Source organism: Psychrobacter pacificensis (assembly GCF_900101915.1).
GTDB lineage: Bacteria > Pseudomonadota > Gammaproteobacteria > Pseudomonadales > Moraxellaceae > Psychrobacter > Psychrobacter pacificensis.
This window is the reverse complement of the sequence record NZ_FNAL01000005.1, coordinates 57,672-173,014: the sequence shown is the minus strand read 5'-3', so window position 1 is coordinate 173,014 and position 115,343 is coordinate 57,672. Positions and strand designations below refer to the sequence as shown.

Here is a 115,343-nt window from a genome sequence, read left to right as displayed (position 1 = left end):
ATTTCCATCGATACCAGCATGATGGGCGAGCCTGACAGACAGCGATAATTGAGATTGTCCTCTAGGGTCATTGACTCGGTTTTGTCATCGAATACCGCTCGAGACAGCACAGGGCAGGACTCTGACATCCCAAACCCTGACATAAACTCAATACCGCACTCGATAGCGGCTTTAGCTAAGCCCTCATTGAGCTTTGAGCCCCCTAGCAGTAGTTTGAGATTCTCAAACTTACGACCGCGCGCGGCCATTTCTTTGAGGAGCATCTGCAATATGGCGGGGACGCCATGCGATAGCGTGACTTTATGCTGCTCAATCAAATCGACAAGCTTTGGAGCTAGATAGCGCCCCGGATATACTTGGTTTAGCCCTATCATTGTTGCGCCATATGGCCAGCACCACGCATGAACATGGAATAAAGGCGTCATTGGCATATAGACATCGTCGTAGCGCGCGCCTTGACCTTCGGCATTGAGCGCTGATGCCAAAGTGCTTGCCATCGTCTGTAGTACGATCTGGCGATGGGTAAAGAAAACTCCTTTTGGATCGCCTGTCGTCCCACTGGTATAAAAGGTGGTCGCGATGGTGTTTTCATCAAAATCTGGGAAGTCAAACTCGTCACTAGCAGCTGCTAATAGCGCCTCATATTCACCGTCAACATAGTCAGGCAGCTCAGCTTTCTCACTACTTGCATTGTCATCCTCTGCATCGTCTGCCCAGATGACATGCTCAATAGACGGTGCATCGTCACGATAATCTTTGATCATCGGCGCAAATTCAGCATTTAACAGCAGTGCTTTGGGTGCAGCATGGTTGACGGTGTACAGCACTTTATCTTCAGATAAGCGCACATTGACCGTTTGTAAAATCATGCCCGACATCGGCACGGCAAAGTATGCCTCAAGGTAACGATGACTGTCCCAATCCATGACCGCGACCACATCACCTGCCTGCAAACCCATGTTTTTTAAGACATTGGCCAAGCGATTGATACGCTTAAAAAACTCAGCATAAGTATAAGTCACTTTGTCCGCATAGCTAATGGTTTGGTTGGTGGAAGCGATTTTGGCACGGTTGAGTAGCTGCTTAATAATTAACGGAAACCCATACGCTTCTTCGGCCTGATGGTAGTTGTCGTGTTCGTTGAGTATGGTGGTCATAGTGTCATCCTTGATAATAAACTGTTCTTGATAATCAGTAATGTGGCGCGTGCTTTTAATATCAGACGCGCTCTATCACCATGGCAAGCCCTTGCCCGATGCCAATGCATAGGCTAACCACTGCATATTTACCGCCCGTACGCTGTAATTCTCGAGCGGTACTCAAAGCGATTCGTGCACCAGATGCGCCCAGTGGATGCCCGACCGCGATGGCGCCGCCATTAGGATTGACGCGCTTATCATCAAAATCAATATCCAACCCTTTTAGACAACCCAGTACCTGTGAGGCAAAGGCTTCATTGATCTCAATGACAGACATGTCATCAAGGGTTAAATTTGCACGCTTTAATGCCAGCTTAATCGCTTCAACAGGACCCACGCCCATGATGTTAGGCTCAACCCCCATCGCACCTGATGATAAGATTTTGGCAATGGGCTTAAAGCCTAGCTTCTCTTCTGCTTGTTTTGAGCCGATGATAAGCGCAGCTGCGCCGTCATTGATACCGGAGGCATTACCTGCCGTAACTATGCCATTTTCATTTAAGGGTTTAAGCTTTTGTAGCGCTGCAATATCGGAGCTGGCACGAGGATGCTCATCATCGGTAACGACTTTTTCGGGCAACTTTTTACCTTGTGGGACGGTGATAGGCGTTATCTCATCGTCAAAGAATCCTGCTTGTTTGGCAGCTTGGTATTTGGCTTGTGATGCGGCGGCAAACTTATCGGCTTCCTCGCGCGTAATGCCATATTTATGAGCAACATTGTCACCCGTCTGCGGCATGGTATCGTTACCGAACTGCTCAATAATCTTTGGGTTAGGAAAACGGCTACCGATGGTCGTATCAAATACTTTAAAGTCACGGCTAAACGGCTTTTCTGTCTTGGCAAAGACAAAAGGCGCACGCGTCATCGACTCGACCCCACCCGCCAAAATAATATCCCCTTCATGACACGTAATACTGCGAGCAGCATCGACCACAGTAGACAGACCTGACGCACATAGACGATTGACGGTCTGACCTGGCGTGGTGACATCCAGCCCTGCCAATAAAGCGGCGTTACGAGCGATGTTACGAGAGTCCTCGCCCGCTTGGTTAGCACTGCCTAGCAGCACTTCATCAAACACATCGCTCGACAATTGATGTTTTTCGACCAGCGCTTTTATCACGGTGGCGACCAGATCATCAGGACGCACCGTTGCCAATGCACCGACATAGCGGCCAAAAGGGCTTCTTAATCCATCATAAATATAGGCATCTAACATAACGCTTCCTTGTTGTATTTTTTCACTTTAAATAAATGGTTTTATAAGGATATTTTGTTGTTTGTACTAATAAATGGCCTGCTGAGTGAACAATGACACATCCAGCTTGGCGCGGCGCTGTAACCAAGAGCTTGGGCGATAGCGTGGATCGCCTGTGAGCGCGTAGATACGCTCTAAAATGAGCAGGACACGCGAGGCACCAAGATGATCGCCCCAAGAGATCGGACCATACGGATACCCCAGCCCAAGCTTGACGGCATTATCGATATCCTCTGGCGTGGCAATCTTTTGCATGGCGATGTCACAGCCAAGATTGATCACCATCGCGACCACACGCTGTGCCACAAAACCTGTACTTTCGGCAATCAGCGTGGCACTGCTCGCCTCCTGCGCATCTGCTTCACGACTATCTGAGCCTTTATTACCTGTGCTACTGCCAAATAACGCATAAGCTTGCGCCACGAATCGTTCTTGCGTGACGATGCTTGGCATCAACGTACGATGCTTTGTAAGTTCGGTGAGCATATCAATCGCAACCGCTTGCTTGGGATCAACCTGATAACGAATCGCAGCATTGGTCGTATCTTCGCCATAGATGGCGAGTAGCACCAAACTATCAGGGTGTGGTGTGTCGTTGTCATCGATAGTGACGTCATGAGCATTTAAGTAATCAATCAGCTGCGTTTTATCTTCTGCCAAATCAGCGCCAATCCAAACTGAGCTAATAGTGGCATCAGCTATAAGCGCCGCCGCCTTAGACGATTGATTCTGAGCGCTATCTACAGAAATCTTTTGACCTTTTTCGTATTGATAAAAACCGCCGCCAACTTTACGGCCGAGCTTTTTGCCTACCAGCATTTGACGAGTTAATGGATGCGGGCGATAGCGCGCTTCATGATAAAACTGGTCGTAAATTGACTCCATCACGGGGTGTGACACATCAATGCCCGTCAGATCTAACAGCTCAAACGGCCCCATGCGAAAGCCGGCGCCCTCTCGTAAAATGCGGTCTATTTGCTCAAAACTTGCGACGCCTTCACCCAGTATTTTTAACGCTTCGGTGCCATAGGCTCTGCCACCATGGTTGACGATGAAACCCGGTGTGTCTTTTGCGACCACGCCCAGATGTCCCATCCGCTTGGCCAAATCAGTGAGCGCGTCAATAACTGATTGCTGAGTAGAAAGGCCCGGAATAATTTCTACAATTTTCATCAGTGCTACGGGGTTAAAGAAATGAAACCCTGCCACGCGCTCTGGATATTCACAGTCAGCAGCAATTGCCGTGACTGATAATGAGGAGGTGTTGGTCGCCAAAATAGTATCGGCGGTAACCACACTTTCTAACTGGGCAAAAAGCTGTTTTTTGATGTCTAGATTTTCGATAATGGCTTCAACCACTATCTCAGCGGTCGCGATTTGGCTTAACTCTTGAACGATGGTTAAACGGCTTAACATAGCCTGTAGCTCGTCATCGCTGAATTTGCCTTTAGCGGTGAGCTTTTCGAGCATGGCTTGCAAGGAGTGTCGTCCTTGCTCAGCTGCGCCTGCTTTGGCGTCATATAAAAGGACTTGGATACCAGCTTGGGCAGCAATTTGGGCAATACCCATACCCATAATACCAGTGCCAACAATGGCAAGTGTATTCACGGTCATAATGTTTCTCTACATAGTTTGCGATAAGAGTTGGTCGGCGTGGACAAAAGAGATAAGCGGCATCTGCCCCTTAATAGCCTTGATAGTCGGCTGAGCGCTTTTCCAAAAAAGCTTTGGCGCCTTCTTTTTGGTCATGCGTATCAAACAGAATTTGAAAGGCTTTACGCTCCAGTGCTAACGCGCCTTCTAAAGGCATATCAGCACCCAGCGTTGCCACCTCCTTGATTTGCGCTAAGGCAATAGGAGAGTACTTTGATAGCTGCTCGGCAATCTCGATGGCACGCATAATGGCAGCCTCATCGTCGACGACTTCAGAGACCAGCCCCATTGTGTCCGCCTCATCAGCACTGATCATATCGCCCGTCAGTACCATCTTCATGGCTTTGTGTTTGCCAATGGCACGAAACAAACGCTGCGTGCCTCCTGCTCCTGGCATGAGTCCTATTTTGATCTCGGGCTGCCCAAATTTGGCAGATTTGCCAGCGATGATGATGTCAGCATGCATGGCCAGCTCACAGCCACCGCCAAGTGCGTAACCATTGACAGCCGCGATGATGGGCTTGCGGCAATGAGTGATGGCATCCCAATAGCGCTCGCTACGACGCAAATACATATCTGCTGTGCCAGTCGTCAAAAAATCATTGATGTCGGCACCAGCGGCAAACACCTTATCACCACCCGTCAGCACGATCGCCTTGGTGTGTGGATCATCATTTAACTGAATGAACAAATCTGCCATTTGTTGGCGTAGCTCACTGTTTAGTGCATTGCGCACTTTGGGTCGATTGAGCGTGATGACACTCACGCCCTCTTTTGGTTTTTCACAAATAATGAGTTGCTCTTCCATGATCCACTCCTTAAACCTCATTCCGATATAAAGTACAAATACATAATAAAGTACAAAAACATATTAAAACGATTATTTTGAAATAAAAATATCGCTATGCGGTATTTAATATCAATATATACTGTTTATTTTGGTTTGTGAAGGGCAAAAATTGGTTAAATGAGAAAAATTATAGAGAATAATTATCATATTTATAATAAAAATACCGCAATGCGGTTTTTTAAACCAAAACTATTGTAATTTACTTATTCATCGATTATGCTAATCATCCAAGGACGTCACATGACTAACATCGTCAAAAAGCCGTTATGACTATCAGGTTAAAAACCATTATGACTATCAGTCATCAATCAAACAGGCATTTATCCAACAAGGAAGACTCATATGATTAGAGATAAAGAAACCCTCGACCATATCACTCATACCATCCGCAACTTCGTTAATGACCAACTCGTTCCTCTGGAGCACTGGGTGGCAGAAAACGATCGCCTACCAGAAGAGATCATCGAGCAGATGCGCGAGCTTGGGCTATTTGGGCTGACCATTCCTGAAGAGTACGGTGGTCTTGGTGTCACGATGGAAGAAGAAGTGACCTTGGCATTTGAGCTGGGACGTACCTCCCCCGCGTTTCGCTCACTGATTGGCACCAATAACGGTATTGGCTCCTCTGGTCTTGTGATTGATGGGACAGAAGCGCAAAAGCAGAAGTATCTGCCTCGCCTCGCCAGTGGGGAGATCATTGGTTCATTTTGCTTGACCGAGCCTGACTCAGGCTCAGATGCGGCCTCACTAAAGACAACCGCTGTTAGAGATGGTGATACTTATATCATCAACGGTACCAAGCGCTATATCACCAACGCCCCGCAAGCGGGTATATTCACTGTCATGGCACGTACTGACCCACAAAACAAACGCGCTGGCGGCATTTCGGCATTTATTGTGGAGAGTGACACACCGGGTATTACTTTGGGCAAAATTGACAAAAAAATGGGCCAAAAAGGCGCGCATACCTGCGATGTCATCTTTGACAACTGTGTCGTACCAGCCGATGCGCTCATTGGCGGTGTCGAGGGTGTTGGGTTCAAAACGGCGATGAAAGTTCTTGATAAAGGGCGCTTGCACATTGCAGCCGCCAGTACTGGCGCCGCCACTCGCATGCTAAATGATGCATTACATTATGCCGTCGAGCGTAAGCAATTTGGGCAGCCTATTGCCAGTTTTCAGCTCATTCAAGGCATGCTCGCTGACTCAAAAGCAGAGATTTATGCCGCCAAATCCATGGTACTAGATGCGGCGCGTCTACGTGATGAAGGCAAAGATGTCGTGACCGAATCCTCATGCGCCAAAATGTTTGCCACCGAGATGTGTGGCCGCGTGGCGGATAGAGCCGTACAGATCCATGGCGGCGCAGGCTATATCGCAGATTATGGTATTGAGCGTTTTTATCGTGATGTGCGTCTCTATCGTCTGTATGAAGGTACGACCCAAATTCAGCAAGTTATCATTGCCCGCAACATGATCAAAGAAGCCAGCGAGTAATATATCTCGCAGGCGTACTCACCAAAACACAAGGCGGTATTTGCTAGGATGCTGATGCCGTTCCCTTCTTTTTATAACTCAGACTTTGATTCTCACAACGATAAGGATATACATTGTGAAAAGTGTCGCTATAACGTCAGACCCAAGCGCAAGCGCGGTCCAAAAACAGCCTTGGAAGCTGGCCTTTGTTTTTTGTTTTTTGGTATTGCTATGTGATGGCGCTGACATCGGTATTCTTGCTTTTACCCTCTCTAGTCTCAAGCAAGAATTTGGATTGACCAATGTACAAGCTGGCGCGCTGGGCAGCTGGTCATTGTTTGGCATGGCTATTGGCGGGGTTTTTGGTGGCTGGGCCTGTGACCGCTTCGGACGGGTACGCGTGATCGTTCTGGCGACTGGGATGTTTTCTATCCTGTCTGGTTTTAGTGGGCTTGTGCAGAGCTATGAGCAGTTTGTGGCACTAAGATTTATTGCTTGCTTAGGGCTTGGCAGCTTATATATCGCCACCAACACGTTGATGTCTGAGATGGTGCCGACGAAGCATCGAACCACGGTACTTGCCGCGCTCATGACAGGGTTTACGCTCGGATCTTTGGTGATTACCAGCGTTTCAGCATGGATCATCCCTAGCTATGGCTGGCGCACTTTATATCTATTGACGTTTTTGCCACTGCTGCTAGCCATTTCCATGTACTTCTTAGTACCTGAGCCACAATCCTGGAAAGAGGCGCGTGCGCGCAAATTAAGCGGCGAAAAGGACACAACCAAAAAAGCGGAAAACCCATACAAAGCTATCTTTGAAAATCCCAAGCATCGCATCATGTTTATATTGTGGTCGATGAGCTCAGGGTTGTTACTGTTCGGGTATTTTGGGGTAAGCAACTGGTTGCCGTCTTATTTAGAGACCGAGCTTGGAATTAAGTTTAAAGAGATGGCGCTATATATGGCGGGCACTTACTTGACCATGATGTTTGCCAAAGTAGTGGCAGGATTTATGGCAGATAAAATCGGCCGCAAGATCGTCTTTGCCTTTGGTACCATGGGTACTGCACTGTTTATCCCTATTTTGGTATACACGCACACCCCAGAGAACATTGGCTGGTTAATGATTACCTTTGGTTTTTTATATGGGATTCCTTATGCTATCAATGCTACCTATCTGACCGAGAGCTTCCCAACAGCTATTCGAGGGACAGCCATTGGCGGTGCCTTTAATATCGGACGACTTGGTTCTGTGATTGCCCCTGTTGCTATTGGCTATATGGCCATGCATAACTCCATCGGTGCAGGTCTGCTGCTGATGGCAGGTGCTTACTTCTTATGTGGTCTGATCCCAACTTTGTTTATCAAAGAAAAGCAGTATGATCCACAAGAGGCCTCATAAAATCTTTTATAATGCCGTTGACTCCCTATATTACGACCGTTCATACCGCATAGCGAAACAATCTCCCATATCATGCTATGCTGAGAATATAAATGTACGGTAATATAGTATAATGAACAAGATAAACTGCCTTTGGTATGTGACTGTGAGTCAGTGATAAAGCCTATAATGAGTATTTGCTAAACACTTGTTCTATAGAGCAATACTGGCTCACGGTGACGCTAGGTAGTGATAATTTTACTATGCTTGTATGGACTGAATTGGGATAATAGACCGCCTATGACGAACGACACCTTTGCCAATGACGACCCTAATAATGAGATGCATATGGAGTTGTTAGAACCCATTGCAGAGATGCAGGGCAAAAACGACAGACAATTTGTCACCGCGTTGGCTCGTGGTCTTGAGCTACTGCGCTGTTTTACCCCGAAGCGACCTTATCTGGGCAATCAAGAGCTGAGTCAACTGACAGGGATTCCTAAGGGTACCATCACTCGCCTCACCTATACCCTGGTCAAATTAGGCTATCTCAAACAGTCTACTACGAGCAGTAAGTATCAGCTCTCAACCGGCGTACTTGGGTTTGGCTATACCATGATGACCAACATCTCCATCAATAACCTCGCGACCCCTTATATGGAAGAGCTGGCAGATTATGCCAATAGTGCGGTGGCCATGGCGACTCGCGATCGGTTGATGATGGTCTATCTCAATGTGGTACAGGGCGCTGGTAGCACGACCATGCAGCGCAATATCGGCTCATATCTCCCCATTCATTTAAGCTCAATGGGACGCGCTTGCCTCGCCAGCATGCCGCCTGCTGAGCAAGAATTTATCCTAAATGCGATTCGCAATAAGTACAAGGATGATTGGCTAAAGATCAGACGAGGGCTGGACAAAGCCTTTCAAGATTATGAAGATTACGGCTATTGTTTTTCTATCAGTGAATGGCAAAAGGATGTCAATGCGGTTGCCATTGCGCTGATGCACCCGACGGAAGGTTTGCTCACGTTTAACTGCGGCGCGCCAAGTTTTATCCTGAGTCGCACCAAATTAGAAGAAGACATCGCCCCTCGCCTGCTGCATATGAAAAACATGATTGAGAGTAATCTATATATCAGCTAGCCTCACTTAAATGTACCCTATAAAAAAAACCATTCATCCCCATCATGTATTCAAGCGCTAATTATATAAACCATTTATATCGATTTTTCCTGTTATTTTCCATGCCTTTAAGCAAAGCGCGTTTTTTTAAGGATTTATTATGAGCCAGCTTTTTTCGCCTTTACAACTTGGGCAACTTACATTAGATAACCGTATTATCATCGCTCCTATGTGCCAGTACTCTGCCAATGACGGCGCGGCAAGCGATTGGCATACGATTCATATCGGTCAGATGAGTTTGAGCGGTGCAGGGCTACTTATTTTAGAAGCGACGGCGGTCAACCCGCAAGGACGCATCAGCTATGCTGATTTGGGATTATGGGATGACAGGACGCAAGCGGCACTGGATAAAACGCTCACTGCTGTCAGACAGTACAGCCCAATGCCGATAGGCATCCAGTTGGCCCATGCTGGGCGTAAAGCGTCAACCAAAAAACCATGGGACGGCGACGGCTCGATTGCCCCTGATGAGGTAAATGGCTGGCAAACGGTGGCACCATCAGCGCTTGCGTATGACGAAAACTCTACTGTACCCACAGCAATGGATCAAAATGACATTGATACATTCATCAGTGATTTTGTGAATGCAGCAAAACGCGCAGATACGCTGGGGCTTGACTTAATTGAGCTGCATGGTGCGCACGGCTATCTATTGCATCAGTTTTTATCGCCGCTTTCTAACAAGCGTGATGATCAATACGGCGGCAGTCTTGAAAACAGAATGCGCTTGTTACTTGACGTGTTTACAGCGGTTCGGGCTGAGTTTTCAAGTGACAAGCCAGTGGGCGTGCGGGTTTCTGCAACCGATTGGGTCGAAGGCGGCTGGGACCTTACCCAAACGATTGAGCTGGCTAAAGCCTTAGAAGCATTAGGCTGTGATTATATCCATGTGAGCACCGCAGGACTGAGCCCAGAGCAGCAAATCCCTGTAAAGGCGAGCTATCAAGTACCTTTTGCCGCAGCCGTAAAAGAAGCGGTCAATATACCCGTCATTGCCGTGGGCCTAATCACCGAGGCCGAGCAGGCAGAAAGCATCATCACCGAGCAGCAAGCGGACGCGGTTGCCTTGGCACGCGGTATCCTCTATGACCCGCACTGGCCGTGGCACGCGGCGGCCGAGCTTGGCGCAACCGTCAAAGCGCCCAAACAGTACCTACGCTCAAGCCCGCACGGTAAGCCGTCTCCTATAGAATAAGTGTAATCGAACTACGAACATAGACTGAAGACAACATTACTTGCTTCAGTCTATGCATTCACTCACTTTAATTCAAACTAAAGTAATTATGGCTTACAAGTTAGATAGTCATCAGTGTATTCAACTTGGCAAGTGGTAGTGATATCAACGCTGCCATAATTTACCGGCTGAAGTGTAGCGCAGGGAGGTCAACTTACGGTCTTGTTAGGCCTGCTAAATGTTCCATAAGCGGAATTACCTCATTGTAAATACCCCATTCTTAACACAACATCATCGTAGAATAATTAAGCCACCTGCCTGTACTCAGCAGGTGTCATTGTAGTGGCATAATGAAATAGGACAGTAGATAAGAGGTTATACTATCACCAAAACTGGAGAGAAGATATGACCACCAAACGCGGACGCTACAGCCAAGAATTTAAGCTAGAAGCCATTAAACTGGTTGAAGATCAAGGCAGGAAGATACCAGAAGTAGCCAACTCATTAGGTATCGGCAAAACCACCTTAGAGAATTGGGTATATAAATACCGTAAAGAACAGCAAGGTGTCATGCCATCAGAAGGCAAAGCCCTAACGCCTGAATTACGGCGTATACAAGAGCTTGAAAAACATGTGAGGTTCTTTAGAAGCTTTAAGACAGAGTGGATGCCAAAAAACGGCTATGACAATATTGATGAGGCTTGGCAGGCAGTAAATGATTATATTTGGGGCTATTATCAAAGTGTAAGACCACACAGCTTTAATGAGTATTTAACACCGAGCAAGAAAGAGAGACTTTATTTCAACAAAAACCTCTTAAGTACTGTCTAAAAATATTTGACCACTACAAGTATACAATGTGTATTCTCCTACGTTCTTTCAAATCTATACTTTACCTACCACTCACCACTCATGTGATCATATAAATAACTTCAAATACTAGATATTAACAAGGAAAAATCACCACCTCATCGCCTTCTTGCCATGGTTCAAACTTAGTCATAACTTGCAAAAATAACGGATGCGCAAGCCAATCTTGTAACCACTGCTGCAATTTAGGGTATGGCAAACCATAAAACACCTCACGATCAACATGCGCAAATTGACGAACAAACGGCATGATACCAATATCCGCTGTGGTCACACTGTCTCCTAATAGATAGACATTTTTTGTCAATAGCGTCTCCAATACCTGCAAAAACACCTCGCCGCGCTGTCGATACTCGCTCTGCGTCATCTCAGGATACCGATCTGCATATTTGTATCGATCTAGCCAATATTTAAACTCATTGTCATTTTGTGCAATCAATTCATTTGCTTGCGGTAATGTATTTTTATCCAGTAATCCGTGTGGGTCATTCTGCGCAAGTGCCCACATCATAATCTCGTCACTTTCTTCAATGACGGTCCCATCCGCCAACTGTAAAACGGGTACTGTCCCTTTTGGGCTAATCGCTAGCATTTGCTCTGGTTTATTCTTCAGCGTAACCTCCCGCAGCGCTACAGACTGCTCGGCAAATAAAAGACCGAGACGGGCACGCATGGCATAGGGACAGCGGCGAAAAGAATACAAGCGGTGAAGCAGTAAAGTCATAGTTGTCTTCCACAATTGAATAAAAACTAAATAGCATATCAATAAGAACCAGTAGGCTCAAACACACTGATATGGTTTTTATTAGGGAGTAGGTAAATATTATTAGGCGCGATGAGATTCACACCGATTTCACTCTCGATGTTGACGGCGTTTGCAGCACCTAAATTCTTGTTTGACTGATAAATAAACACCAAAAAACTCAAAATATAATCACAGTCAAAGTTATTATAATGGCAACTTATTGTTGGCTAAAAACCATTGACACCTATTGTAAATATCATTTTTTTGAATTTATACTGGACTATTTTCTATAGTATAAGGACTGATACATGCAGTTTTTGAGGATGATAAGTCAGCAGTTGAGTCGGTTTACGGCTTTAGGACTAATCATGTCCGTGATTACTGCACATGAATGGAGGTTAAATACTGGGCTAAATACTCGTTTCTAACTATATCGACTGCTAACTAACTATATCGCCTGTTAAAGACGATACTATCTTAAGGTTCAGTTAAGGTTGCTCCTTTATGATGCTTTCATGATGTTAATCGTGCTAAAAGCTTTTAACCATTTGGAGACAGCTGATGTCATTATCTATTGATAGCACTCATACCTTACAGAATGTTCTAAATACGACCTTTTATATTGAAGCGGTTAAGCCAATGTCAATATTGGAAGTGCAAGGCATACCCTCCTCCCTCTATATTCGTGCCAGTACACAAATGCCAATAGCGACATCGCCTGCTTCCTATGCCCAAAACCAAGATGCCCAGGCATTTATCAAACGCATATATGCGTATATCCATCACGCCCGATTAAGCTACTTTATGCCCATTTTGTTTTCAGGTTTTGCCGATATGTCATCCTATGGCGATTGGTTATCCACTGATGATAATGCGTTACCTACATTTAAAGGGACGAGCGTTGCTATCGGTCTAAAGCCTATCTGTGAAGATAAGATATTTTTAGAGCAGTATCTGAACACGCCGATACAACATGAGATCAGCAGAGTGGCAGGCGAGCCAGTCAGTCGCCAGCGCATTTTTGAGATTGGCAATTTGGCATCAGGTTGTGCGGGTAGCGCGCGGCTTATGATAGCATTTTTGGTGTTTTATTTATCCACCCCCACCCTGAATTCTACGACTCATGAACACCAAACCAAAGCAGACTGGGTCGTGTGTACTGGCACCGATGCGGTACGGCATATATTGGCACATATGGGCATTCGCAGTCATGTCATTGCCAAGGCCACGGCAGAAGCGCTAGAAGACCCTGAGCAAGTATCCTCATGGGGCCATTACTATCAGCATAATCCCTTGGTCGTCGCTATCAATGTGGCCGATGCTAAGCGGGTATGCGCCCCACATTATCGCTATACCGAAACGTTAGAGATGAATGCTACCACGCGTTTGACGCTAAATAAGATAGCCGTTTAATACGCATGCATTAGCCAACCAATAACACTGCACCACCACAAGACAGTGAGAATAACATGACCCCCATTTATACCGCGATATGTCAGCATGCCCGCCAAACTCCCAAGCAGGTGGCGATACAAACGATAGCTGACCATAACACGACCAGCCTAACTTATGATCAGCTACAACGCACGCTATCCGCGCTTCATCAAACATTAGAAACATGGCAAGGCAAGCGTGTCGCCTTATATGCGCATAACGATATAGATTGGATCATACTCGATTTGGCATTGAGTACCGTCGGCGCGGTTGTTGTGCCCATCCCCTTATTTTTTAGTGCCGCGCAAATTGCGCACTTACTACAAGATGCGCAGATAGAGATGGTATACGTTGCCGCTGGTTTACAACTGCCAACCATAGACAATACGGATAATTGGATAATTGCTGATACACCAGAGACAAAAGCCATCAAGTCTGAGCAGGCGACTCATATCACAGGCCGTTTTTATCAACTTGCTGGCACCATCACTGACCATACCTTCACCGCTCAAAACTCCTCTACTGCCAGCGATTTTTGCAAAGTGACTTACACCTCAGGCAGTACGGGCATGCCAAAAGGCGTGTGTTTGGGTCAAGAGACATTGATGCGTATTGTCGAGTCGTTATCGGGTGCGCTCGCTGATACCTTGACAGATGATGCTAACGCGCCAAAAGTGAGCAATGCCACAAGCAATTTTAGTCATTTAAGCGTCTTGCCTTTTGCCACTTTATTAGAAAACGTGGCAGGTATTTACGTGAGTCTATATATGGGGCGCACCTTAGTGACGGGGCGTATTGATCAATTTGGTTTGTTATCCAATCAAGCATTTGATGCCAAGCGCTTGATGACAACGGTACAAACATACGATATCGCCAGCGTTATTTTATTACCGCAAATGCTAAAAGCCATTTGTGAGCACATGGCAGACAAGGGAGCAACCAAATCCAGCGCCAATGCTGCTGTGCCATCATTAAAGTTTATGGCAGTCGGCGGCGGCAAAGTCTCCCCTCAATTACTACAAGACGCCAGTGCCTTAAGCTTGCCTGTTTATGAAGGCTATGGTTTGTCTGAATGCGGCTCGGTAGTCAGTCTCAATACGCCAAAAGCAAAGCGCGAAGGCAGTGTGGGCAAACCTATGCCTCACGCCTCGGTCAGCATCGCAGATAGTGGCGAAGTAATGGTAAAGGGCAATGCGATGCAAGGCTACTTAAACCATGACAATAGTAAGGATGACAATGGCATCATTGCCACAGGGGATATCGGTCATTTAGATGACGACGGCTATTTATACATCACGGGTCGACGCAAAAACGTGCTCATCAGTAGTTTTGGCCGTAATATCTCGCCTGAATGGGTAGAAGCGCAGCTCTCAACGCAGCCCATTATTTATCAGGTCGCGGTACTCGGAGATAATGAGCCGCATTTGTCTGCGGTGATAGTCGCCAACCCCAACATGGTCGCAACGAGCAATGATCCACAATCTGCGATTGCGCAAGCGATAGATGTCGTTAACCAAACCTTGCCTGACTATGCGCGTATCCAACAGTGGCATCTCGCCGAGCACCCTTTTAGTACGGACAATGAATTATTGACTGATAACGGCAAACTGCGACGCGCGCACATTTTTACCGCTTATCAATCGGCACTCGGCTTATAACAGACGCTTTTACCAGCAGTGCAACAATAGGACCATATTATGCAAACCACTCTTATGCCAAATGATTTGATAGAAAACGACCTGATACAAAGCAACTTGATAAAAAGCGACGTTATCGAACTTGACACTTTTAAGGCACCAACCTCCCACGCGTCTGCTAGCGTATCCCTGCCTAAAACCGCTGATATTTTAATGCAGTTGCAAACCCATGGTTGGACGTTACTTCGAGGCTATCACTACGATGTAGAGACGTTTAGCCAGTTGATGAGTCAACTTTGTCAAACCTTGACCTACGATCCCGCCCGCCAAAACATCACTTCTGAAGCGCAAAAAGTGGATGCAGGCACGCATGCTATTGGACTACATATCGAAAATGGCAATACGCCGATGCCGCCTGACGTCATTGCTTTTTTTAGTGAATTGAGCGCCAAAAAAGGCTCACAAACAACGATATGTGATGGGCATGCAGTGTATCAAGCGCTATCACCTGAGCTAAAAGCCACCTTTAGTCAGCCGATGCGTATCAGTCGCTATTTGCCTCAGGCTATTTGGCAAAATTATGTGGCGACTGCGACCGGCAGAGCAGACGCCGATCAAATAAGCTTGGATGATTTAGAGACATTTATCACGGCGACGACGAGCAAGACGTTAACGCATCACGTAGAACCTCAGACAGACGGCGGCGTTCGGTACGTATTACAGATACCTGCAATTCGAGAAGACAACGTAAGCGGTCAACTGGCCTTTGCAAATACCTTACTTGGGCCCTCATTTAACTATGAAAAACCTGAGTTCACCCTAGCAAACGGTCAACACGTTGATGATGCGCTCCTAGATGAGCTGACTCAGCTTTGTGAAAAATACACTCAAGACATTGCGTGGCAAAATGGCGATGTGGTGATACTCGACAACAAACGCATCATGCATGGTCGTCGACAAATTGATGTGCCTTTAACAGAGCGTAAGCTGTATATTGCGATGGGGCTTGGCATTAGGCATGGCATGAATCACTCAAACGATTAGCAACAGCACATCTCACCACAATCCGCGCTTCAATAGTCCGTGCTCTAACAATCAATGTTCAACAAGGATGCGATATCATGACACCAGCTAATGGCCAATCAGACCTAGTACAAGCTACGCTCAATTACACCATGCTAATCGGTGCCACGGGTGGTATCGGGCAGGAGATCGCACGGCAATTATGTGCCAATAATCAGCCTGTCATTTTGGTCGGGCGTAACAACCAAACCTTGACTCATTTGGTAGATGAGTTGACCAAAGACTATCCTGATATCCCACTTGTGTCTCATACGTGTGATTTAAGCTCGCAGACATCGCAATCGCTACTGGTAGAGGGACTGGGTGAAATGACACAAGGCCATAGAAACGTCATTGATACAGTCATACTCAACGCAGGTATCAATGATTTTGCTTTGCTCACGGATCAAAATGATGACACGATTGAACAGATGATGCTCGTCAATGTGGCGTATCCACTACAGCTTATAAAAAGACTGCTACCTATCTTGATAGCGCAGCCTAGCCCGAGCCAAATTATCAGCGTTGGCTCAACCTTTGGCAGTATTGGCTATCCAGGTTTTAGTGCTTATAGCGCAAGCAAGTTTGCCTTACGCGGTGCAAGTGAAGCGTTAGGCCGCGAGTATGCCGACACCTCAGTGACGTTTCGCTATTTTGCGCCCAGAGCCACCAAGACCACCATGAATAACGATGCCGTCGTCGCTATGAACGAGGCATTGAAAGTAAAAATGGACTCGCCTGAGACCGTCGCAAAGGCACTGATTCACTTTATATCAACCAAACAAGCGCATCAGCATTTGGGGTTTCCCGAACGTTTTTTTGCATGGCTCAATCGATTGTTTCCCAACATCGTTGGCAACGCCATTGTCAAAGACCTGCCCACCATCAAACAGTATGCTAGAAAATCATGATAATCAGTTAGGCAATCGTGGAGTGAGTGAGTTTGCCTTTAAATTGCCACACCAAATAAGCGACCAATTAACGAGGTTGCCACCATGGCAAGCACGCCCCAAACCACGATTCTGGTAGTCGCAGGGATCACAGGTGCACCGCCTAGACGAGCAGAGATGATCCCAAGTAGCATCAAACCCAATATTGTCAAAGATGACAATGACCAAACCAGTGTTTCCGCTGGTAACAGTAATATCCCAATAATGGGTAGTATCGCCCCCGCTATAAATGATAGTCCTGAAGCCACTGAGGCATGAATGGGCTTTGCTTCGCTAATATCCGTCAGGCCAATCTCATCACGGGCATGGGCTTCTAACGCATTGTGCTCAGTCAAGCTCACGGCCACTTGATGCGCCAAATCATGCTCAAGTCCACGCGCCTCATAAATTTTGGTGAGCTCAAGCAGCTCACGCTCAGCATTGTGCCTCAGCTCATGTCGCTCTTTATCGAGATCCGCCTTTTCGGTATCCGCCTGTGATGAGACCGAGATATACTCGCCAGCCGCCATTGATAATGCACCTGCGGTCAGCGCCGCCATACCTGTCAGCAGCAATGTCTGACTGCTTGTACTGGCAGCAGCCACCCCAACCAATAGACTGGCGGTCGAAATCAACCCATCGTTCGCCCCCAGCACTGCTGCCCTCAACCAATGATTGCGATTGCTCAAATGTGCTTCGTCATGAATAGAATGATGCATAAAATCCTCAAAAGGTAGAAACGCGAATGGGTATGCCCTAGTGTAACTGATACAGACTAATACAGTATGCTTTATGTCTTATAACGGTTTTGAGAGTGCGTTCTTACTGCTGACCGTTACGATAAAGCCTGTTTCTGGTTGAGGGCGGTTGGCAAATGCTAAGGTAAGATTGTGCAGATCGGCAATTCGATTGGCAATTGATAGCCCCAGCCCACTACCTATTTGGGTTTGACCGGCTGGACGATAGAAGCGCTCGCTTAGCCGCGCTAGCTGCTCTGGGTCGACGCCCAAGCCATTATCCACCACTTTGATACTATCAGTATCCAACTGCAGTTCAATCTGGCAGCCCTCTGGGCAATAACGAATGGCATTGTCTAATAGGTTACGGATTAATAGTTTAAACAACACTGGATTAATAAGAATGGGTAAAATATCGGCAGAATTGTCACAGTGTACGGTACGTTTTAATTGGATGTGTTTTTCACGCGCTAAGCGGTTGACGTCGCTCAGCACAGTATCGGTGAGCATCAGCCAGTCTGGACGTTCTAATTGCTCAAAAGGCAACTGCTGTTGCGGCTCTATTTTGGCTAACACCAATAACTGATCGACCAAATGGGTGGCGCGCTCAATACCATCGCTGATTTTTTGCGTGTGATAAAACAGTTGACTGTCGTTTTCTATACCAGACAGCTGTAATAGCTGCTGCTGCAAAAGATCGGCTTGTAGTTTGAGCGCAGCCAGTGGGCTACGCAGCTCATGAGAGGCATCAGCGGTAAAGCGCTGCTCCCGTGCTAGAGTGTCTGCCACTTTCACAAACAACACGTTTAACGCGGTCACTAAAGGCTGAATCTCTTGTGGGACGTCCGCTGTAATCGGACGATCGTCTTGCGGCTTGCGCTGTTCTACCTCAGAACTAATCTGACTTAATGGCATCAGTCCGTGTCGTATCAATCCGATAGTCAAGATCATTAAGGAAAGCAGCCCAATTAACATCGGCAGTACTTGCACAGACATCGCTTCAACAATCATTTCTCTACGAGAGGCAAGGCTTTGACCAATGGCAATCACACGCTCCTCACCCATATCATCGCTACGATAGTCATCATGCGCATAAAACAACCGCCAGCGTTTACTAAAAGGGTTTAGACGCTGATAAATAGCGTTGTCCTCTTCTACAAAACCGCGCTGATTGGGCAAAAAAGAAAACGACTGTCCGTTCTCGTCAGCCGCTAAGAGATTCCCCTCTTTATCCCAAATAGCAAAACCCATGTAATCGTCTTCTGCATCACCCAGATCACCTGACAGCGCCTTACTTTTTAAATTATATATTTTGGCGACGGGTTTTCCATTGTGCTCTGTCTCGTTATTATTGTCGCGGTCACTTTGCTCATCGTCATTGGCGGATATGCCCATCAAGTAACGAACCACTTGGGTGATTTGTGTGTCATTCATCTCATTGATTTCGTGCCACAACCGCCAAGCAATAAAGCTCGATGTGATAAGCCACAGCAAAGGCAGACCAATGAGTAAGGAGATGAACAGTCGCTGCTGGATACTTTTCATAAGCTCATAGGTTGCTCATATATGGTTTGTATATTGAAAGCCAAATTGAATATAAACATATTAATGATTATGGGCTGGATTGAGATAGTAGCCGATGCCACGTTTGGTTAAAATAAAGTCATTGCCCAGCTTTTTGCGTAAATGATGGATATGTACTTCAATGGCATTGCTCTCAATATCCTGTTGCCAGCCGTAGAGCTTGTCCTCTAAGCTTGCGCGGCTGTGAATCTGTTTGGGATGGGTCAGCATTTGCTCGAGTATCGCCACTTCTTTGATGGTGAGCTCAACGACTTGGCCTTGATAAGAGACTCGGTGATTGTGCGGCCAATAAGCGACGTCACCATAACGAATCTCAGGCTGGCTACGTCCTTGACTGCGCCGTATCAAGGCTTGCAGGCGGGCAACCACTTCGTCTAGTGCAAATGGCTTGACCAGATAATCATCGGCGCCCGCATTGAGTCCAGCCACGCGGTTGGCAATCGCGTCACGAGCCGTAATGATCAATACCGGCGTATCTAGCTGTTTGTAGCGCCAATTTTGTAGCACCGTCATGCCATCCCCTCTTGGCAAAGTCAAATCAAGTAGCACCGCGTCAAACATACCCTCTTGCAGTGCCATCTCACCTTGCTTGGCATCACTAAACCAATCGACCATCATACCATGGCTTTTGAGCCCAACGACCAAACCTTCAGCGATATTGCTATCGTCTTCTATTAATAGTATGCGTGCCATGACTGTCCTATTACGTTATGTACTCTATTGTCTTTTTTTATTGTGGGCGACGCGGCGTCACCGTTTTATTACCCGTTATCATCGACTTGATCAGGTTTTGCCGCTCCCAATAGCTCATGGCAATCGCAGAGATAATATGCAGCGGCACCAGTAAGTATAAACTATTGGCCAGTATCTCATGAACTTCTTCAAGGACATCTTTACTGGCAAAAATATTGGCTTCCATCAGATAGCCACTAATACCCAAGCCAATAATCACCGCCCATAACGCAAACATCATGATGGCAGCCAATGGATTATGACCCAAATGCTGCTCGTCTGTGTGGCGAATACTCAAATCAGATAAATGGCGTTTGATACGAGATGGCGTGGGGAAAAAGTCACTGAAACGTGCATAACGTGTCCCCACAAATCCCCAAAGTAGACGGACAACCACTAGCCCCACCCCGATATAACCGACATATTGATGCAGCTCACTACCTTCTTCGGTAAACAGCAAATTGGCAGTGATACCAGCCGCGACGGCCCAGTGAGTCACTCTGACCAACATATCCCAAACTCGTACTTGTCGAGTTTTAGGAGTATTTGATAAAGACATATCAGGCTCGTGCGCCGGATTGCTTGTGCTATGTTGGGTCATGACCGTCACTCCTTTAATGGTTCGTTTGTTTTTGACGACGTGATTGCTAAACATCGAATCTAGGCGAGATACCGCTAGTAGACTCGCCATCACATCGTCTGCTCTACCGCTATTACAACAAACAAACCTTAAGAGGAGCTTAGGAAACTAAGAATTCGAACTTTAAAGTAGTGAATAATCTACCTGACATTTATAGATAATTAAAAGTAGGGCGTGTTGAACATTCGCAAATAGGCACTGCTGATCGCTAAAATTGTTCCAGACAAGGCACAAAGCGACGATAATGCAGATGCCTTACATTTCAAAATAAGGAATTGAGCAGGCAAGACCACTATTGGCAATATAAATAATACATTTAGAATTTTAACCTGAAAATATATTTAGCATTAGTTCCGCAATAATATTGATAATGAAAATTATTATCAATATAATAACGATTTAAATTACATGCTGGAAATATTCATGCAACTGTCTCGCTTATCTGCTGCGTTATTTAATCTTTCGAATGTATCTGGTTCTTCTCTACGATTAGTATCTATACCTTCGAGGTTGGTATCGACGAAATCCCTATCTTTAAAGACACTATGCTCAACCTGTCTATCTACTTCTGTCATCGTATTAACAACGAGTCAATCGGCATGGGCACAGGCAGATGATGTAGATGCTCAAACCACTCCTAATGTGGTACTTGATACTATCGTCGTCACTAGTAGCGCTGATGCTTCAGCGGATGGATTGCCAGATGCTTATGAAGGTGGCCAAGTTGCGACCGGTAGCCGCGTCGGAATCTTGGGTAACCAAGACATCATGGATACGCCGTTCTCTACCACCTCATACACCAATGAATATATCACCAATCAGCAAGCCCAAAGTGTAGGCGATCTACTCAAAAAGGATCCTACTGTTCGCGTGGCAAGGGGTTTTGGTAACTTTCAAGAAGCCTACTTTATGCGCGGTTTTATCACCACATCAGATGATACGATGTTTAATGGCTTATACGGTATTTTGCCCCGACAGTATATCGCCACCGAATTATTTGAGCGTGTTGAAGTCCAACGCGGCGCTTCTGCCATGCTAAATGGTGCCGCACCTAGTGGCGGTAACGCAGGTGGTACGATTAACCTATTACCAAAACGTGCTGGCAATGACCCGCTACGTGAAGTGACGCTTGGTTATGGTCAAGGTGACCAAGGTAAGGTCGCGGTAGATGTCAGTGATCGCTTTGGTAGCGATGATGCTATTGGTGTTCGTTTTAATGCTGCTTATCAAGATGGTGACAGTGCTATCGATGATGAGTCGTCGACCTTGGGTCTGGCTGCACTTGGTTTGGACTATAGAGGGGATCAGTATCGCCTATCAGCAGATTTAGGCTGGCAAGACAATAAGCTGTCAGAGACTCGTCCTAGTGTCAATCTTGGTGGGGTGTCTAGTGTACCAAATGCGCCAGATGGCTCAAAAAATTGGGCGCAGCCTTGGACGTACTCAGATGAAAAAGATGTCTTTGGTACGATTCGAGGAGAATATGACTTTAATGACAATATCACCGCTTATGGTGCTTACGGTGTGCGAAGTGGCGAGGAAGAAAACTCACTAGCCACGTTAACTGTCAACAACGTTGATGGTGCGGGTACAGTTTATCGCTTTGACAATACTCGAGAAGATAAAGTACAAAGCGCCGAGCTTGGTCTACGTGGTAAATTACAAACCGGTGAAGTGGCTCATAGCTTAGTGTTGGCCGCAAACCTCTATGATCAAGAAGAAAAAGGCGCTTATGCTTTTGATTTTGGTAACCAACTCGCAACCAATTTTTATCGCCCTACCGACTACACGGAAGTCCCTTTTACAAGTACAACTACGTTTGGCGGCAACTTAGACGATCCAAAATTAACCAATGAAAAGCAGTTCCAAAGCTTTGCGCTAGCAGACACCATATCACTGTTCGACGATAAGCTAAAAACTACTTTAGGCGTGCGTCATCAGAACTTAAAAACCACCAGCTATGATGCCAACACGCAGGCAGAAACGGCTCATTACGATAAGAGTGAGTGGACCCCAAGTATCGGTATTGTCTATCAACCGAATATGGACTGGTCGATTTACGGTAACTATATTGAAAGTCTAGCACCAGGTAAAAGAGCGCCTCTAACTAACGATAATGACGCTGTCACTAATGGTGGTCAAAATCTAGATCCGTACGTGAGTGAGCAAACTGAACTGGGTGTGAAATACGACAATGGCATGATTGGCAGTAGTCTCGCTGTCTTCCGAACTGATGAACCACGTGCTTATATCAACAACTCAAATACGTTTACTGCGGCTGGAGAAAACCGCCATCAAGGTGTGGAGTTGACTGTCTTTGGTAGCCCAAGTGAAAACATGCGCCTCAATGCGGGCGTCAGTTATTTAAGTGCCAAACAAAAAGACACCGGTGATAGTGCATTAGATGGCAATCGAGTGATTGGTGTGCCTACCTTGCAGAGCAATGTTAACATAGAATATGATTTAGCCGCAGTTGAAGGACTGACATTAACGGGCGATATTATCCACACAGGCTCTCGTTATTCGGATAATGCCAATACCTTAAAGGTTGATGGTTATACGACCTTAGACCTTGGTGCACGCTATCGCACTATGCTAGCAGGACAAGACGTTACTCTAAAAGGTGTGGTAACCAATGTCACGGGTGAAGATTATTGGCAGTCAGTAGGCGGTTATGCAGATTCAGGCTATCTAAATGCAGGTGAGCCAACGGCCTTAAAAGTGTCAGCCACATTCAATTTTTAACATATATCAGCTATAGTTGATTCAATTTAAAAGTAGTACAAGGCAGCCCAGTGCAGATGTATATGTAATACTTGAAGCGAGGTTAACGCTGTAATTCTTTTATAGAGAATTGACTATAAAACGTACTTATCTAACGAACTTCAGTAAAAGGGATTAGGTGTGACCTATTCCCTTTTATGCCATCAAACATCCATACTATTACTGAGTCACTATGTCCTCTCGTGCCAGCGTTTCTCTACATCATATGATTTGGGCACAGTATCGTCTGCCCTTTCTAAAAGTCATTTTACTCAACTTAATCAATGCTGCCGTCAGTGTGGGTATCATTGCTTATATCAACCAAACCTTTATCAGTCAGCCTGTGTTCAATACCTTATCGTGGTCGAGCTTAGGGCAGTTTGCTCTGCTCGTACTGCTGTTGCTGGTGACTACCTTTGTATCGCAATATGCACTCACCCGTTTGGGGCACAAGTTTGTCTATGAGCTCAGAACCAAGCTGGTCAAACAAATCATCGATACCACCGTTCCTCAGATAGATCATTTGGGTAGTGCGCGGTTACTTGCCAGTCTATCCTCAGATATTCAGTCTATTACCGTCGCCTTTGTTCGGATGCCGGAGTTGGTGCAAGGCGTTATCCTCTCTGTTGGTGTGGGGTTATATCTGGGCTGGCTGTCGCTACCATTACTGCTGATTGTCATGTTTTGGATTGCGATGACGATTTGGATAAGCACCCTATTGGTCAAGCATGTCTATACACATTTGACAAAGTTGAGAGAGATTAATGACGCCTTATATCAGGATTATCAATCGATTATAGAAGGTCGTAAAGAGCTGGCACTTAACCAACACCGAGCACAAAAACTGTATACAGATGATTTTTTGGCCCATGCTAAATCCTATGAAAAGACTGTCACCAAGTCTGATACTTTTCATTTATCAGCGGTGAACTGGTCAAATATTATGATGTTTGCATCGATTGGGGTGATATTTGCCATATCAAATTATCTCGGCATCTCGATGGGCATCGCCACCACTTTTTCTTTAACGATTCTATTTATGCAGTCGCCGCTGCTTCACGCCGTCGGTGCATATCCAACACTACAGACGGCTCAAGTTGCCCTAGACAAAATACAATCGCTAGAACTGGCTGAGTACCAACCTTTATTTAGAACGGACAACACCAGCCAACACTGGCAAACCATCTCGCTAACTGATGTTAACTATCGCTACAATGTTTCCAATAACAGTGTTTCGAATGCCAGTGATAATGCCAGTGATAATGCCAGTGATAATGCCAGTAATAGCAGTGTCAGTAATAGCAATGATACTGGTGCTCAGGCATTAATAGCTAAAGACAGCGATCACTCTGGTAATATTTTAAAAGACGTCAATCTAACGCTACGACGAGGCGATGTGGTGTTTCTGATCGGGGCGAATGGTAGCGGCAAATCGACACTTGCCAAGATTATTACAGGCATTTTCACCCCTACCACAGGTGCGGTAACCATCGACAAACAGCCCGTTAATTCACAGAATAATGCCGATTATAGACAGCTGTATTCTGCCATTTTTAGCGATCAGCATATTTTTAAGCAATTGATTGGCAGACAAGGACGGCAGCCAGACAAAGCACTGGTCAATGCGTGGCTGCATAAATTGGACTTGCAAGATAAAATAAGTGTGGCTGACAACCAGCTGTCTACCGATAAGCTCTCGCAGGGACAACGCAAACGCTTGGCCATGCTTATTGCTGTCGCTGAACAAAAAGACATCTTGCTACTTGATGAATGGGCCGCTGACCAAGACCCTGCGTTTCGCCGCGTGTTCTATCAAACCCTAATCCCTGAGTTAAAAGCACTCGGTAAAACGCTGTTTATTATCAGTCACGATGATGGTTACTTTGAGCATGCAGATCGACTGTTACTCATGAAAGAAGGCCGCCTCATTGAGTTAAATGCTGAAGAGCGACAGCGGGCGAGTAAAGATGCCATTGCCATGTTGGCGTAAGAACGAATTTCACATCATTTGAGAGAAGATTTATTTTCAAACATTAATGATAATTATTATCATTAATGTTATTATTTATTTTCTTTTGTTTTCGACATCTAATCACAACTCACAAGGAAATATAATGCGCTTTGTCTCAACGTCCAAATCCATTCGTCAAAAACGTTTAACTTTAGCCGTCCAACTGGGCTTGGCAATGAGTCTAAGTCATTCAGTCTATGCTGAGAACAGCCCAACTAGTATCGGAAACAATACGGTCGACAATATTGAAAATAACGTGATTGAGACAAGCGTAGAAAATTCTCTTAATACTAATAAAGTGGGTAATGATACGACGGCAGCACCATCAGCTACCTTGGATACAATTACCGTTTATTCAGATGGTTACCGCAGCACCGGTACCAAGACCGCCTTAGACCCTGAAGATGCGCCCATGAGCTATACCCGCATCGATCAGGAGCTGTTACAAAAGCGCCAAGCAGATAGTGTCAACGCTGCTTTGCGTTATGAGCCAGGCATAAGCTCTGAGAGCCGCGGTACAGTCTCTATCTTTGATGAGTACAACATTCGTGGATTTAAAACCTACTCAAACTTTTATGATGGACTCAGACTGCCCTACGATGGCGCTTGGAACCTCATGCCACAAGTCGATGTCTATGCGACTGAAGCGGTCGAAGTGGTGAAAGGGCCAGCGTCCTCGCTATACGGCTATGCTTCACCGGGCGGCATGGTTAACCAGATCGCCAAAACCCCAAAGGGCACGCAAGAAACCGAAGTACAACTGCGACTTGGCAATCAAAACTTAAAAGAGGTAGCGGTCGATACGACAGGACCAGTCAGCGATACGCTTAACTATCGCTTGGTGGCATTAAAACGGCAAAAAGACGGTCAAATGCAAACCACCGAAGAAGAGCGATTGTTGATTAACCCGTCGCTTGAGTGGCAGGCGACTGACGATGTCTCTATGCTTGCCAATCTGTTTTATCAAGATGATCCAGAGATGGTGCCATCCACCCCACTACCCGCTGTCGGTACGGTCTACAACGCCAGCTATGGCAAATTGGGTAGCGATGCTTATGCAGGAGATCGATGGAATCATTTTAGTAAAGAAGTACTGATGCCAAGCGTCACCGTAAACTGGGATATCAATGACAATCTCACCTTTAAGCACATCTTACGCTACACCGATGCCGAAGCTGAGCAGCGCAATATGTATAATAGTGGCGGGTTTGTCGATGGTAGTGACACGATTCTCAATCGCGTGGCGTATACCACTGATGAGCGCATGAAAAACTGGACCACAGACAACCAGCTGGCTTATACATTCGATACTGAAAATACCTCACATAATCTATTGTTTGGTGCTGAGTATCAAGAAACCGACAGTAGCGCGACTTACTATGATGCGGGCGCAGCGGGTACGCCAAACCTTGACCTATCTAATCCAGACTTCTCACAAATAAATAAGGCTACGCTGCCACTAGATACCTATCGTCAAGACGAAGACATCGAGCAAAGCCAGCTTGGGCTCTATGTACAAGATGAGATGCAGTGGCAAGATTTGACCGTGGTCGCAGGCTTGCGTCACGATAAGTTTGAGAGTATCACTGAGCAGACCAAAGCCGCACAAGGCGCGGTGTACGATGCACAAATGATCGATAATGATGCCTCAAAAACCAGTGGTCGTCTGGCGGCCATTTATGATTTGGATAATGGTTTATCGCCTTATGCCAGCTATTCGCAGTCGTTTCAGCCTGTCGTTGGTAGCAACTTTATTACCAATGAAGCGTTTAAACCCACCACCGCCGACCAGCTAGAAGCGGGTATCAAATATCTGTCCTCAGATCGCGCGACCAAAGGCACGCTCGCTGTCTTTGATATCAAGCAAAAAAACGTCGTGGTCGCAGACGAAATCAACTATAGAAGCCAAACTCAGACCGGTGAGATTGAGTCAAAAGGTTTTGAGATATCAGGCAGTCATATGCTCAATGACTGGGTGGATGTTGCGGCAAGCTATAGCTATACCGACGCTGAGATTACAAAAGATGAGTTCAACCCTGACGTGGTTGGCAACACCCCTGCCCAAACGGCTAAGCACAAAGCCACGCTATGGGCCGACTACTATGCGACAGACAAACTCACTCTCAATGCTGGTGTTCGCTATGAAGGTGGGATGCAGTTAGACAAACAAAATTCAGATGAGCTACCAAGTGTGACGTTAGTCGATGTCGGCGGTAGTTATCAGATCAATCCGATGCTCACGTTAGGCGCAAGTGTGAACAACCTTTTTGACAAAACCTACGTCGGTGCTTGTTATGATATTAACAATTGCTGGATGGGGCCTGAGCGTGAAATGTCGGTCAGCCTAAAAGCCAGTTTTTAAACCTGATTTTTTGAACTTAGCAACACGCCCTAATAAAATCATCCACTTTCTACAATCATTTTTACCCATACATTTTTAAGACAGTCGATCATCAAAGTAATATGCTAGCCTTACAAGCTATCAGATGATAACAAACCATGCTTTGCGCACTATCGTTACATGCTAAAAAAGAAGGACATAGCAAATGGCAAAACCTACCCCTAGATTACTCGATGTGATCGGTAGCAAATACCTCACCCCAAATATGTGCCGCATTACTCTTGGCGGTGCAGGTTTAATAGACTTCCCGACAGATCAAGAAAGCGCTTATATCAAACTGATATTTCCTCAAGGCGACGACATCAAGCCATTGATGCGTACCTATACCATCATCGCTCAGCGTGATGATGAGATAGACGTTGATTTTGCATTACATGAGGCTGAAGGCCCTGCGTCGATATGGGCACGCAACACTAAAGCTGGCGATCAAATATTGGTGGGCGGCCCTGGCCCAAAAAAACTCATCAACAATGACGCCGATTGGTTTTTATTGGTCGGTGATATGACAGCATTGCCAGCGATCACGGTCAATTTGGCACAATTGCCTGCCGATTCTCGCGGCTATGCCGTGCTTGAAGTGACGACTACAGCAGACCAGCAAACACTCAAAAAACCAGATAACGTCGAGATTCAATGGGTGGTCAACCCTCATCCAAATGCAGACAGCAGTCCATTACTTGACTGCGTCAAATCACTGACTTGGCTTGAGGGACAGCCCGCGGTTTGGGCGGCTTGCGAGTTTCATAGTATGCGAGTATTGCGCCAATACTTCAAAGTTGAGCGCGACGTACCAAAGACGCATCTATATGTGTCTAGTTATTGGAAAGTCGATAGCACAGAGGATCAGCATAAAGTGGTGAAAAATCAGGATGCCCTAACAGCAGATCTATAAAAGCTTATTTAATGAATATTTAAATGCAAAAGACGCAGCTTATATAAGCCGCGTCTTTTTATAAATCATCACCTATTATGCTTCGACGACTTTTGCTTCTTTATCCACTCGGCTAATCGTCAGCCCCGTAAAGCCAAACACCAATGTTAATAGCAATGACAAATAACAGAAGAACGCATAGGGCAAGTAATCCAGTACTGGCACCCCTAACGCCTGACTGATAAACACCCCGCACACACTCCATGGCACTAATGGATTAATCACCGTCCCTGCATCCTCAATCGTCCGAGACAAATTCTTCGGATGCAGGTGCAAACGCTCAAACGTTGACCGAAATGCCGTACCGGATAATAAAATACTCAAATACTGCTCCCCGATCAGCACATTAATGCTCAGTGCCGACATGGCCGCCGCAAAGATCGCCCGTCCTGATGTCGTCAGTGTATCTTTAATACCAGACAGTAGTGCAGGTAGAATCCCTAGTGCTGTTAACAACCCGCCCAAACTCAATGCCAGTATCACAATCGCTTGGGTAAAGAACATACTCTGTACACCGCCGCGCGACAGCATACCACCCACCTCACCCAGCTCTAATGACTCAGCAGGGACATAGCCGGCAAACAGATAACCACCTAATTGACCAAAGCTGGGTGAGCTGTGCATATAAGTAATGATCAGCGCCGCGGCAATCGTACAGATAATCGTATAAATCGCATTGACCCGAAACAATGCCAATCCAACCAATATCACAAAGGGCTGTACCGAATACCCATGCACCAAGCCACTGTCAATCAGCTGTCCTTGTAGTATGGTCACTTGACTCAGATCAGCACTGACGGTCTGACCTGAGAATATCCAGAACAAAATTACTGTCAGTATCCACGCAGGTACTGTCGTATACATCATATTGCGAATGTGCTCAAACAGATCAATACCGACCACAGAGGACGCAATGGTACAGGTATCCGACAAGGGCGACATCTTATCACCAAAGAACGCACCTGATACCACCGCCCCAGCCGCTATCGCCACATTGGCATCAAAGGCATTACTCATGCCGATAAAGGCTACACCCAAGGTAGCTGCAGTGGTCAAGCTACTGCCCAGGGCGATACCGATAATAGAGGTGAGGATAAAGGCGGAGATATAGTAATACTCAGGAGAGATGAGCTGAAAACCAAAGTACATCAAGGTGGGTATGGCCCCTGACATCATGAGGGCGGCGACCATGAGGCCAATAAAGAAGAATAGATAGATGGCGCCGATACCGCGCATGACGCCTGAGGCCATTTGTGCTTGCATGTCGTTAAAGCTCAGACCTTTGGTCATACCGATAGCCAGCAATACACAAATGGCAAGGATAAGAGACAGGTGCGGCACCCAACCAAAGCCAATCATGGTAATACCCATGATGGCGATGACGATGGCTGAGATAATAAAGGCAAGCTTGGCGCTGATCTGGGTGAGCGGTTTTGGTGGCATGACACATCCTTAAAATGCCAGCTCAAGCTGGCATTAGATTGGGTTTGAGTTTGGAAGAGTTAGAGAACTGGTTTGCTAGTGAATAACCGAATGACTGATGCGTTACTTATCAAGTAACGCATCGGTTTTAGCCGCCATGACGAAGTCATTACGATGCAACCCTTTGATACTATGTGACCACCATGTGACGGTCGCTTTGCCCCACTCTACCAATATGCCGGGATGATGCCCTTCTGCTTCAGCAATGTCTGCCAATTGATTGGCAAAATCCATCGCTGCGACGAAGTTTTTAAATTTGTACTGACGCTGCAACTGCTGAATACCCTCCACCTCAATCAATGACCAATCAGGAATTTGTGTCAATAGCTCGCGTGCCTCGGCCTCGTCGACTTTTGGTGCGCCAATACGGCAAGCTTCGCAACTGCTTTGTGATAATACTGTCATGATAATGTCCTTTTATCGAGTTTATTGTTTTGTGATGCTGATTTGTGATACTGAGGTTTGTTGACGCCACTCCACTGCTATGTCCTTATGTAGTAGAGCGGATGTTTATAAAATTTTAATGGGATTTTTCTGGATAGGTCGGCTCAAATAACCCAAGTGACATCGCCTGCTTGACCGTCCCCATGATGTCGCTATCAACGATATCAAATAGCGTATCTAATTCGTCAATCACATAGTAAATCGGCTGTATTTGATCGATACGATAAGGCGTACGCAACACATCAAGCAAATCAAATGCGCGGTGTTCAGGCTGCTGTGTAGGCTTGGGTTGTATTTGGGTTTCTGGCTGGGCATACGATGTCTGATCAAGAGCATAGATGGTTTCAGAAGGCGAGCTTAATATACCGCCGCCGTAGATTCTACGGTCTTTAGGCTGACTACCGACCAAGCCAAACTCAATGGTAAACCAATAGAGCCGTGCCAAAAACCATCTTTCCTCTTTCGTTGCACTCAGACCCAGCTTGCCATACGTCTCATTAAATGCGGCAAAGGCTGGATGAGTCAATAGCGGGCAGTGTCCAACGATTTCGTGAAAAATATCAGGCTCTTCGATATAGTCCATATCCTCAAATCGGCGAATAAACGTTGCCACAGGAAAGGATTTATTGGCCAGTAGTTTGAAGAATTTGCCAAAGCTGATTAATGCAGGCACCGCTGCGGTTTGCCAACCGGTGGTCGCTTGCAATACCTCGTCAATATCATGCAACTGCGGGATATGCGTCGTTGGCAAGTTTAGCTTCGTCAAACCTTCTAGATAGGCAGGACAAGCGCGGTTAGGGATTTGCTCAGCTTGACGCGTAAGCAACGCCTGCCACATTGCATTTTCATCATCACTATAATGAATATGACCATGGCTATCTGACTGATGTGAGATATAGGGCTGCTTTTTATCGGTCGCATTATGATGAGCAGATGCATCACCGCCTTGCTGCTTGGCTACAGAACTATTGGCACCGATGGCTGTATTAGGAGAATCTATCTGTGAGAGGCGTTCCATGCCTGTGTTCCTTTTATCGCAGTGAATATTTGCACTCATACTGATTAGTCAGTGGCTAATATCAGTCACTCATGCAGGACAAGCCAAAATCCTTTTGCCTTGTCCGTTTGTTTTTTAAATTTTTTTTAAATGTAGTGTGATCTACGGCGTTTCTGTTTCTGATTGATTGGTCTCTTGCTGACCGACCGTGCCACGACGCACTTGGTCGCGCTCTATGGATTCAAACAAGGCTTTAAAGTTACCTTCACCAAAACCGTCTGCATAATCCCCTTTACGCTGGATAAATTCAAAAAACACTGGGCTACCCAAGATGGTTTCAGAGAAAATCTGTAGTAGCAGACGCGGTGCGCCGCCCTCTGTCGTACCATCTAACAAGATACCGCGCGTTTGCAAGTCAGCAACGTTTTCACCATGGTTTGGTAAGCGCTCGCTCAGCATCTCGTAGTAGGCTGCATTTGGTGCAGTCATAAGCGGAATACCGGCGGCTTTTAGCATATCGATACTGGCAAACAGATCATCACTGGCGAGCGCAATGTGCTGAATCCCCTCGCCATTGAAGTGCATTAAGTACTCTTCGATCTGACCACCGCCCTGCTTGGCTTCTTCGTTGAGCGGAATACGGATTTTGCCATCAGGGGCAGTCATGGCCTTACTGGTCAGCCCCGTGTACTCGCCTTTGATATCAAAATAGCGAATCTCGCGGAAATTAAAGATACGCTCATAGAATTTTGCCCAGTACGCCATGCGGCCGCGATAAACGTTGTGCGTGAGGTGATCGATGACTTTGAAACCATATCCGACAGGGTTTCTATCGATATCTGCAAAAAACTCAAAGTCAACATCATAGATAGATTCGCCGTCTTTATAACGGTCAATCAAATAGATCAGTGAGCCGCCGATACCTTTAATCGCTGGCAGTCTCAGCTCCATCACGCCTGTTGGCACCTCTACTGGCTGCGCACCCATCTCCACCGCACGCTCGTAGGCTTTTTTGGCATCTTTTACCCGAAAACCCATGCTGCACGCACCAGCGCCATGCTCTTCGACGAAGTAACTGGCTGGGCTTCTTGGCTCACGGTTTAAGATTAGGTTGATGTCACCTTGGCGATATAGCGCCACATCTTTTGATCTGTGATTGGCCACATGGGCAAATCCAAGCTGTTTAAACAATGCATCGACCGCATCAGGCTGCGGAGAAGCAAACTCGACGAAGTCAAACCCGTTTAGTCCCATTGGGTTGTCAAATAAATCTGCCATTGCAATCATCCTTAATGTCAATTGGTGGTAAAAAGTCGATTAGTAATAAAATGCGATAAAACGATTGATAATCAATCTTTATTGTTGACGTTGTATTTATATTAGATTAGCTTTATTTATAAGACTAATTGTTTTTTATGATTTATTTATCAGGTTTACTTATGAATATCAGCATTCGTCAACTGACCGCTTTTATCAAAGTCGCTGACAACGGCAGCTTCACTCGTGCCAGCGAACAGATGTATCTCACCCAATCTGCTGTTAGCGGACTGATCAAAGAGCTGGAGACTGGCCTTGGCATCGTGTTATTTGACCGTACTACCCGCCAGTTGTCGCTATCCGCTGTCGGACGCCATCTGCTGCCACAAGCGCGGCGTATCTTGAATGAGATGCAGCTGTTCGAAAACGAAGCAAGTAGCTTGACCAGCTTGGCGCAAGGTCAGGTGCGCTTAGCGGTGTCGCAGTTTGCGGCATCCTCCCTGCCCGCCGTCATCGCGCAATTTGCTAAGGAATATCCAAATATCGGGGTGTCGCTATTGGATTGCTCAGCAGAAAATTTGCTCAAGCATGTTCAAGACATCGAGGTCGATTTGGGGGTTGGTACTGAACTTGGTTTTATAGAAACTGAAGATGATATCGGTGCTGATCTGTTATACAAGCTGCCGTTTTGCGTGGTTATGCCAGACGATCATGCACTGGCGCAAAAAGACGAAATCACTTGGCAGGAGTTGCTTGATATTCCACTTATCACTCTACAAGGCCCGTTTCTTGAGCAGGTGACAGTCGAGCTGGATGACGCTATCGCCGCTCAGATTCAGCAAGCGCGCTACAAAGTCAACTTTATGTCCACCGCGCTTGAGATGACCCGCCAAGGGTTCGGCATTACCTTATGCCTCCCATATATGCCTGAGGTCATCGATTGGGTCAGCGCCAACGGCTTGCAAATGCGCCCATTGACGCAGCCTATAAAAATGCGCCAGTTCTTTATCTATCAGCGTGCCTCACGGGCGCTGTCTCCTGCAACCATCGCCTTTAAGCAGTTTTTGCAGACCTACTTTGCCACCCACTACAACGACTTGCATCAGCCTGAAACGCTGTCGATGAAGTGATGCATCACACCACAAGCTCATCTGCTAGACAAAGAGATAAGCTATTTGGTGATTTATTTTATTAATTGCGCAAGATAACGCACTCGCGTGTTGAGTTCATCAGCAATTTGCTCTATGATTTTCGGCTGCTTGGTTTATATTCTTATAAGGAAATGGCATGTTTGAACGTATCGATTATTACGCTGGCGATCCAATCTTAGGGCTGATGGAAAAATACTCAGCGGACAATAATCCCAATAAAGTTAATTTAGGCATTGGTATTTATTACGATGAAAGTGGCGTACTGCCTGTACTCGACTGTGTCAAAACTGCCGAAGCGCGTATTGCTGATCCTATTGCCCCGCGCCCCTATCTACCAATGGCAGGCTTGCCTGGACACCGCAAAGGCTGTCAGGAGTTATTGTTTGGCAAAGGCGCACAAATCTTAAAAGACGGTTTGGTTGCGACCACCGCCACTATCGGCGGTTCTGGCGCCCTGAAAGTCGGTGCTGAATTTATTCACCAATGGTTCCCACAGTCCAAGTGCTATGTGAGCGATCCAACATGGGGCAATCATATCGCTATCTTTGAAGGCTCTGACGTTGAAGTGGGTAAATACCCGTACTACGACAAAGCCAATAGCAGCATCAAATTTGATGAGATGATTGCGTTTTTTGAAACATTGAACAAACACGATGTCATCTTGCTACATCCTTGTTGCCACAATCCAACAGGTATGGATTTGACCCAAGCACAATGGGATACCGTGCTCAACGTCATCAAAGCGCATGAATTGATTCCATTCATGGATATCGCTTATCAAGGATTTGGCGAGGACATGGACAGCGATGCTTACGCCATTCGTAAAGCCGTTGAGATGGGCTTGCCTTTATTTGTCAGCAACTCATTCTCTAAAAATTTATCGCTATATGGCGAGCGCGTTGGCGGTCTGTCGGTCGTATGCCCTACCGCAGACGAAGCTGAGCGCGTCTTCGGTCAGCTAAATGCGATGGTACGCCGTATCTATTCAAGCCCGCCATCACATGGTGGTCATGTGGTTGATATCGTCATGAACGATGACGCCCTACATGAGCAGTGGGTTGGCGAGGTTTATGCGATGCGTGATCGTATCAAAGCCATGCGCCTAAAGCTAAAATCGGTACTAGAAGCCAAAATTCCCAACCGTAACTTTGACTACATCACGCGTCAAAACGGTATGTTTAGCTTTACTGGATTGACGCCTGAGCAGGTCGAGCGCCTACAAAGTGAGTTTGGTATTTACATGGTATCCAACTCTCGTATGTGTGTCGCAGGTCTAAATACCAGCAACATCGACTATGTCGCCAATGCGATGGCAGACGTTTTAAAAGACTAAATTAATCAGACATATAGACTAAAAAATAAAAAAGGCTGAGCGATTGCTTGGCCTTTTTTTGTGCTTAGGATTTGTCTTATCAATCAGTAAGCAAAAGACATGGCACAAAAAAACTTGCAATCAACATATCAATAAATTACATTATAAGTAAATAATTAACTATAACGTAATTAAATAATACTTTTAGCAAGGAGCAAATCATGTCAACGATTGACAGTACTCTCACCTCTTTTATCGACATCAAAGCGGACTCTGACTTCTCCATCCACAATCTGCCGTATGGTATTTTTAGCGACACTAAAGATAGTGCGCGCCGTGCAGGCGTTGCCATTGGCGATCAGGTACTAGACTTGTCTGTGCTAGAGTCAGAAGGATTACTGAGCCTAAATGGCGGGCCTTATTTTGATCAGTCGACGCTAAACGCTTTTATTGATTCTGGTCGAGACAACTGGACGCAGGCGCGCACGACCATTCAGTCGCTACTGTCTAGTGACAACAGCGACTTACGTGACAATGCCGATCTGCAAAAAAAGGCGCTGTTCAAGCAAGCAGACGTTACCATGCATCTACCTGTTCAAGTACCGGGCTTTACCGATTTTTATTCTTCTAAAGAGCATGCGACCAATGTCGGTACGATGTTCCGCGATCCAAACAATGCCCTGCTACCCAACTGGACGGAAATGCCTGTCGGTTATAACGGACGCGCCAGCACCGTCATCGCTAGTGGAACTGATATCGTACGTCCCTCAGGACAGCTAAAGCCTAACCCTGATGAGCGTCCTGTTTTCTCCGCCTGTCAGCGCCTAGATTTTGAGCTCGAAACGGCGTTTGTCGTTGGTAAAGGCAACCATATCGGTCAACCAATCGCCGTAGACGATGCCGCTGATCATATCTTTGGTATGGTACTGCTCAACGACTGGTCGGCTCGAGATATCCAAAAGTGGGAATATGTCCCTTTAGGCCCATTTAATGCCAAGACGTTCGCCTCGCAAGTTTCTCCGTGGATAGTCACGATGGATGCATTGGCACCATTTAGCACCGCTTGCCCAATTCAAGAGCCTGAACCACTGGCTTATCTCAATGAAAAAGACAAAGAGAGCAGCTTTGATATCAATCTGTCGGTCGAGCTACTGCCTGAAAATGCAAAAACGGCTACGGTTATTTGCGAGACCAATTTTAAATACATGTATTGGTCAATGGCGCAGCAATTGACGCATCACACCATCACTGGCTGCAAAGTTGAAGTCGGTGACATGATGGGCTCGGGCACAATCTCAGGGCCAACGCCTGATTCTTATGGCTCGATGCTAGAGATCGCTTGGAATGCCACCAAACCCGTAGCACTTGAGGGCGGTGAGTCGCGCACCTTCATCGAAGATGGCGATACCGTCATTATGAAAGGCTATAGCGAAAAAGATGGCGTGCGTGTTGGGTTCGGTGAAGTACAAGGCAAAGTACTGCCCGCGCTTAGCTTCGATTTTAACGAATAATAGTTGCATAGACAAAAGGCGTAGTGACAGTAGATTTGAGCCGTTAGAACCATCATGACATTTGGTCTATTAGTACGGGCATCGTTCCTCTTACATTCACACTAGGCCTTATCAAAAGGAGTTGAATATGAGCTTTCAAATTGAAAAAATCCATCATGTGGCTTATCGCTGCAAGGATGCCAAAGAAACGGTCGAATGGTATAAAAAAAACCTCAATATGGATTTTATCTTGGCATTTGCAGAAGACCATGTACCCTCAACCAAAGCCTTTGACCCCTATATGCACGTCTTTTTGGACGCTGGTAATGGTAATGTATTGGCGTTTTTTGAAGTGCCCAACCAGCCTGAAATGGGCTTTGACCCCAATACTCCAAACTGGGTGCAGCACTTGGCGCTCAAAGTCAAAGATCGTGATGAGCTGATGGCAGCTAAAGAACAACTAGAACGTTCAGGCATTGATGTCATTGGCGTGACCAATCACGGTATCTTTCACTCGATATATTTCTTTGATCCTAATGGGCATCGTCTCGAGTTGACCTATGACGATCCCACCTCAGAGGACAAAGTCTCGATGATTACAGACGCCATCAAGCACGACATGCTAGATGAATGGTCTCGTACCAAACGCGCCCCAGCCCACACACAGTTTTTACACAGTGATGAGTTCGCTGAAGCCCGTGACATTGCGCCTGTCGGAGAGTAACTGCGTCGTCTTTCTACTTGCTACCTTTTTTACATTATCTGTCAATCATTACTTTGAAATTAGATAAGTAGTGATCAGTTCAAAATAATGAAGAGATGGCATAGCTTGCGAACCATATCTCACCATCATGAAAGGACTCAATGAGGAAAGTAACATTCCCTTTAGGCATACTCTTCGCGGCCTCAGTTGCGATGACTAGCTGCTCTAACAATGAGCAAAATGAGCAAGCCAAAAGCGCGGATACCAATACAGACGATGTGACGACACTGAGATTTTCACACTTTATGACCGCCAATGACAATATCAATACCGAAGCATTGAAGCCATGGTCCAAAAAATCGAAGAAGACTCAAAGGGCCGTTTAAAGATTGAAATTTATCCGTCTGCCACTCTCAGTAAGCCGGGTGCCACCTATGATGCATATGCTGTATTAATTTTATTAAGGTTCTACTATAGCCTATCAGCTTGTAGTTAACATTTTGGCTATGCTATTTGGTAGCGCTGTGCGATTGCTAGTATTTGCTCAACCACGTTCTGTTGCTCACTCATTGGTAGCTGCTCTGTGGTGCCAATGATAGTAATGGCATATTCTAGCGGCAGAGCCTTGCTAGCGGTTTTGTCACTACTCGTGGATAGATTAGCAGCACTATTGGCAAAATGCGGCAATATCACAGGTATCGTAATGGCATTAATACCCATGAGCATATCGCCTGTCACTGTCGCATAACCTTGCGTACGTATCTTGGCTTGCAGCTGAGCAAAATTCTGCCACTTCTCTGTCATATCTGCTGCGGCATTACTCGACTGCCATTCAGCGGTGACCAATGGCTGAATGACCGCGTCAGATTGATAGCTGGCAAACAATTGTCCTGTGGCTGATGTCGTCAAAGGCATGCGTGAGCCGATGCGAGTGATGATGCTAATCGGACTGTCTGGTTCAACGGACTGAATAATAATTGGGCCTTCGCTAAACCACTTAGCAATTTGCACACCGCACTTTAGGGTATCTTTAATCTCATTGGCTACCTGCGTGAGACGCGCCAAGAGATTGTTTTGACTGAGCTCAGTATGTCCTAATGCTGCCAATGCATTTACTCTATCGCCAAGCCCATAGCGCCCATCATCAAGCTTGCGAGCGTAATTTTTGCGAATGAGGCTGACCAAGTAACGATGAGATTTTGCGGGATGCATCTGCATGGTTTCAGCGATATCCTTTAGCATCATAGGCTCATGGCGATCGATAAGCACATCTAGTATCGACAATCCAATCTCAAGTGACTGGATGCCACTCTGGTTTTTACTCGTGACGGATTTATCTAAAAAATTTTTATCTGCTGGCATGATGGCTCGTCTCTAGTGTACTTAATTATGTTTTCTTGATACTGAGTTGCTCAATGAGAATTGCTCAATGAACTGGCGTTGACATACAGGCCAAATTAATAGTGACACGACTCAATAATACTAACTTTATCTCACATAAGCTTGATACAAATAACCTATCACAATAAGGGCATAAATAATGATGACACTTTACGGCTATTTTCGCAGTGGTACTTCTCACCGTACCCGTATTGCCTTGAATTTAAAAGGCTTAGATTATGATGATATCGCGATCAATCTGGCACAAGATGAGCAGTTAGAGGACGCATTTAAAGCGATTAATCCGCAAGGACTGGTGCCAGTCTTAAAAGCGGACGATTTATTATTATACCAAAGTCCCGCTATCTTGGAGTGGTTAGAAGAAGACTACCCTGAGCACGCTTTATTGCCCCAAGATGCCGCTGGTCGCATGCACGTGCGTGCGCTAAGTGCGATGATTGGCTGCGATATCCATCCGATTAATAACCGCCGTATTTTACAGTACTTACGTAATGAGTTGTCAGTAGATAAAGAGGCAGTCATTGCATGGTGCAATCGTTGGATTACTGAAGGGTTTGCAGCGTTAGAGACACGGTTGGCAGCAGATAAAAACCGTGGACAGTTCTGCTATGGTGACAGGCCCACTTTTGCAGATTGTTATCTGATCCCGCAGGTTTCTTCTGCGCGGCGCTTCGAAGTGGACCTGACTCCTTATCCCAATATCGTCGCTATTGATACGCATTGCCGCACACTAAAGGCTTTTGCAGATGCCGATCCTATGGTGCAGCCTGATGCGCCAAAACATGCATAAATATCAATATATTAAAACAAGACTTAATAAGGGTATTATTATGTTAACTGTTGATTGTAAATGATATCGACTCTTAACCGCCCTATCACTCAAAGTTTCTTTACAAGGATTCGTATGAAGCATACTACAAAAGTATTAATAGCAGCCATGGCATTTTTCGCTTGCTGAAGCACCGATGCCAAAGGCAGAAGACGCAACACCAGATGACGATGACTGCACGCCAATTGCGGTAGATAATGCGCCTTCAGACAGCGTTTTTGCCCCAATAGCGATGGAGGCGGAGGCGGCGGCGCGTGATTCGGTATTAATCTTATAGCGAGGTGTTCTGATCACTTTGACCGCTACCAATGGCAATGTCTTGCCCGCCAGTAGCACTAGCATTACTGCCCATCGCCATAGCATTGGGTCCGGTTGCGCCATCGTTATTCTAATAATTTTTTTTGATGTTTCTTTTAATATCACTGTCTTAATGTTTATATAGTAGAACCTCAATAAAATTGATACAGCATAGGAAACGCGCTCGATTAAACGCTACTTTTCTTGCTTGCTGTGACTGCGTCTCCAGAGGCTGCGAAAAATAGCGTTTAATCTTGCTATACCATTTTTATAATGGTTTCACTATAGAACATAGAACATCAATCCATGAAAAGCATCTACTGATACGTTGAGCTTTTTCCTCATGATAAATTTTACTATTTAATCGGTAATACTATCTGCACCACCAATCCTAGTACACCATCTCGTCGATTATGGGCGTTGATATATCCCTTATGCGCCATCACGACAGCATGAACAATAGCCAGCCCCAACCCGTAACCACCCGTATCACGATGACGAGCCGTGTCGAGACGGACAAATGGTTGAAAAATACGTTCTAGATCCTCATTCGCGACACCGCCGCCCTCGTCCGTGATACTGATTTGAATCGCAGGCATCTTATTATCTATCTGCACCGCTTTCATCTCAGCGATGACTGTTGAGCCCGCTGCCGTATGCATAAAAGCGTTGCGAACGACATTTTCAAGTGCACTATGCAGCTGCTCTTGATTGCCTTGTACTGTCCAAGCGCTTTTTAAGTCATTGCCAAATGAATATTCAGGTGGTTGCCATTGCCATCTCACCTCTTTATGCTGAAACTCAAAACACACATCCTGCCCGATGTCACTGATAATCTCGGACAAATCGACTGCTTCGCTCTCCAAATTATCAATCGTGTATTGCTGCATTTGTAGGGATTGAATATGGATAATTTGCTCAATTAACTCATTCATCCGCGCAGACTCTTTGTCAATACGGTCTAAATAACGATGGGCGTTGGGTGCAAAATCACGAGTCAGCTCAGTTGCAACATCGAGACGCGCGAGCGGTGAGCGCAGCTCATGCGAGATATCACTGAGCATCTGCTTACGCGCCAGCTCACTATCAGCCAGTCTCGTTGACAAATGAGCCACGTCTTTGGCCAGTAATCCCAGCTCATCATTACCCATTTTTGATAGCGCTGGATTGGCTTGATAGTCGCCATCAATCATACGGTGCACGGTACTCTGTACACGTCCAATACGCTGAGTCAACGTACGGCTAAGCCAGACACAAACCAACACACTAAAGGCAATAATCAATAGTAAACGTAGGGGAAAATTGCCATGCTGTAGCTCCACCACGTCTGCAAAACGTAGATGCGGGCGCAACTGTATGATGACTGATTGTCCATCAGGCAGTTCAACCGAGATATCTGCCAGCTCAGGACGCGCATCAGTATCCGCTATCGCAGCACTGCTCGGCATTATTGGTTTTAGGATCTCGTGCAAAACAGAAGGCTGTCTTGCGGGTATCTCATCATTAAGATTGCTTGGTTTATTATCGTAAGTTCTAGGCGGTGGCGGCAGTGGTCGCTGCATGGCACGTTCCATCGACTGCTGGCCGCTCTGCCCACGTCCTTGCGTGCGCTCGTCTCTATCTCGATAACGCGGAAAGATAATAGCGCCTTGCTCATCGTAGACTCTGATTTGACTCATGAGGCGTCGATCTTGACGATACATCTGCCTGACAGCTATCAAATCACCCACTCGCAGCGCATCGACCATCTGTTGACGCTGAATTAATAGACTCTCAATTTGTACGTCCATACGAGCCGTTAGCTCTTTTTCAGCCAGCCAGCGCTCCACCATAATGGATAATAGTGAGGTAATTAGTATCGTCAGTAATAGACTCAGGAATAAACGCCAAAACAGCGTGATTCGCACTTTGAATTTCGGTGATTTGACGGACTTACTGGAAGTTTTTATCATTAGAGCACCAGTTGATAGCCTTTACCGCGCACCGCTTTTATTGGTTCGTCATGAAAAGGCTGAAGTTTTTTGCGCAGGCGAGACACATGCACATCAAGGCTACGATCAAAAGGCTGCAACTCACGCTGCAAGACATTCTCTGACAGCCATGCTTTGCTAACCACATCTCCTTTTTGCTTGAGCAGCGCCACGAGTAAGTCAAACTCTGTTCCCGTCACTTGTAGCGCCACACCATCTATTTCACAAACACGCTGGTTTTGATCAAGATGCAAGCGACTCTCTGGTAGCGGCGTATGCTCAGACGTGGTCGTGTTGGTACGCTTAATCACAGCATTGATACGTGCCAGTAGCTCGCGGGGGTTACAGGGCTTGGTGATATAATCGTCAGCGCCCAGCTCCAAACCAATAATACGATCAATCTCCTCGCCCTTTGCCGTCAGCATAATCACAGGGATATCACTGATATTTGGCAGTTGCCGCAGCACACTTAGCCCATCTATTTTTGGCATCATGATATCAAGGACGAGCAAATCATAAGCGGAATCATCATGCGCCACCGCTTTTAATCGCTGTATAACTGCCGCCCCATCATGGACACAGTCGCAATGAATACCATGGTTGTGCAAATACTCTTGTAGTAACTGAGTCAATTCTTCATCATCATCGCCTATCAATATATTTGGCACACTTACCTCCTTTCCATGATTTTAATTGGCTTTTATTCGTTTACTTGCCCATATTATCAGGCAAGCGCATGTCAATTCGCTATAAACGTTACCTTTCTTAATACTTCATAAATGTTCGTAACCTTTAACTGCCGTAAGATAGCTTCTATCAACCGCAAGACCTGCACTTTTAAGACGACCAATCACAACGATTAATAGCGCTTAGAATACGATGCTTGCAAGATAAGACTTTAGTATTTACTTAACCAAACTCACTGTAATTAAAGGATGTCATCATGAAAAAATTATTATTGGGCTCAGTATTAGCAGCTTCTAGCGTATTTACTGTGACAGCATGTTCTAGTGTCAATGCAGCCTCTGACACCGCGCCAATGAATCAAATGCAAAAGAACCATAAAGACGGCGCCATGAGAGGCCCAATGTCAAAACTGAATCTGACAGCGACGCAGCAAGCGCAAATCAAAGCCATCATGCAAGAAAAACATGGCGACCGCGTAGCTGACCGTGAAAAACATCAGGCAGAACGCGCACAAATGGAACAACAAATACAAGCACTGACCAATGCAAGTACGTTGAACAACGCGGCGGTAAACCGTTTGGCCGATCAGCAAGCGGCAAAAGCAAAACAGCGCTTTATTGAACGCGTCCAAACGCAGCATGCCATCTCTCAGGTGTTGACCGCTGAGCAGCGTGCAAAAATGGAACAGCTCAAATCAGAAAGGCAAGAAAAAGATCGTAAGCACTCAAAAGATCGTAAAGGTCATGACAAGCCACATCATCAAGGCATGTAAAAAATCTGTCACAACATAAGTGATGGCCATATTAAAAAAAGCGCACCGTTTATACGATGCGCTTTTTTACGACAGTATCCTACTTAACACTCAATGATGCTATCTTCCAGTTAGTCTGTCGCCCCAAAACGTTCTTTCGCCATTGGCATCATGTTAAATATCATTTTACCCACTGCTGTGCCATTACCGTCACGATAATATTCCAGCAACTCTGACGCATAGTCTCGCAGATCAATACTGTTGCTCGCATTTGGTGTCTGAACCTCACGTGGTAGATTTGGGAATGCCTTGTCTTTGCTATTAATAACAGAATACTGCTGCAAGACATCTATTGTCATACTTTTATCTGGCGCAGTTTTGCCAGTGTTATCTAATTGGCGGTGCAGATGCTGCCATTTGAGCTGACCACGTTTGTCAAATCCATATAGCTCTTCTACTGTGGCGTTTGCAGCGACTTTAGATTCCGTCTTATCTTCATCATTTATTTGAGCATTTATCATAGCCAGTATTGTTTGCACCATCGCTTTACTAGTGAGTTCCTTTGAGCTTTGAATCGTCTCAAAGGCTGTCATAGGCTCGGCTTCTTTTACCAGCTCCGGATATTTTTGGCTAATGCGCTTGTAGAAGATTTGCAGATAATTTTGATAGTCCTCTTGATAACTCTCAAAGCTTTGTACTCGGCGAATGATTTGGGCACTTGAGAGCATTGCTGATAGCTGATGCGCCGGCAACTTGGACGAGAGCGCGGCAAGCGTATTGGGCGCGACATAATCGAACTGGCTAACAGGCGCCGCCTCATAAGTCAGATCCGATGCAGCAAAGTGGCTTTTTATCACCTCTCTACCGAATCCTTTTGGCAATGTTCCATCATCAATGGCTATTTTTAACCATTTGTTTCGCCATTTGGCGCCAAGCTTATCGTCTAACAGCTCAGAGTTTATCATCGCAAAGTTATCTGCCCATAGGTAGATATCACCGTTTTTCATGTCGATGTAGATGGGCTGATTGATACTGCTATGATGATTGCGTGCTAGATATTGGGCGCTGGCGAGCATCGTCGCCCTGCCTGCCATGGGCTGATAGATGCCTTGAGCATTGATAGATAACGGTTTTAGTAGATACTCATCTAGCAGTTGCGCTTTTTTTATATCTAGCGGCTTTGGTTTGTCTTCATAATTGTCAAATAGTGCTTGATAACCTGCTGGCACTGTCACATCGCTATCGTACTGGTGCTCCTCCCACGCATAATAAGCATCGACGCACTCAAAATAAGACTGTTTAAGAGCATCGCGCTTGTCATCATAATCGGTGGCTAAAATATCTTTGTTTTGTTTTTCTGCCTGCATGATCAATGCCGCATAGGCTTGGTCATGTGTCTCTTCGCAATGTGCATCCACATAATCTGATGCCACTATTTGTGTGCCAGATGTCGCCGTACGCTGCTGATGGTTACTGATCTCAATATTACTATGGTAGCTGAACGATTGGCGGCGCTGTTTTTGTAATGCGCTGGCCAATGTTTTTTTGGCGGTGCTGGGTGACGGGTTTGTCGCCAGCGTATTTGAAGGGTTCACATTGGTCGTTTGGCAACCAGTTAGCAAAAGCGCCCCTGATAGAAAAACACTGGTCAATAATAAGTGATTTTTTATCATAGATGACAGACGTAGTGTAAGCGTTTGATGTGCTGTTTTCATTTTTTATCCTTAATAGACATATGCGTAAATGCGATAAGATAATGCGACGTCGTCTCTATTTTTCATTATCATCTTTAGCATCGCCAATACGGCTCTCATCAATTGATTCTGCATCATAACGATTGTCATATTCGTCACTACTATAATCAGTCTCTAAGCTGCCATCCTCATAATCGTAACGCGCATAGCGTGCCGTTTGTAGTCTGTCTTTTTTCTGGCGCTGTGCTGCTATCCATGCATTGCCATCGATAGGCGCTGCGGCATTTGAGCCAAATGACTCTGCCAATAGTGGCGTTAGGGCATGGTGGTCAAAGCTGGCTTTATCATAGCGGACTTGATTGAGCATGGTCGTCGTAGAGCCAAGTAAATCACCACCGATATTGACGCGCTGCTGCTTGGCAAGCAGGCGATCTGAGTTATCTAAATAATAGTAATTAATCTGATTAAAAGAGATAGGGCCAATGGCTTCGATCAGCTGTAGTAGCGAACCCACATCCGCACTTTGGTAGCCTTTGTTGTATAGCTGTGCTTTGGCAAGCGCCGCCTTTAGTATAGCGCCATCAGGATATTTTTCTGGATGGGCATCCACATACTCTTGCAGCGATTTTGTCACATATTTCAGAGTCTTACCAATCATTTCACCACTTTGCTGACTGCCAAAATAAACTTTTACTGCTCGAGTCGCGCCAACTTCTTTGGCAAACGCATCACCACTGATGTCTACGGCGCTAAAATGCTCAGGTGCCAATTCTGCCATGCTGCTCTGTATGGCATTTAGCACCGCATCATAAAGCACTGCTGGTGGCAACTGCTCTGTGATACTGTCAGGCAAACCAAAGCTCACTGTATGTGAAGCCATCTGCGACGGCAGCGGGGTGTTCTCAGGATTGACGAGCGCAACGATTGGCATGATTGCCGATGGATCAAGCGTGACACTGCTGTTGTTAAAATCAAATGCCACTGGTATCTGTATAGATGAGCTGATGGTTGGCGTGGCATAGTCGTAGCTATAGACGCTTTGTAATTGCCGCTGTTTTGGGTTGTACTGACTGACGCTATTGAACGTCAAATGCTGATATTGATAGGCGTTGGTAGCAGCGATTTGTTCAGGAGTACGATGGAACATTGTCAATATACTACCGATCACGCCAGTAGAGGATGTTATCTCATCGCGACTGGTCGGCTCTGTCTTAGCACGCTGCTTATCCATTTGCATGGCTTCATATTTTGCAGCCATTGTTTTCGGGTTTAACCCTGACATGCCGGAGAGAATGCCTTCACCACCGTTACTGTATTCATCATAATTATTATAGTCGTCACTACTGTAATCATCTGCTGCATCGTAGGCATACTCGTTATCGCTGCTAGCATCACTGCTCGTCGGCTCATTCTCCCCTGCTTCAGACAATATAGCAGCAATGGCCTTTCTTTCTGCTTCAGCTTCTGCTCTAGACTTATAATAGTCACTAGGATAGTCGGACTCTATCGAATCTTTCGCATCATCATAATCGTAGTTAATACCCTCTACCACACAGACTTCATAAGCGTCATCATCTTCGTTTTCATTGCATTTATTCGACTCTACACCTACCGCTGCTAATTCTGCTCTAGCCTCAGCTTGCGCTTCATCATCGCTACTATCGTACATTCCCTTAGGCTGATAGGCATAGGTCTCTATAATCGTTCTGAGTAAGCTGCTTGAGCCTGCATCAATACTATCGGCATCGATAAATGGTACTGCTTGGTAATTGGCTTGCGCGACGGCCACATGCTCTGTTGCCAAATGCTGGCGAATCGCTGCCAATAAATGCGCCTTGGCTTGGTGCTCAGTGTTGGGATATTTTTCTTGATTAAACAGTTGCGCGTAACGCTCAGCTTGGGCCTCTTGACTAGCCGTAAAAGCGTGACCTTGACGTTGGCTCTGAGCAGGATTTGCAGTGCTAAAATCCATAAGGGTACTGGAGGCTGCCACATCCGTTGAGGCAGTCGGATTTGATTGACAACCTGTAAGCACAAGCGACGCACTACCAACTAGCAAAGCGATAGAGGTTAATTTGCTTGTTTGAGATACATGACCATTATTATTTTTATTGTTGATGATAGGCAAATAATTACTCGCCATCTCAGAGTGGCACTGTCGATTACGGTTATTAACATGGTTTGATGACATAAAAATCTCTTTATAGCCAGTCGTTAACGGATGTACATTAGTACTGTACTTTATATCACAAGACGTTACAATTCAGTAATATTAAGACTTATTTTTAAAGAAAATCTTCACTGGCTAGTGAGCTTCTCTGCACAATTTACATGACACTAATTATGTATATATCGATAGAAGACCACTCATACTGCACATCATATAAAAACTCAAATGACAAAATATGATAAACAACTTTCTACTATTTGCTATTTTCGTTACTATTTAAGTGTATTTATTTGATACCCTATTTTTTCTACTTGCCCAAAAAGGACTTTGCGATGTCACAGCCACTCTCTTATGATAAGCAAAAAAAACCCAAGACTCATAACCAATTAAAATCTAGCGCAGCCCTTATTACGAGTGCGCTACTACTGTCTGTCTCTGCTCATGCACTAGAGCCAACCGTTTCAGCCAACAGCCCCACGGTCAATAACACCTCGATTGATACCAATGCCATCAATCTAGCCATTATGAGGGACAACCCAACCGTCGTATCTGAAACCAAACGCATCACACGGGCAAAAACCACTACTCTCACAACCACCTCAAACAATGCCAATAGCGATCAGGCTATCTACTCTGAAGATGCCATTCATCATCCAGTATGGGCAAAAAATGGCATGGTCGCCACCCAAGAAGCGCTGGCCTCTGACATCGGTTTACAGATTTTGAAAGACGGTGGTAATGCGGTAGATGCTGGGGTTGCGGTTGGCTTTGCCCTTGCTGTGACCTTGCCACGTGCTGGTAATATCGGTGGTGGCGGTTTTATGATGATTTATGATGCCAAGCAAGACAAAACGGTTGCGCTTGATTACCGTGAAAAAGCACCAAGTAGCGCCTCTCGTGATATGTATCTCGACGATGAGGGCAACGCAGTCAGTGACTTATCTCGTTATCATGGCTTAGCCGTTGGGGTGCCGGGGACAGTCGCAGGGCTACTAAAAGCATTAGAAGAGCATGGCACCATGAGCCGCGAGCAAGTCATGGCACCAGCGATCGCATTGGCAGAAGACGGTATAGAGGTTACCGCAGGCTTATCCGAATCGCTTACTGCTTTGAGTGATCGCTTGCAAAAATGGCCGAGCACCAAAAAGGTATTTTTCAAGCCTGATGGCAGCGCTTATCAACCGGGTGAGCGATTAAAGCAGCCTGAGCTTGCCCGCTCGCTAAAGCGAATCGCGGTACAAGGCGCAGACGGATTTTATAAAGGGAAAACCGCGCGTGACATCGTAAAAGCCGTCAATGAAGCAGGCGGTAGCATGAGCTTGCAGGATTTAGCCGATTACGAAGCCATCGCCCGCGTGCCTGTCAAAGGCGATTACCGTGGTTATGAGATTGTCTCTATGCCACCGCCCTCCTCTGGTGGTATTCACATTATCGAAATATTAAATATCTTAGAAGGCTATCCACTGGGGGACTATGGTCAAAACAGCGCACAGACCATTCATTTGATGGCGGAAGCAATGCAACTGGCTTATGCAGATCGTGCTGAGTACCTAGGGGATTCTGACTTTATCGACGTACCTGCTAGCGGCCTAACGTCACAAGCCTATGCGGATAAACTGCGTACACTGATTGACCCCAATAAAGCCACGCCAGCCGCGACCATCAAAGCCAACAATCCGCTCCCTTATGAGAGCGATCAAACCACGCATTTCTCTATCGTGGATAAAGACGGTAATGCCATTGCCAACACCTATACGTTGAACTTCTCTTATGGCACTGGTCTCGTGGCTGACGGCACAGGTATCTTGTTAAATAACGAAATGGATGATTTCTCTGCCAAGCCGGGTGTACCCAATGGTTACGGATTGATTGGTGGTGACGCCAATGCTGTTGAAGCCAATAAGCGTCCGCTCTCCTCGATGAGTCCAACGCTGGTATTTAAAGACAACAAACCGTATATCGTTACGGGCAGCCCAGGGGGCAGTCGTATCATCACGACCGTCACCCAAATCATCTCTAACGTCATTGATCATGATATGAATATCGCTGAGGCAACTCACGCACCGCGTATTCATGATCAGTGGCTTCCTGATGAGATTCGGATTGAAAAAGCGCTCAATGTCGATACGGTCAAAAAGCTTGAATCTATGGGGCACACGGTCAGTCCAAAGTCCGCCATGGGCTCCACGCAGTCGATTATGCTCACACCAAACGGCCTGTATGGATCTTCTGATCCCCGTATTGTGGATGCAGCGGTGGTTGGGTACTAAGTTAAATTGTCATTACTTATCAATTATATAGCCCTCCGCACTTTACCGTGTTGAGGGTTTTTTATATCATTTCTTACGTAATTAAATTGACATGATAATTCACATCCCTCAGATTAAACCCTTGCAATCAGTGGCTGCATGCCGCAAATAATGCTATTATTAACGACCCCATTTAAAGCGTATCAACATGGCTACCGAGGTCTTAACCACCTCTCGATAACACTACAAATGATTGATAATCATCCTGTATTTTATCGCTAGCTTATTTCTTTTGATCGTACTAGTAAGAGTCTTCTATGGCATTTGTACACCTTGGTATCCACAGCGAATATTCCATCACCGATTCTATCGTGCGCATCAAGCCGCTGGTGAAAGCGGCGGCGGCTGACAATCAGCGGGCGCTGGCTTTGACTGATTTGTCCAATTTATATGCCACGGTGAAGTTTTATCGTGCTTGCCTAGGCGCGGGTATCAAGCCCATTATCGGCAGCGAAGTCATCATGGATAATGAAGACACACGTCTCACCCTACTTGCGATGAATAACGAAGGCTATCAAAACATTACCCGTATCGTGTCGCTTGGGTTTACCGAAGGTCGCGCTGACCCTGTCAATCATGGCACACCTGTGATTAAACGCAGTCATATTCTAGAACATGCAGCAGGCGTCATTGTCCTACTCACCGAAAAGTCAGACGTAGGCCAAGCACTGGTTGGCTCTATGCCAGAAAAAGCCGATGAGCTGCTCACCGAGTGGCAAGCGCAATTTGGCGATCGTTTATACTTTGCCATCAAGCGTACCAATCGCTCAGGCGAGGACGCTTTTATTAGAGCAGCCATTCACTCAGGTGCCAAACACAACATCCCCATCATTGCGCATAATGATGTGCGTTTTTTGGCGCAAGAGGATTTTGATGCGCATGAAGCCCGCGTGTGTATCGCAGGCTCGTACGTACTGGCTGACCCTAACCGTCCGCGGAATTATTCTGATGAGCAGTATCTAAAAACCCAAGAGCAAATGGCGCAGCTGTTTGCCGATATTCCGCAGGTGGTTGACAACACCTTACGCTTGGCGACTCGCTGTAATGTGACTTTAACGCTGGGCATTAACGTACTGCCCGACTTCCCTGTCCCTGAAGGCGAGACGATTGAATCGTTTTTTCGGGCAGAGTCAAAGCGCGGTCTGGAAGAGCGCTTAGATAAGCTTTTCCCTGTTGAGGCCCGTACGGACAATTGGAGCGATTTCCGTCAAAGATATGACGAGCGTCTCGCCTATGAGTTGGATATTATCCTATCAATGGGTTTCCCGGGTTACTTCCTTATCGTCATGGACTTTATCCGCTGGGCGAAAGCCAATGGCGTGCCAGTAGGCCCTGGACGTGGTTCTGGTGCAGGTTCATTGGTCGCCTACGCGCTCAATATTACCGACCTTGATCCGATTCATTACGATCTACTATTCGAGCGCTTCTTAAACCCTGAGCGGGTATCGATGCCCGATTTCGATATCGACTTTTGTATCGAAGGGCGCGATCGCGTGATTGACTATGTGGCGCAAACCTATGGTCGTGATGCCGTTTCACAGATCATCACTTTTGGTACCATGGCGGCAAAAGCGGTGGTGCGCGATGTGGCACGCGTCCAAAGTAAATCGTACTTCTTGGCCAATAAAATATCCAAGCTCATTCCCAAAACACCCGGTATCACCCTCAGCCAAGCGCTAGAGCAAGAACCACAGCTCAAAGACTTGATCTCTAACCCTGACAACATGGATTATGAAGATGCCATTGAGATTTGGGAGATGGCAGTCAAGCTCGAAGGTGTCTGCCGAAACGTCGGTAAACATGCTGGTGGTGTATTGATTGCGCCGCACAAAATCACAGACTTTAGCGCCATTTATTGTGACGATGAGGGTCACCGTGTCAGCCAGTTTGATAAAGACGATGTCGAAGCCGTAGGACTAGTGAAGTTTGACTTTTTGGGTCTACGTAACTTAACGGTCATCAACGCAGCGGTTGAGAACATCAACTTGCGCCGTGCCAAAGAAAATGTACCCGCATTGGTATTGGAAGATTTGCCGTTAGATGATGTCAAAGCCTATAAGCTGCTACAAGATGCCAAAACCACCGCCGTCTTTCAGCTAGAAAGTATGGGCATGAAAAAGTATCTGGCCAAACTGCAGCCGACCAATATCGAGGACGTCATCGCCATGTGTGCGCTCTATCGTCCCGGCCCGCTTGATGCCGGCATGGTAGAGATGTATATCGACCGTAAGCACGGTCGTGAAGAGGTCATTTATGACCATCCCAATCTTGAGCCGATTTTAGAGAATACCAATGGCGTTATCGTCTATCAAGAACAGGTGATGCAAATCTCACAGGTGATGGCAGGTTATAGTTTGGGCGGTGCTGATATGCTGCGCCGCGCCATGGGTAAGAAAAAACCTGAAGAGATGGCAAAGCAGCGCGATATCTTTGTCACTGGTGCAACTTCACAAGGCATCGATGAAGTCACGTCAGGCGGTGTGTTTGATTTGATGGAAAAGTTTGCAGGTTATGGTTTTAACCGCTCGCATTCTGCGGCTTATGGGGTACTTGCCTATCAGACGGCTTATCTCAAGCAGTACTATCCTGCTGAATTTATGGCGGCAGTATTAACCTCCGATATGAACAACACCGACAATGTGGTGTTCTTTATCAATGATTGCCGTGAAAACTTTGATTTGACTGTGGTCAATCCGTCAGTCAATCGCAGCGAGTGGCACTTTGTCGCAGACACTCCAACCAATATCATTTATGGATTGGGCGCGATTAAAGGCGTAGGTGAAGGGGCTGTCGAGTCCATCGTTAATGCTCGTCGAACGGATGGACCTTTTAAAGATTTATATGATTTTTGCCGCCGTGTGGATATCAAAAAGGTTAATAAGCGTACTCTCGAAGCATTGGTGAGTGCGGGCTGTTTTGATGACTTTGCTGCGACGCTACGACCCGACTTACCAGCCGACGAAGCTTACGAGATTCGCGGTGCCTTGATGAGCCAACTACCAAGCGCCGTCCAAGCGGCTGAGCAAGATCGTCAAAATAACGAGCTTGGCATGATGGATCTGTTTGGCGAAATGGACGGTGTTGTTGCAGCGCCGCCACTTGAGATGTCGCCAGAGCTGATCTGGGGTGATAAACACCGCCTAAAAGCGGAAAAGAACACCTTAGGGTTGTACTTAACGGGTCATCCAATTAATGAATATTTAGATGAGTTAAAACGTTACACCTCAGGCACGCGCCTCAATAAATTGACAGATACTGGTTATAACGGTAGTTGCTATTTTGCAGGACTCATTATAGACATCGCCAATTTTGGTAATCGTAATGTGATTACTTTAGATGATGGCACGTCGAGATTGGAAGTCAGCTGCTATGCTGAGCGTTTCAACCGTGTCAAAGAGCAATTGAAAATCGACGAAGTCGTCATTATCAAAGGCAGTATTCGTGAGCGTGATGGGCGCTTGTTTGCGCGTCTCGATAGTGCCATGAGCATGGTCGATGCGCGCCTGCGTTGGCTCAAAAAAATCAGTATCAAAGTCCATGGTAGCGATATCGACCTACTCACACGCTTGCAACCATTACTCAAATCTGCACAGGCTGATATCATACCTGAGCCACGCTTGGCTTATAATCAAGAGCAAGATGAGTCAGGCAATAGTGTTAGTAACACTTACGACCCTGCCATGGGCGGCAGTTTGTATGATGAAAATGGCAATGACTTACTGGCTCTAGAGAACGATATGAACCATGACGCATTTAATCAAAATAGCATGCCCCAAAGTTCTGCAAACAATGCGCTCAGTAATACAGATACTTCTATCAATGATAACTGCTTGCCACTTGGTTTGAGCGTGTATGACGTTTATGGTATCGCAAACGTGGGACTATCCGAACATTGGCGGGTTTACCCGAACGATGATAACTTGCAACAACTGAAGACGTTAGTTAGTGAAGATAACTTACACTTTCATTACAGCTAAAATGCACAATCCAACCAAAAATTTACTATAGTAATTTGACTGCTTTAACTTTTAACAATTGGATAAAAACCATGACTGACATGACGAATAATAATATGACTGGTCAGACTGATGAAGAGATTATCAATCACGAACAGTTCGAAGACATGCGTGACTTGCTAGAAGAAGATTTTGTCGAGCTGATACAAGTGTACCTCAATGACAGTCAAAAACGCGTTGCAGCACTGCGAATCGCTCAGGAAAAAGATGATAACGCCAATGGCTTTGAGACCGCTCATGCCCTAAAAGGCGCAAGTGCCAATTTGGGTACGACTCAGCTGGTTCGTCTTAGCAGCCAACTACAAGAATGCTGCCGCGAGCGCCGCATCAGTGAGCAAGCAGATCTTATCGAAGAGATTGCCGCCGCATTACAACGTGCTGAACAAGAAATCCATCAAAGATTGGGGCAATAATGAGTAACGACTCTTTATCATCTACTGAGCAAGCCCGTACAGTGAATGACTACCTCGACTGCTTACAAGTCATCATGGTCAATACGACGTTGCCTGCCAATATCGGCTCAGCCGCACGCGCCATGCATACAATGGGTTTGTCCCGTTTGACCGTTGTCGACCCCAAATTGCCAATTGATGAGACCAGTGTCTCTCATGCGGCAGGTGGTAGTGAGCTGCTGTCATCCGCTGTGATCGCACCTACTCTAGAGTCTGCCATTGCCGACTGTCAGCTGGTATTTGCAGCCAGCAGCCGCAGTCGTCATATGCCGCGCCCTGTTGTGACACCCATGCAAGCCGCTAAGATTATGTTTGATTTTATTGATACACAGTCGGCTTTACGTGCAAATGATAATAACGTTGACACCTCATCAGACGCTGTTGCTAGCAAACCAAATATCGCTATATTATTTGGGCGTGAAGATCGTGGGTTGACCAATGAAGAGTTGGCTTATGCTGATTATCACATTCAAATCGACGCCAATCCTGCTTACCCTGTACTAAATGTCGCCTCAGCAGTGCAAGTCATTGCCAGCTTTATTTTTGCTTATGCTCAAACGCATACTCAGACAGCTGATAATTTAGATTCGGATACAAGCGCAGAAACCCAATCGACAATCAACGTGAATTTGCGTCAGCAATGGGATGAGCCTGCTATTAATCAGCAGCAGCTGCAACAGCTTACTCAGCGTACTACTGACCTTATGGTACAGCGCGGTCTGGCAAATATTGAACATCTAAAGTCATTGCCATCACGCTTGTCTAGACTTGGGTCACGCCTACAGCTTGATCAAAAAGAGTATCAGCTATTAAGTGCTTTGATTGCAAAACTATCCAAAGACTAAAACAAGTCATTGTTTATCAGCTTGCCTTAATTTGACAGCTTTTTACTATATTTTGCGGTACAAAGCTGTTTATAACTTAGAAAAAATGAGCAACAATATACTCTCATCATTATTTAACCATCATGACCATAAAATAAAGACATTGCTACTTTAGCAACGCTACTTTATCGACGAATAGATAGGACGCTTTATGTCATTGCCATCCAAATTGTTCAGATCGCTTGTCAGCATCAAAAAAGATCTGAAAGAAGATATCGATGCGGTATTTAACCGCGATCCTGCAGCGCGCAATAGTCTGGAAGTCATCCTAACCTACCCAGGTATCCATGCGCTCATTCTACATCGCGGTGCGCACTGTCTGTGGAATCGTGAACAGAAACTGGCGGCTCGCGTCATCTCATATGGCTCGCGTATTATTACAGGTATTGAGATCCATCCCGCTGCCAAGATTGGTAAGCGCTTTTTTATCGATCATGGGGTTGGGGTCGTCATCGGTGAGACTGCTGAGATTGGCAACGATGTGACGTTATATCACGGTGTGACTCTAGGCGGTGTGTCTTGGAATAATGGCAAACGCCATCCAACGCTAGAAGACGGTGTAACGGTCGGTGCTGGTGCCAAAGTCTTAGGGCCATTTACAGTCGGCAAAAACGCCAAAATTGGCTCTAATGCAGTGGTAGTCAAACCAGTACCAGCAGGCGCTACGATGGTTGGCAGTGCTGCTCGTATGATCTCAGATCATCACGATGAAAAAGGCAATCCCATCGCGACAAAAGTACAAGATGCCAAGCAACAAGAAAAAGTCGCGCAAGCTGGCGGGAGCATCAAGGATCAAGCAGCTGACACCACTTCTACCGCAAAACGCACCAATACCTTCCGTGCCTATGGTATCGATCCCTATTCACAAGATCCTGTCGCAGAAGCGTTTGCTAAAATGCTCGAACACATTCAACAATCAGAGAATCGTCTCGATCAGTTGCAGTCAGCGATGTGTGATATCGATCCTAATTTTTGTAAAAAGAAATACGATAAGCTGTGCCTAGAGGATTTAGATGTGATTGGTCGTGCTGATATCGATGCAGCAGATAACGAGCAGAAGTGAATACGAGAGTTTCAGTAAAACAAATAAAACTAGGGGGCGTACAATACATTTTACGCCCCTTAGTCTTATCTGCTGCAAAAATATCAGATGTTATCAGTGTGAGTTAAAATAAGTCACCCCACTAACTGTCTATTTATTATCAATTTTTTCTCAAAACGCTATTCAAACAGCTAATCAGTAAATGCAGTCAACTCTTCAATCCCTATAATTTCATGCGCTTTAAAGGGATAACGATTCGCCATTACAATCCAATCAGATATTGATTTACATGTCGAATATTTGCTTAGGCTATTTTCTATAGTAGCCAATTTAATCATCAAAATATCAATATCCATTGTCACTCGTCGCACTTGATTCGGCTTAGTCTGTCGACGTCTATTACAGTTCCCCTCAAGCGCTTTAAAGGTTTGCTGTAGTTGCTGCAAACTCATCGGTGTATTCATTGCTAGATGGACACATTGATTGGTATAGTCAGGCTTTGGCTGTTCCAAGGTTGCGGTAAAATCAGGGTTTTGAAAAGCCGTAGATAGTCGTATCTCACCCAGCGCTGCCAAACTCTCTCGAGCAATCGGTAGATATTTTTCGGCTTGATAGTTACTACCTAGCGCTAACACCACCTCTACCACGGACTGCGCTTGCACAGTTTCAGGTGCGCATTGTGTTAGCGTTGCCATATTCAGATCCATTGACGTTTTATGCATCATCGGCTTGGCTATCATTAACTTTTTTGGTAACGTCTTTAGTAGCTGGCTCATTGGTTAGCGCTGGCGCATAGCGTGTTATTTGTACCCCTACCGCATCTGCTTGGGCAATAGCAGTCGGCTTGGCAATGCTCAACGTGATTTTTTGACAGTCATATTTTGCAAATAGCTTATCAGATATTTGACCAGCCAAATGCTCAAGCAACTTTGCCTGAATCTCTTTGCACCACTCGCTCACATCATCGCATACCTCTTTATAGCTCAGCGCATCGCTGACATCATCGGACACAGCAGCACGGCTAATATCCGTCTCAAGCGCGATATCGATCAGTAACGGCTGAGTAATGGCGCGCTCCCAATCAAACACACCAATGACCGCTTCAACTTTTAGACCTTTTATAAATACCACATCAGACTGCGTATGAAACATGCTTCCATCCTTGTTTGCTAATTTTTTGTTCGTATTTTTGATTTTTTAATTAACCGATTACAAAGCCTCTTCATGGAGACGCTCAGCCTTTAACACTTTACTTGGACGATGTCGCCACAGATCAATGCTAAATAAGAGTAACCCTAACCAAATCAAACCAAATACTGCCAGACGATGTAGATCAAATGGTTCATTGTAATAAAATACCGCTAAGAAGAAAATAAAGGTCGGCGTCAAATAATTCATAAAGCTTAAGATACTATATGCCACAAGCTTGGTCGATTTATTAAATAATAAAAGCGGTATCAACGTAATCGGGCCTGCGAGCATCAGTAGCCAAATGTTTGAGCTGAACCAAAAGCTTAGCTGATGGCTGACGACATCTGACTGCCAAAACCACCAAATGCATAAGGGTACTAGCATGGCCGTTTCAACAAACATAGCATCGACAGCAGTCAATGGCGTTTGCCGCTGAATGGTGCCATAAATACTAAAGCTGAATGCTAAAATCAATGATATCCACGGCAGACTACCAAGCATCACCACTTGAATGACCACAGACAGTAGTGCAAAGCCAATGGCTACCCATTGTAGCGTGCGCAGGCGCTCTTTGAATAAAATCATCGATAAGCCAACACCTACCAATGGCCCAATGAAGTATCCCAAACTGGCCTCAAGGATACGATCATGATTGACCGCCCACACATAAGTCAGCCAGTTGGTTGCGATAATTAACCCAGAGACGAGTGACAACGCGATCCATCTTGGGTTTTGTTTGAGCGTCTCTATCCACCCCCAACGCTTGGTCGCTACCAATACAATGAGTAGGCAAAAAAACGTCCAAACAATACGGTGCCCGATAATCTCTGTTGCATCGTAATTGGATAATTGCTTAAAGTATAAAGGGAAACCACCCCAGATAAAAAAGGCACCAAGGGCAGTGATAATACCGCGTCTGGTTGTGGTAATCGGGGCAACAGGTTTTTTGACAACATTTTGGGTAGTCATAATACAGGACAACTTTTTAGAGCAAAGCGCACCATCACCTAATTCTGATTATTATTATCAATTTAGTGGTGAAAGCGCAGGGTCACTACAGTGAAATTATAAGATAAAAAGCAATATACTCATGCCAATAGTGACATGAGTACATTGCTAACGATATTAGATTGAGCTTTTTATGGATGCTTTACAGTGCATGATTATAGGAAAATGTTGATCCGTACTCACTCATTTATTCAGCATCAGTATCCACTTGAATAGACATACCGATTTGGTTAGCCAGCTCAGCAAAACCTGGGAAGCTGGTATTGACCGTCTCAACCCCCTCAATGGTGATCTGCTCAGATGCACGCAGACTTGCAACAGAGAAACTCATCGCAATACGGTGATCATGATGCGAGACAATGTGACCACCACCAAAAACAGGCTGGCTATTATTTATATCGCCGTTCTCAGTAGCAGTGCCTTTGCCTTCAATAATCAGCCCATCATCAGTGACGGTACAATCGATGCCAAGCGTCTGTAAACCTTCAGCCATCACCGCAATACGATCCGACTCTTTGAAGCGTAACTCTTTAGCACCAGTCAAGACGGTACGCCCTTTGGCACAGCTAGCCGCGACAAACAGTACAGGGAACTCATCAATCGCTAGTGGTACAAGATGCTCTGGTATCTCAATACCGACCAAATTTGAGCTGCGAATGGTAATATCAGCCACTGGCTCGCCGCCAACATGGGCCTCATTGCTTAGGCTAATATCTGCATTCATTAATTTTAGAATATCAATAACGCCAGTACGCGTCGGATTGATACCGACTTGCGTCAAGGTCAACTCACTATTTTGGCTAATAGCAGCGGCCACCATAAAAAACGCCGCAGATGAGATATCAGCAGGAACCGCAATATCGCCACCTGTTAGTGTGCCGCCACCGGTGACACTGATACGGTTGCCTTCTACAATTACTGGATAACCAAAAGCGGATAGCATACGCTCGGTATGGTCACGGCTGATTTCAGGCTGAGTGACCGTTGTCGTACCCTCGGCCCATAGACCTGCTAGCAGCAAGCAAGATTTTACTTGTGCTGACGCCACTGGCATATCATATTCGGTGCCTTGCAATGGCTTACCAGCGGTATCACGACCCGTAATGCTAAGCGGTGCCGTACCACTATGACCCGTACTTTGGATGACGGCACCCATCGTGCGTAACGGTGCAGCCACACGCTCCATCGGGCGTTTGTTTAGGCTAGTATCACCCGTTAATACGCTATCAAACGATTGCGCTGCTAAGATACCAGATAGCAGGCGCATGCTCGTGCCCGAGTTACCCATATACAAAGGCGTTTTGCTTGGTTTTAGGCCATTCATACCGACACCATGAATGGTCAAATTACCATTATCAGGGCCCTCGATGGTCACACCCATATCACGGAATGCTTGCAACGTTGCAAGGGCATCTTCCCCTTCCAAGAATCCAGTAACGTGGGTTACGCCTGTGGCAAGACTGCCAAGCATAATGCTGCGATGCGAGATAGATTTGTCACCAGGAATGGCAATGGTGCCAGAGACAGTATTGCTAGGGGTAATATTATAAGAAGCTGACATGGCAGAAGTATCCGTATAAGGGGTGCTGGCTAACATATGGCCAAAATGTCGCCGTGCGGCTTGCGCGCGGCCCAAAAGTCCCATCAGGGCGGTTGAATCTTTATCAATGATGAGCTGGCGCATGGTTTGCAGATAGACACCATACTCATCAAGGGCGCTCACAATGGCGCTTTTATTGGCAAAAAATATATCATGCCACATTTTGGGGTCGCTTGCGGCGATACGCGTAAAATCGCGGAACCCACCGGCAGCATAACGAAACATATCTAAATTATCATCGTGGCTTGCCAATTGCTCAACCAAGTTAAAGGCAAGCAAATGCGGCAAATGGCTGGTATGCGCCAATATACGATCATGATGACCTGCATCCATCGATATGACATTTGCACCCACTGATTCCCACAATAGTCGCAACTTAGTAATCGCGACACTGCTTGTGGTAGCTAGCTCACAGATGATGACACTATGATTGACAAATAAATTGGCGCGTCTGGCATGATACCCTGAATTTTCAGCCCCAGCAATTGGATGCGCGGGCACCAATCCTACCGGCAACGAACCAAACACCGCTTTGGCCGCGTCAATGATATTGACCTTGGTACTACAGACATCGGTTAAGATACAGTCAGCGGCAAGCTGTCCGTTATCCATTGCCTGTTTGATATCTACAAACACTGCTTGTACTGCCTGTACAGGCACTGCAATGATGATTAAATCACTACCGCTTATGACGTCTTGTAGGTTTGCACTACCAGCATCAAGCAGACCATGCTCGATAGCTTCTGTAATACTTGGTGCATGCCTATCGACTGCGACCAGTCGCTCACTTAAGCCATTATCTTTAATAGCTTGCGCGAAGCTAGCACCAATGAGCCCAAGTCCAATCACACAAACTTGTTCGAATATAGGACGATGCATATTTAAAGAGGGCTGAAGATTGTTTTTTTTCTGACGACTCACGGCTTTTCTCGTTGAACGCGCTCGGATAAATTTCGGTAAATCCCAGCGTTATATAAGTTAATGGCTAGTTAAGATCACTTCTTACTAAATAATACTTTTGATCAAAACATATCGATGGATGTGATGAGGACATATCCCTATTTTAAAAATGGTGATAAACGTTTGAATTGGGGACATGCTCTAGTCTTCACTGAGAATAGAACGCAAAGTATCAATCAAACGTAAATTGTCCTCAGCCACACCTACCGTAATGCGTAACCAGTTTGGCAGCCCATAAGCGCCCAATGGCCGAACAATAACGCCTTGCTCAAGGAGTGCTTGATGGATTGAAGCGGCAGTTATATCTTCCATCTCAACCTGCACTTCAACCATAATGAAATTGGCATGCGACTTCACAAAACCCAACCCCAATGTATCAAACTGCTTTTCTAACCAACGCATTTGCTCATCATTCATCTGGCGCGTTTTTTCGATAAAATCTTGATCAGCAAGTGCCGCAGCGGCAGCAGCTAGGCCTACACGGCTGACATTGAATGGCTGACGAATTCGGTTCAATAACTCTGCAACAGCTACTGAGCTTAAGGCATAGCCCACACGTAAACCTGCCAGCCCATAAGCTTTAGAAAACGTACGCACAATGATGACATTATCAAACTCATCTAACAATGCGCGGTTGTTACTCTCAGGGCTATACTCGATATAAGCTTCATCTAGTACCACCAAGACTGAGCTTGGCACACTGGCAACGAACTGGCGCAACTCTTTTTGCTCTAACTGCGCACCCGTTGGATTGTTGGGATTGGCAATAAAGACGATTTTGGTATTGGGATTATCTTGTACCGCTTGGCTCATGGCTTTTAGGTCATGACCAAACCGATGAGCAGGCACCTCAACATCCATCGCGCCTTGCATCTTTGCCAGCATAGAATAGACCACAAACGCATACTGACTATAGACGATAGCATCATCAGCACCCACAAAACTACGTGCCAAAATATCGAGCAAATCATCAGAGCCATTGCCAAGCGTGATCTGCTCGACCTTGACATCATTAAAGTCAGCCAACGCTTGCTTCAGATAATAGCCATTGCCATCAGGATAACGTGATAATTGACCCAGTTGCTCAGTGATGGCTAGTGTCACTCGCGGTGAGCACCCCATCGGGTTCTCATTGCTGGCCAGCTTCACCACATCTGAGACACCATATTCGCGCGTCAGCTCTTCAATTGGTTTACCTGTCTGATAAGGTGCCAACGTCAGAATACTGTCATAAGCTGGCGTTAATGGCGATAGGTTTGATGCTGTCAATTGATCAGGCTGCATGGTTTATCCTTGGAGGTTATCACTAAATGCGATCGCCCATCTATTAGGTGTCAATCTCGATAGATAAACAAGCTAATAGATGAGCCAATATATCTCTACAATACTGCTTTTGGATACGAGCCTAAGATGCGCAGATCTTTTACCAATGGGCGAATATCGTTGATAGCGGCGCTAACATTTGGATCATTGATATGACCGTTCATATCAATAAAGAACACATACGCCCACTTATTAGGACGCTCAGGACGTGTCTCGATACTGGTCATCGAGACGCCGTGATATGACAAAGGTTTCAAGATTTCGATCAATGCACCAGCTCTGTCATGGGCTGAGACCACGATGGAGGTTTTGTCTTGACCAGAAGGCGCAATGGCCTCATGTCCGATGATAAGAAAACGGGTGGTATTGCTTGGGTTGTCTTCAATGTTTGAGTAAAGCTTATGCAAGCCGTACTCTGCAACCGCAACGTCGCCAGCGATTGCTGCTGAATGCCATTCGTTTTTGAGGCGACGCGCCGCTTCACCATTGCTTGATACCGCAACGCGCTCCACATTAGGGAAATTCACATCTAGCCAATGACGACACTGCGCCAATGACTGCTGGTGCGAATAAATACGGCTCAAACCATCAAGCTTAGTATGCTCAGCGACCAAGAAGTTTTGATGAATCGGTAGTTCAACTTCACCAATAATTTTTAGACTAGAAGATAAGAATCCGTCCAAAGTATGATTGACCACCCCTTCTGAAGAGTTTTCGACAGGGACAACGCCATACATCGCCGTGCCTGCTTCAACCTCACGGAATACATCGGTAATGGTCGTCATTGGCACGGTATCAGCAGCTTTACCAAAATGCTTTAATGCAGCGGCATGGGTAAAGGTGCCAACTGGTCCTAAGAAAGCAATACGCTGCGGCGCTTCTAAGTCTAAACATACCGACATAATCTCACGGAACAAACGTGCCATCTTTTCGTCAGCGATTGGACCCGTATTGCGCTCCATGACCGCTTTTAGCACCTGTGCTTCACGCTCAGGACGATAAAAGATAGGGTCACTACTGTCATCAGCGGCCGTGTGGTTTTTCTTTACCGCTGCTACTTGTTGCGCCAGCTTGGCACGATTATTGATGAGTGTTTGAATCTCGCAGTCGACCGCATCAATGTTTTGGCGAATATTATCTAAAAATTCTTTTTCAGTTGCGGTGTCGCTAGCGCCTGCGGCGGTTTGATTTAGATTATCCATGGTTTGTTCTGGTGACTGCTCGCTCATTACCGCCCATCCTTTTTAGATTTTATCACTGTTAGGTATTATTAATATTTAGATATGAATATCTGCTAAATTTTACTGTGTTTTTTAAATGCTTCGACTATCTCTATATACCGATAGTGCTTGAGAGTGTCATTATGAAGTCATTGGTAAATAGCGGTCAATGACCAAAACTATTTTAACCATCATCCAAAAACAGTCTATCAGAAATATCGCACGTCATTGGCGTTCTCTGGTATTACTGCTATATTGGTCGCCAAGTACAGCAGACAGTAGATGACCGGCTCTACTATAGCAAAAACTCAGGTCAGTGCCCATTCGTAAATAGTGATAAGCCAGCAAATTATTATTAATATTATCACAGTTAAGTGATATGACAGTGGCACATAGCACAACTATGAGCAAACACACGTAGAAAACTGTGTTACAGTTTCCATTCAGCTCCCTACCCTGCGATATATAAGAGGAGCACCCTATCATTAATAAGAAAAAGGATATCTGATGAGCGCATTACAACAGTTACGTACTATGACGACCATTGTCGCTGATACTGGCGACCTTGCTGCTATTGCCCGACTAAAACCTATCGATGCGACCACCAATCCAAGCCTCATCACCAAAGCCCTCATTCATCCTGATAACCAAGGTATGCTATCAGAAACAATGAGCCGCCATAATGGCGATGTCGATGCAGTGATTGACGCCCTGACCATTCAAGTTGGTTGTGATATTTTGGCGCTTATTGAAGGGCGCGTTTCTACCGAAGTCGATGCGCGTTTGTCTTATGATACTGGGGCGACGATCGATAAGGCCCTTGAGTTTATGGACGCTTATCAAAAAGCTGGTATCGACTCAGAGCGAGTATTGATCAAAATGGCAGCAACTTGGCAGGGCATTGAAGCGGCGCGTTATCTTGAAACTCAAGGCATCCACTGCAATTTGACCCTACTATTTGGTCAGCATCAAGCAATCGCCTGCGCAGATGCGGGCGTGACGCTCATCTCTCCTTTTGTAGGGCGTATTTTAGATTGGCAAAAACGTCAACAAAACCGCCAAAATGTACCAGCTTCTGAGGATATGGGCGTACAATCTGTCAAACTTATTTACCAATACTACAAGCAGCATGGCTATCATACGCAAGTCATGGGGGCGAGTTTCCGCTCAACTGAGCAGATATTGGCACTTGCAGGTTGCGATTTGTTGACCATTGCGCCCAACCTAATCGATGAGCTGGCAGCCATGGATATTGATGTGCCTCGTCAGTTATCGCCGAGCATGTCCATGGACATGCAAGCGATGAGCCAAGTGAGCTTGACGCATGAAGAGTTCAGCGCGGCCTATCAGCAAGACACAGTCACACAAGACCTATTACCAAAAGGTATTGATGGTTTTATTGGGGCACGTGATGAGCTGGCGAAGACGTTAGCGGCTCTGCGCGGGTAATAAAGTAGACACAGCCAATACTCATAACGCACAAAAGATATTTGCCTGCCCACAGTAAGTTGGCTATCATGAGCGACTTCAGATAACAAGAAGCAAGGCTTAAGTATGAAACGGCTATCAATGTTATTGGCAGGCAGTGTTTTAATGACCAGCACCCATGCGGTCAATTGGGTCGAGGTGACCGAGAGCGACTCTGGATCGACGTTTAGCTTAGATGTAGACTCTATCGAACACTCTGACATCAACATCATAGACGAAAAAGACGTCGAAAATATCACTGTCTCTTTGCTAAGAACCTATCCTACGCAAAAAGATAAGAGCACAGTGAAAGAAAAACCCATCCATCATAGCGATCAGCAATTACTGATTTCTTGTAAAGATTTCAGTTACTATAAAAGAGCTTACGTCGATTATAGTGCTGATAATAAAGTCATTAAGTCGTGGCAATCAGAAAAGCCTATACTGACCACCAAAGACTTTAAGATCACCACACCAAAGACGGTTGGTCGCACGCTGATCGAGTACGCCTGTAAAAGCTATGAGCAAAACAAATCATAATATCATTAGACTCACCACAAAAAAAGCGCCCTGATGATTTTCAGGGCGCTTTTTTATACTCTATAAACTCTCTTGAACAATCAAACTTACGCCTTTAATACCGTATAGACAGGTACTGGGAACTCGCCATGTAGCTCAACCAAATCTAATAAAACTAATGCGCCGACCACCGTATGATCGGCTGACTGGCATAACTCATAAGCGGTCGTCAATGTGCCTCCAGTCGCCAAGATATCATCGACCAGTAATACACGTTCAGGTGGCAAATTATTTTGCATCTCAAGCGTGTCTTTGCCATACTCAAGCGCATATGCTTTATTAGCGACAGGTGGTGGCAGTTTACCTGGTTTGCGGAGCAAGATCATACCCTTACCCAATCTTCCTGCCAGCATACTGGCAAATACAAATCCACGTGCTTCAACAGCCCCTAAGCAATCCACCTCATCCATCAGTCCCTCTGGCAACGCGGCAAGCAGCGCATCAATGACAGCATCAATATGACTGCGCAGTAACGGGGTAATATCATAAAAATCAATGCCGACTTTTGGAAAGTCTGGTACTGTGCGAATAATCTGCCAAAACGGATGGTCTGTATTGAGCATTGGAGTCGTCTCATTTTCGGTAGTGGCAGATGTGGCGGCGTTAATACTCATGAAAACCCTTAGCTTGTATATGTTATATGGCTTGGACAATAGTTAGACACTGATAGATCAGCAGGCAATTATGGCTGACAGTGTCAATTTAGCGGCCGTTATTATAGCATGATTGGCTTTTTCGTGGCGGCTTATAGCCCAAGATCGTACTTCGCTTCGGTACAATGGTACAGATGATGGACTTGATAAAAGCCAATTTCATCTCAATATACAAGTGTAAACTTAACTATGAAAATAACGGTTATATGCTAAACTACGTGCGCTTTTACCGTCTAATATAATGACTGTAATACGAAATATAAGCGTTTATGGCGCACTGTGACACTGGTAATGATCGATAGGACTATTTATGAAACGTTATGAATGTATTGTCTGCGGCTGGATCTATGACGAAGCGCTTGGCTGCCCTGAAGAAGGTATTGCCCCTGGCACCAAATGGGAAGACATCCCTGATGACTGGACCTGCCCTGAGTGCGGTGTCGGCAAGCTTGATTTTGAGATGCTTGAGCTGTAGTAGATGACCCTCTAATTAGGACACTTCATGACAACATCAAATGACATTAATAGTGCCAAATTGCCGGAAACGTCAGATACCAGTTTAGACAATACTCTAGACTTTTACCCTACTCCTGAATGGCAACGGTTTGGGGAACATCAGTGGCGCGACTCCGATCTTAGCCAACACCTTCATCAAGCGATGATTGATATTGGTGATGGTATAGAGTTGTGTGTCGAAGCAGGTGGCAACCCTAATAATCCGCCCCTACTGATGATCATGGGACTGGGTTCGCAAATGATATTTTGGCCAGACAATTTTATTAAGCGCTTTATTGATGCTGGTTTTTTTGTGATCCGTTTTGACAATCGTGATATTGGCCTGTCTTCTAAAGTACAGATCGAGGGCCTACCGCGTATCAACCAGCTCAAAATGATGGTACGCCTACAAACGGGTTTATCGAACAAAAGAACTCAGGTGGCTTATAACTTGACTGACATGGCAGAAGACACCGCCCGTTTGATCAAGGCGCTAAAGCTTGGCAAAACGCATCTGCTTGGTGCCTCTATGGGCGGGATGATTGCTCAAATTGTGGCGGCACGTTATCCAAGCTTGGTACAGCGTATGGCGCTTATGTTTACCACGACCAATCGAGCATTTTTAAAACCGCCAAGACCTAAGCAGCTATACACCCTTATCAATCGTCCAGAGAGCCACTCTGAGCGTGATATCGTACGCCATAGTGTCTGGTTTATGAAAACGGTTGGCACACCAGGTCACGTCAATGTGCGCATGGTACGTGAAATTGCCAAAATCCGCTATCAACGCAATTTTCACCCCCTCGGTACGGTGCAGCAGCTCAATGCTATCTTGGCATCAGGCTCTATCAGCCGCTTTAGTAAGCAAGTCAAAGCACCAACGATTGTCTTACATGGTAGCGCTGACGGACTGCTACCGGCGTCACAAGGTCGAGTGGTGGCAAAAACCATTCCTAATGCCAAGTTTCATTTAATCGAAGGTATGGCGCATGATATTCCAGAATATTATCAGCCTTATATGGTCGATTTGATTAGCAATCATTTGTTAGAAAAATAGCTATTCGCCTATAGTAACACTAGCCATAAAAAAGAGTGTAAACCCTATCGATAACGAATAGGGTTTACACTCTTTTTCGTTGTATACCAATTATAGATTATGGATATAACGCTAATCGCAGCTGACACCTGTGCCTTCTTTATTGATGCACATTTTATTGCCGTTTTTTAAATTGCCGATCCATGCCTTACCACCTGTAAATACAAATGAGGGTTGACCCTTATAATTATCATCAGTTAATACCCCATCACTAGTGAAGCGAAAAGGAATCACTAGCTCACCGCCCAGATTAACAAAGCCCCACTCCTCTCCGATACGAACGCCCGCTAATCCTTCAGAGAATGGACGGACTTCATCGAACGAATAGGTAATCATCGTGACGTCGTTGTCGTCAACGAAGCCCCATTTTCCATCTTGCTGACGTGATTGTAATGTCGTAAAACGTGTAGGTGCAGGTTGTCTTGATTGTGATGACGTATTGTTAGTAGAAGCTGTGGATTTTTTAACCGACTGACTATTATCCTGAGCATTTGGATCACGCGTTGCATTACCATTTTTATCTAACCAACTTATCACACTGTTTTTACGGACGCGCGCCCTCCCATTACGATAATCATCGATCTCGTCAATCGATGCTGAAAACGAGACAACCGTGCTGTTGGAGGTATTGATAACACCGTAGTTACCATCTTTTTTTACGACGATACGTCCTTCAGATACTGGACGCGCCCACCCTTGATTTCCTGTGAGCATATCGTACATTGCAGGCACGACTTCGCGTCCCTGCATATTGAGATAACCGACCCGACTGTTGCGCAATACAGGTAGTAGCCCGCCCGATATCTTGTCGGCATCGACTTTCTGATAGCGTGATAAATCAACGACCCTTTTACCTTTGCTGTCAATCAGAGCGACTGGCGCACCAAAATCTTTGATTGCTAAAAAATAGCCGCTAGTAGATGTACAAGAGACATTTTTATAGTAGCTTTTGGGGAGCTTGCAACTGGCCGCTTGGGCGCTAGGCATTAAAAAAAATGCACTAGAGACGATACCTATCGCAAAGCTAAATTGCGATATTTTTAGAGGCAAACAAGAGGTCACATTTGGTTGTATTTTTGACATAAAATGTCGAAGCATAAGCAAACCTAGGCAAATAATATTGTTTGATATAGCGAATCATGACTGGTGATTTTATGAGTACTAGACTAACAAATTGCAATATCAGAGCCAATATCATTCCTGTAAGGATGTGACTCGATTATATAAGCGCTGTTGTACAAGCATTATCGTGTGAGTAAGGTCACAAGATGGTTCTACTGCCTACGAGACTTTTTCGTACTATTTGGTTTAATAAATTATCTACAGCAACGATCTATCTAATAACCAGAATAAATTTTGGTTTTGCCATTTTATTTTTTGCTTAAAACCACGACAATAGGGCTTTGGCTAACCCTCACATTGGTCTAGGACCATAAAAATAATAATATAAGGACGTTTTATGGCGACTGCTTCTTCACGCGCTGCCCCTATTAGCCTAGTTATCGGTTGTATTATCTTCGGGCTGGGCAGTCTGATTGTCGCTCACGTCGATATCGGTGGCTGGGCGATGTCATTTTGGCGACTGGCCATTTCAGGTATTGTCTTTACGATTTTAGCCAAGGTGATGCGCCAACAGATGCCACAATCAAAACGTGCTATTTTTTATGGTTTATTGTCAGGTGCATTTTTAGGATTAGACTTGGCGCTTTGGCACGAGAGTATTTATGCTGTGGGTCCTGGTATTTCAACTCTGCTCAATAGTTTACAAATCTTTTTCTTGGCAGCGATTGGATTTTTATATTTTAATGAGCGCCAATCGATTGTGCAGGTCATCAGTTTATTTTTAGCGATGCTGGGCGTTGCAATGATAGGCAGCCCTGAATTTGCACACAATACCGCTGCTACTTGGGGGTTTGTCACAGGCATCGTATCGGGCGCGATGCTGGCAGCTTCCATGACTTTTATTCGAAAGACACATGATACCGAACCGACACCGATATTTATGCTGATGCAATTGATTAGCATAGGCGGTGTCTTAGCCATGATTGTGCCTATGTTTATATTCGATACAGGTCATATCTTGCCCAACACATGGTCGGAGATTGGTTGGGTGCTTATCTACGGCACAGTGATGCAGTGTTTGGCATGGGGTCTGATTGCTTATTCTATTCCTAAGTTGTCTCTGGCACTGACTGGTTTGTTACTATTAACTGAGCCTATTGCAGCACTTGTCATTGATTATAGCTGGCTGGACAAACCTATCAACAGCTTACAATGGGGCGGCGCGTTATTGACCATGCTTGCAATCTACTTAGGCTCCTTAAAACCAAAACCACGCGCCCTACGCCGCTATCGATTTTTTTCAAGGTTTTATATGCGAGACTATAAGTAATTAAGTAGTATTGATACGATTGTCTCACGCAGACATTTAATAAAAAGCGCCCATACTATTCATAGCATGGGCGCTTTTTGTTGACGCTGTAAATACACTGATAAAGCCTTTTTAACTTGTCTCAATATTTAAGACTCAAACAACTGACAGATTGATTATTTGGCCAACGATGAAGGCACGGTTTTGGTCTCGCCACTTTGGTTAAATAAGGCATTTAGCAAGATAGCAGCCAACGTAGCGGTACCAATACCACCCAAATCAAAACCACCTAAGTGCAAGCTAAAGTTACCTGTACCCATGATTACGGTCACTGCCGCGATGATCAGATTGCTGTTTTTACTAAAATCAATGTGGCTGTCGATCCAGATTTTTATCCCAGCGATCGTGATCAGACCGAAAACGACGATAGAAGCGCCGCCCAATAAAGCCGCTGGTATCGTTTGGATAATGGCACCAAATTTTGGTGATAACCCTAATATAATAGCGACCACACCTGCGACGACAAATATCGTTGTGCTATATACTTTGGTGACCGCCATCACCCCGATGTTTTCAGCATAGGTAGTCACACCTGTACCGCCAAATCCTGCTGAGAAAGTCGTTGCCAAGCCATCGGCAAAAAATGCTCGGCCCATATAAGGGGTCACGCGAGACTTGGTCATACCTTCCACTGCCTTAAAGTGACCTAAGTTTTCAGCGACCAAAATAAAGGCGACAGGCGCAATGAGAATAATAGCGCTCATCTCAAAGCGTGGGGTATGAATGCTGGGCAGACCAAACCATGCAGCCGCAGCGACTGCGCTAAAATCAATTGCCGTCCCAAAACCTAGGATATTGGTCAACACAAAATAAGCGATGTATGATAATACCAAACCCACGAGTAGCAGCAAACGACGTAACATGCCACGGGTAAATACCGCCACTCCACTGATGAGTAGTACGGTCAACGTAGCCATCCAAGCATCAAATTGGTTGGCAGAAACCCCTTGGATAGTAACTGGTGCCAAATTAAGACCAATAATCATGACAATAGCACCGGTGACGATAGGCGGCATCAAGCGCTCAATCCAGCCAGTGCCTGTTTTCATCACTAACAGGCCAATCAGCGCATAAATGATACCGCAGGCCATGATACCGCCTAGCGCGACATTCAAATTGGCATTGAACCCTGCCCCTGCATACGCAGTTACCGCAATCACTGGACCAATAAAAGCAAAGCTTGATCCCAAGTAGCTTGGCATACGCCCACCCGTGATCATAAAGAACATCACCGTACAGATACCAGACATCAAAATGGCTAAGTTAGGGTCAAATCCCATCAATAATGGCGCAAGGACGGTCGCACCAAACATGGCAAATGTATGTTGTATACCAAGTAATACACTCTTTGACGGTGGCAAATAATCATTGATACCCACTGGATCACGATCCAAATCACCTTTGTAAGGTCGCCATGTCGGAAACCAGCGACCATTTTCAAAATCTGGATTGTGCGGATAACTGATGGCTGCTGAATCAATACCTGCAGCTTCCAATGCATTGTGAGCTGACTGATTTTGAGCGCTGTTGTCTGAAGCTGGTGATGGGTCTTTTTGAGATGGCATGCGCGCTTGTCCTATGTGAGCTGAGGTAATAGGCTAAAATAATGGAAAAAGTAAAAACGGTGCGAAATTGGGGGGATAGTAGCGAACGCGATAGAAGTCGTAAACAATATAAATAAGCACTATCGTCTTCTATCGATAATATATCATCCCAATTCATTCATTTATGTTGTAATATGACAAACCAAAAGTATTATTTGGTATGATAGCCAGTTCTTGGCTGGTTGTATTGGATCACTATGTATAACCAAAGATGCTGTGTGATCAAAAGCACGTTTGCTCTTCTGCCAACCAGCCTATTTAATAGCGATATTAACTTACAGGATGTTACATAGTCGTTAACTCCGAGCATGATAGCGGAGTTTCAAAACAAATAAAAGTGATTATTCAGTCACCATCTGTACTCTTTAATAGCAATATTTTTATAGACGGTCGCTCACAAGTCTTCTGTAGTGGGCCTTGAGAGTGACGACTGCCTATTATATTTTCAATAAAAGCGCTCAAGGCAATTATCACAATTGTTCAAGCCTTTGAATTTTCGGTAACTCATTATGATTAGTATTTTTGATTTATTTAAAATCGGCATTGGTCCATCGAGCTCACATACAGTGGGACCAATGGTGGCAGCCAATTTATTTTTAGACTCATTGACCAAGCAAATGGAACTGACGGCTATCGCAAAGATTGAAATCGAGCTTTATGGCTCTTTGGCGGCGACAGGAAAAGGGCACGCAACAGATACTGCCATATTGTTAGGGTTACTTGGCCATACACCTAGCACCATCGATACACGTATGACCAGCAGCTATCTTTCTCCTATTTTTTCTGGCAAGACATTAAATGTGTCAGGTATTCACACGATTGCATTTGATACAGAGCAGGATATTTATTGGTACGACGATACTGTCCTGCCCTATCACCCTAACGCATTGACGCTTCGTGCTATATCGACTGACGGTATTCGTTATCAGCAGACCTACTATTCGATTGGTGGTGGTTTTGTCATCAATAAAGAAGATGCCACCGATCCAGATGAAGATCATGCCAGCCCAACGATCGATAGCGTTCCTTATCCTTTTAATAATGCAGCAGAACTACTAGAACAATGTCGTCAGTATGATTTGAGCATCAGCGAATTAGTACTGGCCAATGAATGCCACTTCCATGACAAAGAGACAGTGTTTGCCTACCTAGATAGTATTTGGGAGGTCATGCAAGATTGTGTTAAGCAAGGCTGTGAAAATGGCGGTATTTTGCCAGGTGGCTTGGATGTCAAACGCCGCGCACAAGATTTGCACAGGCAGCTGTCTGCGGAAAAAGACCAACCTATCACCAACAATGACAAATTGGCCGCCATGGACTGGGTAGACTTGTACGCGCTCGCCGTCAATGAAGAAAACGCCAATGGCGGCAAAGTTGTGACCGCACCCACCAATGGCGCAGCAGGTATTATTCCTGCAGTATTGCACTACTATCGTGATTTTTTACCTAACTATAGCCAAGATGGTGTCCGCAAGTTTTTATTGAACGCCACCGCTATCGGTAGCCTAATCAAGCAAAACGCTTCCATCTCTGGTGCTGAAGTCGGCTGCCAAGGCGAGGTTGGATCGGCATGTGCTATGGCAGGTTCTGCATTAGCAGAGATCATGAATGGGACACCAGCTAAATGCTTAAATGCGGCAGAAATCGGTATTGAGCATAATTTAGGTCTAACCTGCGACCCTATTGGTGGACTGGTGCAGGTGCCTTGCATCGAGCGCAATGCCATGGGGGCGGTCAAAGCTATCAACGCAGCACGTTTAGCCTGTAGAGGAAATGGCCAGCACTTCGTCTCTTTGGATAAGGCTATAGAAACTATGAAGCAGACAGGTGCTGATATGTCTGATAAATATAAAGAGACCGCTCGTGGTGGCCTAGCTGTCTATGCTGATAATAGAATTCCTACTGCGATGCGCGGCGTTAGTGTTAACTACAGTCAATGTTAATGCAATTGATAAATGTTACCTTTAACCACGCTATCTCATCATAGCAGCAGATATAGTATCAATAAAAAGGCCGCTATATATTAGCGGCCTTTTTATTAGTTGTATACTTGCAAGCTGTACTATTCAGCAGTTTTTGAAACGACTTCATTTAAAATCCAAACTGGTTTGACCACATTAGATCCTTCAGCAGTGACTGCTTCTTGGCGTACATCTAATACATAACGGTAGTTTGGCTCATAAGTGAAACCTTGAATGTTACCACTTAAAGTGGTGTAGTTTTTCTGATAAGTTTGGCGATACTGTAGGCACTGTGATTCAACCATCGTACCGTCTGTTGCAGTCAGGTCACAAACTGCTTTACGCGGTGCGATTTCTACTTCAAAACTTGGAATATTTACCACTTTGACGTTCATAGGCTGTCCTTCTACAACCATTGTACGTTCATTGTCCATGTCCATAGTAGAACAACCAGTAAGAGCAAAAGTTGTCATCAATGCTGCAAGTGCTAATCTTTTCATTATTCAATCCTCAGATAATTGGTAATAATTCTTCATTTTCTATCTAAATTTATTATTTTAAAAACTCTACTGCATTTCTTCATACAACAAAGCTTCTTTCTATCATGATGATATTTAGAGTCACGCTAATTGAAATCTCTAGCCAGCTTTACTAGCGATGTAGTGAATATCATCTGTTTACCCCAGCAAGTATAGGTCGCAATTCACCTTACTCTCTATGACTGCTTTGTAAAGTAACGTCAGCTTTTGCAACTGATGTTAATAAAGCGTATTGAATAGCAGAGTAATTTGATAACAGCTTAATATTAGACATAAAAAAGCCAGAGCAATAATCACTCTGGCTTTTTATAAATAGATTTAAAAAATCTGTCAAGATTGAAACTTTTAAGACCGTTTCTAACTGCGATAGTCAGCGTTTATTTTGACGTAGTCGTATGACAAATCGCAGGTATACACCGTATCGCTAGCATCACCACGAGCCAAATCAATGTGAATAGTAATCTCAGCGCGGCTCATGACTTTTTTACCTGCTTCTTCTGTATAGCTGGGCGCGACACCGCCATTTTGACAAATCATCACCTCATCTAAATACACATCAACTTGCTCGGTGTCTAGGTCGTCAATACCAGCATAACCGACTGCCGCCAAGATGCGCCCCCAGTTTGCATCACTCGCAAAGAACGCCGTTTTTACCAGCGGCGAATGCGCCACAGCATAAGCCACATCACAGCACTCTTGCGTGGTCTGCCCGCCAGTCACTTTAACCGTCATAAACTTGGTCGCCCCTTCACCATCACGCACGATAAGCTGCGCTAGGCGTACAAAGACGTCGCGCAGTGCATCAAAAACGGCCTGATAATGCGGATGCGCTGGACTATCAATCACCTCTGAGCTGGCAGCACCTGTCGCAATCAACACGCAGCAGTCGTTGGTCGATGTATCCCCATCAACGGTAATACGGTTAAACGACTGCTCATTGATAGCGCTGAGCATCTCTTGCAATAAGTCGGCCGCGATATTGGCATCGGTTGCGACATAACCCAGCATAGTCGCCATATTTGGACGTATCATGCCTGAGCCTTTTGACATGCCAGTGATATGATAGCTAGTACCTGCAACGTCGACTTTTTGGCTTGCAAGCTTAGGGACAGTATCTGTCGTTCGGATACCGTTAGCAGCAGCCAACCAGTTATCAGAGGCTAAGTTCGCTAACGCATCGTCTAAGCCTGCAATGACCGCGTCACTATTTAATGGCTCGCCAATCACGCCAGTAGAGAATGGCAATACTGTATTAGCCTCTACGCCAGCTTTTTTAGCCAAGGCAATACAGATTTCAGTAGCGCGGCGTTTACCATCAGCGCCCGTCCCTGCGTTTGCATTACCTGTATTGGTTACCAGATAACGCGGACTAGCCTTGGTAAAGTGCTCACGTAATATACGTACAGGCGCGGCGCAAAATGTATTTTTGGTCGTGACAACTGCGGTCGTGGCATGTTCAGCGATTTCAATCACGACCAAATCATCACGATTTTTGTAGCGTACGCCCGCGGCAGTTGCGCTCAGCTTAATGCCATCAATGGGATAAATAATATCAGGTACTGCTACGTTTCCAACAGACATAGTAAAATCCTTATTTTTCAATTTTTATCGTTGTTTTTAGGTGATGCAATAAACACTATAATTGATCCAATTTAAAGGTGGTACAAGGCAACCGAGTGCAGATGTATCTGTCATACTTCAAGCAAGGTTAACGCCGTAACGCCTTTATAGTGGATTGACTATATATCTGAATATTACGGTTTTTTTAGATCGAATGCTGACCAAATGGGTGCATGGTCAGAGGGTTTTTCCATAGCGCGTAGCTCATAGCTGATGCCAGCACCAATGCATTCACTAACGAGGTCTGAGGTGCATAAAATATGATCGATACGTAAACCGCGCTTGGGTTCATCATTAAAGCCGCGGCTGCGATAATCGAACCAACTATATAACTCTGTACTCTCTGGATAATGCAAACGGTACGTATCGGTCAACTCACGCGACATTAATGCTGAGTACCATTCGCGTTCCTCTGGCAAAAATGAGGTTTTTCTATTTTTTAACCAGCGCTTTGCATTGACCTCACCGATACCGATATCGATGTCCTCTGGTGCAATATTCATATCACCCATGACAATGATCGAACGACCTTCTGCCTTTAGTGCATCAATATAAGCCATTAAATCTGCATAATAAGCACGCTTCATCGGAAATTTGATCGGATGGTCTTGGCTCTCTCCTTGTGGAAAATAACCATTGAGCACATCTACTTCACGCCCTTCAAGCTCATAGCGTGCATGTATAAAACGCTTTTGTGCTTCTTCGTCATCACCAGGAAAGCCTTTTTGTACAAATATAGGCGCAACTTTTGACAGTAGTGCCACGCCATAATGTCCTTTTTGCCCGAAATACTCTACGTGATATCCTAGAGCTTTTATGTCATCAAGTGGAAATTGATCGTCATGGACTTTGGTCTCTTGTAGACCCATGACATCAGGATCGATTACTTCGCGCACTGCCTCAAGCTGATGCTGGCGAGCGCGGATACCATTGATATTAAAACTGACAAAACGGGTCATAAACTGTCCTATACTGATTGATTAAAATACGATGCTGATATAGATGTATACGATGCAAATGCCTATGATAACAGACCTAGGCTGCCCTAGCTGTTGCATGGCCTTATATCTTGAGCTAGAGTAGCGCTTATTATAAATATAATAGACTTCTTGCATAAGTCATCGTCAGCCCTTGTAACTCCGTCAGTGGAAGTCAATGAACTGGTACTTTTGCAAGAGATCTAATAGAGACTATTTCTTGTCGGGTTTCTTATTTGCCCACATATATAAATTACGTTCGCTAAACAACCTTTATCAAAAATACTGAGCCCGTTATGACGACAACTGAGCATAAAAATACAAATACAGCCGTAAATAACGACATTGAACCACTATTTGCTAAAGATTATAACGTCTACATCAACCATACGGATGCAGGTGGCATCGTTTATCATGCCAACCATCTGGTGTTTTTTGAGAACTGCCGCCGCGATTGGTTTACCAAGCTGGGTCTAAACGGTTATTTTTTGCAAACTGATGATGGCGACATACAGCATTTTGTCGTGAGTCAGGCGGATTTACAATACAAGAGAGCCATTCTCTTAGATGAAGTCATCTCTGTACGTATCGATAAAGTAGAGCTAAAGCCTGCTAGCATCATATTTTATCAAAGCATTCGCCGTAGCACATCAGATAATAGCGCTACAGACAAAACCACTAGCCAGATATTAAGTAGCACTAAAATCGTCATTGCTTGTGTACAAAACCTCGTTAAGCCAGAACCAATGGCTAATAACGAAACAAATAACGCTCAACCTGACAACGCAGTAAATACCACACCCATGCGACCTATCCGTGTACCAAAAGAGCTACGCGATGCCATTGAGCAGGCGATTAGTGAGCAAACGAACGAGCGACTGTAGAACGCTATGCGCATTGATCCTGATAGAACTTTGCTTGAATTTAATAATCTCTGGGTGCATGGCAGGCCGGTAGTCGGTAGCGATAATCCTAAGCATAGTAGTGGTGAACAGACAAAAACCTTTGTACCGCATAAACTCTATCAAAGGTGGTTAAATAAGCGACAAAAAAATGCGCTATCTGATGGACTATCGCCTCATAGCCGCATATTGATAAACGGTGCGAGTGGTAAGCTACTAACAGGTCAAATCACCGTGTTGACAGGGGCTTCTGGTAGTGGCAAATCTGTCCTCTTGCGGGTGCTGGCAGGATTGTTGCCGATGAGCACTGGTGATATTCATTTGCGTAGTGATGCCACACCACATCAGCGAGATGAAAGCATTCACACCACATCGCCAATTACTTGGCGCAAGCAAGTGGCGCTGCTTGCTCAACAGCCACAGCTGTTAGAGGGCAATGTCCTTGATAATTTAAAGATGCCTTATGCTTTAGACGCGCATCAGACCCAAAGTTTTGATATAAACTGGCATTTGACCCAACTTGCGTCTTTGAATAAAAATGCAGACTTTTTGCAACAAGAGGCCAACCACTTATCGGGTGGTGAGCGTCAGCTGGTCAATACCTTACGCCTACTACAACTCAATCCGCGAGTACTATTACTAGATGAGCCAACCGCCGCGCTAGATATCGACACCTCAGCGCAGTTGGTCAGCTTGCTGATGAGATGGTTGCAGGCCAACAGGCAGCGCTCGTTATTATGGGTAACTCACGATACCAAAGAGATTATGTCATTGGCCAGTAGACATTGGCATATGCAAGCAGGTGTACTAACCGAAGCGCCCTAGGGCACGATATGATGCTCAAAAACTTGCTCGAAACCTTCATTACATCGTGCTCATGACATTACTGCCTTCCTTTATAATGAGCCCCATCAACGGTATGAATCATATGCAAGTATTTTTAACTTACAGTGATATTGCGCTTGCCAGTTGTATGATTATCATCGTATTACTCATCTCATGGCAACTGCGCTTAAAACTGACAAAAACGCTGTTGATAGCTGCTATTCGCACCATTGTGCAGCTTAGCTTTATCGGTCTGATACTGGCATGGATTTTTGCCCGTGAGCAGTGGTATGAAGTGTTGCTGATTTTGACCATTATGACCCTGATTGCAGGGAGTGCTGCCAAAAATCGTGTCAAACGCAGCTATAAAGGGTTGCTAACCGATACGCTAATAGCCGTCGGCACCTCAGCGACACTGGTCACTGCAATAGCGATGATCGTTATCCTAAGAGTACAGCCTTGGTATACGCCGCAATTCATTATTCCTATACTGGGGCTGATATTAGGCAATTCTTTGACTGCCATCTCATTAACGAGCAATCAGTTGATCGAAGCTTTTCATGAGCAGCAAGGGCGTATCGAGATGATGCTGAGTCTTTCTGCTCGACCATTTGAGGCCGTCCATGAGCAGATTCGTGCCGCAATCACAAATGGCATGACCCCAACGCTCAACTCTATGCTAGTCGTCGGTATTGTCAGCTTGCCCGGTATGATGACGGGGCAAATATTGGCTGGTGCCGACCCCACACAAGCGGTCCGCTATCAAATAATCACGATGTTTTTGATCTGTGTGAGTAGCACACTTGGCTGTACCATCAGCGCGCTGCTCATTTATCGACGCTTTTTTAATAAAAACAAGCAGTTTGTTCTGCCTCATTGATGCCATTTTCTCTTTGCATGATATTCATCTTATTGACCATCAAACGTTGCCAGCTTAGTGACTTGCACCATGAATGAGTCATATCCATTTTAATACTTACGCAATCACTTCTCTGTTTTATCAATAAACCCTTCTACCCTATTGACACGTTTGACTCACTCAAAAACTTATCTTGCGGTAGCAAATTTCTTATACATCATATACCTGCTGTAGTGTTCAGCTTCATCTATGTACTGCTCAGTCTTGCTTTCTATTATTGTCTTCAACATTATTCATGCTACTGTATTGCTTAAATGTATCGTTTTTTTGATACCGTAGTTGCAAAAACCAGATAATATCTACTTGAAATACAGGTTATTTCTGTCATCGGATTATCTAATTGTTTGATTCATTTAACTCACCCATCAGTAGTTAATTAGATTGAACAACGGCAACAACAGCAAGCAGACATGGACGTTACTGCATCCAATAGCGGGTTAATCACATTAATGCTGATTTGTGATATTGGCATGCATATGACTGCTTTCTTAAAAAACATTCACCTATATCAAACTGCAAGGACGCTGACTATGATGCCGAACAAACCTTGGCTTGCCAATTATCCCGATGGTGTACCTAAGACTATCAACCCTGATAGATATAGCAGCATAATGGAGCTGTACGAGGAATGCTTTGACCGCTTTCGTATGCACCCTATGAGTATCTGTATGGGTGTGACTCATACTTATCATGATGTGGATAAAGCCTCGTTGGCCGTCGCCGCATGGCTACAATCTCAGGGACTACCACAAGGCAGTGTGGTGGCACTGATGATGCCAAACGTGCCGCAATATCTGCCCACGATGATTGGTATCTTGCGGGCAGGCTATGTATGCACCCCAGTCAATCCACTCTATACAGGCCGCGAGCTGCGTCATCAGCTCAACGACTCAGGCGCACAAATTATCTTTGTGGTAGACAACTTTGCCCAAGCGCTCGAGCAGGTCATCGGCGAGACCAAAATCAAACGTATTGTCTTATCAAAAATGGGTGATATGATGGGGCTCAAAGGCATCTTGGTCAATACCATCATTCGCCAAGTCAAACGTCTGGTCCCCAAATACAAGCTCAACGACCCAAAGTATCAAGTCACCAAACTCCCTGATGTGCTCAAAAAAGGCAAAAACCTTCCCTTTCAAAAGCCAAAAATGTCACTTGATCAAAAGGCGTTTTTGCAATATACCGGCGGCACGACAGGATTATCAAAGGGTGCCATCTTGTCGCAGCGTAATATCGTGGCGGCGGCGATGCAATCAGAGGCTTGGACCCGCCCTATCACCTCTGAGATCAATGAGGTATATATCAATATGGTCATGGCGCTACCGCTGTATCATATCTTTGCCTTTATGCTCAGCTTGCTCGGCATGCGCTCAGGTTATACCTTTATTTTGATACCCAACCCGCGCGATATACCAGGGTTTATCAAAACCTTATCAAAACAGCCTTTCCATATTTTTCCAGCGGTCAATACGCTGTTTAAAGGCTTGCTAGATCATCCAGACTTTAAACACCTAGATTTTAGCTCGCTACGTATCTCGCAGGCAGGTGGTATGGCGGCGACCGAACAAACCGCCACTCGCTGGCTTGAGACCACTGGCTGTGCGATGATCGAAGGTTGGGGGATGACCGAAGGCGTGGCGGTCGGTACGGCCAACGTCATCACAGATCGTAAGTTTAACGGAACAATTGGTGTGCCTGTCCCTAGCGTCGATGCCATTGTGATTGATGATGAGGGCAAGCGCGTCGGTGTAAACCAAGCAGGCGAGCTGTGTATCAAAGGCCCTAACGTCACCTCAGGTTATTTAAACAGAGACAGCAGTGATGACTTTACCAGCGATGGTTACTTCCGTACTGGTGATATCGTTAGTATGGATGAAAAAGGCTATTTTAGACTGTTGGACCGTAAAAAAGACATGATTTTGGTCTCTGGTTTTAACGTCTTTCCTAATGAGATTGAGTCTGTCATGCTTGACTGCGACGGTATCGTTGATTGTGCGGTCATTGGTATTCCTGATGAGCGCCAAGGCGAGGCAGTCAAAATCTATGTGGTGCCTGCGGACAACAATGTCACCAAAGAAGCTATCAAAGAATTTGCGTTGGACAACTTAACGGGTTATAAATGTCCGCGCTATATTGAATTTGTGAGTGATCTGCCAAAGAGTAATGTTGGTAAAGTATTACGTCAAAAACTGCGTGAGAAACATCATGCAGACCACCCTCAACAATAAGTAACTTCTCTTGAAAAAAGCGCCCTATATCAATAATAAGGCGCTTTTTTGTTGCGCCTATTTGCTTTGAATGTCTCATTGAAAGCTAAATGTATCGAGCACAAATTTTTATCTACTCTGATCAATTCTGTATACCCTTTACTCTCCAACATATATTTTTTCCTATATCAAACCCAAATATAAACTACCAAGTTCTCGTATGCATGTAACGAGTTTAGTTGTAGTTATGTTAATGTAAGCCCGCAATGTGTCACTAAGTTTTCTGTCGATTTAGATTAATCGAATATTGACTTTAGACACGTCAAAACTGTTGATTTGAAAGGTATTTCAATTTTAGAAACAGTAACCCGTTATTTGATCTACCCAGAAGCGTATTTATTAAGCGTTTAGTCTTGGTAGTTAAATCAAATTTTATAGAGGACTCTGTACGTTAGCAGTATGTGAAAACAAAGGATAGCACTCGACAATTCATCGCTCAAAGAGCACTGATGTATATCGTCGACATGGATGTGACTACTTTTTTATAGACCCTTAACTTATCTTAATTTAAGGACGCTTGGCATGACAGTAGAGAAACCTTGGCTTGCTCAATACCCAGAAAACGTACCCAAGACCATTAATCCCGATCAATATGAAAGCCTCATAGAGTTGTATGAAGAGTGCTTCAACCGTTTTCGTATGCATCCGATGACTATCTGCATGGGTGTGACTCATACTTATGATGACGTTGACAAAGCATCATTGGCAGTAGCAGCATGGTTACAAGCTCAAGGCTTACCTAAAGGCAGCGTCGTGGCACTCATGATGCCAAACGTCCCACAATATTTACCAATCATGATTGGTATCTTACGCGCAGGTTACGTCTGTACCCCGATCAACCCACTATATACAGGTCGCGAGCTGCGTCATCAATTGAATGACTCAGGCGCTCAGGTGATTTTTGTGGTGGATAACTTTGCTCAAGCGCTAGAGCAGGTTATCGAAGAAACCAATATCAAACGGATTGTCCTCTCAAAAATGGGCGATATGATGGGCTTAAAAGGTATTTTGGTAAATACCATTATCCGTCAAGTCAAACGCTTAGTGCCTAAATACAATCTAAATGACCCTAAGTACAACGTCACGAAATTCCCTGAAGTACTGAAAAAAGGACGTAATCTACCGCTTCAAGCACCCAAAGCCACCTTGCAGCAAAAAGCGATTTTGCAGTACACAGGCGGCACAACGGGTCTGTCTAAGGGTGCTGTTTTGACGCAGCGTAATGTCGTCGCAGCGGCGATGCAATCAGAAGCATGGTATCGTCCAGTCACCTCAGATATCAATGAGGTATATATCAATATGGTAATGGCATTGCCGCTCTATCATATTTTTGCGTTTATGCTCAGCTTACTTGGTATGCGTTCAGGCTACACCTTTATATTGGTACCGAATCCGCGTGATATGCCAGGGTTTATCAAAACGCTATCAAAACAACCGTTCCATATTTTCCCTGCGGTAAACACTTTGTTTAAAGGTTTACTTGATCAGCCAAATTTCAAAGATTTGGACTTTAGCTCATTGCGTATCACTCAGGCGGGTGGTATGGCGGCAACCGAGCAAACAGCAGCCCGTTGGTTAGAAGTTACTGGCTGTCCGATGGTTGAAGGTTGGGGTATGACTGAAGGTGTTGCAGCGGGTACCGCCAACGTCATTACTGATCGTAAGTTCAACGGTACAATCGGCATACCAGTTCCTAGTGTCGATATCATCGTCGTCGACGAAAATGGTGAACGTGTCGCCATGCATGAGGCAGGTGAGATGTGCATCAAAGGCCCAAACGTCATGTCAGGCTATTTCAATCGAGACAATACCAATGATTTCACAAGCGATGGTTACTTCCGTACTGGCGATATTGTGAGCATGGATGAAAAAGGCTACTTCACTTTACTAGACCGTAAAAAAGATATGATTTTGGTGTCAGGATTCAATGTATTTCCAAATGAGATTGAAGCGGTCATGCTTGACCATGAAGGTATCGTCGATTGCGCCGTGATTGGTATCCCTGATGAAAAACAAGGTGAAGCCGTCAAAATCTATATTGTGCCTGCAGACAACAATGTCACCAAAGAAGACATCAAAGAGTTTGCATTGGACAATTTAACGGGTTATAAGTGCCCGCGTCATATCGAGTTTGTCAGCGAACTACCAAAAAGTAATGTCGGTAAAGTATTGCGTCAAAAGCTACGTGAGCAGCACATATCAGACAACCCGCAAACGCTATAATCTGTACATGATTATTTAGCCATAGAGACAAAAAAGCCCACTGTTATTAGAGTGGGCTTTTTTGTTTTTATTGCACGAGCGTGTTGCATCAGCTCAATCGACTCATCACTTGCAGCGGCAAACGCTTCATCGCCTGTCCCACGATTGACCATGGTAAGCTCGGTACGCACGCCTCTTCTACCTCGGCCTCAATCGCGGCAACGATCGCTTTGGTACCTGTCTCAGTATCGACTTCAAACGGCAATGGCTTGGCATTCGTATTAATCTCAGTACGGATGTAACCAGGATAAATAGTAGAGACCTTAATAGGCAACTTAGTCAATAGCATATCAGCACGAATCCCTTCTGCAAGATGTGCCAAACCTGCTTTACTCGCGCCATAAGCTGTCAGGTGCTTAGGCAGGCCACGCATCGCTGACATGCTCGACATGACGACCAGATGACCACTGTTTTGAGCCCGAAAGATATTCATCGCCGCTTCGCATTGTGCCAATGCCGAGATGAAATTAATCTCAACGGTACGGCGATTGGTATCAAAACGTCCTTTACCAATACGGCGACTATCGCCAATCCCTGCATTGACCACGATACGATCAATAGTGCCAAAGTCAGCAGCAAATGCGTCAAATACCTTAAAAACAGCATCATAATCACTGACATCTAACGCTTGGTATTCAACGCGTATATTAGGATATGCTGCTACCAGCTCTGACTGCAAGCGCTCTAAACGATCAGTACGGCGCGCACAGATAGCAAGACTATAACCAAGCTTAGCAAACAATCTCGCCATACCCTCGCCCAATCCTGAGCTTGCTCCTGTGATCAGGACGGTTTTGCCTTGACCAACCTGCTGTTTGTTTAGGTCTTTTAGATAGCGTGATGGCTGAACGGCGCTAAATACCTGAGCTTTACTTTGTTTGGCGCTTTTAGTGACTAAATTAAGCAGTTTGTGTTGCATAAGCCCTCCCTTGTATCGATTCTAAATGACACTCCAGTTTTATAGATTCTCTGTACCAACGACAAAAACTGGTTGACTAAAATCGTTTATTGTAATGGCTAATGCTCTACAAATACGTGGCGATTGTGTATAAAAGCGCATCCAAACCCATTGACTCAATTATCGCCACGTCACAAACTGCTTACCTTCAGAAAATAGATGACTGTATTCATTTAAAGACAATAAATGCGCGCGCTGACTCTTTAGAGTTATCGATGTCACGCCCGTATTGACTAAGCTCTTATTTAACTGATAAGCGGTTTGACTGCCTTGGCTCAGTAGCTGTGCGGTAATGGCAGCGATGACACCGCCTGAGGTAAAGACCAATACAGTGCTATTTTGGTCTAAGCGCATATCGGCTATCTTTGTACGTACTTGTTCAAGCGCTTGCTGCGCACGTTCATTAAACTGCGGCCAGCTTTCAATATAATCCTGATCATTGTTGCCACCATGCCAGCGCTGCATCGCTTGATCAAACAGCTCAGCAAGACGCCGATTTGGTGATTGAGCATTGGCAATTTCAGCGGATATCTCAGCTTGGTTATCAAAATCACCAGCGGATTTCACAAACACATCTTTGTGATTGAACTCGTCAAACTGTGGCAAAATATAGCTGTCAGGCTCATCAAAGTTGATGACTGTCGCAATGGCCATGTCGTCATTATTGGCCTGAGCAAACGGTTGATACCCTTGCCAAAAGTGGCGAGCAGAGTCTTGTTGCCTGACCAGATTACCCGTAAATATCGCATCGATACGGCGCTGAGTATTTGCATAGTGTTGACCCAGCATTTTTGCTTGGGTTTCACCTAGCTCTGACAGCCGATCATAGTTTTCTTGACCAAAAGAAGCCTGACCATGACGGGCTAAAAGTATGGTTGTCATAAAATACTGCCTTTTATTATATTGTCCAAATTGCGATTTTTCTTATACTTCAGCTGAATCAGAGGGCTTAGCAAAATAGCCTTTTGGTAAAATGCCTTTCACTACTTTTTGTACAGGGTCTGGCAATTTCTCAATCGTTGCCGCATCGACTCCTCTGTCTTCTAAATATGGCTGAACGTGTGTATTGAACAGCGCTTCGCCTTCATATTGTGCAATCAGTTTGAGACATTTGGCATGCATGACATGTATGGCAAGCCACGCGTTTTTAAATGCTGGATTGGTGGTTTGTTTATGGTAGTAGCGATAGTAGATTTGCTGAATGATACCTGATAGACGAAACAGCCCAAACACTTCATAAAAGGTCCAGTTATCTATCTGTAGTCCAGACTTTTCTAGATAATAAGCAACCACTTCGTCACGCGTCATCATACCTTCTAAGTGAGTTGGCTGGCGACGAAACTGCTGCATGACAATATTGTCGTCTTCCTCAATCCAGTAAGCCAACGCACTACCCAAGTCCATTAGTGGATCGCCAAGGGTTGCCATCTCCCAATCGAGGACTCCGATAACTTTAGTCGGCTCGTTTGCATCGAGTATGACGTTGTCAAAGCGCCAGTCATTGTGAATAATGCACGTTTTGCTATCAGCAGGGGTATGCTTTTTGAGCCACTGTCTGACCAAGGCAAAGCTTGGGACGTTGGGTGTCTTTGCTTTGATATAACGCTTGTCCCAGCCACTAATTTGGCGGGCGCAATAGCCATCACCGCGACCCAAATCAACCAAATCAGGATGCTCTGTGTAATCTATTTGATGCAGCTCTACCAACGCATCCAAAACATTGGTACAAAGCTGACGGATTTGTTCAGGATCCAGATCGACCCCTTTTGGTAAATTGGCACGGGGAATGATCCCTTCCATACGCTCCATCACATAAAAATCAGCACCGATGACAGATTCATCTGTACATAGCGCAATCATCTCGGGCACATAAGGATAAGCATCTTTTAATGCTTTTTGAACGGTATATTCGCGTACCATGTCGTGCGCAGATTTTGCCTTGGTACCTTTTGGTGGACGGCGTAAGATAAGATCTTGGTTTTTATCATCGCCTTCATATTGTAAGCGATACGTCCAGTTAGAAGCCCCGCCTGAGAACTGAGTGACTGTAGGCTCGCCTACGACATCGACACCTTGGCTACGTAGCCATTCACTTACCGCTTTGGCATCAAGCTCCTCACCCTCACGTACGGCACCGCCTTTATCTAATACTCTATGGTCAGTTGACATGTGACATTCCTTATCATGTGATCAGTTATTTTTATAACTTATGCTTATAGTAGTAAAAAATTAGTAGTAAAAAACAGTCATAGTGATGAAAAATTCACTACTAAATCGTTAATAGTGAATTTCCAGTTTTTTATTTTCAGCAATAGTGGCGTGAACAACTTAAGGTTTACTCACACCCAATGATTAATATTAGGCTTTGTTAGACTTAGAACGGCTAAAGCCCTGACGCTTTAGCTCTAGCTTGGCAATCATGGTTTTATGTACTTCATCAGGACCATCTGCCAACCGTAGCACACGAGCTTGCGCATAGAAATTTGGTAACAAAGTGTCTTGGCACACACCCATGCCACCATGAATCTGAATCGCCATATCAACCACTTCTTGTAACACCGTTGGCGCAACCACTTTGATCGCAGAGATTTCAGTGAGTGCCGCTTTGGTTCCTTGAGCATCCATTTTTTGCGCTGCATAAAGGGTTAGCAAGCGCGCTTGATCAATTTTGATACGCGCCTCAGAGATACGCTCAAAGTTTCCACCCAATTGTAGTAATGGTTTACCAAAGGCCGTGCGCGACATGCCGCGTTTCACCGCCAGCTCTAAAGACTTCTCAGCCGCGCCGATACAACGCATGCAGTGATGAATACGACCTGGCCCCAAGCGACCTTGCGCAATCTCAAAACCCTTACCCGGCCCACCAATAAAGTGACTGACGGGCACACGTACATTATCAAAGCTAATCTCACCATGACCGTGCGGCGCATCATAATCGCCAAACACTTTAAGCATACGTTTGATATTCACACCCGCAGTATTGACTGGTACCAGCACCATCGAATGCTGATGATGACGATCTGCGCTTTCATCCGCGGTATAGGCCATAACAATCAAAATATCAACCGCAGGATCGCCAAGGCCCGATGACCACCATTTGCTACCGTTAATGACAATTTCATCACCATCGACCACAGCAGTTGCTTGCATATTGGTGGCATCGCTTGAGGCCACATCAGGCTCAGTCATACAAAACACTGAGCGGGTCTCACCTTCTAATAGCGGCGTGAGCCATTTGTCTTGCTGTTCTTGCGTACCATAGCGCCATAATAGCTCCATATTGCCGCTGTCAGGCGCATTGCAGTTAAACACATGCGGCGCGAGCAAACTGCGCCCCGTCAGCTCTGCAATCGGTGCATAGTCAGTGACTGAAAGCCCTGCACCTAAGGTGTCGTCAGGTAAGAATAAGTTCCATAAACCCGCTTCACGTGCTTGTTTGCGTAGGTTGTCATAAGCGTCTGGCCATTCCCAGTTTTCCCAGTTTCCATCAGGATTTTTCTTATGACATTCTTCCCAGAATTGGGCTTCGATGGGTTCAATATGCGTTTCAATGAACGCTTTGACTTTGGCATGCATGGCTTGACCATGTTCCGTTGCGGTAAACATTAAATTGTCGCTAGACATAAATGACTTCCTTTTCTTTATTGATTGTCTAAATCGGGTTTTGACAAAAAGCTCTGCGAGATCTTTAATGCGAGCTTTAGTGTACTGACGTATACTGTTTTCTGTATCCTACATTTATAACACAGCAATTATGATTAAACAGCAAAAAGGCGCGACCCGTTAGGACACGCCTTTTACAAAATACAAACAGTGTATTGCTGAACATATGACCGCTAAAATATTAGCTATCAGACATCATAATGATATCTAACACTATTTTAGAATATTCAAACGGCTGTTTAGCTCAAAACGTGCGAGCGCATCTGGCAGTTTATCCACTGCCATACTGAGCGTCGCTTCTGCGGCTTGCGCAAGGCCCAGCTTCTCTGCCAGCGTCGGCTTTTGACGTGAATGTAATGCGTACACCTCATTGTCTTCCATACGCTCTAAGATGTAGCTGTCAGAGGTCTGCAAGCTGTCAATCAGGTTAAGCTTCAACGCATCTTCACCATACCAATGCTCACCTGTGGCTACTTTGGCAACATCAAGTTCTGGACGATAGGTATTGACGAAATGCTTGAATAGCTCGTGCGTCTGCTCTAGCTCTTCTTGGTACTTGGCACGATCTTCGGCATCGTTTTCGCCAAACACAGTCACCGTGCGTTTATAGTCGCCAGCCGTAAACATCTCATAATCGACATCATGGTTTTTGAGCCATTTATGAAAGTTTGGCAATTGTGACACCACGCCGATTGAGCCAATAATCGCAAATGGCGCTGCCACCACATTGTCTGCCACGCACGCCATCATGTAGCCACCACTTGCCGCCACTTTATCGACGCAGACCGTTAGCTTTAGACCAGCGTCCTTTAAGCGCACCAATTGCGCGGCTGCCAATCCATAACCATGCACCAAACCGCCACCTGATTCGAGGCGTACAATCACTTCATCGCCTTTGTTAGCCGTACTGATTAAGGTGCTGATTTCTTCGCGCAGATGCTTAACGGCAGTGGCTTTGATATCACCTTCAAAATCCAAAACAAAAACTTGCGAGGCATTGTCAGGATTTTTTTTCTGCTTTTTACTTTTTGCTTTTAGCGCCTGCTTGGCTTTTTTTGCCATAGTTTTTTTGAATGCTTTAAGCGCAGCTTTGCCTTGGGTGGCTTCCATTAAATCTTCACGGCGCTGTTTTTGCGCTTCATTTAAGTGTCTTACTTTTAGCTCAACCGGGTTTTTTGGTGGATGAAATAGCATGATTACAAATCCTCAAGTCAGTAGGTATATCACTATAGATGTTTTTATTCAGGTATGGTTGATATGCGCACGCTCGCTGGTATTTTCAAGCAAAATGACAATATTTAACCTAATATAGATATCGCTCAATAAATACAGCCGATACCAATGCATGGCTACGCTTTGATTGAACTCAGCCGGTTGTATAACAAAGGTAGATTAGGCATAATATGCGTTTATATCAAATTTTCTGCAGCCAACGTGATGACCCTTTGTCTTGATCGCGTTGTTTGTGTGTTTTTTTGGCAAATCGCTTGAAACGCACAGCAATGGCTGCATTATTGTACTTCGAATTGGGCTGATAACTGGATAACAATATTATGACGCAAAGCACTATGACGCAAAGCGAATACCGAGACGAATATTGCGGAGCTGTAACCGAGAGCTTGCTTGAGCAAACCATTAGTATCGTAGGCTGGGTACATCGTCGTCGCGATCACGGTGGCGTGATTTTCTTAGACATGCGTGACCGCGCGGGTATCTTGCAGGTGGTTGTCGATCCTGATACACCAGAAGCTTTTGCAACGGCCGATGCGGTACGTCCTGAATACGTACTAAAAATCACTGGCCGCGTACGTCGTCGTTATGAAGGTACTGAAAATAACAATATGACCAGTGGCCAAATTGAGCTATTGGGCAAAGAGATTGAAGTACTGGCCAAATCTGAAACACCGCCATTCCCATTGAATGACGAAAAAACGACTGTGTCAGAAGACTTACGTCTAAAATATCGCTATCTCGATATGCGTCGTCCGCACATGCAAGAGCGTATGGTATTCCGTGCCAAGGCAACGTCAGCGATTCGTCGTTATCTCGACGATCACGGTTTCTTAGATGTAGAGACGCCTATTTTGACTCGTGCAACGCCTGAAGGTGCGCGTGATTATCTTGTACCATCACGTACGCGTCCTGGTAACTTCTTTGCCCTGCCGCAGTCACCACAGCTATTTAAGCAATTATTGATGGTGTCAGGTTTTGACCGTTATTATCAAATCGCGAAATGCTTCCGTGATGAAGATTTACGTGCCGATCGTCAGCCTGAATTTACACAGGTCGATATTGAGACGTCTTTCTTGAACGAAGAAGAGATCATGAACATCAACGAAGGTCTGATCAAGCATTTGTTCAAGACCATGATGGATGTTGAGTTTGAAGACTTCCCTCGCATGACGTACGCTGAAGCAATGCGCGACTATGCATCAGACAAGCCTGACTTACGTATTCCATTGAAACTGGTTGACGTTGCCGATTTGATGAAAGACGTTGATTTCAAGGTATTTGCAGGTCCCGCTAACGATCCTAAAGGTCGCGTCGCTGCCCTTCGCATTCCTGGTGGCGCTTCATTAAGCCGTAAGCAAATCGATGCTTATACCAAATTCGTCGGTATCTATGGTGCACGCGGTTTGGCTTATATCAAAGTCAATGACGCAAGCCTCATCAACAATGGTGTGGATAAAGAGTCTGGCCTACAATCACCAATCATCAAAAATATGACTGATGATGTACTTGTGAGCTTGATTGAGCGTACTGCTGCAGAAGATGGCGATATTATTTTCTTTGGTGCAGATAAAGCCAGTATCGTGAATGACGCAATCGGCGCATTACGCCAGAAAATCGGTCTAGACTTAGACATGACAACTTGTGAGTGGGCGCCGCTTTGGGTGACTGACTTCCCGATGTTTGAGCAAACCGATGACGGTCAATGGACGTCAATGCATCATCCATTTACCAAGCCTAGAGGCTCTGTTGAAGAGCTGAAAAACAACCCAGAGTCTGCACTATCTATCGCTTATGACATGGTATTGAACGGCACTGAGATTGGTGGTGGTAGCTTACGTATCAATACTTATGATATGCAGCAAGCCGTCCTTGAGGCCTTGGGTATCGGCGAGCAAGAGGCAGAAGACAAGTTTGGTTTCTTACTTGATGCCCTAAAATTTGGTGCACCGCCGCACGGCGGTTTGGCGTTTGGTTTGGATCGCTTGATTATGCTTATGGTAGGCGCTGACTCTATCCGTGATGTGATCGCATTCCCGAAAACCAAAACTGCTGAGTGCCCCCTAACTCAAGCACCTGCTGGAGTGGATAGCAAACAGTTACGTGATCTTGGTATCCGTATGCGTGAAAAAGCACAGGCTGATACCAACAAACCTGCTCAATAAAACATTTAATGATGTACTATTGCTGTCTACAGTGCTTGTTACGCGATTCATCACCATGTGAGTGGTTATGAATCCGTATCATATTTTTAAATTCGTGCCATTGTCTGTACTACAGATGCTGGCACGTTTTGTCGCTTGGGTTATCATCAAGATACCAAGTCTTAGCATCATGCGTACCATTCATATTAATATGGCGCTGATTACTGACAAATTGTCTGAGCCGCAAAAACGCGCACTGACCAAAGACATCATCTATCATCAATGTTTGACCAGTATTGAATCTATAAAAAGCTGGGCAATGCCACCTGAATGGAGTATTGCCCAGATTCGTGACGTCCATAATAAAGATATTCTACTAGAAGGTCTTGCCAATCCCAATGGCATGCTTGCTATCGTTCCTCATCTCGGTACATGGGAGATGATGAACGCGTGGCTCAATCAGTTTGGTTCGCCAACTATTATGTACAAGCCTGTAGACGGCAGATTCGCCAATGAGTTTATTCTTCAAGGGCGTGCGCGTCTCAATGCAACGTTGGTGCCTACCGATGGTAGCGGTGTTAAAGCCGTGTTTAAAACCCTCAAGCAAGGCGGCTTTAGTATTGTATTACCAGACCACGTCCCAGATCCGTCAGGCGGCGTAGTCGTTCCTTTCTTTGGTATCAAAACATTAACCAGTACCCTTGCCTCAAAACTGGCGAGCAAAACCAAATGTGACTTAGTTGGCTTGTCTTGTATTCGTCGTAATGATGGACGCGGTTTTGATATTTACTGCTATAAGCTCGACGATCCAGCGCTATATGACCGCAATACCGAAGTCGCGACTCACGCACTCAATCAAGCCATGGAGCATATGATTAAAGACAACTATAGTCACTATATGTGGGGCTATCGACGTTTTAAGCGCATACCAAATCTAGGCAATCCTTACCGAAAAGATAAAGCCACTTTAGCAGCCTTTATTCAGTCTCATCACGCTACTGGTAGTCGTTCTGGTAACGATGTAAGTGGTTCTTTCACTGATGACACTAACATCGATAATCGCAAGTAATAACTGTACTATCGTTTACTGATTTAGACATATCATCAATCACAGTTATGCTAATATTGGCTAAGTTCTGTACCCTCTAATTTCTATTAGCCCTTCATTTACCTCACTATTATCTCACTACGAGTGCATTATGACATCTGACGTAACTAAAACCTTACCTATAGAACCAACACAAAACCATACTGCTGAACAGCGTTATATTATTTGTATGAAATGGGGTGATAAATACGGTCCTGAATACGTCAATCGTTTGTACAATATGGTGAGCCGTCATCTGAGCTTAGATTTTCAAATGGTTTGCCTAACTGATGACAACACAGGTATTGATCCTGCGATTGCTTGTTATCCTATACCTGACATAGATCTACCAGCAGGTCCTGAACGTGGTTGGAAAAAGCTCACGACCTTTAAACCTGAGCTATATGATTTAAAAGGGGTGGCACTATTCTTAGATATTGATATTGTGATTGTCGATAATATTGATGCGTTTTTCACTTATCAAGCGAAGCACGAAGACAGTGTGGTCATTATCCGCGACTGGAAAAAGCCGTGGCGTATGATTGGTAATAGCTCCGTGTATCGCTTCAATGTTGGCATGAATACCTATCCTGATTTGCTGGCAAACTTTGAGCGCAATTTTGAGACTATTCGCACGCAAGTGCGTCACGAGCAGGCTTACCTCTCTAACTATTTGCGCGAGCATCATCACCTAGAGTACTGGGATAAGACATGGTGCGTGAGCTTCAAGTATCAATGTATCGCGCCCATCCCTTTTAACTTTGTGCGAGCGCCTGCTCTACCTGATAATGCAAAAATCGTCATCTTTCATGGTGAGATTAACCCGCCTGATGCCATTGCTGGTAGCGGCGGTAAATGGTATCGACATGTGAAACCAAGCCCATGGTTAAAGCAACACTGGCAGTAAATATATAGCCATGAACCATGTGTATATAGTTCACCATTAGTCCAAACAATTTGAAGGCAATGCATTAGGATACAAGTTATTTGAGATCAATGACTGGAACATAGTATGGCGTTATATTTGAGGTTACCTGCTACCGCTGGGTTCAACATTGATAGCGAGCTCATCGTTATTAGTGCTTTTAATGCCAATGAAGCAGAGCAAAGTTTGCTTGGACAAGACGTCAATATTATTGCCTCAGGGCCATCGGTACAACAACTATCGTTGTCAGAACTATTAGACACGCCCACTATTTTTGTCAACGGTAGTATCAGCCTTACTGAGCACCACGCCTTCGATCATATTGCTGGTTATGTCATCAGTGATGCGCGCTTTATCAATCATCAACCTGAAATTCTACGTCAGTATTATACAGGTCAACCTTTGTATGCAACATTAGCCGTCTTTGAAGCGATGGCCACGACTCACCCTGATATCATGCGCACGCACCATCATGCCATGCGGGTATTGTATCCAGTAGACAGACCCTGGGGGGGGTCAAATCAAATAAGCTATCATTCAATAAGCTCATATTTAAGAAAAAACGCCTGAATAAGAAAATGCCTTTATCCTACTTTATCAATCATCCGAATTTTGTTATTGATAGCGGTCAAAGCGCAACTGAGATCGGCGTCTCACTCAATGTTACTCATGGATTTGTCGAGGCGGGTACGGTTGCTTACGTAGCCACACAGCTGGCTTTCTCACGCCATGCAGCGACCATTCATCTATACGGGATTGACTTACTCAATAGCGATCAACCACGATTTTACGAAAACAACCACAACCGCGCGCCAAGCACGCTGAACAAAGTCATGAACGAGCGCATCGTACCTTCGTTTAACTTATTAGGTAGAACTTATAAGACTCACGGTATCGATGTCATCAATCACTCTCCTGTCTCAAAAGCCTTATTTGATACTCTCTAATCTCTCGTCTCTACTGTCTAGCACCTTGCTTTACCAATAGACCAAACTTTAGATATTGCTGCGCGATATGATTTGGCAGTAGCTGCTGATTTAGCGGCACTATGTAATTCGTCAGATTGTTTACTGCTTGATCGATGAGTATCGCCAATCCCTCAATATCACCGACGGGTATCAAGCTTTTGACAGGCAATAACTCTCTTGGACCAAATGGACAATCGGTACTGATTACTGGTACGCCAAGAGCTTGCGCCTCTACAATGACATAGCCAAAACCCTCAAACTTAGAGGTAAGCACCATTAATGCCGCTGAGGCAATGATCGGATAAGGATTACTCTGAAAGCCCAAAAACCTAACACAGTCATTAATCTTAAGTTGAAACGCCAGCGCTTTAATCTCTGCTTCAAGCTTGCCTTTACCAACCAATACTAATGGCAGCTTCCGCTCTGTTTTTGCATAGGCTTGTAGCAAGTCTCGATGACCTTTCATGGTATCGAATGAGGCGACATGGACAATATATTGTTTGTCTCTCAAGCCAAACGATTCGATACGTGGTTTTTGTAACGCTTTACTTTGGATCCAAGTGGCATCGCAAGGATTATAAATGGTTGTAATGGTTGTGGTTTTAGTGATGTCTCCTAAAAGTGAGATTAAGTCCTTGCGAGCGCCATCGCTGACGCAGCTACAGAAATGAGCACCATAGACCATACGTAAGTGACTTATCGTCTGTCGTGGTTTATCAGATAATTGATACTCAAACTGCTTAGATAGCGCTGTATGCAGCACATTCACGATGTTGGGTAATTGGCTGTACGCCATAATCCAATTCACTTTATAAATATTAGCCAATATCAGATTTGGTGTCCCTATTTGGCTAAGCACATACTCATCAATGCGCTTAGCGACTGCCTCGTAAGCCTGTGCCTGTTTAGAGTTTGGCTCAATATCTTGCTCAGAAAACACCTTATCGTATGGCACGATATGATAGTGAATGTCAGCATCTAACGGCATATCCTGTGTTTCTTCTAGACATAAAATATGGACGCTATGACCCATTTTTGCATAAGCGCTTGCCAATGTAGTCACCATCCGCTCAGCACCGCGGCCTTCAAGCGCTTTTAAAATAAATAGAATGATGGGCATTGATATCTCAACTTGGTTTTTTGAATGATAGTCATACAAGGCATCCATGTTCACAATGATTACAGGATTTTGGTTCTTTATGCTAGTCTCATCTACTTTTATTCACTACAGTATAAGCTAGGCTTATCAACTGACGCGTAAAAAATCATGAATATTGTTGATTTTATAAAACAGTTAACCCTTGCTAATACAGTTATCAATAAATATCATAGCTGATCTAAGTAGAATCAACATTTAAATAGAATGTATAACCACTAAAGACACCTATTGAAAAAAAACAGGATCAATCATGCAGCAACTTGATGAGAAAGCAATAGACATTGTCATCGCTTGGGTGGATGGTTCAGACCCTGTACTCAAACAAAAAAGAGAGTCCTACAAGCCAAGTAACATCGTAGCGTCAGATGCCATAACTGCCACCCGCTTCGCAAGTGATGATGAGATATATTACAATATCGCCTCTATCATCAAATACGTGCCTTTTTGTCGTCATATTTATGTGGTCACCGACCAACAAAAACCTGCGTTCATTGATGAATTTGCCAAGCAAAATATCTGTGCAGCAGATAAAATACGTATTGTCGATCACAAGGAAATATTTTCGGGTTATGAAGAATTTTTACCGACCTTCAACACTCGATCAATTGAGACGATGATTTGGAATATCCAAGGATTGTCTGACTATTTTATCTATATGAACGATGATTTCTTTTTTAATCAACCAGTGACGATAGATGACTTTTTAGACAGTGAGAAGCTAATCATTCATGGTGAGTGGCGTAAAAGTGCTGCTTTGAATGCCAAGCTCAATTTTCGAAAATCACGCTTTAAATTGTTTGGCACACCAATACAGCCAAGGCATACTATCGCGCAAATGTTAAGTGCTAAAATACTGGGCATGAATCAGTTTTTTGAAATTCATCACTACCCTCATATTGTCGATAAAAATATCTTACAGTCCCATTTGTTGAATCATCCGCAATTATTGACCGAGCAGATAAAATATAAATTTAGAGATGTGGCCCAAGTGAATCCTATAACGCTAATGAATCATCTAAAAATTCAAAAAGGCGAAGCAAGTTTAAAACCTAACACCTCTATCAACTATTTAAAAAATGAGAATAGCGTAGAAGATTTTATTCTTGCCTTAGAAGATAAAACTATTAAATATGGCTGTATTCAAAGTTTGGATCTTCTTGAGTCAGACTTATATAAAAAAATCAGTCAAGCCATGAGGCACAAATTCTTGGCTTATCTACCTGCTTCTTTGATAGCAAGCACCGATAAATAAATTTAAATATATTTAGTTTAAGATTGAATGGTGATTAATTTCACTTCCTCTTGATCTAAACCAATAAAAGCTCAAAAATCACTTGGATATATTATGAAAATAGCAGTAGTAGGTACAGGCTACGTAGGCTTATCGAATGCAATGCTGTTAGCACAGCATAATGAAGTCGTTGCTGTCGACATTGTCGCTGAAAAGGTAGAATTGCTAAATAATAAGCAGTCTCCTATCGAAGATACAGATATCGACAATTTTTTATTGAACAAAAAACTCAATTTTTCTGCAACGCTGGATGCCAAAGAAGCTTATAAAGATGCAGATTTCATCATCGTTGCCACGCCGACTGATTATGATACCAAGACCAATTATTTCAATACCTCCACAGTAGAAGCCGTCATTGAGCAAGTGCTGTTAGTGAATCAACAAGCAACCATTATTATTAAGTCTACAGTGCCAGTAGGTTACACAACCAGTATCAAAGAACGTTATGCCACTGATCGCATTATTTTTTCGCCTGAGTTTTTGCGAGAAGGTAAGGCACTACATGACAATCTTTATCCTTCACGTATCATTGTAGGCGCACAGACTGAGCAGGCTCGAATATTTGCCAATTTATTACTTGAAGGCGCAATCAAAAAAGACGTACCGCTATTGTTCGTTGAGCCAACAGAGGCAGAAGCCATTAAATTATTTTCTAATACTTATCTGGCAATGCGAGTAGCGTATTTTAATGAGCTTGATACTTATGCGCAGACGTTTGGACTCGACACCAAACAAATCATCGAAGGGATTGGCTTAGACCCTCGTATTGGCAATCATTATAATAACCCTTCCTTTGGCTATGGCGGCTACTGTCTGCCCAAAGATACTAAGCAGTTATTAGCAAATTACGATGAGGTGCCAAGCAACCTAATAAAAGCCATTGTCGATTCTAATAGAACCCGCAAAGACTTTATTGCCGATAAAATCATCGAAAGACAGCCAAAAATCGTGGGAATACATCGCCTAGTAATGAAAAGTGGGTCAGATAACTTTAGAGCATCTGCCATACAAGGCATCATGAAACGTATCAAGGCAAAAGGTATAGAAGTCGTTGTCTACGAGCCTGTGCTAAAAGAAGACAATTTCTTTAATTCGCGTGTGATTCAAGATTTAGAAGCCTTTAAATCAATGAGTGATGTCATTGTCGCAAACCGCCTATCTGATGAGATAAAAGATGTGGCTGATAAAGTGTTTACTCGAGATCTATTTGGGAGCGATTAATGAAAGTTTTAGTAACTGGGGCGGCAGGTTTTATTGGTTTTCATTTAATCAAGGCAATACTAGAAACAGATCTATCTGCTAAGGATTACTGTATCGTTGGTATCGACAATATCAACGATTATTATGATACAGATCTAAAAGAAGCGCGTTTGAGAATATTAGGTGAGATATCAGATCCAGAAAGTTTTGCGTTTATTAAGTTAGATCTGGCTGATCGTAAAGCCATGTCTGAACTTTTTGCAACCTATCAATTTGATATTGTCATCAATTTAGGTGCCCAAGCAGGTGTGCGCTATTCTATCGAAAACCCTAATGCGTATATCGACTCAAATGTAGTTGGCTTTGTTAATATTCTAGAAGGCTGTCGTCATCATGATGTCAAGCATCTGATCTATGCCAGCTCCAGTTCTGTTTATGGTATGAATATAAAGCAGCCATTCACGACGTCTGACTGTGTTGATTTTCCTATTAGTCTATATGCCGCCACCAAAAAATCCAACGAGCTTATGGCACATAGCTATAGCCATTTATATAATATTCCTACGACAGGATTAAGGTTCTTCACTGTTTATGGTCCTTACGGTCGACCTGATATGGCATATTTTTCGTTCACAAAGAAAATTCTAGCTGGCGAGCCAATTAATGTATTTAATAATGGTGATATGCAGCGTGACTTTACCTACATTGATGATATCGTCAACGGTATCATTCGCATTATGAATAAGGCCCCTTCGCCCCAGCATTCTACTATTACGACTGCAGCTGCCCCCTACAAGATTTACAACATTGGTAATAATCAGCCTGTCACTTTGCGCCGTTTTATTACTGCCATTGAAGATGCTTGTGGTAAAAAGGCACAGGAAAACTTATTGCCCATGCAAGCAGGCGACGTGCCTATTACTTACGCCGACATAGATGAGTTGGTAGAGGATACTGGCTTTAAACCTGAAACGAGTATCGAAGAAGGTATCAAAAAATTTGTCGATTGGTATAGACAATATTATTCAGTTTAAACAAATAACAATGATCTAAGGCTTATATCATAGAGATTAGGGCGCTAATATCTTTATATATTTTTAAAGGATTTTGATAACATGGCTACACCTTCAAGTTGGCAGAGAAAATTGATATTGATCTTTCGAAGCGAAAAAAGATTGAATGCGGGTAAGATTATCAAAACCTATAATGATAGAAGCTTTGATGAGATGAAAGCAACAACCATTACTGAATCAATGTGTGATATTGAAGCATTAACTAATGAGCGTAAAAGTACAGATTTAGAAAACCATTTGAATAACTTGAAATACAAATCGCTTGGTGAGTCTGAGCTCTGCTTTTATCACAACACGCTTATTATACTAATGCGCCGTAAGTACAAAATAAATAAAACATTCGCTGAATTTGAAAGACTATGGGAAGTAGAGAGCGACTATTTATTGACACATCTGTCGTTGCGCTGGATTGTCTCTGCTTGCGATACGTTTATTGATCATTCAAACAATACTCATAGAGCAGCTATCTTGATGAATGTCGTAACTCTAATGAATACTTTACGTACTTATGAAACCAAAAACTTTCTGCAGTTATCCACTAATGCTGAATCTATGCCATTGCTAACTGAAAAAACCGATATGCTTTATGCTGGTGACTTGCCTCTTTACGATGGTCTTACTTATTTTCGTATCGGCACCGATGATAGCTTGAGAAATATGCGAAAACGCTATAATAAATTTCAGAAAGTTGATAAATTGGCCACGACCATGTTACTGGCAGTGTTTGAAAAACTGCAGAATAATGACAGTGCTTTTGCTACTCTACGGCAGTTGCACAGAGATGATTGGTCTAAATGGTGGTTGGATTAGTCTATCTCATATATTACTACACGACTACACCCTACACCTTTTATCAAGGCTGCAACCGAGTAATGTCTAACCATTAGTTCTCATAAAATCTATATATTGTTGAGCAATATTAATTGGTGATAACTCTTTGTCAAACGAGGACTGATATCTATCAGCCTTCTCCATTGCTTCATCCATCTTCTTAGCTAATGTATCAATATCTCCCACAGGGACGAGGTTGTGTGGTGGTAGCAACTCACTTGGACCCGATGGGCAGTCTGTACTGATAACAGGTGTCCCTAAAGCCAGTGATTCAGCAATAACCCGTCCAAATCCCTCAAAGACTGATGACAAAACCATAAACTGTGCTTTTTGGATATAAGGATATGGATTTTTTTGAAAACCTAAAAAATGTACACGGTTATCCAAACCTAAAGAAGTAACCAGCTCTTTCATTGACGCCAGCAATACACCTTCACCCAATAATAGAAGTGGCAATGTTTTCCGAGTCTTTGCATAACTTCTAATCAATACTTCATGAGCTTTTTGAGTCTTAAAACTACCAACGTGAATAATGTAACTGTCAAACTCTGGCTCAAACTCTGATGCCAATTGCACAATCTGCCTTTGGTCAATCGGGTTGTATATTGTCGTTGTATTCATCACACCCAATGTAGCTTGAAAGTCTTTTTCGACTCCTTTACTAATACATATACAAGGATGCCGAGAATATATATTGCTTAATCTTTTATCATTTGCTTTTTTGCCTTGGCTTCTAAACAATTCAATTTTTTTAGAAATAGTATTTCTAATTACGTGTGCAATATTGGGCAGACTACTATGGCGCAAGACCATATCGGCTTTATCTAAATTCGCTAGCGTCAATATTGGAGTACCAATCTCTTTGAGCACGTATCTGTCTAATACTTTTGCAAAATACCAGTACCTAAGACTTTTAGTAGGTATAGAGTTATAATCATTTAGGTCTAGTTGATGATAAGTAATATCATCATTGAGCTCATAAGCTACTTTGGATTTGAAGCGTAAAATATGGACATCATAACCTAACTCGTGAAAACCTTGTCCCAGCGTCAAGACCGAACGTTCTGCACCGCCACCTTGCAAGCAGTTAATAACCAATAGCACTTTTTCTTTACTATTCGAATTTTCTTTTTTTTCTGTAGTATTATCAATCATTTATTAAGTATTCTTAAAAATAAATATTTAGACTTAGACATGTAGCGGCCCAACTGTTTTGCCAGCTAAAGATTTTGGGTAAATTCTACGTATTTTTCTGCTATTTTGGCTGGTAGCAGCGCTTCATCGAATGGCGCATGAAACGCTTGCGGATTACTCATCGCTTGCTGCATTTTTGCGGCAATGGCATCAACATCGCCCATCGGCATTAAGTTACGCTCTGGTAGTAATTCACTTGGGCCTGATGGACAGTTGGTACTGATAACAGGAGTACCTAGCACAAGAGCTTCGGCAATAACTAAAGCAAAACCCTCCCAGTCAGAGGTCAGTATCTTAAACTGCGCATTTTTGATATAAGGGAAGGGATTATCACGAAATCCTAAAAATATTACTTTGTCTTCTAGGCTTAACTCTGTTACCAGTCGCTCTGTTTCACTTTTATGCTTCCCTTGACCCAAGAGCAGTAAAGGCATAGATTGATCTGTTTTTGCATAAGCATTTACCAATACATCATGACGCTTGGCATCTTTGAAACTACCGACATGGATAATATAGTTTTGGTAGTCAGGGACAAAAGCATCGGCTTGTTGTTGAATACTGTTTTTATCTATTGGATTATGAATGGCAGTGGTTGGCGTAATATGACCAAAGCTCTTAATAAAATCTTTTTGAGCGCCTTCACTGACGCACACACAAGGATGCTTGGCATATATATCTATCATTCTTTGCTTTAACTGCTCAGCGTCGTGATTTTTATTAAACTTATAGAGTAGTGATACTGTGTTATGAATAATATAAGTGATATTAGGCAGTTTACTATTACTTAGAATACTATCGGCACGATCTAAGTTGGACAGTATGATGTCAGGCTGACCGATATTTTTCGACACGTATTTATCGACAGCACGTGCAAAAATCTGGTCACGTCTTTGTGCCCCTGGTATAAGTTTATACGGCTTAAACTTAAGTACATGATAGTTAAGACTCGGACTTAAGTCATACTGTACTAACAGCTTAAATCTTAGAATATGTACTTCATAGCCCAATTCATAAAACCCTTGCCCCAATGTTAATACGACACGTTCCGCACCACCGCCCTGTAGACAATTAATAACGAGTAACACTGTTTTTTTATGCTGCTTCATACACGATAACCTATGGAGTAATTTTTCACCTTCTTAGAAAGGCTTATCATTGCTTCATTAAAAAACTAGCGTTTAAATAGCTTCGAAAAAAATGATTTAGAAGCGTGTGGACGAGTCACCTTATTACCGGTATACCTTTCTTGAGATTTTTTAGGAAAATGACCGAAAGGTTCCACCCTATAACTGTCTAAATCGTATCCAGCAGCAAGTGCTTCGTTATAATATTCATCAAAAACCTCAGATAAATCCTGCCTCGGGTGGGACATTATTTTACCGTCAAACCAGTGCTCGATACCTTCTTCACTGACTCTAGGTAATGAATATTTATGACTGAACTGCGTACCCATATCTGAATAATGCAAAATCCTAATATCTTCTAACGCTAAGTTTTCGCCATCTATACAGTTGTAACTATCCTGATAAGGCTCAATGAGCTGATTATTATCTTTAAATACAGCCATCATTTCTTTATGGCTTTTGGGATCTTTCCTGAGTTTTTTAATTGGTAGGACAATGTTTTTTGCCGCCTTGCAATCCCATACGCAGGTACACAACCGAGTCATATCCGCATTAGTCTTAGCAGCTACAACAGACTGTCCTTCAATAGGATGGTGCCACAGCTTTGCCAAATCATCTAAAATAATGACATCAGCGTCCATGTAGATGGCACGACCAGAGTATTGACAGTACTCTGGAATTGCCCAGCGAAAGCCTGAAAAAGGCGTTGACCATTTAGTGGTATTCCAACCCTCTCCAGTCTCAGGATTAGAATACCAATAGCTATTAGGATCACGTGACAGCTGCATCCATACTATCTCAACGGGTACACTGGTATGTTTATGAATACTATAATCTAATACCATCATCTGCTCTAGATCACAGTTATTTGGGTCACAACCAACAAAGACTTTAATAGTATCTTCTGTATTCATAATTTTATCCGTTCACTGACTAATGTTTATCTTTGCTAATGCAATGCGATAATACTCAAATATATAATGGGACCTATTCTTTCCAGTACTTTTCGATCCACCCTACCGGCAAGATAAAATGACGCAAGTGACGTAGCGGTCTTTTTAGATTTTTGGGCTCAGTTAATCTTTTTAAGTGATCTTTGGCATTGTTAGCAGCATTTTTATTGTACTTACCTTCAATCGCATGTGTCGGATATAGATCTCCTGGGAAAATAACAATTCGAGCACCTTTAGGAATCTTTGGCTCTTTGATGTAGTTAAGTGGGAACGGTTGACGGCATTTGCGTCTAAAATGCGCAACCCACTTTTTCGGAAATAACTTAACCCCGCCTGGGGCGTTACGCGTCACAAAGCGCTGCTCAAAACGATATTTGTCCGCGATGCCTTGTGGATCTGCTTTAAACTTCTCTTGAAGAGATACTAACGACCCTACCTGAAAGCGGAAGCAAGAAGTCTGGCCGAGGCGCTCTAGCGGGTTACTTGGGTTATAAGATAAAATAACATCGTCCGGCTCGCCGTATTCAAAGAAAGGATCGAGACTATCTACTATAATCACATCCAAATCTACAAATAATACTGTTCCTGTCAAATCACCTAACTTCTCACCCCACAAACGTGATTTTGGCCACTTGCCAAGTGTGTTGGTTGGCATAGTGACATCTAATGGTGGCAATTCTTGACATTCAATTTCTGGACGTACATCGGTGGTATCATCGGTAAAACAGACGAAACGAAATGGTGGCGTGATATTACGCGATACCATGCCATATAGTTTATTGGCGTAATCAGCCCCGTACTTTGTACCCCATTTAATACAAATAATTTGTTTGATATCTTTATTATCTGCTGTACTAGAATCTATTGCCATGGACTGCTCACTTTAATCTTAAGAATAAATATGATGGCTATATTAGCATAAAAAAAAGACTGAACAATTATGTTCAGCCTTTTTGGTCTTTAAACTAACGACTTTATTAGTCAATAAAGCTTAACCAGTCCATATACTGCTCATTACGACCATGTACCACATCGAAATATAGAGTTTGCAGTTTTTCAGTGATCTCGCCGCGGCCACCATTACCAATGACACGATCATCATATTCACGGATAGGAGTCACTTCAGCAGCCGTGCCAGTCATAAAGATCTCGTCAGCTAGATAGAACTCATCACGAGTGATGCGGCGCTCAACGACTTTGATACCCAAATCTTCAGCAAACTGAATGATAGTGCGACGGGTGATACCGTCAAGTGCGCCGCCCGCCAAATCTGGCGTATGTAGCACGCCATTTTTTACCAAGAATAAGTTCTCGCCAGCGCCTTGACATACATACCCTTGCGGATCCATCAAGATAGCTTCGTCATAACCATTACGAGTGACTTCTTGGTTGGCCATGATAGACACAGGATAGTTGCTTGAGGCTTTTGCCTTACACATAGTGACGTTTGGCATATGATGCGTGAATGAAGAGGTTTTTACACGGATACCATTTTTGATACCTTCCTCACCAAGATAGGCGCCCCAGTGCCACGCAGCAACCATAGCATTGATGCTATTGTCACGCGAAGATAAGCCAAGCTTTTCTGCACCTACCCAAATAAGCGGACGAATATAGGCTTCTGCCAAGTTGTTTTGCTTGACCACATCTTTATGTGCTTGCTCTAGCGTCGCCGCATCAAACGGCACGTCCATTTGAAAGATTTTTGCCGAACCAAGGAGACGTTCGGTGTGTTCCTTTAGGCGAAAAATAGCGGTGCGGTTGTCAGCTGTTTGGTAAGCGCGTACGCCTTCAAACACAGCCATGCCATAATGCAAGCTATGGGTAAGCACATGAACGTTGGCATCTGGTTGTTCAATTATTGTGCCATTCATCCAAAGCTTACCATCTTGTGTTGCCATATTCATTTTATAGTCCTTATGCTAGCACTGACGTCTAACTTTTTTTAGGTAGGTTTTATTTAATAGTATTGATCAACATCGTGTGATAATACTGCAGCGTTCATTTTTATTGCTCAAATACCGCTTCATTATGACGAACACTTGACTGTATTATAATGATGTGTGACCGATTATATCACTGGCCGTGTTGGCAAATGAAATCTTTTGGTTTGAGACCCTATAGTTTTTAATTACGGTTTTTAATTATCATAAGGCCTTACAGTTTAAGCGCCTCTTTGGCTATCGGCAAGGCCTTAATAAAAACAAATCTCATAATTATTCTTTGACAGATTTTACGCCCATTAGATGCTGCCACTGTGCTTGTACCAGTGCGCGTGTTTCTTGCCAAAGCGACTCATCGACCAATAATGATTGCTCTGATAGTGCCAGTTGATGAGTCGCAGCACGTATTCTAAGATAAGCATCTGTTAATGCCTGACAAACTTGCTCCTCCCAAATACCAAGTGAAGCAACTTCTTCAAAAATACGGACATTATCACTCCATTTGGTCAAGCTTGGATGCTCATGTGAATAGGCCAATACCGCAAACTGCGCTAAGAATTCAATGTCTACAATACCGCCTGCATCTTGTTTGAGTTGAAACTTGCCCGCTTGCTGTTGCCACTGGCTGGTGCCTAAGTGCTTCTGCATTTTGATACGCATACTGGTGACCTCAGAGCGTACTTGCTCTAACGTCCGCGGCAGCGCCAGCACATCTCGGCGAATGTCACAGAAGCGTGCAGTCACTCGTCTGTCACCACAAATCGCCCGAGCGCGCACCAGTGCTTGATGCTCCCATGACCACGCTTTGTCCATTTGATAAGTTTCAAAGGCATGACAGGACACGACCATCATGCCAGCGTTGCCCGACGGACGCAGACGCATGTCAATCTCATATGCCCTACCATCTCGCGTTTGGGTATTGAGATAATTCATCAGCTTTTGTACCAGACGTGCGGCAAACTTCATGCCACTCACTGACTTCTCACCTGTGGTCATGCCCTGCTCTTTTATCTTATGTAAGAATACCAAATCCAAGTCGGAAGAATACGAGAGCTCTAAACCACCAAGCTTGCCATAACCGATAATCGCAAAACCACAGTCAGCCTCAGTGACTGGATCGCCATCTTGACCGATAGGATAGCCATAACGATTGACGATTTCGGCAAACGCTCGCTCTAGCGCGGCTTCTAGTACCACTTCAGCAATATAAGTCAGTGAGTCTGAGACTTTCATGATTGGACGCTCAGCCAACACATCGCTGGCAGCCACAGCCAACACTTGGTTTTTCTTGAACAGTCGCAGCACACTCAGTAGCTCTTCTTCGTCATTGGGTTCGACACGCAATAGCTGTTGGCGCAGGATGTCACGCAGCTCAGGCTTATCTGGCAGGTGGCGATAGTGTTGCTGTAAAAAGGTGTCTAACAATACAGGATACTGTGCCAACTCTTTTGCAATCCACGGGCTCGCCGAGAGCATCGGAATCAGCTCAATCGTTGCATTGGGGTTTTCTGCAATCATGACCAAGTAGATTGAACGTCGGCAAATGGCTTCAAGCAATGCAATCAATCGCGGTAAGGCAGCATTGGCAAGTTTTTGCTGCTCTTGATGGGCTAATAGCGCATGGACAATGACAGGATACGCATCATCTAAGCGCTCTCGGGCCTCCTCGCTGAGGTTGGCAACCATCTTTGATTGCCAAAAATTCTGCAATAACTCGCGATTTTCTTTTGTTAGTACCTCATTTAAACGCGCAATTTGCGCTTCTAAATGCTCAGGCTCTAGATCAGTATCATCATTGTCAGGTACTTGACGCTCTGTCACCATACGTTCAAATGGCACATTAACATTGTCTCGATGAGCATTTAATTGGGTCAGTAATGCCTGCCAATCATTAAACCCAAGCGTCACTGCAAGATTATGCTGCCAATAAGCATCATGCGGCAGTCTTTGGGTTTGCTGATCGTTAATGGCTTGAATCGCATGCTCAAGTCGACGCAAAAACCGATACGCGGCTTGTAAGTTATCGTAGGTAATCTGCTCTAGATATCCAAGCTCACGCAACACTTGCATCGCCTCCAAACAAGGCTTTACCTGTAGCTGAGGATGCCGACCACCGTAGATCAGCTGAAACGCTTGTACAATAAACTCAATATCTCTGATACCGCCCGCGCCAAGCTTAATATTGTCTAGATCTTCACGCTGTGCAACTTGATTTTGAATGAGCGACTTCATCTCCCTGAGTGCTGAAAACGCGCTGTAATCCACATAATAGCGAAAGACAAATGGTTTGATTAGCGCCTGAATCGCATCATAAAATGGCTGATCTATCTGCCCAACGACTCGTGCTTTTAACCAAGCAAAACGCTCCCACGCGCGTCCATGCAACGCAAAATATTTCTGTAACGCTGAGAGATGGATGGCCAAATCACTGCCATCACCCCATGGACGCAAGCGCATATCAACCCGAAAGACAAAGCCGTCAGCCGTTTTATTATCAAGCAGCTTAATAACCCCTTGACCCAGACGAGTCATAAAACGTTTATTGTCTATGCTACGCGTGCCCTTTGCCTTGTCACCATTGGTTTCGCCGCGCGCTTGATGTACAAATATTAGGTCAATATCGCTCGATAAATTCAGTTCCTGAGCACCAAGCTTACCCATGGCCATGATGGCCATATCATCGATCTGCACATTGCCTTGTTCATTGATAAAGGTTGGCTCACCGTATTTAGCAATCAAATGCTGATAGGTATAGTCCTTGGCAAAGGAGATACAACCGCCTGCAAACTCTGATAGCTCATCAGTCAATTGCTCAAGACTAATCATCTGCAAGGCATCTTGCCAAATCCAGCGCATCATTAACAGCTTACGCAAATTACGTAAGCCACTCATGACTTTCGTTTCATCGGCGAGTTGATAGTTTTCATCTAGCGTATAATCTTGTATCAGATCATCGATTTGCTGACGAGTCAGCGTACTGTTCAGTGGGTAGCTACGCAAAAATGTTTGGCAGGAAACCGTTCGGCTCTCCCAAATTTGATAAGCAAACTCACTGGCTGTTTGCAGTACTTGCAGTTGCTCTGCTGTCGGCTGATAATCTGTACCACTGTTCATACGTGAGGGCATAGCAGGTAACATAGTGACAAAAACTCCTTACATAGAATGGTAAGACTACGTGAACCCAACTCATAAGTTTATTGTTTTTTCTTACGAGACAGTCACAGCATCAGATGAACATACTCAATATATCATTACAAAACATAAAGCCCTGTTTAGTAACAGTGACTCTATTTGCTTTGAGCCGCTTTATGGTAGCATAAACATCTTTAATCGAAATGCTTTGAGACAGCTTCATTGCAGCGCACCTTTATACTCAATAAAAATAGCGTTTTGACTCAATGGTATTAAGAAATATTAGGGCGTGTTGAACATTCGACCATGGCACTGACAGCGACTATTTTTTAGGCGATTCGATGTTAAAAATAATAAGTTTAGTCATTCTAAGCGCTTATTTTTAACGATGAAGCGGCAAAACAGAGTCCTGTCCCCTGCTTTTATCGTTGGGGCTAATGCTAAAATTGCCCCATACTGCGTTACAAATCTCGCTAAGGCATCTGCATTATCGTCGCTTTGTGCCTTGTCTGGAACAATTTTAGCGATCAGCAGTGCCTATTTGCGAATGTTCAACACGCCCTAAAACTCGACTATAAATCGATTAGATTACTTTACACAAAACATTTATAGCCTTTCAATAATATTGTCTCACCCTTATAACACTCTCTAAACGCTTATTTATAATATGTGATACTGTCCCCTATGACTACTACCCCGCTACTACTCATTACCGCTGATCCTAGTCACCCATTAGCGCATTTAGCATTACGTTATGCGCGCGCGTATCTTAAGAGCGCATCAGCTGATCATAATATCGACAGTCACGCAGACGATATCGTCAATAAAGAAGGCATCGACAATCCTATCACCAAACGGCCATTGCTCAATGTCTTTTTTTATGGGGATTCGGCGCATCTGGCGAATCGGCTACTCTGGCAGTCCGCTGATCAAATGAATTTGACCAAAGAATGGCAAATGTTGGCTGAGCGCTATCAGTTGCCACTGCCTGTTTGTGTTAGCACAGCTCTTAGCCGCGGTGTGAGTGACACAGATAACAGTACCCGCCATCAGCTTGATGGTGACAATCTGGCGACAGGATTTACGTTGGTGGGACTCAGTGAGCTCGCTCTGATGATGCAGGATGGCTGCCGCTTAATAAAGTTTTGATAGCGTACCCATTACGACATTAGCCTGCGATAAATATATTTAGGAATACATGATGAGATTATTAATCCAGCTGCATACACCCACCGAAGCAGCAAGCTACGAAGGCTGCGCTCTGGCACTGACATTAGCGACATTCGGTCATGAAGTGCAGCTGTACTTGGATGCACCTGTTTTTGGCTTATTGATGCAGCCTGAATCACGTTTGCACGGTATGATTCAGTCGCTTGATCTTTACGACATGCCAGCGGCTTGGCTACCTGATGATGTCTTTAGTGGTTGGGTGATTGGGATGCTGCCAGTAGATCTGACTTCACAGCTCATGCTGGTGCCAGAAATGATCCGCTCGCAAGATTTTGAGCAGATTTTAACTTTTTAATTGGCAATATAATCAGACTTATAAAATAATAAAGTACACACTTGGACACTGTTATGGCAACTTTATATCAATTACACAGCACGATGGATACCCTCAGGCGCAGTGCTGAAGAGATGTCTCGCACTTGGCGTACTGGCGACAGTATTATCTTACTTGGCACCACAGCCGCTTTTATTGACTGGCTCAACGCCTATTTGAATGATAGTGAAATAGATAGTATTGCAGGTATTTATGCATTAGCCGATGATATATCGCAGCTGACAGTTAACACTGCTGGCAAGCTAAATTTAGAGAGCAAATTGACTGATATTTTAACGGATGAAGAATGGATTAGCCTATCTCAGGATAGTCAGTTTGATAAAGTGGTGACGATTGCCTTATGACGACTCATACCTCTACGACAACTCATACTGCCACAGCATCGACCGATATTGCATTAGATCAAGATGGGCATTTGTGTGACCATACGATTTGGACACCTGTTATCGCACAACAACTAGCAGACACGCTAGATGTCAGCCTAACGAGTGAGCACTTACAAATCTTGCAGCAAGTGCGCGCGTTTTTTGTCAAATTTAATCATGCGCCAGCGACTCGCCCATTGATTAAATGGCTACAGAAAACTTTGCCTGGGTACGATATTAGCAATCAAAAACTACAACAGCTATTTAATACAGGATTGGTTGCGCGCCATGTCAATCGTCTAGCTGGACTACCCAAGCCGCCCAATTGCCTATAAAAGTGTCTTTTTTAACTGTAGCTGCTTACCAAGTGAGCACTGATGAATAAGTCATATCATCGACTCATTTGGTACATCGCTACTTTGGATCGCTATTTCGGATCGTAGACTGTCAGCGTTTCATAACCGACACTTCGTCCTTCATCACCCAAAAATCCTTGCTGTCGCCATATTTCATACAAACATATGGCGACACTATTGGATAAATTGAGACTGCGCGAATCAGCCAACATTGGTAATCTCAACCAATTATCAGCACCGATATCTTCTCGTATATCATCTGCCAGACCTGCTGTCTCAGAACCGAATACCAGCGCGATATTGGGCATGGTTTTATTGTCAGATTTTTCACTGTCTGCTTGCCCGCCAAAATCATAATCATAGAATGGTTTGCTCAGTTTGGTGGTCAATGCGGTGACAATATGGCAGTCGGCGGCTTGCAAGGCTTGCCTCGCTGCAGCCCAATCTTCGTGCACCTGCAAATGTGCATATTCGTGATAATCAAGGCCTGCGCGGCGTAGTTTTTTGTCATCAAGCTCAAACCCCAGCGGTCTGACTAAATGCAGCTGCGCGCCGCTGTTGGCACACAGTCGAATAATATTGCCAGTATTACTCGGCATTTTTGGGGCGACCAACACGATATGAATGGACATATTTGTTTACTCCACAACTAGTCGATGCTCTGTTATTTAAATTTATGAGCGGTAGGTAATTAAAAGTTACAGTTTACTGCCAATAATTACATTTTGATACTGTGCAGGGTTTTTAACTTTCACTATGATGTCTGTAATGGATAGCGAGATAGCATTTATGTATGACTGTCTCATCCAATACCCCTTCAGTGAAGCTTGAGCAAGATACTTAGCGTCACTGTTGTTATTTATAACCATTCATTTATCTTTGAGGATACTATTATGAAAAAAGTAATCATCGCATCTTTAGCTGCTATGTTTGTTCTAACTGGTTGCAACACGTTTAAAGGCCTTGGCCAAGACGTATCAAGCGCCGGAAATGCTGTAACTGGCAGCGCACAAGACGTACAAGATAAAATCTAAGGTCTGCTTTTTTTAGATTTTTTGAGGGACTTACTATTTTGTAAGTCCTTTTTTTTGGTCACGAATTCTTTATTCTAAGTAGTTACTGCACATACACTTTATCAGATGCTACAAAAAAACACGCAATATCTGATTGAGATAACGCTGACCTAACAATGTTGGTTGCAGCTGAGTTTTACTATCTATCAGTAGCCCTTGCTTAATCAACTTGTCTACTTGTGTGGTAACGCTTTCAAGCTTAAGCCCTGTTCTCTGCTCAAACAACGCCCAAGCGACACCGCCATGTAAGCGTAATGCGTTCAACATAAACTCACTCACTAACTCTTCACTATCGATTGCCTGCCAACCAACCATTTTTGGTACGTTTTGAGTGCTCTTGGATGTTTCCGTCTCTATATCTCCTACATAATCTTTTGGCAAACGTGATTTGCTAAAACGATAGATGCCAGATTCTGCTAACAAATCGTTTTCTGATTTATCACTTTCCTTTGACGGCGCGCTACCTCTGTCTGCGTGACAATCAATCGTCACTTTACCATGTGCACCAGCACCTATTGCTAGATAGTCGCCAAACTGCCAATAGTTGATATTGTGACGGCAAGGCTTATCTGACTCGCCCGCCCACGCAGACACCTCATAATTGCTGTACCCCAGTTGCTGCAACAGCGCTTGCCCCGCTTGTTCGATATCTGCCAAGTTGTCTTCATCGGGTAAAATAGGCTGACTACGATAAAACACCGTGTTGGGCTCAATCGTTAATTGATACCAAGAGATATGCGTTGCGCCAGCATCGTGCGCCATTTGAATATCATTTAATGCTTCGTTCATGGTTTGCTGCGGCAGACCATGCATAAGATCGACATTGACTCGCGTAAATCCAGCAGCCTTAGCAGCGCGTATCGCTGATAACGCTTGTACAGGATCATGGATACGTCCAAGCACTTTGAGCTTATCAGCGTCAAAGCTCTGTACACCGATAGACAATCGATTGATACCAACCTCTAGATACTGAGCAAATGGTGCATGCTCGAGTGTTCCGGGATTGGCCTCCATCGTAATCTCAATGTCCTCTGCAAATTCAAAACATGACCGCAAACCAGAGAACAGTCGCTGATACTGAGCAATTGGCAATAGTGATGGTGTGCCACCGCCAATAAATATTGAGCTGATTTTACGCCCTTGCGCCAATGACTGTTGCATATTCGCATCCAAAAGGAGCGCATCGACATAATCATCATACATAGACAACTGACTGTTTATAGGCAGCTCATGCGAGTTGAAGTCACAGTAAGGACATTTTTTCACACACCACGGGATATGGATATAGAGCGACAGTGGAATGCTCGTCACCTCTACAACGCTAGTCTCTGTCATCTTTTCTGTGAGTTGTAACGTATCAAGGTTATTTGGCGAGCTATCAGCATTCATTTTGGACATAAATAAACTTATTGTGTAATGGGCAATAATGATCAGTATCAAAAGTATCGCTAGGATAACGGCTAGATGATATAAAGAAAAGCCTAACTGACGTAAAACTATTAACAAAGCCACGCATAAAGCCACGCACAAATTCCCTATTCACCATGGTAACTTGCAGGCAGTATATAAAAAGACTATTAACAGTACAGCATCCAAAGCGCAGCGCTGTATTCAGAATATAGTCAATCCTAAATAAAACAGATACATTATATATCAAGGTGGAACTGGTCTAAATTTTCCTTGCGTGCTGTGCCTACGCTGCTCGATGCTGCGAAAAATTTATCCCAGTCACACTGTATCGTTTTTATACTGAATTCACTATATAACCGTTACATTTGCGGCGCGCTTGAAATCTGCTTAATAAAAAACCACCCTGATAATATTAAATTTAAACATGAAGCAAAGGATAAGACATATGGCTTATTGGCTAATGAAATCAAACCCAAAGTTTTTTAGTATTCACGATTTACAACGGCTCGGTACAGATAGCTGGGATGGTGTCCGTAACTACCGCGCTCGCAACTTTATGCGCGACGACATGAAGGTTGGTGATCAGGTATTCTTTTATCATTCTAGCGCAAGACCCTCTGGTGTGGCTGGTATTATGACGGTCAGTCAAGCAGGTTACCCTGACCCCACTCAGTTTCATCCTGAGCATCGCCATTACGATCCTATTGCAACCGAAGAAGAACCACGCTGGTATATGGTGGATCTCACTTTTGAGCAAGCTTTTACAGAGGTGTTGCCGTTATCAGCGCTGAAATTTTTGCCTGCGCTTGAGGACTCTTTACTGCTGAGAAAGGGCTGCGAGCAATTAACGGTCATTCCATTAGAGCCCAAACACTGGCACGCGATTATGAACATGGCCGAGACACTCGAACTCCTGCCAGAACACACCGATTAGCTCGACCCTCTATCTACTGATTATCAATACCAAGGTAAAACAAGCCTAAGATGAATATTCATATAGCGCTTCTAAATCGTTGACATCATAGTCTGGCTTCTTTACCATCTTATATGTATATGACCTGTCAATCTACTGCTTGGATTGACGGGTTATTTTTATTTTAGTGCCTTCACTTTTATTTTCTGACTCCGTCTGTATAAGCTTGCTCATATTATTTGTCGGAGTATCATCGTCGGCACGACTCTTCTCATACTGTGTCAATATTGAATTGACGACGATATTTACTTGTTCATCGTTACTACTTTCATAACAATTACCGCAAAGAATAAAAAGTTGCTCACCATGGTTTTCCCATTATCTTTCAGAGATTTTAAAAGCTACAGCTTACGCTTAGGGGTACTCGCCCTCCCTATCTTGATTACTCAGTTTTGTCAAGCAGCGCTTGGGGTTGTCGATGCCATTATGGCAGGCCAAGTATCTGCGCTTGATTTGGCGGCCGTGGCAGTTGGATCTGGCATTTGGCTACCGCTGTTTTTATTAGCAACAGGTGTGTTGATTGCCACCACCCCTCTCATTGGTGAGGCTGTCGGTCAAGATCAGCATCACCATGTTCCTCATATTACTCAGCAGTCTTTGTGGACAGCAGGCGCTCTTGGCCTTATTGGTTTTATTGTTGTCAATTTGGCACCCAATGTCCTTGGCATCATGGGTGTGCCTGAGAATATTCAGCCTATAGCAACACAATATTTGCATGGTGTGTCTTTTGGTTTCCCTGCATTAGCTGTCTATGCTGTGTTACGCAGTTATTGCGAAGCGCTTGGTCGACCTGAGCCAGTGACGGTTATTAGCATTGTCGGTCTACTCGCAG

General features: G+C 44.5%; 97 protein-coding genes and 2 pseudogenes (2 of these 99 cut by a window edge). 53 read left to right on the top strand and 46 right to left on the bottom strand.

The features are described 5' to 3' along the window. The 4 genes from BLR43_RS04800 to BLR43_RS04785 form a co-directional block, all read right to left on the bottom strand. Positions 1-1,157, bottom strand: partial view of a fatty acid--CoA ligase gene (locus BLR43_RS04800; RefSeq protein WP_071001518.1) — the 5' portion only. 532 nt of this gene lie to the left of the window's left edge; only the first 1,157 of its 1,689 coding nucleotides appear in the window; it begins with the start codon at positions 1,155-1,157; its stop codon lies off the left edge, out of view. A gap of 61 nt (positions 1,158-1,218) precedes the next feature. Then, a complete protein-coding gene (locus BLR43_RS04795) occupies positions 1,219-2,421 on the bottom strand; it encodes a 3-oxoadipyl-CoA thiolase (protein WP_093069222.1) in 1,203 nt (400 codons plus the stop codon). A 66-nt stretch (positions 2,422-2,487) separates the two neighbouring features. Beyond that, positions 2,488-4,074, bottom strand: coding sequence for a 3-hydroxyacyl-CoA dehydrogenase (locus BLR43_RS04790; RefSeq protein ID WP_093069221.1), 1,587 nt, complete (start codon positions 4,072-4,074; stop codon positions 2,488-2,490). Positions 4,075-4,144: 70 nt separating this feature from the next. After that, a complete protein-coding gene (locus BLR43_RS04785; protein WP_093069220.1) occupies positions 4,145-4,921 on the bottom strand; it encodes an enoyl-CoA hydratase in 777 nt (258 codons plus the stop codon). Positions 4,922-5,305: 384 nt separating this feature from the next. Between BLR43_RS04785 and BLR43_RS04780 the strand changes: the two genes are divergently transcribed. From BLR43_RS04780 to BLR43_RS13830, 6 genes and pseudogenes are all read left to right on the top strand, one after another. Further along, positions 5,306-6,460, top strand: coding sequence for an acyl-CoA dehydrogenase family protein (locus tag BLR43_RS04780; protein ID WP_058025401.1), 1,155 nt, complete (start codon positions 5,306-5,308; stop codon positions 6,458-6,460). Between the two features lie 115 nt (positions 6,461-6,575). Next, positions 6,576-7,844 carry an MFS transporter gene (locus tag BLR43_RS04775; protein ID WP_071001514.1) on the top strand — a complete coding sequence of 423 codons (1,269 nt, stop codon included), beginning with the start codon at positions 6,576-6,578 and terminating at the stop codon, positions 7,842-7,844. A 279-nt stretch (positions 7,845-8,123) separates the two neighbouring features. Next, positions 8,124-8,969, top strand: a complete 846-nt coding sequence (locus BLR43_RS04770) for an IclR family transcriptional regulator (RefSeq protein WP_093069219.1) — start codon at positions 8,124-8,126, stop codon at positions 8,967-8,969. Between the two features lie 139 nt (positions 8,970-9,108). Beyond that, entirely contained in the window at positions 9,109-10,203 is a 1,095-nt protein-coding gene (locus BLR43_RS04765) for an NADH:flavin oxidoreductase/NADH oxidase (RefSeq protein ID WP_093069215.1), read from the top strand. A 384-nt stretch (positions 10,204-10,587) separates the two neighbouring features. Further along, positions 10,588-10,806: pseudogene (locus tag BLR43_RS13835) on the top strand (transposase); the annotation flags it as partial. Between the two features lie 12 nt (positions 10,807-10,818). Continuing rightward, positions 10,819-11,013 (top strand): annotated as a pseudogene (locus tag BLR43_RS13830) (IS3 family transposase); the annotation flags it as partial. Positions 11,014-11,128: 115 nt separating this feature from the next. On the opposite strand, the gene BLR43_RS04755 reads toward BLR43_RS13830, so the two are convergent. After that, positions 11,129-11,776: a glutathione S-transferase gene (locus BLR43_RS04755; RefSeq protein ID WP_093069214.1), complete on the bottom strand. Its 648-nt coding sequence runs from the start codon at positions 11,774-11,776 to the stop codon at positions 11,129-11,131. 38 nt (positions 11,777-11,814) lie between these two features. After that, a complete protein-coding gene (locus BLR43_RS13585) occupies positions 11,815-11,979 on the bottom strand; it encodes a hypothetical protein (RefSeq protein ID WP_166739205.1) in 165 nt (54 codons plus the stop codon). A 379-nt stretch (positions 11,980-12,358) separates the two neighbouring features. Here BLR43_RS13585 and BLR43_RS04750 point away from each other — a divergent pair, with 379 nt between their 5' ends. The 4 genes from BLR43_RS04750 (at position 12,359) to BLR43_RS04735 (ending at position 16,841) form a co-directional block, all read left to right on the top strand. After that, entirely contained in the window at positions 12,359-13,210 is an 852-nt protein-coding gene (locus BLR43_RS04750) for a thermostable hemolysin (protein ID WP_093069207.1), read from the top strand. Positions 13,211-13,266: 56 nt separating this feature from the next. Further along, positions 13,267-14,889 (top strand): AMP-binding protein, encoded by a 1,623-nt coding sequence (locus tag BLR43_RS04745; RefSeq protein WP_093069206.1) that lies wholly within the window; start codon positions 13,267-13,269, stop codon positions 14,887-14,889. A gap of 39 nt (positions 14,890-14,928) precedes the next feature. Further along, complete coding sequence (locus BLR43_RS04740) at positions 14,929-15,912, top strand: TauD/TfdA family dioxygenase (protein WP_227674302.1); 984 nt, start codon at positions 14,929-14,931, stop codon at positions 15,910-15,912. Positions 15,913-15,989: 77 nt separating this feature from the next. Continuing rightward, positions 15,990-16,841, top strand: a complete 852-nt coding sequence (locus tag BLR43_RS04735) for an SDR family oxidoreductase (protein ID WP_093069205.1) — start codon at positions 15,990-15,992, stop codon at positions 16,839-16,841. A 38-nt stretch (positions 16,842-16,879) separates the two neighbouring features. Here the strand turns inward: BLR43_RS04735 and BLR43_RS04730 are convergent, their stop codons facing one another. From BLR43_RS04730 to BLR43_RS04715, 4 genes are all read right to left on the bottom strand, one after another. Then, a complete protein-coding gene (locus BLR43_RS04730) occupies positions 16,880-17,578 on the bottom strand; it encodes a VIT1/CCC1 transporter family protein (protein ID WP_071001507.1) in 699 nt (232 codons plus the stop codon). 78 nt (positions 17,579-17,656) lie between these two features. Further along, positions 17,657-19,141 carry an ATP-binding protein gene (locus BLR43_RS04725; RefSeq protein ID WP_071001506.1) on the bottom strand — a complete coding sequence of 495 codons (1,485 nt, stop codon included), beginning with the start codon at positions 19,139-19,141 and terminating at the stop codon, positions 17,657-17,659. Positions 19,142-19,201: 60 nt separating this feature from the next. Then, the gene (locus BLR43_RS04720) at positions 19,202-19,873 is read right to left on the bottom strand and encodes a response regulator (RefSeq protein ID WP_071001505.1); all 672 of its coding nucleotides are present in this window, start codon (positions 19,871-19,873) and stop codon (positions 19,202-19,204) included. A 37-nt stretch (positions 19,874-19,910) separates the two neighbouring features. Next, positions 19,911-20,513 carry a cytochrome b/b6 domain-containing protein gene (locus tag BLR43_RS04715; protein WP_083328806.1) on the bottom strand — a complete coding sequence of 201 codons (603 nt, stop codon included), beginning with the start codon at positions 20,511-20,513 and terminating at the stop codon, positions 19,911-19,913. A 462-nt stretch (positions 20,514-20,975) separates the two neighbouring features. Here BLR43_RS04715 and BLR43_RS04710 point away from each other — a divergent pair, with 462 nt between their 5' ends. From BLR43_RS04710 to BLR43_RS04695, 4 genes are all read left to right on the top strand, one after another. Beyond that, positions 20,976-23,297: a TonB-dependent receptor gene (locus tag BLR43_RS04710; RefSeq protein WP_093069204.1), complete on the top strand. Its 2,322-nt coding sequence runs from the start codon at positions 20,976-20,978 to the stop codon at positions 23,295-23,297. 211 nt (positions 23,298-23,508) lie between these two features. Next, positions 23,509-25,305, top strand: coding sequence for an ATP-binding cassette domain-containing protein (locus tag BLR43_RS04705; RefSeq protein ID WP_093069201.1), 1,797 nt, complete (start codon positions 23,509-23,511; stop codon positions 25,303-25,305). 124 nt (positions 25,306-25,429) lie between these two features. Then, on the top strand, positions 25,430-27,688 hold the full coding sequence (locus BLR43_RS04700; RefSeq protein ID WP_093069199.1) for a TonB-dependent siderophore receptor: 2,259 nt from the start codon (positions 25,430-25,432) through the stop codon (positions 27,686-27,688). Between the two features lie 184 nt (positions 27,689-27,872). After that, entirely contained in the window at positions 27,873-28,619 is a 747-nt protein-coding gene (locus tag BLR43_RS04695; protein ID WP_093069197.1) for a siderophore-interacting protein, read from the top strand. A 75-nt stretch (positions 28,620-28,694) separates the two neighbouring features. Here BLR43_RS04695 and BLR43_RS04690 read toward each other — a convergent pair whose 3' ends face one another. The 4 genes from BLR43_RS04690 to hppD all read right to left on the bottom strand — a co-directional run bounded on the left by BLR43_RS04690 (position 28,695) and on the right by hppD (position 32,859). Beyond that, on the bottom strand, positions 28,695-30,101 hold the full coding sequence (locus tag BLR43_RS04690) for a Na+/H+ antiporter NhaC family protein (RefSeq protein ID WP_093069194.1): 1,407 nt from the start codon (positions 30,099-30,101) through the stop codon (positions 28,695-28,697). Positions 30,102-30,203: 102 nt separating this feature from the next. Further along, positions 30,204-30,545 (bottom strand): 4a-hydroxytetrahydrobiopterin dehydratase, encoded by a 342-nt coding sequence (locus tag BLR43_RS04685; protein ID WP_058024261.1) that lies wholly within the window; start codon positions 30,543-30,545, stop codon positions 30,204-30,206. Positions 30,546-30,660: 115 nt separating this feature from the next. Continuing rightward, positions 30,661-31,602 (bottom strand): phenylalanine 4-monooxygenase, encoded by a 942-nt coding sequence (gene phhA / locus BLR43_RS04680; protein ID WP_083328803.1) that lies wholly within the window; start codon positions 31,600-31,602, stop codon positions 30,661-30,663. A gap of 141 nt (positions 31,603-31,743) precedes the next feature. Continuing rightward, complete coding sequence (gene hppD, locus BLR43_RS04675; protein ID WP_093069189.1) at positions 31,744-32,859, bottom strand: 4-hydroxyphenylpyruvate dioxygenase; 1,116 nt, start codon at positions 32,857-32,859, stop codon at positions 31,744-31,746. 161 nt (positions 32,860-33,020) lie between these two features. Here hppD and BLR43_RS04670 point away from each other — a divergent pair, with 161 nt between their 5' ends. From BLR43_RS04670 to BLR43_RS04650, 5 genes are all read left to right on the top strand, one after another. Continuing rightward, positions 33,021-33,968 (top strand): LysR family transcriptional regulator, encoded by a 948-nt coding sequence (locus tag BLR43_RS04670; RefSeq protein WP_093069235.1) that lies wholly within the window; start codon positions 33,021-33,023, stop codon positions 33,966-33,968. A gap of 157 nt (positions 33,969-34,125) precedes the next feature. Further along, positions 34,126-35,322: an amino acid aminotransferase gene (locus BLR43_RS04665; protein WP_071001500.1), complete on the top strand. Its 1,197-nt coding sequence runs from the start codon at positions 34,126-34,128 to the stop codon at positions 35,320-35,322. 200 nt (positions 35,323-35,522) lie between these two features. Next, complete coding sequence (gene fahA, locus BLR43_RS04660) at positions 35,523-36,812, top strand: fumarylacetoacetase (RefSeq protein ID WP_071001499.1); 1,290 nt, start codon at positions 35,523-35,525, stop codon at positions 36,810-36,812. A gap of 127 nt (positions 36,813-36,939) precedes the next feature. Next, positions 36,940-37,515 (top strand): VOC family protein, encoded by a 576-nt coding sequence (locus BLR43_RS04655; RefSeq protein ID WP_093069187.1) that lies wholly within the window; start codon positions 36,940-36,942, stop codon positions 37,513-37,515. 140 nt (positions 37,516-37,655) lie between these two features. Continuing rightward, complete coding sequence (locus BLR43_RS04650) at positions 37,656-37,880, top strand: hypothetical protein (RefSeq protein WP_201587857.1); 225 nt, start codon at positions 37,656-37,658, stop codon at positions 37,878-37,880. A 118-nt stretch (positions 37,881-37,998) separates the two neighbouring features. Here the strand turns inward: BLR43_RS04650 and BLR43_RS04645 are convergent, their stop codons facing one another. Further along, entirely contained in the window at positions 37,999-38,856 is an 858-nt protein-coding gene (locus tag BLR43_RS04645; protein ID WP_093069184.1) for an IclR family transcriptional regulator, read from the bottom strand. Positions 38,857-39,037: 181 nt separating this feature from the next. Here BLR43_RS04645 and maiA point away from each other — a divergent pair, with 181 nt between their 5' ends. Beyond that, on the top strand, positions 39,038-39,685 hold the full coding sequence (gene maiA / locus BLR43_RS04640) for a maleylacetoacetate isomerase (protein ID WP_208855953.1): 648 nt from the start codon (positions 39,038-39,040) through the stop codon (positions 39,683-39,685). 310 nt (positions 39,686-39,995) lie between these two features. On the opposite strand, the gene BLR43_RS14010 is transcribed toward maiA, so the two are convergent. The 3 genes from BLR43_RS14010 to BLR43_RS04625 form a co-directional block, all read right to left on the bottom strand. Further along, positions 39,996-40,076 (bottom strand): hypothetical protein, encoded by an 81-nt coding sequence (locus tag BLR43_RS14010; RefSeq protein ID WP_406947897.1) that lies wholly within the window; start codon positions 40,074-40,076, stop codon positions 39,996-39,998. 301 nt (positions 40,077-40,377) lie between these two features. Next, positions 40,378-41,973 carry a sensor histidine kinase gene (locus BLR43_RS04630; protein ID WP_093069178.1) on the bottom strand — a complete coding sequence of 532 codons (1,596 nt, stop codon included), beginning with the start codon at positions 41,971-41,973 and terminating at the stop codon, positions 40,378-40,380. Further along, positions 41,973-42,659: a response regulator transcription factor gene (locus tag BLR43_RS04625; protein ID WP_071001491.1), complete on the bottom strand. Its 687-nt coding sequence runs from the start codon at positions 42,657-42,659 to the stop codon at positions 41,973-41,975. Before BLR43_RS04625 ends, BLR43_RS04630 begins: the two co-directional genes overlap by 1 nt. A gap of 275 nt (positions 42,660-42,934) precedes the next feature. Here BLR43_RS04625 and BLR43_RS04620 point away from each other — a divergent pair, with 275 nt between their 5' ends. Further along, positions 42,935-43,450 carry a Spy/CpxP family protein refolding chaperone gene (locus BLR43_RS04620; protein ID WP_071001490.1) on the top strand — a complete coding sequence of 172 codons (516 nt, stop codon included), beginning with the start codon at positions 42,935-42,937 and terminating at the stop codon, positions 43,448-43,450. 110 nt (positions 43,451-43,560) lie between these two features. Here BLR43_RS04620 and BLR43_RS04615 read toward each other — a convergent pair whose 3' ends face one another. Further along, the gene (locus BLR43_RS04615) at positions 43,561-45,144 is read right to left on the bottom strand and encodes a hypothetical protein (RefSeq protein ID WP_093069176.1); all 1,584 of its coding nucleotides are present in this window, start codon (positions 45,142-45,144) and stop codon (positions 43,561-43,563) included. 55 nt (positions 45,145-45,199) lie between these two features. Next, complete coding sequence (locus tag BLR43_RS04610; protein ID WP_093069166.1) at positions 45,200-47,314, bottom strand: hypothetical protein; 2,115 nt, start codon at positions 47,312-47,314, stop codon at positions 45,200-45,202. Between the two features lie 311 nt (positions 47,315-47,625). On the opposite strand from BLR43_RS04610, the gene ggt reads away from it, so the two are divergent. From ggt to cysE, 5 genes are all read left to right on the top strand, one after another. Beyond that, positions 47,626-49,563 carry a gamma-glutamyltransferase gene (gene ggt / locus BLR43_RS04605; protein WP_093069164.1) on the top strand — a complete coding sequence of 646 codons (1,938 nt, stop codon included), beginning with the start codon at positions 47,626-47,628 and terminating at the stop codon, positions 49,561-49,563. Positions 49,564-49,859: 296 nt separating this feature from the next. Beyond that, complete coding sequence (gene dnaE / locus BLR43_RS04600; protein ID WP_093069163.1) at positions 49,860-53,579, top strand: DNA polymerase III subunit alpha; 3,720 nt, start codon at positions 49,860-49,862, stop codon at positions 53,577-53,579. Between the two features lie 71 nt (positions 53,580-53,650). After that, complete coding sequence (locus BLR43_RS04595) at positions 53,651-54,031, top strand: Hpt domain-containing protein (RefSeq protein WP_093069162.1); 381 nt, start codon at positions 53,651-53,653, stop codon at positions 54,029-54,031. Then, on the top strand, positions 54,031-54,915 hold the full coding sequence (locus BLR43_RS04590) for an RNA methyltransferase (protein WP_093069161.1): 885 nt from the start codon (positions 54,031-54,033) through the stop codon (positions 54,913-54,915). The genes BLR43_RS04595 and BLR43_RS04590 overlap by 1 nt, the downstream gene beginning before the upstream one ends. A 190-nt stretch (positions 54,916-55,105) precedes the next feature. Then, complete coding sequence (cysE, locus tag BLR43_RS04585; protein WP_093069160.1) at positions 55,106-56,017, top strand: serine O-acetyltransferase; 912 nt, start codon at positions 55,106-55,108, stop codon at positions 56,015-56,017. Between the two features lie 170 nt (positions 56,018-56,187). Here the strand turns inward: cysE and BLR43_RS13580 are convergent, their stop codons facing one another. The 6 genes from BLR43_RS13580 to pheA form a co-directional block, all read right to left on the bottom strand. Further along, complete coding sequence (locus tag BLR43_RS13580) at positions 56,188-56,691, bottom strand: 2-amino-4-hydroxy-6-hydroxymethyldihydropteridine diphosphokinase (protein WP_227674300.1); 504 nt, start codon at positions 56,689-56,691, stop codon at positions 56,188-56,190. 19 nt (positions 56,692-56,710) lie between these two features. Further along, entirely contained in the window at positions 56,711-57,148 is a 438-nt protein-coding gene (gene folB, locus BLR43_RS04575; RefSeq protein ID WP_093069158.1) for a dihydroneopterin aldolase, read from the bottom strand. Positions 57,149-57,205: 57 nt separating this feature from the next. Further along, positions 57,206-58,156, bottom strand: coding sequence for an EamA family transporter RarD (rarD, locus tag BLR43_RS04570; RefSeq protein WP_093069156.1), 951 nt, complete (start codon positions 58,154-58,156; stop codon positions 57,206-57,208). Between the two features lie 226 nt (positions 58,157-58,382). After that, a complete protein-coding gene (locus BLR43_RS04565; RefSeq protein WP_093069233.1) occupies positions 58,383-60,674 on the bottom strand; it encodes a bifunctional prephenate dehydrogenase/3-phosphoshikimate 1-carboxyvinyltransferase in 2,292 nt (763 codons plus the stop codon). A 222-nt stretch (positions 60,675-60,896) separates the two neighbouring features. Further along, positions 60,897-62,039: a histidinol-phosphate transaminase gene (gene hisC / locus BLR43_RS04560; RefSeq protein WP_093069141.1), complete on the bottom strand. Its 1,143-nt coding sequence runs from the start codon at positions 62,037-62,039 to the stop codon at positions 60,897-60,899. 95 nt (positions 62,040-62,134) lie between these two features. Next, a complete protein-coding gene (gene pheA, locus BLR43_RS04555) occupies positions 62,135-63,307 on the bottom strand; it encodes a prephenate dehydratase (protein WP_071001479.1) in 1,173 nt (390 codons plus the stop codon). A 498-nt stretch (positions 63,308-63,805) separates the two neighbouring features. Here pheA and BLR43_RS04550 point away from each other — a divergent pair, with 498 nt between their 5' ends. Then, the gene (locus tag BLR43_RS04550; protein ID WP_093069140.1) at positions 63,806-64,747 is read left to right on the top strand and encodes a transaldolase; all 942 of its coding nucleotides are present in this window, start codon (positions 63,806-63,808) and stop codon (positions 64,745-64,747) included. A gap of 105 nt (positions 64,748-64,852) precedes the next feature. Continuing rightward, positions 64,853-65,305, top strand: a complete 453-nt coding sequence (locus BLR43_RS04545) for a surface-adhesin E family protein (RefSeq protein ID WP_093069139.1) — start codon at positions 64,853-64,855, stop codon at positions 65,303-65,305. 86 nt (positions 65,306-65,391) lie between these two features. Here BLR43_RS04545 and BLR43_RS04540 read toward each other — a convergent pair whose 3' ends face one another. Further along, a complete protein-coding gene (locus tag BLR43_RS04540) occupies positions 65,392-65,958 on the bottom strand; it encodes an adenine phosphoribosyltransferase (RefSeq protein WP_083328800.1) in 567 nt (188 codons plus the stop codon). A 349-nt stretch (positions 65,959-66,307) separates the two neighbouring features. Between BLR43_RS04540 and BLR43_RS04535 the strand changes: the two genes are divergently transcribed. Together BLR43_RS04535 and BLR43_RS04530 are read left to right on the top strand one after the other, a co-directional pair. Continuing rightward, a complete protein-coding gene (locus BLR43_RS04535) occupies positions 66,308-66,472 on the top strand; it encodes a rubredoxin (RefSeq protein WP_057759803.1) in 165 nt (54 codons plus the stop codon). A 27-nt stretch (positions 66,473-66,499) separates the two neighbouring features. Continuing rightward, the gene (locus tag BLR43_RS04530; RefSeq protein ID WP_093069138.1) at positions 66,500-67,549 is read left to right on the top strand and encodes an alpha/beta fold hydrolase; all 1,050 of its coding nucleotides are present in this window, start codon (positions 66,500-66,502) and stop codon (positions 67,547-67,549) included. Between the two features lie 111 nt (positions 67,550-67,660). On the opposite strand, the gene BLR43_RS04525 is transcribed toward BLR43_RS04530, so the two are convergent. Further along, on the bottom strand, positions 67,661-68,671 hold the full coding sequence (locus BLR43_RS04525) for a WG repeat-containing protein (RefSeq protein ID WP_227674308.1): 1,011 nt from the start codon (positions 68,669-68,671) through the stop codon (positions 67,661-67,663). 376 nt (positions 68,672-69,047) lie between these two features. On the opposite strand from BLR43_RS04525, the gene BLR43_RS04520 reads away from it, so the two are divergent. Then, on the top strand, positions 69,048-69,980 hold the full coding sequence (locus BLR43_RS04520; RefSeq protein ID WP_093069131.1) for a DMT family transporter: 933 nt from the start codon (positions 69,048-69,050) through the stop codon (positions 69,978-69,980). Between the two features lie 155 nt (positions 69,981-70,135). Here the strand turns inward: BLR43_RS04520 and BLR43_RS04515 are convergent, their stop codons facing one another. Beyond that, positions 70,136-71,584 (bottom strand): solute carrier family 23 protein, encoded by a 1,449-nt coding sequence (locus BLR43_RS04515; protein ID WP_093069130.1) that lies wholly within the window; start codon positions 71,582-71,584, stop codon positions 70,136-70,138. Between the two features lie 548 nt (positions 71,585-72,132). On the opposite strand from BLR43_RS04515, the gene BLR43_RS04510 reads away from it, so the two are divergent. Beyond that, positions 72,133-73,566, top strand: coding sequence for an L-serine ammonia-lyase (locus BLR43_RS04510; protein ID WP_093069127.1), 1,434 nt, complete (start codon positions 72,133-72,135; stop codon positions 73,564-73,566). 119 nt (positions 73,567-73,685) lie between these two features. Here the strand turns inward: BLR43_RS04510 and BLR43_RS04505 are convergent, their stop codons facing one another. The 3 genes from BLR43_RS04505 to xthA form a co-directional block, all read right to left on the bottom strand. Further along, a complete protein-coding gene (locus BLR43_RS04505; protein ID WP_058024290.1) occupies positions 73,686-74,084 on the bottom strand; it encodes a DUF4377 domain-containing protein in 399 nt (132 codons plus the stop codon). Between the two features lie 396 nt (positions 74,085-74,480). Then, positions 74,481-75,704 carry a bifunctional glutamate N-acetyltransferase/amino-acid acetyltransferase ArgJ gene (gene argJ / locus BLR43_RS04500; protein WP_093069124.1) on the bottom strand — a complete coding sequence of 408 codons (1,224 nt, stop codon included), beginning with the start codon at positions 75,702-75,704 and terminating at the stop codon, positions 74,481-74,483. Positions 75,705-75,877: 173 nt separating this feature from the next. Next, positions 75,878-76,702 (bottom strand): exodeoxyribonuclease III, encoded by an 825-nt coding sequence (xthA, locus tag BLR43_RS04495; RefSeq protein WP_093069123.1) that lies wholly within the window; start codon positions 76,700-76,702, stop codon positions 75,878-75,880. Between the two features lie 314 nt (positions 76,703-77,016). Between xthA and BLR43_RS04490 the strand changes: the two genes are divergently transcribed. The 5 genes from BLR43_RS04490 to BLR43_RS04470 all read left to right on the top strand — a co-directional run bounded on the left by BLR43_RS04490 (position 77,017) and on the right by BLR43_RS04470 (position 83,856). Continuing rightward, entirely contained in the window at positions 77,017-77,604 is a 588-nt protein-coding gene (locus BLR43_RS04490) for a hotdog family protein (protein ID WP_093069112.1), read from the top strand. A 6-nt stretch (positions 77,605-77,610) separates the two neighbouring features. Next, entirely contained in the window at positions 77,611-78,447 is an 837-nt protein-coding gene (locus tag BLR43_RS04485) for an ABC transporter ATP-binding protein (protein WP_093069109.1), read from the top strand. A gap of 103 nt (positions 78,448-78,550) precedes the next feature. Further along, complete coding sequence (locus BLR43_RS04480; protein WP_227674309.1) at positions 78,551-79,327, top strand: ABC transporter permease; 777 nt, start codon at positions 78,551-78,553, stop codon at positions 79,325-79,327. 569 nt (positions 79,328-79,896) lie between these two features. Continuing rightward, on the top strand, positions 79,897-81,594 hold the full coding sequence (locus tag BLR43_RS04475) for an AMP-binding protein (RefSeq protein WP_093069107.1): 1,698 nt from the start codon (positions 79,897-79,899) through the stop codon (positions 81,592-81,594). A gap of 561 nt (positions 81,595-82,155) precedes the next feature. Continuing rightward, positions 82,156-83,856 (top strand): AMP-binding protein, encoded by a 1,701-nt coding sequence (locus BLR43_RS04470; protein ID WP_093069102.1) that lies wholly within the window; start codon positions 82,156-82,158, stop codon positions 83,854-83,856. Between the two features lie 88 nt (positions 83,857-83,944). Here BLR43_RS04470 and BLR43_RS04465 read toward each other — a convergent pair whose 3' ends face one another. The 5 genes from BLR43_RS04465 to sohB form a co-directional block, all read right to left on the bottom strand. Further along, positions 83,945-84,814: an SDR family oxidoreductase gene (locus BLR43_RS04465; protein WP_093069101.1), complete on the bottom strand. Its 870-nt coding sequence runs from the start codon at positions 84,812-84,814 to the stop codon at positions 83,945-83,947. 159 nt (positions 84,815-84,973) lie between these two features. After that, on the bottom strand, positions 84,974-85,735 hold the full coding sequence (locus BLR43_RS04460) for a histidine phosphatase family protein (RefSeq protein ID WP_093069100.1): 762 nt from the start codon (positions 85,733-85,735) through the stop codon (positions 84,974-84,976). A 42-nt stretch (positions 85,736-85,777) separates the two neighbouring features. After that, entirely contained in the window at positions 85,778-87,022 is a 1,245-nt protein-coding gene (locus BLR43_RS04455; protein WP_093069099.1) for a phosphotransferase family protein, read from the bottom strand. Between the two features lie 189 nt (positions 87,023-87,211). Further along, positions 87,212-88,459 (bottom strand): acyl-CoA dehydrogenase family protein, encoded by a 1,248-nt coding sequence (locus tag BLR43_RS04450; RefSeq protein ID WP_071003587.1) that lies wholly within the window; start codon positions 88,457-88,459, stop codon positions 87,212-87,214. A 270-nt stretch (positions 88,460-88,729) separates the two neighbouring features. Further along, positions 88,730-89,710: a protease SohB gene (gene sohB, locus BLR43_RS04445; protein WP_071001464.1), complete on the bottom strand. Its 981-nt coding sequence runs from the start codon at positions 89,708-89,710 to the stop codon at positions 88,730-88,732. Between the two features lie 374 nt (positions 89,711-90,084). Here sohB and aspS point away from each other — a divergent pair, with 374 nt between their 5' ends. The 5 genes from aspS (at position 90,085) to BLR43_RS13815 (ending at position 94,849) form a co-directional block, all read left to right on the top strand. After that, on the top strand, positions 90,085-91,911 hold the full coding sequence (gene aspS, locus BLR43_RS04440) for an aspartate--tRNA ligase (protein ID WP_093069229.1): 1,827 nt from the start codon (positions 90,085-90,087) through the stop codon (positions 91,909-91,911). Between the two features lie 67 nt (positions 91,912-91,978). Then, positions 91,979-92,959 (top strand): lysophospholipid acyltransferase family protein, encoded by a 981-nt coding sequence (locus BLR43_RS04435; protein WP_093069090.1) that lies wholly within the window; start codon positions 91,979-91,981, stop codon positions 92,957-92,959. A gap of 130 nt (positions 92,960-93,089) precedes the next feature. Beyond that, entirely contained in the window at positions 93,090-93,884 is a 795-nt protein-coding gene (locus BLR43_RS04430) for a glycosyltransferase (RefSeq protein ID WP_093069089.1), read from the top strand. Positions 93,885-93,989: 105 nt separating this feature from the next. Then, positions 93,990-94,472, top strand: coding sequence for a hypothetical protein (locus BLR43_RS13820; protein ID WP_227674310.1), 483 nt, complete (start codon positions 93,990-93,992; stop codon positions 94,470-94,472). 8 nt (positions 94,473-94,480) lie between these two features. Next, positions 94,481-94,849 (top strand): hypothetical protein, encoded by a 369-nt coding sequence (locus BLR43_RS13815; RefSeq protein ID WP_227674311.1) that lies wholly within the window; start codon positions 94,481-94,483, stop codon positions 94,847-94,849. A 10-nt stretch (positions 94,850-94,859) separates the two neighbouring features. On the opposite strand, the gene BLR43_RS04420 is transcribed toward BLR43_RS13815, so the two are convergent. After that, on the bottom strand, positions 94,860-95,990 hold the full coding sequence (locus BLR43_RS04420) for a glycosyltransferase (RefSeq protein ID WP_227674312.1): 1,131 nt from the start codon (positions 95,988-95,990) through the stop codon (positions 94,860-94,862). A gap of 289 nt (positions 95,991-96,279) precedes the next feature. Here BLR43_RS04420 and BLR43_RS04415 point away from each other — a divergent pair, with 289 nt between their 5' ends. From BLR43_RS04415 to BLR43_RS04400, 4 genes are all read left to right on the top strand, one after another. Next, a complete protein-coding gene (locus tag BLR43_RS04415) occupies positions 96,280-97,281 on the top strand; it encodes a stealth family protein (protein ID WP_093069087.1) in 1,002 nt (333 codons plus the stop codon). Positions 97,282-97,374: 93 nt separating this feature from the next. After that, entirely contained in the window at positions 97,375-98,541 is a 1,167-nt protein-coding gene (locus BLR43_RS04410; RefSeq protein WP_093069086.1) for a nucleotide sugar dehydrogenase, read from the top strand. Next, complete coding sequence (locus BLR43_RS04405; RefSeq protein WP_093069079.1) at positions 98,541-99,554, top strand: NAD-dependent epimerase; 1,014 nt, start codon at positions 98,541-98,543, stop codon at positions 99,552-99,554. Before BLR43_RS04410 ends, BLR43_RS04405 begins: the two co-directional genes overlap by 1 nt. Positions 99,555-99,635: 81 nt before the next feature. After that, entirely contained in the window at positions 99,636-100,403 is a 768-nt protein-coding gene (locus BLR43_RS04400; protein ID WP_093069078.1) for a hypothetical protein, read from the top strand. Between the two features lie 66 nt (positions 100,404-100,469). Here the strand turns inward: BLR43_RS04400 and BLR43_RS04395 are convergent, their stop codons facing one another. The 6 genes from BLR43_RS04395 to glnE form a co-directional block, all read right to left on the bottom strand. Continuing rightward, positions 100,470-101,579 carry a glycosyltransferase gene (locus BLR43_RS04395; RefSeq protein ID WP_093069077.1) on the bottom strand — a complete coding sequence of 370 codons (1,110 nt, stop codon included), beginning with the start codon at positions 101,577-101,579 and terminating at the stop codon, positions 100,470-100,472. A 65-nt stretch (positions 101,580-101,644) separates the two neighbouring features. Continuing rightward, complete coding sequence (locus BLR43_RS04390; RefSeq protein ID WP_093069076.1) at positions 101,645-102,724, bottom strand: glycosyltransferase; 1,080 nt, start codon at positions 102,722-102,724, stop codon at positions 101,645-101,647. Between the two features lie 65 nt (positions 102,725-102,789). Further along, on the bottom strand, positions 102,790-103,656 hold the full coding sequence (locus BLR43_RS04385) for a glycosyltransferase (RefSeq protein WP_093069075.1): 867 nt from the start codon (positions 103,654-103,656) through the stop codon (positions 102,790-102,792). Between the two features lie 73 nt (positions 103,657-103,729). Continuing rightward, positions 103,730-104,566 carry a glycosyl transferase gene (locus BLR43_RS04380; RefSeq protein ID WP_093069074.1) on the bottom strand — a complete coding sequence of 279 codons (837 nt, stop codon included), beginning with the start codon at positions 104,564-104,566 and terminating at the stop codon, positions 103,730-103,732. 106 nt (positions 104,567-104,672) lie between these two features. Next, positions 104,673-105,602: a branched-chain amino acid transaminase gene (locus BLR43_RS04375; protein ID WP_093069073.1), complete on the bottom strand. Its 930-nt coding sequence runs from the start codon at positions 105,600-105,602 to the stop codon at positions 104,673-104,675. A gap of 309 nt (positions 105,603-105,911) precedes the next feature. Continuing rightward, a complete protein-coding gene (glnE, locus tag BLR43_RS04370; RefSeq protein ID WP_093069072.1) occupies positions 105,912-108,776 on the bottom strand; it encodes a bifunctional [glutamate--ammonia ligase]-adenylyl-L-tyrosine phosphorylase/[glutamate--ammonia-ligase] adenylyltransferase in 2,865 nt (954 codons plus the stop codon). 678 nt (positions 108,777-109,454) lie between these two features. On the opposite strand from glnE, the gene tusD reads away from it, so the two are divergent. From tusD to BLR43_RS04350, 4 genes are read left to right on the top strand one after another with little or no spacing between them, the layout of a single operon-like run. Continuing rightward, entirely contained in the window at positions 109,455-109,919 is a 465-nt protein-coding gene (gene tusD / locus BLR43_RS04365; protein ID WP_093069071.1) for a sulfurtransferase complex subunit TusD, read from the top strand. 52 nt (positions 109,920-109,971) lie between these two features. Further along, positions 109,972-110,295, top strand: coding sequence for a hypothetical protein (locus BLR43_RS04360; protein WP_071001450.1), 324 nt, complete (start codon positions 109,972-109,974; stop codon positions 110,293-110,295). 53 nt (positions 110,296-110,348) lie between these two features. Further along, positions 110,349-110,678 carry a hypothetical protein gene (locus tag BLR43_RS04355; RefSeq protein WP_093069070.1) on the top strand — a complete coding sequence of 110 codons (330 nt, stop codon included), beginning with the start codon at positions 110,349-110,351 and terminating at the stop codon, positions 110,676-110,678. Next, the gene (locus tag BLR43_RS04350; RefSeq protein WP_071001448.1) at positions 110,675-111,034 is read left to right on the top strand and encodes a TusE/DsrC/DsvC family sulfur relay protein; all 360 of its coding nucleotides are present in this window, start codon (positions 110,675-110,677) and stop codon (positions 111,032-111,034) included. Before BLR43_RS04355 ends, BLR43_RS04350 begins: the two co-directional genes overlap by 4 nt. 92 nt (positions 111,035-111,126) lie before the next feature. On the opposite strand, the gene BLR43_RS04345 is transcribed toward BLR43_RS04350, so the two are convergent. Continuing rightward, complete coding sequence (locus BLR43_RS04345) at positions 111,127-111,687, bottom strand: tRNA (cytidine(34)-2'-O)-methyltransferase (RefSeq protein WP_093069068.1); 561 nt, start codon at positions 111,685-111,687, stop codon at positions 111,127-111,129. Positions 111,688-111,948: 261 nt separating this feature from the next. Here BLR43_RS04345 and BLR43_RS04340 point away from each other — a divergent pair, with 261 nt between their 5' ends. Beyond that, entirely contained in the window at positions 111,949-112,089 is a 141-nt protein-coding gene (locus tag BLR43_RS04340; RefSeq protein ID WP_071001446.1) for an entericidin A/B family lipoprotein, read from the top strand. 108 nt (positions 112,090-112,197) lie between these two features. On the opposite strand, the gene hemW is transcribed toward BLR43_RS04340, so the two are convergent. Next, positions 112,198-113,463 carry a radical SAM family heme chaperone HemW gene (hemW, locus tag BLR43_RS04335; RefSeq protein ID WP_071003584.1) on the bottom strand — a complete coding sequence of 422 codons (1,266 nt, stop codon included), beginning with the start codon at positions 113,461-113,463 and terminating at the stop codon, positions 112,198-112,200. 520 nt (positions 113,464-113,983) lie between these two features. On the opposite strand from hemW, the gene BLR43_RS04330 reads away from it, so the two are divergent. Beyond that, positions 113,984-114,472: an EVE domain-containing protein gene (locus tag BLR43_RS04330; protein ID WP_093069066.1), complete on the top strand. Its 489-nt coding sequence runs from the start codon at positions 113,984-113,986 to the stop codon at positions 114,470-114,472. A 345-nt stretch (positions 114,473-114,817) separates the two neighbouring features. Next, positions 114,818-115,343, top strand: the beginning of a protein-coding gene (locus tag BLR43_RS04325; RefSeq protein WP_093069064.1) for an MATE family efflux transporter. The gene runs 842 nt beyond the window's last position; the window shows 526 of its 1,368 coding nt (coding positions 1-526); it begins with the start codon at positions 114,818-114,820; the stop codon falls past the right edge of the window.

Excerpts from the sequence above, each read along its gene's own strand:
- BLR43_RS04395 (WP_093069077.1), bottom strand. The coding sequence starts at position 101,579 with ATGATTGATAATACTACAGAAAAAAAAGAAAATTCGAATAGTAAAGAA.
- BLR43_RS13815 (WP_227674311.1), top strand. The coding sequence starts at position 94,481 with ATGCCTTTATCCTACTTTATCAATCATCCGAATTTTGTTATTGATAGC.
- BLR43_RS13580 (WP_227674300.1), bottom strand. The coding sequence starts at position 56,691 with ATGGCAACGCTAACACAATGCGCACCTGAAACTGTGCAAGCGCAGTCC.
- BLR43_RS04540 (WP_083328800.1), bottom strand. The coding sequence starts at position 65,958 with ATGAGTATTAACGCCGCCACATCTGCCACTACCGAAAATGAGACGACT.
- fahA (WP_071001499.1), top strand. The coding sequence starts at position 35,523 with ATGTCAACGATTGACAGTACTCTCACCTCTTTTATCGACATCAAAGCG.
- argJ (WP_093069124.1), bottom strand. The coding sequence starts at position 75,704 with ATGTCTGTTGGAAACGTAGCAGTACCTGATATTATTTATCCCATTGAT.
- hemW (WP_071003584.1), bottom strand. The coding sequence starts at position 113,463 with ATGACAGAGACTAGCGTTGTAGAGGTGACGAGCATTCCACTGTCGCTC.
- dnaE (WP_093069163.1), top strand. The coding sequence starts at position 49,860 with ATGGCATTTGTACACCTTGGTATCCACAGCGAATATTCCATCACCGAT.
- BLR43_RS04770 (WP_093069219.1), top strand. The coding sequence starts at position 8,124 with ATGACGAACGACACCTTTGCCAATGACGACCCTAATAATGAGATGCAT.
- BLR43_RS04720 (WP_071001505.1), bottom strand. The coding sequence starts at position 19,873 with ATGGCACGCATACTATTAATAGAAGACGATAGCAATATCGCTGAAGGT.
- BLR43_RS04525 (WP_227674308.1), bottom strand. The coding sequence starts at position 68,671 with ATGTCAAAAATACAACCAAATGTGACCTCTTGTTTGCCTCTAAAAATA.
- BLR43_RS04510 (WP_093069127.1), top strand. The coding sequence starts at position 72,133 with ATGATTAGTATTTTTGATTTATTTAAAATCGGCATTGGTCCATCGAGC.
- BLR43_RS04415 (WP_093069087.1), top strand. The coding sequence starts at position 96,280 with ATGCAGCAACTTGATGAGAAAGCAATAGACATTGTCATCGCTTGGGTG.
- ggt (WP_093069164.1), top strand. The coding sequence starts at position 47,626 with ATGTCACAGCCACTCTCTTATGATAAGCAAAAAAAACCCAAGACTCAT.
- BLR43_RS04685 (WP_058024261.1), bottom strand. The coding sequence starts at position 30,545 with ATGACAGTATTATCACAAAGCAGTTGCGAAGCTTGCCGTATTGGCGCA.
- BLR43_RS04695 (WP_093069197.1), top strand. The coding sequence starts at position 27,873 with ATGGCAAAACCTACCCCTAGATTACTCGATGTGATCGGTAGCAAATAC.
- BLR43_RS04410 (WP_093069086.1), top strand. The coding sequence starts at position 97,375 with ATGAAAATAGCAGTAGTAGGTACAGGCTACGTAGGCTTATCGAATGCA.
- xthA (WP_093069123.1), bottom strand. The coding sequence starts at position 76,702 with ATGACCCGTTTTGTCAGTTTTAATATCAATGGTATCCGCGCTCGCCAG.
- glnE (WP_093069072.1), bottom strand. The coding sequence starts at position 108,776 with ATGTTACCTGCTATGCCCTCACGTATGAACAGTGGTACAGATTATCAG.
- BLR43_RS04620 (WP_071001490.1), top strand. The coding sequence starts at position 42,935 with ATGAAAAAATTATTATTGGGCTCAGTATTAGCAGCTTCTAGCGTATTT.
- BLR43_RS04710 (WP_093069204.1), top strand. The coding sequence starts at position 20,976 with ATGCAACTGTCTCGCTTATCTGCTGCGTTATTTAATCTTTCGAATGTA.
- BLR43_RS04530 (WP_093069138.1), top strand. The coding sequence starts at position 66,500 with ATGACAACATCAAATGACATTAATAGTGCCAAATTGCCGGAAACGTCA.
- BLR43_RS04690 (WP_093069194.1), bottom strand. The coding sequence starts at position 30,101 with ATGCCACCAAAACCGCTCACCCAGATCAGCGCCAAGCTTGCCTTTATT.
- BLR43_RS04505 (WP_058024290.1), bottom strand. The coding sequence starts at position 74,084 with ATGAAAAGATTAGCACTTGCAGCATTGATGACAACTTTTGCTCTTACT.
- BLR43_RS04490 (WP_093069112.1), top strand. The coding sequence starts at position 77,017 with ATGACGACAACTGAGCATAAAAATACAAATACAGCCGTAAATAACGAC.
- BLR43_RS04670 (WP_093069235.1), top strand. The coding sequence starts at position 33,021 with ATGAATATCAGCATTCGTCAACTGACCGCTTTTATCAAAGTCGCTGAC.
- BLR43_RS04455 (WP_093069099.1), bottom strand. The coding sequence starts at position 87,022 with ATGTCAACTGACCATAGAGTATTAGATAAAGGCGGTGCCGTACGTGAG.
- BLR43_RS04780 (WP_058025401.1), top strand. The coding sequence starts at position 5,306 with ATGATTAGAGATAAAGAAACCCTCGACCATATCACTCATACCATCCGC.
- BLR43_RS04390 (WP_093069076.1), bottom strand. The coding sequence starts at position 102,724 with ATGAAGCAGCATAAAAAAACAGTGTTACTCGTTATTAATTGTCTACAG.
- BLR43_RS04385 (WP_093069075.1), bottom strand. The coding sequence starts at position 103,656 with ATGAATACAGAAGATACTATTAAAGTCTTTGTTGGTTGTGACCCAAAT.
- BLR43_RS04665 (WP_071001500.1), top strand. The coding sequence starts at position 34,126 with ATGTTTGAACGTATCGATTATTACGCTGGCGATCCAATCTTAGGGCTG.
- BLR43_RS04645 (WP_093069184.1), bottom strand. The coding sequence starts at position 38,856 with ATGCCAGCAGATAAAAATTTTTTAGATAAATCCGTCACGAGTAAAAAC.
- tusD (WP_093069071.1), top strand. The coding sequence starts at position 109,455 with ATGACTACTACCCCGCTACTACTCATTACCGCTGATCCTAGTCACCCA.
- BLR43_RS04755 (WP_093069214.1), bottom strand. The coding sequence starts at position 11,776 with ATGACTTTACTGCTTCACCGCTTGTATTCTTTTCGCCGCTGTCCCTAT.
- BLR43_RS04380 (WP_093069074.1), bottom strand. The coding sequence starts at position 104,566 with ATGGCAATAGATTCTAGTACAGCAGATAATAAAGATATCAAACAAATT.
- BLR43_RS04350 (WP_071001448.1), top strand. The coding sequence starts at position 110,675 with ATGACGACTCATACCTCTACGACAACTCATACTGCCACAGCATCGACC.
- pheA (WP_071001479.1), bottom strand. The coding sequence starts at position 63,307 with ATGAGCGAGCAGTCACCAGAACAAACCATGGATAATCTAAATCAAACC.
- BLR43_RS04715 (WP_083328806.1), bottom strand. The coding sequence starts at position 20,513 with ATGACCCAACATAGCACAAGCAATCCGGCGCACGAGCCTGATATGTCT.
- BLR43_RS04725 (WP_071001506.1), bottom strand. The coding sequence starts at position 19,141 with ATGAAAAGTATCCAGCAGCGACTGTTCATCTCCTTACTCATTGGTCTG.
- BLR43_RS04740 (WP_227674302.1), top strand. The coding sequence starts at position 14,929 with ATGCAAACCACTCTTATGCCAAATGATTTGATAGAAAACGACCTGATA.
- BLR43_RS04330 (WP_093069066.1), top strand. The coding sequence starts at position 113,984 with ATGGCTTATTGGCTAATGAAATCAAACCCAAAGTTTTTTAGTATTCAC.
- BLR43_RS04485 (WP_093069109.1), top strand. The coding sequence starts at position 77,611 with ATGCGCATTGATCCTGATAGAACTTTGCTTGAATTTAATAATCTCTGG.
- BLR43_RS04590 (WP_093069161.1), top strand. The coding sequence starts at position 54,031 with ATGAGTAACGACTCTTTATCATCTACTGAGCAAGCCCGTACAGTGAAT.
- phhA (WP_083328803.1), bottom strand. The coding sequence starts at position 31,602 with ATGGAACGCCTCTCACAGATAGATTCTCCTAATACAGCCATCGGTGCC.
- BLR43_RS13820 (WP_227674310.1), top strand. The coding sequence starts at position 93,990 with ATGGCGTTATATTTGAGGTTACCTGCTACCGCTGGGTTCAACATTGAT.
- BLR43_RS04405 (WP_093069079.1), top strand. The coding sequence starts at position 98,541 with ATGAAAGTTTTAGTAACTGGGGCGGCAGGTTTTATTGGTTTTCATTTA.
- BLR43_RS14010 (WP_406947897.1), bottom strand. The coding sequence starts at position 40,076 with ATGGGCAGTAATGCTAGTGCTACTGGCGGGCAAGACATTGCCATTGGT.
- cysE (WP_093069160.1), top strand. The coding sequence starts at position 55,106 with ATGTCATTGCCATCCAAATTGTTCAGATCGCTTGTCAGCATCAAAAAA.
- BLR43_RS04730 (WP_071001507.1), bottom strand. The coding sequence starts at position 17,578 with ATGCATCATTCTATTCATGACGAAGCACATTTGAGCAATCGCAATCAT.
- BLR43_RS04465 (WP_093069101.1), bottom strand. The coding sequence starts at position 84,814 with ATGCAACACAAACTGCTTAATTTAGTCACTAAAAGCGCCAAACAAAGT.
- folB (WP_093069158.1), bottom strand. The coding sequence starts at position 57,148 with ATGTTTCATACGCAGTCTGATGTGGTATTTATAAAAGGTCTAAAAGTT.
- BLR43_RS04375 (WP_093069073.1), bottom strand. The coding sequence starts at position 105,602 with ATGAATATGGCAACACAAGATGGTAAGCTTTGGATGAATGGCACAATA.
- BLR43_RS04475 (WP_093069107.1), top strand. The coding sequence starts at position 79,897 with ATGATGCCGAACAAACCTTGGCTTGCCAATTATCCCGATGGTGTACCT.
- BLR43_RS04565 (WP_093069233.1), bottom strand. The coding sequence starts at position 60,674 with ATGCATCGTCCTATATTCGAACAAGTTTGTGTGATTGGACTTGGGCTC.
- BLR43_RS04765 (WP_093069215.1), top strand. The coding sequence starts at position 9,109 with ATGAGCCAGCTTTTTTCGCCTTTACAACTTGGGCAACTTACATTAGAT.
- BLR43_RS04355 (WP_093069070.1), top strand. The coding sequence starts at position 110,349 with ATGGCAACTTTATATCAATTACACAGCACGATGGATACCCTCAGGCGC.
- BLR43_RS04515 (WP_093069130.1), bottom strand. The coding sequence starts at position 71,584 with ATGCCATCTCAAAAAGACCCATCACCAGCTTCAGACAACAGCGCTCAA.
- BLR43_RS04460 (WP_093069100.1), bottom strand. The coding sequence starts at position 85,735 with ATGACAACCATACTTTTAGCCCGTCATGGTCAGGCTTCTTTTGGTCAA.
- BLR43_RS04550 (WP_093069140.1), top strand. The coding sequence starts at position 63,806 with ATGAGCGCATTACAACAGTTACGTACTATGACGACCATTGTCGCTGAT.
- BLR43_RS04450 (WP_071003587.1), bottom strand. The coding sequence starts at position 88,459 with ATGTTTACCGCAACGGAACATGGTCAAGCCATGCATGCCAAAGTCAAA.
- BLR43_RS04435 (WP_093069090.1), top strand. The coding sequence starts at position 91,979 with ATGAATCCGTATCATATTTTTAAATTCGTGCCATTGTCTGTACTACAG.
- BLR43_RS04595 (WP_093069162.1), top strand. The coding sequence starts at position 53,651 with ATGACTGACATGACGAATAATAATATGACTGGTCAGACTGATGAAGAG.
- BLR43_RS04790 (WP_093069221.1), bottom strand. The coding sequence starts at position 4,074 with ATGACCGTGAATACACTTGCCATTGTTGGCACTGGTATTATGGGTATG.
- BLR43_RS04795 (WP_093069222.1), bottom strand. The coding sequence starts at position 2,421 with ATGTTAGATGCCTATATTTATGATGGATTAAGAAGCCCTTTTGGCCGC.
- BLR43_RS04650 (WP_201587857.1), top strand. The coding sequence starts at position 37,656 with ATGAGGAAAGTAACATTCCCTTTAGGCATACTCTTCGCGGCCTCAGTT.
- BLR43_RS04420 (WP_227674312.1), bottom strand. The coding sequence starts at position 95,990 with ATGCCCATCATTCTATTTATTTTAAAAGCGCTTGAAGGCCGCGGTGCT.
- BLR43_RS04630 (WP_093069178.1), bottom strand. The coding sequence starts at position 41,973 with ATGATAAAAACTTCCAGTAAGTCCGTCAAATCACCGAAATTCAAAGTG.
- sohB (WP_071001464.1), bottom strand. The coding sequence starts at position 89,710 with ATGCTATTTCATCCACCAAAAAACCCGGTTGAGCTAAAAGTAAGACAC.
- aspS (WP_093069229.1), top strand. The coding sequence starts at position 90,085 with ATGACGCAAAGCGAATACCGAGACGAATATTGCGGAGCTGTAACCGAG.
- BLR43_RS04745 (WP_093069206.1), top strand. The coding sequence starts at position 13,267 with ATGACCCCCATTTATACCGCGATATGTCAGCATGCCCGCCAAACTCCC.
- BLR43_RS04360 (WP_071001450.1), top strand. The coding sequence starts at position 109,972 with ATGAGATTATTAATCCAGCTGCATACACCCACCGAAGCAGCAAGCTAC.
- BLR43_RS04400 (WP_093069078.1), top strand. The coding sequence starts at position 99,636 with ATGGCTACACCTTCAAGTTGGCAGAGAAAATTGATATTGATCTTTCGA.
- maiA (WP_208855953.1), top strand. The coding sequence starts at position 39,038 with ATGACACTTTACGGCTATTTTCGCAGTGGTACTTCTCACCGTACCCGT.
- BLR43_RS04610 (WP_093069166.1), bottom strand. The coding sequence starts at position 47,314 with ATGTCATCAAACCATGTTAATAACCGTAATCGACAGTGCCACTCTGAG.
- rarD (WP_093069156.1), bottom strand. The coding sequence starts at position 58,156 with ATGACTACCCAAAATGTTGTCAAAAAACCTGTTGCCCCGATTACCACA.
- BLR43_RS04520 (WP_093069131.1), top strand. The coding sequence starts at position 69,048 with ATGGCGACTGCTTCTTCACGCGCTGCCCCTATTAGCCTAGTTATCGGT.
- BLR43_RS04615 (WP_093069176.1), bottom strand. The coding sequence starts at position 45,144 with ATGAAAACAGCACATCAAACGCTTACACTACGTCTGTCATCTATGATA.
- BLR43_RS04750 (WP_093069207.1), top strand. The coding sequence starts at position 12,359 with ATGTCATTATCTATTGATAGCACTCATACCTTACAGAATGTTCTAAAT.
- BLR43_RS04705 (WP_093069201.1), top strand. The coding sequence starts at position 23,509 with ATGTCCTCTCGTGCCAGCGTTTCTCTACATCATATGATTTGGGCACAG.
- BLR43_RS04430 (WP_093069089.1), top strand. The coding sequence starts at position 93,090 with ATGACATCTGACGTAACTAAAACCTTACCTATAGAACCAACACAAAAC.
- BLR43_RS04345 (WP_093069068.1), bottom strand. The coding sequence starts at position 111,687 with ATGTCCATTCATATCGTGTTGGTCGCCCCAAAAATGCCGAGTAATACT.
- BLR43_RS04470 (WP_093069102.1), top strand. The coding sequence starts at position 82,156 with ATGACAGTAGAGAAACCTTGGCTTGCTCAATACCCAGAAAACGTACCC.
- BLR43_RS04535 (WP_057759803.1), top strand. The coding sequence starts at position 66,308 with ATGAAACGTTATGAATGTATTGTCTGCGGCTGGATCTATGACGAAGCG.
- BLR43_RS04480 (WP_227674309.1), top strand. The coding sequence starts at position 78,551 with ATGCAAGTATTTTTAACTTACAGTGATATTGCGCTTGCCAGTTGTATG.
- hisC (WP_093069141.1), bottom strand. The coding sequence starts at position 62,039 with ATGCAGCCTGATCAATTGACAGCATCAAACCTATCGCCATTAACGCCA.
- BLR43_RS04735 (WP_093069205.1), top strand. The coding sequence starts at position 15,990 with ATGACACCAGCTAATGGCCAATCAGACCTAGTACAAGCTACGCTCAAT.
- BLR43_RS04655 (WP_093069187.1), top strand. The coding sequence starts at position 36,940 with ATGAGCTTTCAAATTGAAAAAATCCATCATGTGGCTTATCGCTGCAAG.
- BLR43_RS04340 (WP_071001446.1), top strand. The coding sequence starts at position 111,949 with ATGAAAAAAGTAATCATCGCATCTTTAGCTGCTATGTTTGTTCTAACT.
- BLR43_RS04700 (WP_093069199.1), top strand. The coding sequence starts at position 25,430 with ATGCGCTTTGTCTCAACGTCCAAATCCATTCGTCAAAAACGTTTAACT.
- hppD (WP_093069189.1), bottom strand. The coding sequence starts at position 32,859 with ATGGCAGATTTATTTGACAACCCAATGGGACTAAACGGGTTTGACTTC.
- BLR43_RS04545 (WP_093069139.1), top strand. The coding sequence starts at position 64,853 with ATGAAACGGCTATCAATGTTATTGGCAGGCAGTGTTTTAATGACCAGC.
- BLR43_RS04785 (WP_093069220.1), bottom strand. The coding sequence starts at position 4,921 with ATGGAAGAGCAACTCATTATTTGTGAAAAACCAAAAGAGGGCGTGAGT.